This window comes from Streptomyces violaceoruber, assembly GCF_033406955.1.
Classification (GTDB): Bacteria; Actinomycetota; Actinomycetes; order Streptomycetales; family Streptomycetaceae; genus Streptomyces; species Streptomyces violaceoruber.
The window spans coordinates 1,139,157-1,254,499 of record NZ_CP137734.1 but is presented as its reverse complement, the minus strand read 5'-3'; the positions used below and the strand labels follow the sequence as shown (position 1 = coordinate 1,254,499).

At 71.7% G+C, this 115,343-nt stretch carries 84 protein-coding genes, 1 tRNA gene and 2 pseudogenes (2 of these 87 cut by a window edge); 50 read left to right on the top strand and 37 right to left on the bottom strand.

Going from position 1 to position 115,343, the window contains the following annotated elements:
- Together R2E43_RS05700 and R2E43_RS05695 are read right to left on the bottom strand one after the other, a co-directional pair.
- Window positions 1-2,388 carry the 5' portion of a xyloglucanase gene (locus tag R2E43_RS05700; protein WP_319122897.1) on the bottom strand. 285 nt of this gene lie to the left of the window's left edge, so the window shows 2,388 of its 2,673 coding nt (coding positions 1-2,388); its start codon is at window positions 2,386-2,388; its stop codon lies off the left edge, out of view.
- Window positions 2,389-2,634: 246 nt separating this feature from the next.
- Window positions 2,635-5,556, bottom strand: coding sequence for a glycoside hydrolase family 48 protein (locus R2E43_RS05695; RefSeq protein WP_030863230.1), 2,922 nt, complete (start codon window positions 5,554-5,556; stop codon window positions 2,635-2,637).
- Between the two features lie 519 nt (window positions 5,557-6,075).
- Between R2E43_RS05695 and R2E43_RS05690 the strand changes: the two genes are divergently transcribed.
- The 3 genes from R2E43_RS05690 to R2E43_RS05680 all read left to right on the top strand — a co-directional run bounded on the left by R2E43_RS05690 (window position 6,076) and on the right by R2E43_RS05680 (window position 9,705).
- Entirely contained in the window at window positions 6,076-7,815 is a 1,740-nt protein-coding gene (locus R2E43_RS05690) for a cellulose 1,4-beta-cellobiosidase (protein WP_011031002.1), read from the top strand.
- Window positions 7,816-7,974: 159 nt separating this feature from the next.
- A complete protein-coding gene (locus tag R2E43_RS05685) occupies window positions 7,975-8,919 on the top strand; it encodes a class I SAM-dependent methyltransferase (protein WP_003972431.1) in 945 nt (314 codons plus the stop codon).
- A gap of 84 nt (window positions 8,920-9,003) precedes the next feature.
- Window positions 9,004-9,705 (top strand): SDR family oxidoreductase, encoded by a 702-nt coding sequence (locus tag R2E43_RS05680; protein WP_003972430.1) that lies wholly within the window; start codon window positions 9,004-9,006, stop codon window positions 9,703-9,705.
- 57 nt (window positions 9,706-9,762) lie between these two features.
- Here R2E43_RS05680 and R2E43_RS05675 read toward each other — a convergent pair whose 3' ends face one another.
- From R2E43_RS05675 to R2E43_RS05665, 3 genes are all read right to left on the bottom strand, one after another.
- Window positions 9,763-10,596, bottom strand: coding sequence for an aldo/keto reductase (locus R2E43_RS05675; protein WP_003972429.1), 834 nt, complete (start codon window positions 10,594-10,596; stop codon window positions 9,763-9,765).
- An 83-nt stretch (window positions 10,597-10,679) separates the two neighbouring features.
- Complete coding sequence (locus R2E43_RS05670; RefSeq protein WP_003972428.1) at window positions 10,680-12,506, bottom strand: AMP-dependent synthetase/ligase; 1,827 nt, start codon at window positions 12,504-12,506, stop codon at window positions 10,680-10,682.
- Between the two features lie 228 nt (window positions 12,507-12,734).
- A complete protein-coding gene (locus R2E43_RS05665) occupies window positions 12,735-14,249 on the bottom strand; it encodes an MFS transporter (RefSeq protein WP_003972427.1) in 1,515 nt (504 codons plus the stop codon).
- A 115-nt stretch (window positions 14,250-14,364) separates the two neighbouring features.
- Between R2E43_RS05665 and R2E43_RS05660 the strand changes: the two genes are divergently transcribed.
- Window positions 14,365-15,348: an Lrp/AsnC family transcriptional regulator gene (locus R2E43_RS05660; RefSeq protein ID WP_011031004.1), complete on the top strand. Its 984-nt coding sequence runs from the start codon at window positions 14,365-14,367 to the stop codon at window positions 15,346-15,348.
- Here the strand turns inward: R2E43_RS05660 and R2E43_RS05655 are convergent.
- A complete protein-coding gene (locus R2E43_RS05655; RefSeq protein WP_003972425.1) occupies window positions 15,330-16,208 on the bottom strand; it encodes a LysR substrate-binding domain-containing protein in 879 nt (292 codons plus the stop codon). The genes R2E43_RS05660 and R2E43_RS05655 overlap by 19 nt on opposite strands.
- Before the next feature lie 152 nt (window positions 16,209-16,360).
- On the opposite strand from R2E43_RS05655, the gene R2E43_RS05650 reads away from it, so the two are divergent.
- Window positions 16,361-17,398 carry a bile acid:sodium symporter family protein gene (locus R2E43_RS05650; RefSeq protein WP_319216608.1) on the top strand — a complete coding sequence of 346 codons (1,038 nt, stop codon included), beginning with the start codon at window positions 16,361-16,363 and terminating at the stop codon, window positions 17,396-17,398.
- Between the two features lie 26 nt (window positions 17,399-17,424).
- Here R2E43_RS05650 and R2E43_RS05645 read toward each other — a convergent pair whose 3' ends face one another.
- The 6 genes from R2E43_RS05645 to R2E43_RS05620 form a co-directional block, all read right to left on the bottom strand.
- Complete coding sequence (locus R2E43_RS05645) at window positions 17,425-19,371, bottom strand: exo-alpha-sialidase (protein WP_319127306.1); 1,947 nt, start codon at window positions 19,369-19,371, stop codon at window positions 17,425-17,427.
- Between the two features lie 194 nt (window positions 19,372-19,565).
- Window positions 19,566-20,414: a formate dehydrogenase accessory sulfurtransferase FdhD gene (fdhD, locus tag R2E43_RS05640; protein WP_003972422.1), complete on the bottom strand. Its 849-nt coding sequence runs from the start codon at window positions 20,412-20,414 to the stop codon at window positions 19,566-19,568.
- 32 nt (window positions 20,415-20,446) lie between these two features.
- Window positions 20,447-21,307 carry a 2Fe-2S iron-sulfur cluster-binding protein gene (locus tag R2E43_RS05635; protein ID WP_003972421.1) on the bottom strand — a complete coding sequence of 287 codons (861 nt, stop codon included), beginning with the start codon at window positions 21,305-21,307 and terminating at the stop codon, window positions 20,447-20,449.
- The gene (locus R2E43_RS05630; protein WP_016327774.1) at window positions 21,304-23,295 is read right to left on the bottom strand and encodes an NAD(P)H-dependent oxidoreductase subunit E; all 1,992 of its coding nucleotides are present in this window, start codon (window positions 23,293-23,295) and stop codon (window positions 21,304-21,306) included. The genes R2E43_RS05635 and R2E43_RS05630 overlap by 4 nt, the downstream gene beginning before the upstream one ends.
- Entirely contained in the window at window positions 23,276-25,204 is a 1,929-nt protein-coding gene (locus R2E43_RS05625; protein WP_332055968.1) for a molybdopterin oxidoreductase family protein, read from the bottom strand. Before R2E43_RS05625 ends, R2E43_RS05630 begins: the two co-directional genes overlap by 20 nt.
- Complete coding sequence (locus R2E43_RS05620) at window positions 25,201-26,172, bottom strand: 2-dehydropantoate 2-reductase (protein ID WP_003972417.1); 972 nt, start codon at window positions 26,170-26,172, stop codon at window positions 25,201-25,203. The genes R2E43_RS05625 and R2E43_RS05620 overlap by 4 nt, the downstream gene beginning before the upstream one ends.
- 203 nt (window positions 26,173-26,375) lie before the next feature.
- Between R2E43_RS05620 and R2E43_RS05615 the strand changes: the two genes are divergently transcribed.
- The 19 genes from R2E43_RS05615 (at window position 26,376) to R2E43_RS05525 (ending at window position 50,367) form a co-directional block, all read left to right on the top strand.
- Window positions 26,376-27,716 carry an OFA family MFS transporter gene (locus R2E43_RS05615; RefSeq protein WP_093457371.1) on the top strand — a complete coding sequence of 447 codons (1,341 nt, stop codon included), beginning with the start codon at window positions 26,376-26,378 and terminating at the stop codon, window positions 27,714-27,716.
- The gene (locus R2E43_RS05610) at window positions 27,685-27,837 is read left to right on the top strand and encodes an MFS transporter small subunit (protein WP_016327776.1); all 153 of its coding nucleotides are present in this window, start codon (window positions 27,685-27,687) and stop codon (window positions 27,835-27,837) included. The genes R2E43_RS05615 and R2E43_RS05610 overlap by 32 nt, the downstream gene beginning before the upstream one ends.
- 161 nt (window positions 27,838-27,998) lie before the next feature.
- On the top strand, window positions 27,999-28,949 hold the full coding sequence (locus tag R2E43_RS05605) for a beta-ketoacyl-ACP synthase III (protein ID WP_003972415.1): 951 nt from the start codon (window positions 27,999-28,001) through the stop codon (window positions 28,947-28,949).
- 133 nt (window positions 28,950-29,082) lie between these two features.
- A complete protein-coding gene (locus tag R2E43_RS05600; protein ID WP_003972414.1) occupies window positions 29,083-29,760 on the top strand; it encodes a GntR family transcriptional regulator in 678 nt (225 codons plus the stop codon).
- 263 nt (window positions 29,761-30,023) lie between these two features.
- Window positions 30,024-31,205 (top strand): ROK family transcriptional regulator, encoded by a 1,182-nt coding sequence (locus R2E43_RS05595; protein WP_030863254.1) that lies wholly within the window; start codon window positions 30,024-30,026, stop codon window positions 31,203-31,205.
- A 210-nt stretch (window positions 31,206-31,415) separates the two neighbouring features.
- The gene (locus R2E43_RS05590) at window positions 31,416-32,933 is read left to right on the top strand and encodes a sugar ABC transporter ATP-binding protein (protein WP_003972412.1); all 1,518 of its coding nucleotides are present in this window, start codon (window positions 31,416-31,418) and stop codon (window positions 32,931-32,933) included.
- Window positions 32,930-33,949, top strand: a complete 1,020-nt coding sequence (locus R2E43_RS05585; RefSeq protein ID WP_003972411.1) for an ABC transporter permease — start codon at window positions 32,930-32,932, stop codon at window positions 33,947-33,949. Before R2E43_RS05590 ends, R2E43_RS05585 begins: the two co-directional genes overlap by 4 nt.
- 17 nt (window positions 33,950-33,966) lie before the next feature.
- Window positions 33,967-35,013 carry a substrate-binding domain-containing protein gene (locus R2E43_RS05580; protein ID WP_003972410.1) on the top strand — a complete coding sequence of 349 codons (1,047 nt, stop codon included), beginning with the start codon at window positions 33,967-33,969 and terminating at the stop codon, window positions 35,011-35,013.
- Between the two features lie 86 nt (window positions 35,014-35,099).
- Window positions 35,100-36,392: a Gfo/Idh/MocA family protein gene (locus tag R2E43_RS05575; protein ID WP_011031011.1), complete on the top strand. Its 1,293-nt coding sequence runs from the start codon at window positions 35,100-35,102 to the stop codon at window positions 36,390-36,392.
- 16 nt (window positions 36,393-36,408) lie between these two features.
- Window positions 36,409-37,407, top strand: a complete 999-nt coding sequence (locus R2E43_RS05570; RefSeq protein WP_003972408.1) for a sugar phosphate isomerase/epimerase family protein — start codon at window positions 36,409-36,411, stop codon at window positions 37,405-37,407.
- Window positions 37,408-37,694: 287 nt separating this feature from the next.
- Window positions 37,695-41,411 (top strand): ThuA domain-containing protein, encoded by a 3,717-nt coding sequence (locus R2E43_RS05565; protein WP_332055967.1) that lies wholly within the window; start codon window positions 37,695-37,697, stop codon window positions 41,409-41,411.
- Window positions 41,412-41,580: 169 nt separating this feature from the next.
- Window positions 41,581-42,834, top strand: a complete 1,254-nt coding sequence (locus tag R2E43_RS05560) for an inositol-3-phosphate synthase (protein ID WP_016327781.1) — start codon at window positions 41,581-41,583, stop codon at window positions 42,832-42,834.
- A complete protein-coding gene (locus tag R2E43_RS05555; RefSeq protein WP_332055966.1) occupies window positions 42,831-43,922 on the top strand; it encodes an SCO3242 family prenyltransferase in 1,092 nt (363 codons plus the stop codon). Before R2E43_RS05560 ends, R2E43_RS05555 begins: the two co-directional genes overlap by 4 nt.
- A complete protein-coding gene (locus R2E43_RS05550) occupies window positions 43,919-44,860 on the top strand; it encodes a sugar phosphate isomerase/epimerase family protein (protein ID WP_189283526.1) in 942 nt (313 codons plus the stop codon). The genes R2E43_RS05555 and R2E43_RS05550 overlap by 4 nt, the downstream gene beginning before the upstream one ends.
- Before the next feature lie 13 nt (window positions 44,861-44,873).
- Window positions 44,874-45,611 (top strand): EboA domain-containing protein, encoded by a 738-nt coding sequence (locus R2E43_RS05545; RefSeq protein ID WP_189283527.1) that lies wholly within the window; start codon window positions 44,874-44,876, stop codon window positions 45,609-45,611.
- Window positions 45,611-46,459 (top strand): TatD family hydrolase, encoded by an 849-nt coding sequence (locus R2E43_RS05540; protein WP_189283528.1) that lies wholly within the window; start codon window positions 45,611-45,613, stop codon window positions 46,457-46,459. Before R2E43_RS05545 ends, R2E43_RS05540 begins: the two co-directional genes overlap by 1 nt.
- A gap of 3 nt (window positions 46,460-46,462) precedes the next feature.
- Window positions 46,463-47,638, top strand: a complete 1,176-nt coding sequence (gene eboE / locus R2E43_RS05535; protein ID WP_003972400.1) for a metabolite traffic protein EboE — start codon at window positions 46,463-46,465, stop codon at window positions 47,636-47,638.
- Window positions 47,635-49,032: a nucleotide pyrophosphatase/phosphodiesterase family protein gene (locus R2E43_RS05530; protein WP_011031019.1), complete on the top strand. Its 1,398-nt coding sequence runs from the start codon at window positions 47,635-47,637 to the stop codon at window positions 49,030-49,032. The genes eboE and R2E43_RS05530 overlap by 4 nt, the downstream gene beginning before the upstream one ends.
- Window positions 49,033-49,146: 114 nt before the next feature.
- Complete coding sequence (locus R2E43_RS05525) at window positions 49,147-50,367, top strand: sugar phosphate isomerase/epimerase family protein (protein ID WP_136209399.1); 1,221 nt, start codon at window positions 49,147-49,149, stop codon at window positions 50,365-50,367.
- 79 nt (window positions 50,368-50,446) lie between these two features.
- Here the strand turns inward: R2E43_RS05525 and R2E43_RS05520 are convergent, their stop codons facing one another.
- The 4 genes from R2E43_RS05520 to R2E43_RS05505 form a co-directional block, all read right to left on the bottom strand.
- Entirely contained in the window at window positions 50,447-51,826 is a 1,380-nt protein-coding gene (locus R2E43_RS05520; protein WP_016327784.1) for an OFA family MFS transporter, read from the bottom strand.
- A 123-nt stretch (window positions 51,827-51,949) separates the two neighbouring features.
- Window positions 51,950-54,094: an acetate--CoA ligase family protein gene (locus tag R2E43_RS05515; RefSeq protein ID WP_193485646.1), complete on the bottom strand. Its 2,145-nt coding sequence runs from the start codon at window positions 54,092-54,094 to the stop codon at window positions 51,950-51,952.
- A 4-nt stretch (window positions 54,095-54,098) separates the two neighbouring features.
- Window positions 54,099-55,331 carry a formyl-CoA transferase gene (frc, locus tag R2E43_RS05510; RefSeq protein ID WP_003972395.1) on the bottom strand — a complete coding sequence of 411 codons (1,233 nt, stop codon included), beginning with the start codon at window positions 55,329-55,331 and terminating at the stop codon, window positions 54,099-54,101.
- Between the two features lie 11 nt (window positions 55,332-55,342).
- Window positions 55,343-57,025, bottom strand: a complete 1,683-nt coding sequence (locus R2E43_RS05505) for a thiamine pyrophosphate-binding protein (RefSeq protein ID WP_003972394.1) — start codon at window positions 57,023-57,025, stop codon at window positions 55,343-55,345.
- A gap of 143 nt (window positions 57,026-57,168) precedes the next feature.
- Here R2E43_RS05505 and sucC point away from each other — a divergent pair, with 143 nt between their 5' ends.
- Genes sucC through R2E43_RS05490 form a run of 3 tightly spaced genes read left to right on the top strand, consistent with a single transcriptional unit; the run spans window position 57,169 to window position 60,820 of the window.
- Window positions 57,169-58,320 (top strand): ADP-forming succinate--CoA ligase subunit beta, encoded by a 1,152-nt coding sequence (gene sucC, locus R2E43_RS05500; RefSeq protein WP_003972393.1) that lies wholly within the window; start codon window positions 57,169-57,171, stop codon window positions 58,318-58,320.
- A gap of 14 nt (window positions 58,321-58,334) precedes the next feature.
- Window positions 58,335-59,261 (top strand): succinate--CoA ligase subunit alpha, encoded by a 927-nt coding sequence (sucD, locus tag R2E43_RS05495; protein ID WP_003972392.1) that lies wholly within the window; start codon window positions 58,335-58,337, stop codon window positions 59,259-59,261.
- On the top strand, window positions 59,258-60,820 hold the full coding sequence (locus tag R2E43_RS05490) for an aldehyde dehydrogenase family protein (RefSeq protein ID WP_332055965.1): 1,563 nt from the start codon (window positions 59,258-59,260) through the stop codon (window positions 60,818-60,820). The genes sucD and R2E43_RS05490 overlap by 4 nt, the downstream gene beginning before the upstream one ends.
- Window positions 60,821-60,924: 104 nt before the next feature.
- Here R2E43_RS05490 and R2E43_RS05485 read toward each other — a convergent pair whose 3' ends face one another.
- Entirely contained in the window at window positions 60,925-62,256 is a 1,332-nt protein-coding gene (locus R2E43_RS05485; RefSeq protein ID WP_011031025.1) for a DUF2254 domain-containing protein, read from the bottom strand.
- 152 nt (window positions 62,257-62,408) lie between these two features.
- On the opposite strand from R2E43_RS05485, the gene R2E43_RS05480 reads away from it, so the two are divergent.
- From R2E43_RS05480 to fusA, 3 genes are all read left to right on the top strand, one after another.
- A tRNA-Leu gene (locus R2E43_RS05480) sits at window positions 62,409-62,493 on the top strand.
- A 135-nt stretch (window positions 62,494-62,628) separates the two neighbouring features.
- Complete coding sequence (locus tag R2E43_RS05475; RefSeq protein ID WP_157961271.1) at window positions 62,629-62,778, top strand: hypothetical protein; 150 nt, start codon at window positions 62,629-62,631, stop codon at window positions 62,776-62,778.
- 89 nt (window positions 62,779-62,867) lie between these two features.
- Window positions 62,868-64,928, top strand: coding sequence for an elongation factor G (fusA, locus tag R2E43_RS05470; RefSeq protein WP_106518672.1), 2,061 nt, complete (start codon window positions 62,868-62,870; stop codon window positions 64,926-64,928).
- 306 nt (window positions 64,929-65,234) lie between these two features.
- Here the strand turns inward: fusA and R2E43_RS05465 are convergent, their stop codons facing one another.
- The 5 genes from R2E43_RS05465 to R2E43_RS05445 all read right to left on the bottom strand — a co-directional run bounded on the left by R2E43_RS05465 (window position 65,235) and on the right by R2E43_RS05445 (window position 74,090).
- Window positions 65,235-67,442: a S1 family peptidase gene (locus R2E43_RS05465; RefSeq protein WP_093457384.1), complete on the bottom strand. Its 2,208-nt coding sequence runs from the start codon at window positions 67,440-67,442 to the stop codon at window positions 65,235-65,237.
- Window positions 67,443-67,475: 33 nt separating this feature from the next.
- A complete protein-coding gene (locus R2E43_RS05460; protein ID WP_003972387.1) occupies window positions 67,476-67,982 on the bottom strand; it encodes a hypothetical protein in 507 nt (168 codons plus the stop codon).
- Between the two features lie 121 nt (window positions 67,983-68,103).
- Window positions 68,104-68,493 (bottom strand): hypothetical protein, encoded by a 390-nt coding sequence (locus R2E43_RS05455; RefSeq protein ID WP_011031028.1) that lies wholly within the window; start codon window positions 68,491-68,493, stop codon window positions 68,104-68,106.
- On the bottom strand, window positions 68,490-71,933 hold the full coding sequence (locus tag R2E43_RS05450) for a hypothetical protein (protein ID WP_308428250.1): 3,444 nt from the start codon (window positions 71,931-71,933) through the stop codon (window positions 68,490-68,492). Before R2E43_RS05450 ends, R2E43_RS05455 begins: the two co-directional genes overlap by 4 nt.
- 348 nt (window positions 71,934-72,281) lie before the next feature.
- Window positions 72,282-74,090 carry a coagulation factor 5/8 type domain-containing protein gene (locus R2E43_RS05445; RefSeq protein WP_319122455.1) on the bottom strand — a complete coding sequence of 603 codons (1,809 nt, stop codon included), beginning with the start codon at window positions 74,088-74,090 and terminating at the stop codon, window positions 72,282-72,284.
- A 266-nt stretch (window positions 74,091-74,356) separates the two neighbouring features.
- On the opposite strand from R2E43_RS05445, the gene R2E43_RS05440 reads away from it, so the two are divergent.
- The 4 genes from R2E43_RS05440 (at window position 74,357) to R2E43_RS05425 (ending at window position 81,041) form a co-directional block, all read left to right on the top strand.
- Window positions 74,357-75,439, top strand: coding sequence for a DUF1996 domain-containing protein (locus tag R2E43_RS05440; protein WP_332055964.1), 1,083 nt, complete (start codon window positions 74,357-74,359; stop codon window positions 75,437-75,439).
- Between the two features lie 93 nt (window positions 75,440-75,532).
- The gene (locus R2E43_RS05435; protein ID WP_011031032.1) at window positions 75,533-77,302 is read left to right on the top strand and encodes a discoidin domain-containing protein; all 1,770 of its coding nucleotides are present in this window, start codon (window positions 75,533-75,535) and stop codon (window positions 77,300-77,302) included.
- A 31-nt stretch (window positions 77,303-77,333) separates the two neighbouring features.
- Window positions 77,334-79,904 carry a glycoside hydrolase family 3 C-terminal domain-containing protein gene (locus R2E43_RS05430; RefSeq protein WP_332055963.1) on the top strand — a complete coding sequence of 857 codons (2,571 nt, stop codon included), beginning with the start codon at window positions 77,334-77,336 and terminating at the stop codon, window positions 79,902-79,904.
- A 96-nt stretch (window positions 79,905-80,000) separates the two neighbouring features.
- Window positions 80,001-81,041 carry a LacI family DNA-binding transcriptional regulator gene (locus R2E43_RS05425; RefSeq protein WP_003972380.1) on the top strand — a complete coding sequence of 347 codons (1,041 nt, stop codon included), beginning with the start codon at window positions 80,001-80,003 and terminating at the stop codon, window positions 81,039-81,041.
- Between the two features lie 15 nt (window positions 81,042-81,056).
- Here the strand turns inward: R2E43_RS05425 and R2E43_RS05420 are convergent, their stop codons facing one another.
- Both R2E43_RS05420 and R2E43_RS05415 read right to left on the bottom strand, forming a co-directional pair.
- Window positions 81,057-81,710 carry a TetR/AcrR family transcriptional regulator gene (locus R2E43_RS05420; protein ID WP_011031034.1) on the bottom strand — a complete coding sequence of 218 codons (654 nt, stop codon included), beginning with the start codon at window positions 81,708-81,710 and terminating at the stop codon, window positions 81,057-81,059.
- 165 nt (window positions 81,711-81,875) lie between these two features.
- Window positions 81,876-83,201 (bottom strand): ROK family protein, encoded by a 1,326-nt coding sequence (locus R2E43_RS05415; protein ID WP_319216759.1) that lies wholly within the window; start codon window positions 83,199-83,201, stop codon window positions 81,876-81,878.
- A gap of 175 nt (window positions 83,202-83,376) precedes the next feature.
- Here R2E43_RS05415 and R2E43_RS05410 point away from each other — a divergent pair, with 175 nt between their 5' ends.
- The 5 genes and pseudogenes from R2E43_RS05410 to R2E43_RS05390 form a co-directional block, all read left to right on the top strand.
- Window positions 83,377-84,693 (top strand): ABC transporter substrate-binding protein, encoded by a 1,317-nt coding sequence (locus tag R2E43_RS05410; RefSeq protein ID WP_191850055.1) that lies wholly within the window; start codon window positions 83,377-83,379, stop codon window positions 84,691-84,693.
- Window positions 84,694-84,754: 61 nt separating this feature from the next.
- Window positions 84,755-85,783, top strand: a complete 1,029-nt coding sequence (locus R2E43_RS05405) for a carbohydrate ABC transporter permease (RefSeq protein WP_030871701.1) — start codon at window positions 84,755-84,757, stop codon at window positions 85,781-85,783.
- 7 nt (window positions 85,784-85,790) lie between these two features.
- The gene (locus R2E43_RS05400) at window positions 85,791-86,630 is read left to right on the top strand and encodes a carbohydrate ABC transporter permease (protein WP_003972375.1); all 840 of its coding nucleotides are present in this window, start codon (window positions 85,791-85,793) and stop codon (window positions 86,628-86,630) included.
- A 44-nt stretch (window positions 86,631-86,674) separates the two neighbouring features.
- Window positions 86,675-88,033, top strand: coding sequence for a GH1 family beta-glucosidase (locus R2E43_RS05395; RefSeq protein WP_106518044.1), 1,359 nt, complete (start codon window positions 86,675-86,677; stop codon window positions 88,031-88,033).
- A gap of 120 nt (window positions 88,034-88,153) precedes the next feature.
- Window positions 88,154-88,333, top strand: a pseudogene (locus tag R2E43_RS05390) (hypothetical protein); the annotation flags it as partial.
- A 38-nt stretch (window positions 88,334-88,371) separates the two neighbouring features.
- On the opposite strand, the gene R2E43_RS05385 reads toward R2E43_RS05390, so the two are convergent.
- Window positions 88,372-89,190: an SAM-dependent methyltransferase gene (locus tag R2E43_RS05385; protein ID WP_030871705.1), complete on the bottom strand. Its 819-nt coding sequence runs from the start codon at window positions 89,188-89,190 to the stop codon at window positions 88,372-88,374.
- Window positions 89,191-89,405: 215 nt separating this feature from the next.
- Between R2E43_RS05385 and R2E43_RS05380 the strand changes: the two genes are divergently transcribed.
- The 4 genes from R2E43_RS05380 to R2E43_RS05365 all read left to right on the top strand — a co-directional run bounded on the left by R2E43_RS05380 (window position 89,406) and on the right by R2E43_RS05365 (window position 94,629).
- On the top strand, window positions 89,406-90,191 hold the full coding sequence (locus R2E43_RS05380) for an SAM-dependent methyltransferase (protein ID WP_030871709.1): 786 nt from the start codon (window positions 89,406-89,408) through the stop codon (window positions 90,189-90,191).
- A gap of 129 nt (window positions 90,192-90,320) precedes the next feature.
- Window positions 90,321-91,979: a phosphodiester glycosidase family protein gene (locus R2E43_RS05375; protein WP_319122443.1), complete on the top strand. Its 1,659-nt coding sequence runs from the start codon at window positions 90,321-90,323 to the stop codon at window positions 91,977-91,979.
- 118 nt (window positions 91,980-92,097) lie between these two features.
- Entirely contained in the window at window positions 92,098-93,126 is a 1,029-nt protein-coding gene (locus R2E43_RS05370; RefSeq protein WP_191850049.1) for an alpha/beta hydrolase, read from the top strand.
- A 129-nt stretch (window positions 93,127-93,255) separates the two neighbouring features.
- Window positions 93,256-94,629: a M64 family metallopeptidase gene (locus tag R2E43_RS05365; RefSeq protein ID WP_136208419.1), complete on the top strand. Its 1,374-nt coding sequence runs from the start codon at window positions 93,256-93,258 to the stop codon at window positions 94,627-94,629.
- Between the two features lie 18 nt (window positions 94,630-94,647).
- On the opposite strand, the gene R2E43_RS05360 is transcribed toward R2E43_RS05365, so the two are convergent.
- Both R2E43_RS05360 and R2E43_RS05355 read right to left on the bottom strand, forming a co-directional pair.
- The gene (locus R2E43_RS05360; RefSeq protein WP_003972367.1) at window positions 94,648-95,208 is read right to left on the bottom strand and encodes a pyridoxamine 5'-phosphate oxidase family protein; all 561 of its coding nucleotides are present in this window, start codon (window positions 95,206-95,208) and stop codon (window positions 94,648-94,650) included.
- A 24-nt stretch (window positions 95,209-95,232) separates the two neighbouring features.
- Window positions 95,233-96,162 carry an alpha/beta fold hydrolase gene (locus R2E43_RS05355; protein ID WP_191850047.1) on the bottom strand — a complete coding sequence of 310 codons (930 nt, stop codon included), beginning with the start codon at window positions 96,160-96,162 and terminating at the stop codon, window positions 95,233-95,235.
- 124 nt (window positions 96,163-96,286) lie between these two features.
- Between R2E43_RS05355 and R2E43_RS05350 the strand changes: the two genes are divergently transcribed.
- The 3 genes from R2E43_RS05350 (at window position 96,287) to R2E43_RS05340 (ending at window position 99,270) form a co-directional block, all read left to right on the top strand.
- A complete protein-coding gene (locus R2E43_RS05350; protein WP_003972365.1) occupies window positions 96,287-96,694 on the top strand; it encodes a winged helix-turn-helix transcriptional regulator in 408 nt (135 codons plus the stop codon).
- 252 nt (window positions 96,695-96,946) lie between these two features.
- Window positions 96,947-98,056, top strand: a complete 1,110-nt coding sequence (locus R2E43_RS05345) for a hypothetical protein (RefSeq protein WP_332055962.1) — start codon at window positions 96,947-96,949, stop codon at window positions 98,054-98,056.
- Window positions 98,041-99,270 (top strand): hypothetical protein, encoded by a 1,230-nt coding sequence (locus R2E43_RS05340; RefSeq protein ID WP_016327802.1) that lies wholly within the window; start codon window positions 98,041-98,043, stop codon window positions 99,268-99,270. The genes R2E43_RS05345 and R2E43_RS05340 overlap by 16 nt, the downstream gene beginning before the upstream one ends.
- A gap of 13 nt (window positions 99,271-99,283) precedes the next feature.
- Here the strand turns inward: R2E43_RS05340 and R2E43_RS05335 are convergent, their stop codons facing one another.
- From R2E43_RS05335 to R2E43_RS05320, 4 genes and pseudogenes are all read right to left on the bottom strand, one after another.
- The gene (locus R2E43_RS05335; RefSeq protein ID WP_332055961.1) at window positions 99,284-100,720 is read right to left on the bottom strand and encodes an FAD-dependent oxidoreductase; all 1,437 of its coding nucleotides are present in this window, start codon (window positions 100,718-100,720) and stop codon (window positions 99,284-99,286) included.
- Window positions 100,713-101,057, bottom strand: a pseudogene (locus tag R2E43_RS05330) (DUF6545 domain-containing protein); the annotation flags it as partial. The pseudogene R2E43_RS05330 and the gene R2E43_RS05335, both read right to left, overlap by 8 nt.
- 48 nt (window positions 101,058-101,105) lie before the next feature.
- Complete coding sequence (locus R2E43_RS05325) at window positions 101,106-101,768, bottom strand: hypothetical protein (protein ID WP_332057105.1); 663 nt, start codon at window positions 101,766-101,768, stop codon at window positions 101,106-101,108.
- Between the two features lie 51 nt (window positions 101,769-101,819).
- Complete coding sequence (locus R2E43_RS05320; protein WP_011031047.1) at window positions 101,820-102,650, bottom strand: SDR family NAD(P)-dependent oxidoreductase; 831 nt, start codon at window positions 102,648-102,650, stop codon at window positions 101,820-101,822.
- A 131-nt stretch (window positions 102,651-102,781) separates the two neighbouring features.
- Between R2E43_RS05320 and R2E43_RS05315 the strand changes: the two genes are divergently transcribed.
- The gene (locus tag R2E43_RS05315) at window positions 102,782-103,213 is read left to right on the top strand and encodes a MarR family winged helix-turn-helix transcriptional regulator (protein WP_003972358.1); all 432 of its coding nucleotides are present in this window, start codon (window positions 102,782-102,784) and stop codon (window positions 103,211-103,213) included.
- 247 nt (window positions 103,214-103,460) lie between these two features.
- Window positions 103,461-104,735, top strand: coding sequence for a PQQ-binding-like beta-propeller repeat protein (locus R2E43_RS05310; RefSeq protein ID WP_332055960.1), 1,275 nt, complete (start codon window positions 103,461-103,463; stop codon window positions 104,733-104,735).
- A 184-nt stretch (window positions 104,736-104,919) separates the two neighbouring features.
- Here R2E43_RS05310 and R2E43_RS05305 read toward each other — a convergent pair whose 3' ends face one another.
- The 5 genes from R2E43_RS05305 to R2E43_RS05285 all read right to left on the bottom strand — a co-directional run bounded on the left by R2E43_RS05305 (window position 104,920) and on the right by R2E43_RS05285 (window position 112,783).
- Window positions 104,920-106,233 carry a hypothetical protein gene (locus R2E43_RS05305; protein WP_191850033.1) on the bottom strand — a complete coding sequence of 438 codons (1,314 nt, stop codon included), beginning with the start codon at window positions 106,231-106,233 and terminating at the stop codon, window positions 104,920-104,922.
- Window positions 106,234-106,307: 74 nt separating this feature from the next.
- Window positions 106,308-108,203, bottom strand: coding sequence for an ATP-dependent nuclease (locus tag R2E43_RS05300; protein WP_191850031.1), 1,896 nt, complete (start codon window positions 108,201-108,203; stop codon window positions 106,308-106,310).
- Window positions 108,204-108,406: 203 nt separating this feature from the next.
- Window positions 108,407-110,572, bottom strand: coding sequence for a UvrD-helicase domain-containing protein (locus tag R2E43_RS05295; protein ID WP_332055959.1), 2,166 nt, complete (start codon window positions 110,570-110,572; stop codon window positions 108,407-108,409).
- Between the two features lie 49 nt (window positions 110,573-110,621).
- A complete protein-coding gene (locus R2E43_RS05290) occupies window positions 110,622-112,178 on the bottom strand; it encodes a serine/threonine-protein kinase (RefSeq protein WP_387586383.1) in 1,557 nt (518 codons plus the stop codon).
- A gap of 158 nt (window positions 112,179-112,336) precedes the next feature.
- Window positions 112,337-112,783, bottom strand: coding sequence for an ATP-binding protein (locus tag R2E43_RS05285; protein WP_030871746.1), 447 nt, complete (start codon window positions 112,781-112,783; stop codon window positions 112,337-112,339).
- Window positions 112,784-112,908: 125 nt separating this feature from the next.
- Between R2E43_RS05285 and R2E43_RS05280 the strand changes: the two genes are divergently transcribed.
- On the top strand, window positions 112,909-113,763 hold the full coding sequence (locus tag R2E43_RS05280) for a helix-turn-helix domain-containing protein (RefSeq protein ID WP_191850027.1): 855 nt from the start codon (window positions 112,909-112,911) through the stop codon (window positions 113,761-113,763).
- The gene (locus R2E43_RS05275; protein ID WP_030871752.1) at window positions 113,760-113,966 is read left to right on the top strand and encodes a DUF397 domain-containing protein; all 207 of its coding nucleotides are present in this window, start codon (window positions 113,760-113,762) and stop codon (window positions 113,964-113,966) included. Before R2E43_RS05280 ends, R2E43_RS05275 begins: the two co-directional genes overlap by 4 nt.
- Before the next feature lie 57 nt (window positions 113,967-114,023).
- Here the strand turns inward: R2E43_RS05275 and R2E43_RS05270 are convergent, their stop codons facing one another.
- Window positions 114,024-115,343 carry the end of a type I restriction endonuclease subunit R gene (locus R2E43_RS05270; protein WP_332055958.1) on the bottom strand. The gene runs 1,863 nt beyond the window's last position, so 1,320 of the gene's 3,183 nt are visible here — the last part of the coding sequence; the start codon falls outside the window, past its right edge; its stop codon occupies window positions 114,024-114,026.

Below are 115,343 nucleotides of genomic sequence, written 5' to 3'. Positions count from 1 at the left end.
CCACTGGTTCGTGACCGTGTACGTCACCTCGCAGGCGCCGGTGGGGGTGGGGTCGGGTCCGGGACCCGGATCGGTGCCCCCGCCCGTGTCCGAGGTGTCGCCGTAGATCACGCCGCGGCCGTTGGTCGCCACGTACACCCGGCCGTAGACCCGCGGGTCGCCGGTGATGGCGGCGCCGGTCCAGCCCCACTGGTGGGCGTCGTCGTTGACCCGGGTCCAGGTCGCGCCCGCGTCGGTGGAGCGGAAGATGCCGCGCACCCCGCCGATCTCCGCGCTGGTGAAGAGGGTCTGGTACGACGCTCCCGGGGCCGCCTTGCCGAAGCCGACGGTGTCCGCCGCGTCGACACCGGGCAGCCTGGTGAAGGTCCCGCCGCCGTCCGTCGAGTGCCACAGGCCGTACGGGCCGTCCGCCGCCCCGCCTGCCAGCCAGACGTCGCCCTCCCCGCCCGGCAGCGCCTTGAAGCGGACGCCGTCACCTGCGGGCAGCCCGGTCGCGGCCGAGGCGGTGAACGTCGCGCCGCCGTCCGTACTGACGTAGAACCTCCCGGACTTGAAGCCGTAGAAGGTCGCGGGGTTCACCCGGTCCGACTCGACGATCGCGCCCGCCGGGAGGCCGGTCGACGCCTGCCAGGACGTACCGAAGCCGGTCGTGTACTGCACGCCGGCACCCTCCGGGCTCCACACGAAGCGGCTGCCGTCCGCGCCCGCCGCGACCGTGCCGCCGCCGCTCACCCCGGACGGGTCGGTGCCGCCGAACCAGTTGGCGCCGTTGTCCGTGGAGAACGCGATGTGCGGACCGGAGTCGAGATTGCCCGCCCGGACCACGACGTCCGGCTTCGTCTCCGCGAAGTCCAGGCTCGTCGTCGAGGTGAAGTTCGGCGAGGTGTACATCATCGACGGGACCTCGGTCAGGCTGGTGTGCCGGAAGCCGCCGACGTCACCCAGGGCGCTGAGCAGCGGGGCACCCGACGGGGGAGAGGCCAGGTCGTTGACGGCCGTCTCCTCCAGGCCCCGCACCATCGGCTCGACGGCGAATGTGCCGCCCTCGGCGTCCCAGTTCGTCAGGTTCTCCGTGCCGTAGACCGTGGCGCCCGTGCCGTACATCATCCGGTCCGAGTCGAACGGGTCGATCTCCAGAGCCTCCGTCATCCAGCCCAGCTTCGGGGTCTGCTCGGGCGGCGCCGGGTTCGCGCCCCAGGTGAGCCAGGGCGACGAGGAGACGTCCATCGTGTAGCGGTTCTCGCGGTCCGGGTACGAGGTGTAGCTCCACGCCTGGGACCATGTCGCGCCGCTGTCCGTCGAGCGGAAGATCTGCGTGTCCGGCCACCACGAGCTGTACGCGGTCGCCATCACCGTCCCCGGCCGCTGCCGGTCGACGGTCAGGCCGCTGAAGCCGTAGTAGGTGTCCGCCTCCGCGGCCGGGCTGATGTCCGTCCAGGTGCCGGTCGCCGTCGCGTACCGGTACAGCCGGCCCTTGCCGCCGTCGTACGGGCCGCCGGTGTCGCTGTAGGCGAGGTACAGGTAGCCGTTCTCCGCGTCCAGCACACCCTTGTGGGCCAGGTAACCCGTCGGCTGCCCGGCGAGCCGCTCCCAGGTCGCGCCCGCGTCGGTCGAGCGGTAGACGGCGTTCTCCTTGTCCGCGACCCCGACGTAGAGGGTCCGCGTGGCCGTGCCCGCGCCGCCGCCCGTCGACTCGTCGAAGGTGACCCAGGTGATGCCCTGGTTGTCGGAGGCGTAGCCGGACGTGTCGTTCGGGTCCTGCGCGTAGTTCCCGGGGTTCGGGAAGGCCGTCACCTCGGACCAGGTGACGCCCGCGTCGGTGGACCGCCACAGTCCGTGGCCGCTGGGGGCGCCCAGGTACAGCACGTCGTTGTCGTGCGGGTCGACGGCCAGGCGCTCACCCATGCCGCGGCCGGGCATGTTGCCGCCCAGTTTGAACGGCAGGTCCGTCTTCTCCCAGCTCGCGCCCCGGTCGGCGGAGCGCAGCACCGCGCCGTTGGTCGGGTCCCAGTCGTTGGTGTACGTGCCGACCGCCGCGTAGACCCGGTCCGGATCGACGGCGTCGGAGGCGAGAGCGACCACGCCCGTGTGCCCCCAGTCGTCCCAGCCGACGTGGTCGAGGAGCGGCGTCCAGGTGTGGGACTCCTCCTGCCAGCGGTAGGCGCCTCCGATGTCGGTGCGGGCGTAGGCCAGGTCCTTCTCGGTCCGGTTGAAGACGATGCCGGGGACGAAACCGCCGCCGTCGATACGGGCGTTCTTCCAGGTGTAGCTGTCGGCGGCGACGGCCGCCCGCGGCGCCGGCTCGGCGGCCGACGCCGCGGGCGGACTGCCCGCCAGCAGACCGGCCGCGAGGGCCAGCAGCACGGTGAGGATCCGGGTTCTTCGCACGGTGGGGAACCGTCCTTCCGTCAGGAACAGAACACATGCGAGGACCGGGCGGCCCCAGGCGTGGGCAGGGGCCGCCCGGTCGGTTGGTCCCGTCGTCCGGTGACGAGACCGAGCACGCGGAGCTGTCAGGCGCCCCGAAGGGGCGCGGGGCTGTACCGACTTGCGGCTACCGCCGCGTGAGCGCGACCAGCCGCCCACGCCCCGCAGCCGAAGCACCCACCCACCCCGCGGAGCGCCCCGCGGGGGCTATTCCAGTAGCTCCGCGTACGAACCCATGGCGAGGGCTATGTCCGCCTGGGCCCAGAACCGGTGGTACGTGAACGTGGGCGCGGCACCGCCTCGGAGATAGCTCTCGATCTTCGACCAGGCCGGGTCGTCCTGGTAGAAGGAGCGGATCGAGGCGAAGGTCGACGACGCGTCGACCGTGTCGCCGTTCGGCATGGTGCCGCTCCAGCCGCTCGGGACGTAGATCCCGTCGTCGAACCGGTTGTAGTCGGCGCGGGTCTCCGGGACGGCGATGCCGAGCGCGTCCTGGTTGTTCTCCCACATGCCGTCGAGCAGCGCCTTGGCGGTCGAGGCCGCCTCGGTGTCGCCCGAGCGGTCGGCGTAGTACGTCAGGGTCTTGGCGTACGCCGCCGCCACACCGACGTCGTTGGTGTAGTCCGCCACCTCGACGTGCAGGTCGCCGTTGGCACCCGGCGACGAGGCGTTCCAGGTGTCGGGCTGCCCCGACCACTGGAGCGTCGAGGGGATCCGGAACGTGCCGTCCGGGTTGACGGTCGTCTCCGACAGCGCCCAGTCGACCCACTTGTCCAGGACCGCCTTGGCACCGGCGTCACCGCTCTGCTGGTAGTACTCGGCGACCCGCTCCATCGACCACGCCTGGAAGCCGAACCACTGGTTGGACGGCGGGTCGTGGTACACCGGCTTCTCGTCGTAGTACATGCCGTAGAAGGTCGGCGTACCGGCCGGCGGCGTCGCGTACCGGCCCGCCCAGCTGTTGGTCGCGCCGCCCGCGATGGCACCCTCGTCGGACTGCAGCCAGCGGTAGAACTCCACCTGCCGGTCCAGCGACTTGGCCCAGTCGGACTGGCCCGTCGCCGACTTCGGCTTCAGGTCGGCGTCGGTGCTCAGCGCGTACGCGGCCAGCGGGTTCTGGTAGCCGCCGTGGGTGTGGCTGGAGCCGATGCGCCAGGCCCAGCCCGCCGAGGTGTCCACCGCGCCGCCCCAGGCGTAGTACCAGGACAGCAGGTAGTGCGAGGAGTCCTTGCCGGTCCCGGCCGGGCAGGCCGACGGCCCGACGCAGTTGCCGACCTTCTTGAAGTACTTGTCGAACATGGCGTAGCGCAGGTAGTCGCCCATCTTCGCGGCCTTGTCCAGGGTCGCGGAGATCTCGTCGCTCTTGCCCTGCTCCCCGGCCCAGATGTCCGCCCAGTACGCGGCCTGCACGGCGCGCGCGTCGGCGTCCGGGGCGTTGGTGAACTTCCACTGCTTGGCGTAGGAGGCGTCACCGGTGAACAGGTCCAGGTAGCCGTTCTTGCCGCCGTACTTGAAGGCGTCGCAGGTCGGCTGCGGCACCGTCTCCCACACCGACTCCTGCGCACCGCGCTGGAAGGTGTTGATGTAGGACGGACCGGTGTCGGAGGGGCCCGCCTCGCACTTGCCGGGCGAGTTGCCGTAGCCGTAGGTGTTGTCGACGTCCTGGAGCCAGTGCATGCCGTACACGTCGTCCGTGCCGTACGCCGACTTCAGCTCACCGGCGATCGGGTCGGAGCCCACCGACACGGTGCCGTCCAGCGGCGCCGGGTACTCGTTCGGCGTGTCCAGCTCGGGCGCGTAGGTGGCCGGCTTGGAGGCGTTGTAGGAGGAGTTGGTCGGCTGGTCGGCGTGGGTGGGGATCATGTACGTCTCCATGATCTCCCAGGCGTTGTTGAACTTCGACCAGTCGCCGGTCACCTTGCCGTACATGGCCTGGAGCCACAGCAGATAGCTGTACGCCTCCGACGTGGTCTCGTGGCCGTGGTCGGGCGCCTCGACGATGAGGGTCTCCACCGAGTGGTAGGGGATGCCCTCCGGTGAGAAGTAGCCGTTCGCCGGGTCGGTGATCTTGCCGTACAGCTCCAGGAAGCGGGCGTCGTAGTCCTTCGCCGCCGCCAGCTGGGTCACGGTGACCGCGGCCTTGCCGTGGCCCGGGGCCGTCGACTCGAAGACCGCCGAGCCGCTGCCGGAGGCGTCCGCCGAGACGGTCACCCGCTGGGCGGTGTCCCAGTTCGACGGGGTGAAGGTGAGGCTCGCGCCGCCGGTCAGGGTCAGGCCCGTGTTGCCGCTCGCGCGGGAGGTCGTGACGGTCACGTTCGCCGTCGGCTGCTCCGACAGCTTGACCTCGTACGTCCCCGACTCGCCCTGCTGGACACCCAGTTGACTTGGAGAAGCGACCACGGTCGGTCCCGCGGCCACCGTGACGCCGACCGGGGTCGAGTCCGCGGAGGCACCCATGCTGTCGTAGGCCTTCGCCACCAGAGAATGACTGCCCACGGTCAAACCGGAGGCGGAGTACGTGTAGGGCGAGCTGGTGTCGGTGCCCAGCAGGGTGGCGTCGTCGTAGAACTCCACCTTGCTGATCGTGGCGCCGTCGGCGGCGGCCGCCGTCGCCGCCAGCGGAACCGCCTCGCCCCGCGAGTACACGGCGCCCGCCTCGGGGCTGGTCAGCACGGTGATCGGCGGCTGGTGCGCGCCCACGCACGAGGTGCCGTTGACCGCGAAGTTCGCCGGCGCGGCGTTGCTGCCGCTGTAGGTGAACTGCCCGCCGGTGGAGACGGCGGCCCCGGCGGCGATCCGCGCGTTGTACGACGCGTTCTTCACGGTGACGTCCGGCCCGGACTGGGACCAGGTTCCGTTCCAGCCGTTCGTGAGCTTCTGGTTGCCCGCGTAGGAGTAGGTCAGCGTCCAGCCGTCGATGGCGTCGGTGCCGTGGTTGGTCAGCGTCAGCTCCGCGGTGAAGCCGGCGCCCCAGTCGTTGGTCTTGTAGTCGACGCTGCACTGAAGTGCGGCCGCCTGGGCCGGAGTTGAACCTGTGCCCAGCATCGTGAGGGGGAGTGCGAGCGCCGCCAGCGCGGCGGTCCACCAGCGCCGCGCGGTGCGGCGTCCGGGTCTGTGTCCTGAGTGCATGGTGCTGGTTCCTCCTTGCGGCTCGGGGAGGGGTGGGGGAGGAGCAACAAGCCTTGAACCAGTGGGAGCGCTCCCATAGTGGAGAGGGTGCCTGGTGCGGTCAAGATGTGTGAACAGTCGAAAAGATTCGACAGACGCGACGGGGAGAAAGTCGGTAACTCCTCTGTTCTTTGCCGTCACTTGGCGCTACCTTCGCTGCACCAGTGGGAGCGGTTCCATCAGTCGACGCGTCCGTCACGGCGCGCCCGAACTGCAAGGAGTCGCTCATGCGCCACCCCCCGTTCCACCCCCCGCGTTCAGGACTTTTAGCCGTTGCCGCAGCCGTGGCCGCTACGCGTCCGACGCCTCGCCGGCCCGTGTGCCGGATCGCTCACCCCTCGGGCCGTTCCACCGTGCCCGCGGGCCGTTCCTGACCTCCGATCACGACGGCACCCCCATGCCGATCGGCAGCGGGCCGCACCGGCACGGGCGCGGCCCGGGACGACAGCAGCACCCCCACGAAAGAAGGAACCCGCACTCATGACCCGTACCAGAACCGCGATGCTCGCCGCCCTCACCCTGGTCGCCGGCGCCTCGGGCACGGCACTGGCCGCCCACTCGGCGAGCGCCGGGGCCGCGGCCGCCGCCTGCACCGTCGACTACCAGGTGCAGAACGACTGGGGAAGCGGATTCACCGCTGCCGTGACCGTCACCAACAACGGTGCCGCCACGTCCAGCTGGTCGCTGGGATGGACCTACGCAGGCAGCCAGAAGGTCACCAACAGCTGGAACGCGAAGGTCACGCAGAGCGGTGCCGCCGTCACCGCGGCCAACGAGTCCTACAACGGCACCCTGTCCACGGGCGGTTCGGCGAGCTTCGGCTTCCAGGGCACCTACAGCGGCAGCAACGCGATCCCGGCCACCTTCACCCTCAACGGTGTGACCTGCAACGTCGACGGTGGGACCGACCCGACCGACCCGCCCACCGACCCGACCGACCCGCCGACCGACCCCACCGGCCCGGGCGACCGGGTGGACAACCCCTACGACGGCGCCCAGGTCTACGTGAACCCCGAGTGGTCCGCCAACGCCGCCGCCGAACCCGGCGGCGACCGCATCGCCGACGAGCCGACCGGTGTGTGGCTCGACCGGATCGCCGCCATCGAGGGCGCGAACGGCGGCATGGGTCTGCGCGACCACCTGGACGCGGCGCTGGAGCAGAAGGGCTCCGGCGAGATGGTGGTCCAGCTGGTCATCTACAACCTGCCGGGACGCGACTGCTCCGCCCTCGCTTCCAACGGCGAGCTGGGCCCGACCGAGATCGACCGCTACAAGACCGAGTACATCGACCCGATCGCCGAGATCCTCTCCGACTCGAAGTACGCGGACCTCCGGATCGTCACCACGGTCGAGATCGACTCGCTGCCCAACCTGGTCACCAACGTCTCCGGGCGGCCGACCGCCACGGAGAACTGCGACGTGATGAAGGCCAACGGCAACTACCAGAAGGGTGTCGGCTACGCCCTGAACAGGCTCGGCGCCGTCGGCAACGTCTACAACTACGTCGACGCGGGCCACCACGGCTGGCTCGGCTGGGACAGCAACTTCGGCCCCTCCGCCGAGATCTTCAAGACGGCCGCCACCACCGAGGGCGCGACCCTCGACGACGTGCACGGCTTCATCGTCAACACCGCCAACTACAGCGCCCTGAAGGAGGAGAACTTCAAGATCACGGACTCGGTGAACGGGACCTCCGTGCGCCAGTCCGACTGGGTGGACTGGAACCAGTACACCGACGAGCTGTCCTACGCCCAGGCCATGCGCGACAAGCTGGTCTCGCTCGGCTTCGACCAGAACCTCGGCATGCTGATCGACACCTCCCGCAACGGCTGGGGCGGCGCCGACCGGCCCACCGGACCGGGCGCGACGACCGACGTGAACACCTACGTGAACGGCGGGCGCTACGACCGCCGCATCCACCTCGGCAACTGGTGCAACCAGTCCGGAGCAGGTCTCGGCGAGCGTCCGCAGGCCAGCCCGGCCGCCGGGATCGACGCGTACGTGTGGATGAAGCCCCCGGGCGAGTCCGACGGCTCCAGCAAGCTGATCGACAACCCGGACGGCAAGGGCTTCGACCGGATGTGCGACCCCACCTACACGGGCAACGAGCGCAACGGCAACAGCATGTCGGGCGCCCTGCCCGACGCCCCGATCTCGGGGGCCTGGTTCTCCGCGCAGTTCCAGGAGCTGATGAAGAACGCCTACCCGCCCCTGTCGTGAGCGGGTTCCCGCGCATGCCGCGCGGGTGAGCCGCCGGGGTCCGGTCCTTGCGGGCCGGGCCCCGGCGGCCTCCTCTTTTTTGCGGGAGCGGCAACACCGGTTGCACCGGGCCGGTGCGTCGTCGCACGCTGGCGGCACCGCGAACGGGAGGCTACCGGCATGGCGCACGACCACCACCACGACACACACGGCCCCGCCCACCAGCAGGGGCACGGGCACGGACAGGGACACGGACACGGGCACGGGCACACGCACGACCACGCCGACATCGACTGGGCCGAGATGGCCCCGCACCTGGAGGCGCAGGCCGAGCTGTACACGCCGTTGTACCGGCAGGCCCTGACCTGGCTGGCCGGGGAAGTGACCGAGCCCGGCCTGGTCGTCGACGTCGGCAGCGGTCCCGGCGTCGTCTCCTGCCTGTTCGCCGACACCTTCCCCGGCGCCCGCGTCGTCGCCGCCGACGGCGCCGCACCGCTGCTCGAACGGGCCCGCGCCCGCGCCGAGCGGCTCGGGTTCGGCGACCGCTTCGGCACCCTCGCCGGGGACCTGCCCGGCGCACTGGCCGAGCTGGACTACCCCGCCGACCTGATGTGGGCCAGCCAGAGCCTGCACCACCTCCCCGACCAGCGCGCCGCCCTCGCCGCTCTCGGCGGGCACCTCGCGCCCGGCGGCACCCTGGCGATCCTGGAGGGCGGACTGCCCGCCCGGTTCCTGCCCCGCGACATCGGGACCGGGCGCCCCGGGCTCCAGGCCAGGATCCGCGCCGTGGAGGAGGACGCGTTCGCCGAGATGCGCGCGGACCTGCCGGACTCCGTGGCCGAGGCCGAGGACTGGCCCGCGATGCTGACGGCCGCCGGACTGAAGCACACCGGCACCCGCAGCTTCCTGCTCGACCTGCCCGCGCCCCTCTCCGACGCGGGCCGCGACTACGTCACCACGTCACTGTCCCGGCTGCGCGAGCGGATCGGCGAGCGCCTCGACGCCGAGGACCGCGCCACCCTGGACCGGCTGCTCGACCCCGCCGACGAGGCGGGCGTGCACCGCCGCCAGGACCTGTTCGTCCTGGTGGCGCACACCGTCTACACGGCGGTACGGCCGGTCTGAGGCCGGCCCTTGACTTCGAGAGCGCTCCAAGTGATGGACTCCCCGCTGTCCGTGAGAGAAGCAGGTACAGACACAGGGGGACTCATGACCGACGCACCGGTCACACTCATCACCGGCGGCGGCAGCGGCATCGGAGCCGCCGTCGCCCGGCGACTGCTGGACGCCGGGCAGCGGGTTGCCGTCACGGGACGCGGGGAGGAGAGGCTGCGGGCGTTCAGCGCGGAGCTGGGCGACCCGGCGGGTCTGCTGACGCTCCGGGGAAGCGCCGCCGAGCACACCCAGGTGGTCTCCGCGGTCGAGGCCACGCTCAAGGAGTTCGGCCGTATCGACACGGTCGTCGCCAACGCCGGTTTCGCCACCCACGACTCGGTCGCCGAGGGCGACCCCGCGGGCTGGACCGAGATGGTGCTGACCAACGTACTGGGCCCGGCCCTGCTGATCAGGGCCTCCATCGACGCGCTCAAGGCGACCCGCGGACGGATCGTGCTGGTGGGCAGCGTCGCGGGCTTCGTGAACACCCCGGGCAACATCTACGGCGCCACCAAGTGGGCGGTGACCGGGCTCGCCGAGAACACCCGGCGCGAGGTGACGCAGTGGGGCGTGGGCGTGACCCTGATCGCGCCCGGCCGGGTGGAGACCCCCTTCTGGGACGGCACCGGCGGACTGCCGCCCGGCGAGCTGCTCACCGCCGGCCAGATCGCCGACTCGGTCGTCTGGGCCATGACCCAGCCCGCCGGGGTCGACGTCAACACCGTGGTCGTACGGCCGCTGGGGCAGCCCAACTGAAGACGGACGGAGGGCCCGGCCACGCACGTGGCCGGGCCCTCCGTCCGTCCGCACCGCTCAGGAGTTGACGTCCGCCGGGTCCGAGCCCAGCCGACGGTCCTCGTTCAGCGCGCTGATCGCCGCGAGGTCCTCGGTGTCCAGGGAGAAGCCGAACACGTCGATGTTCTCCTTGATCCGGGACGGCGTCACGGACTTCGGGATCACCACGTTGCCCAGCTGGAGGTGCCAGCGCAGCACGACCTGGGCCGGGGTGCGCCCGTGCTTCTGGGCGATCGCGACGATCGCCGGGATGTCCAGGATGCCCTTGCCGGAGCCGAGCGGGGACCAGGCCTCGGTGGCGATGCCCTGCTCCGCGTGCACCTCGCGGGCGGCGTGCTGCTGGAGGTGCGGGTGCAGCTCGATCTGGTTGACTGCCGGGATCACCGAGGTCTCGGCGGTCAGCCGCTCCAGGTGCTCAGGCAGGAAGTTCGACACGCCGATGGCGCGGACCCGCCCGTCGGCCAGCAGCTTCTCGAACGCCTTGTAGGTGTCGACGTACCTCTCCTTGGCCGGCATGGGCCAGTGGATCAGGTAGAGGTCGAGGTACTCGAGGCCGAGCTTCGCCATCGAGGTGTCGAAGGCGCGGAGGGTGGAGTCGTACCCCTGGTCGCTGTTCCAGAGCTTGGTGGTGACGAAGAGGTCCTCGCGGGCCAGGCCGGAGGCGGCGATCGCCCTGCCGGTGCCCTCTTCATTGCCGTAGATCGCCGCTGTGTCGATGCTGCGGTACCCGGCCTCCAGGGCCAGGGCGACGGCGGTCTGCGCCTCGTCGTCCGGCACCTGCCAGACGCCGAAGCCCAGCTGGGGCATCTCGACGCCGTTGTTCAGGATGATCGGGGGGACCTTGCTGCTCACGAGCTCTTGATCCTTCGGTTGTGGTCAGGTGGTACTCATATCGTCAACGATCACGAGCCCGGACGCATTCCTGACCGTGGAACTCACGCTGTGTAAAGCGCCTCGACCTCGGTGCCGTAGGCGTTCTCGATGGCCTTGCGCTTCAGCTTCAGCGAGGGGGTCAGCAGCCCGTGCTCCTCGGTGAACGGCTGGGCGAGGATGCGGAAGGTGCGGATCGACTCGGCCTGGGACACCAGCGTGTTGGCCGCGACGACCGCGCGCCGCACCTCCGTCTCCAGGTCGGCGTCGTGCACCAGGTCGGCCGGGGACATCCGCGGCTTGTTGCGCATCGTCAGCCAGTGCTCGACCGCCTCCTGGTCGAGGGTGATGAGGGCGGCGACGTAGGGGCGGTCGTTGCCGACGACGATGCACTGGTTGACCAGCGGATGGTCGCGCACCCGCTCCTCGAGGAGTCCCGGGGAGACGCTCTTGCCGCCGGAGGTCACCAGGATCTCCTTCTTGCGGCCGGTGATGGTGAGGTAGCCGTCCTCGTCCAGGGCGCCGAGGTCGCCGGTGGCCAGCCAGCCGTCGTGCAGGGTCTCGTCGGTGGCCTTGGGGTTGTTCAGGTAGCCCTCGAAGACGTTGTCGCCGTTGAGCCAGATCTCGCCGTCGTCCGCGATGTGCACGGTCGTGCCCGGTATCGGCTGCCCGACGGTGCCGTAGCGGGTGCGCTCGGGCGGGTTGGCGGTGGCGGCCGCCGTGGACTCGGTCAGGCCGTAGCCCTCGTAGATCTGCACGCCCGCGCCCGCGAAGAACAGTCCCAGCCGCCGGTCCATCGCCGAGCCGCCCGACATGGCGTTGCGGATGCGCCCGCCCATCGCGGCCCGGACCTTGGAGTAGACGAGCTTGTCGAAGAACTGATGCTGCATGCGCAGGCCCGCCGACGGGCCGGGGCCGTCGCCCCAGGCCTTCGCCTCCACCGCCTCCGCGTACTTCACGGCCACGTCCACGGCCTTCTCGAAGGGCCCCGCCTTCCCCTCCTTCTCCGCCTTGCGCCGGGCCGCGTTGAACACCTTCTCGAAGATGTACGGCACCGCCAGGATGAAGGTCGGCCGGAAGGCGGCCAGGTCGGGCAGCAGGGCCGCGGCGTTCAGCTGCGGCTGGTGGCCGAAGCGGACCCGGCCGCGGATCGCCGCGACCTCCACCATCCGCCCGAAGACGTGCGCGAGCGGCAGGAAGAGCAGGGTCGCCGCCTCGTCGCCCCGCTTGGAGTGGAACACCGGCTCCCAGCGTTCGATGACGGTGTCCGCCTCGTACATGAAGCTGCCGTGGGTCAGGACGCAGCCCTTGGGGCGGCCGGTCGTGCCCGAGGTGTAGATGACGGTGGCGACCGACTCCGGTGTGACCGCCTTGCGGTGCCGGTGGACCACCTCGTCGTCGAGGTGCGCGCCCGCGTCGTACAGCTCCTGCACGGCTCCGGAGTCCAGCTGCCACAGACCGCGCAGGTGCGGCAGCCGGTCGATGACGGTGGCGATCGTCATGGCGTGGTCCTCGTGCTCCACGACCGCGGCCGTCACCTCGGCGTCGTAGAGCATCCACATGCACTGCTCGGCCGAGGAGGTCGGGTAGATCGGCACCACCTGGGCGCCGATCGTCCACAGGGCGAAGTCGAACAGGGTCCACTCGTAGCGGGTGCGGGACATGATGGCGACCCGGTCGCCGAAGCGGATGCCCTGGGCCAGCAGCCCCTTGGCGAGGGCCAGCACCTCGTCGCGGAAGGCACCGGCGGTGACGTCCCGCCACTGCCCGGCGTCGTCCTTGCGGCCGAGCGCGATGTGCCGCGGATCGTCCAGGGCATGCTCGAAGACGACGTCGGCCAGACCGCCCACCGGTGGTGCCAACGCCAACGGAGGACTGGTGAACTCGCGCAAACCCCGCTCCCCGCTTTTCGATCCCCGCTTTTCGATGACGCCCCCCGCACAGCGCGGTGAAAGCTACCCCACCGGGCGCGGGGACGGGAGGGGCGTCAAAATCGAACAGGGCTCAGGTTCGCGCTGGTCAGCGAGAGGAAATGCGCTCACATGGGGAGTGGTCGGACAGATTCCTGACGGTTGAGTAAGTTTCGGTGCCGTAATCTCCACCGAATCTGTACGACCCACTTACCGCCGGTACGGGGCTACCGGAGTGGCCTCTTCCTCTTCCAGCGCGGGCGGCGCGGAATCCGTCACACCGGCATTGCGGCCCCCGCGTCCGGCCCCGACCAGGACGAGTACCAGCACGCCGGCGACGGCCGCGACCGCGCCCGCGGCCACCGCGGCCGCGTTCAGCCCGGAGGCGAACGAGGCCCGCAGCGCGTGCTCGCCGAACACACCCCGCAGGGCGCCCGCCGCACCGCCCGCCAGGCCGTGCGCCGCATCGTGCGGAAGCCTGTCCTGCATCCGCGAGGTCAGCACCGTGCCGAACACGGCGATGCCGAGCGCGTACCCGAGCTGGCGGAAGGTGTTGACCGCACCCCCGGCCATGCCGGACCGCTCCGCCGGGACCGCGGCCAGCGCCGCGCCCGCGATGCCGGGCGACACCAGGCCCGTTCCCACACCCACCAGGAGCAGCCCCGGCACCAGGGCGGACGCCGTGGAGCCCGCGTCCAGGAACGCCATGCAGAACTGCCCCGCCGCGATCAGCAGCAGCCCGCCCCCGATGGTCAGCCGCGCCGGCACCCCGTGCAGCAGCCGCCCGCCCGCCGCGGCCACCACGAACGACGCCAGCGACAGCCACACGAACACCAGGCCGCCCCGCACCGGGCTCATCCCCAGCATCGTCTGGAGCCATATGGAGGTGTACGCCATCACACCGAACGCCGCCGCGTTGAAGGCCAGCCCGCCCAGCATCACGCCCGAGAACGCGGGCCGCAGGAACAGCCGCGGATCGAGCAGCGGATCGGCGACCCGGTGCTCCACCGCGACGAACGCGCCCAGCGCCACCACCGCGAGCGCGAAGGAGACGAGCGTGCCGCCCTCCGTCCACCCGTGCGACCCGGCCCGTACCGCCCCGTACGTCACCGCCCCGGCGAACGCCGCGAAGGTGGCCGTGCCCGCCCAGTCCACGCGGCGCCCGGCCGCCCCGCGGGACTCCGGCACCACGCGCAGCGTCAGCCAGACCGCCGCCACGCTCACCGGCAGGTTCACCCAGAAGATCCAGCGCCAGCCCGGACCGTCGGTGAGCAGCCCGCCCAGCACCGGGCCCACGGCCGCCGCCGCCCCGCTGACCGCGCCCCACACCCCGAGCGCCATCGACCGCCGGCGCCCCTGGTAGACCGAACCGAGCAGCGGCAGCGTGGTGGCGAACATCGCCGCCGCGCCCAGCCCCTGCAACCCGCGCGCGGCGACCAGCATGCCCGGCCCGGTGGCCAGCCCGCACAGCAGCGACGCCACCGCGAACAGCACCACGCCCGCCACGTGCACCCGGCGCCGTCCCAGGACGTCGGCCGCCGCCCCCAGTCCCAGCAGCAGCGCGGCCAGCGCCAGCGCGTAGCCGTCCATCACCCACTGCAGATCGCTCAGCGAGGCGTGCAGCCCCCGGGCCATGTCCGGCAGCGCGACCACCGCGATCGTCACGTCCAGCAGCAGCATGAACGTCCCCAGGCACACCGCCGTGAGCGGTCCCCATGTACGCATGTCGTCCTCTCTCCCGTGTCGTACGTCTTTGCGTGCCTCCGTACGATGGTTCGCTCCCGGCCGATCGCATGGGTTCATGGCGGTCATACGGCTGAACACGACAGGAAGGGCCGCCATGGAGATGGAATCCGACGCTTTCGACGAACTCGACCTGGGGCTGCTCGACGCGCTGGAAGTGAACGGCCGCGCGTCCTTCAGCCGCATCGGGGCGGTACTCGGCGTCTCCGACCAGACCGTCGCCCGCCGCTACCGCAGGCTCTGCGCCGAGGGCGGGCTGCGGGTGGTCGCCGTCCGGGACGCCGAGCGGCTCGGCCAGGACCAATGGACACTGCGGCTGCGCTGCGTGCCCGACAGTTCCGCGGCCATCGCGGACGCCCTCGCGAAGCGGCCGGACACCAACTGGATCGGGGTGGCCAGCGGCGGCACGGAGGTCATCCTCGGAACCCGACCGCGCAGCCCCGGCGCCCGCGACGACCTGCTCCTCGGCAAGTTGCCGCGCACACCGCGCGTGCTGGAGATCCACGCCCACCAGATGCTGCACCGCTTCTACGGGGGGCCGAGCGGCTGGCTCCGCAAGTTCGGCGTGCTCAGCGAGGAACAGGTGGCGGCCCTGCGCAACGAGCCGGATCCCGCCCGGCGGGGACCGGCCCGCATCGACCCCGAGGACGAGCCGTTGCTCGCCGTCCTGGAACGGAACGGTCGCGCCACCTACCCGGAACTCCAACGGGCCACCGGTCGCTCCGAGTCCGCCGTCAAGCGCCGCCTCGCCGCGCTGCTCGCCTCCGGTGCCGTCTACATCGACGTCGAGTACGACCCCGACATCCTCGGCTACCGCACCGACGCCGCCCTGTGGATCACCACCAGCCCCGCCGCCCTCCACCGGGTCGGTGAGGCCCTCGCCGCCCACGACGAGATCGCCCACGTCGCCGCCACGGCCGGGCCGTCCAACATCATCGCCACCGCCGTCGTCCGCAGCACCGCCGACCTCTACACCTACCTCAGCGGACCGCTCGGGCACCTGGAGGGCGTCCAGCACCTGGAGGCGTCCCCGCTCCTGCGCCGCGTCAAGCGGTTGACCTATCAGAGGCCCGTGCGCTGAGGCCGGTGCAGCCGGTCGCCGCCCGCCAGGATCGCCGCCGCCAGCGCGTCGGCCGCGCCCTGCGCCGAGGGGCGGCGGCCGCCGTGCACCAGTACGAAGTCGACGCCGCCCAGCTCGGGCAGCCCGGCCCGGTCCGGCACCCGTACCAGACCGGGCGGGACGAGGCCGCGCGAGTGCGCCATCACGCCCAGGCCCGCTCGGGCGGCGGCGATCAGGCCGTTGAGGCTGCCGCTGGTGCACGCGATGTGCCACGCGCGGCCCTGCCGTTGCAGGGCGTCCAGGGCGAGCGCGCGGGTGATGCCGGGCGGCGGGTAGACGATGAGCGGCACCGGGCGGTCCGGTTCCAGGCGCAGCCGCTCCGCGCCGATCCACACCAGCCGGTCGCTCCACACCGGCTCGCCCCGCGGGTCCTCGGGCCGCCGCTTGGCCAGCACCAGGTCCAGCTTCCCGGCCGCCAGCTGCTCGTGCAGCGTGCCCGACAGCTCCACCGTCAGCTCCAGGTCGACCTCGGGGTGGTCGTGCCGGAAGGCCTCCAGGATCTCCGGCAGCCGGGTCAGCACGAAGTCCTCGGACGCCCCGAACCGCAGCCGCCCGCGCAGCCGGGTGCCCGTGAAGAAGGCCGTCGCCTGCTCGTGCACCTCCAGGATCCGGCGCGCGAACCCGAGCATCGCCTCCCCGTCCTCCGTCAGCTCCACGGAGTGCGTGTCCCGGCTGAACAGCTGCCGCCCGGTGGCGTCCTCCAGCCGCCGTACGTGCTGGCTCACCGTCGACTGACGCAGCCCGAGCCGCCGGGCGGCCTGCGTGAAGCTCAGCGTCTGGGCCACCGACAGGAAGGTGCGCAGATGGGAGGGGTCGTACATGCCGCCAGCCTAGCGGCGCTCATCGGTGATCGTGATGACAGTCAGAGCGGTATGCCGGATTCCCGATCGCCGAATCGGGGAGCACGATGGAGCGGGGACCCGTGTCCCCGTCGAACCAGCAGTACGAGTGAGCAGCGAGCAAGTGGAGCACCGTGAAACGCCTGCGTTGGCCGCGTTGGATGCCGATCGACCCGTACATCCTGCTGCTGCTCGGCACCGTGGGCCTCGCGGCGCTGCTGCCGGCCCGCGGCACGGGCGCGGACGTCGCCTCCGGCGCCTCCACCGGCGCGATCGCGTTCCTCTTCTTCCTGTACGGCGCCCGGCTCTCTACCCGTGAGGCGATGGACGGCGTACGGCACTGGCGGCTCCACGTCACCGTGCTGGCCTGCACCTTCGTCGTCTTCCCGCTGCTCGGCCTCGCATCGCGCGGTCTGGTCCCGGTGTTCCTGACCGATCCCCTCTACCAGGGCCTGCTCTTCCTCACCCTGGTCCCGTCGACCATCCAGTCGTCGATCGCCTTCACCTCCATCGCCCGCGGCAACGTGCCCGCCGCCATCTGCGCCGGGTCCTTCTCCTCGCTGGTCGGCATCGTCGTCACACCGCTGCTGGCCGCCGCACTGCTGGGCGGCGGCGGGGGCGGGTTCTCCGCCGACTCGGTGGTGAAGATCGTGCTGCAACTGCTGGTGCCGTTCGTGGCCGGGCAACTGCTGCGCCGGTGGATCGGAGGCTTCGTCGCCCGGCACAAGAAGGTGCTCGGGCTCGTCGACCGCGGCTCCATCCTCCTGGTCGTCTACACCGCGTTCAGCGAGGGCATGGTCGAGGGCATCTGGCACCAGGTGAGCCCGGCACGGCTGGCCGGGCTGCTGGCCGTCCAGGCGGTGCTCCTGGCCGTGATGCTGGCCCTGACCTGGTACGGGGCGAAGGGGCTCGGCTTCGGGCGCGAGGACCGGATCGCGATCCAGTTCGCCGGGTCCAAGAAGTCCCTCGCGGCCGGACTGCCCATGGCGAGCGTCCTGTTCGGTGCCCAGGCCTCGCTGGCGGTGCTGCCGCTGATGCTCTTCCACCAGATGCAGCTGATGGTGTGCGCGGTGATCGCCAAACGCCGGTCGCGCGATCCGGAGGCGGTCGCGTCCGAGGAGTCGGCCGCCCGGGTGCGGACCGCCGTCGGCACCGGGAGCCGCTCCGGCTGAGGCCCCGCGTTCCGGCGCGGTGTCGGTCAGCCGCCCGTGTCCGTGCTGCCGCCCGTGTCCGCGGCCGCCTCGTCCACCCGGTCCAGGGGGAGGTGCAGGACGGTGCTCCGGCCGGCGGCGGGCGGGACACCGGCGGCGATCTCCGTGTCCGTCAGGGCGCTGTTCCATACCTGTACGTCGTCGACGGCGCCGGTGAAGCGGGCCCGGCCGTCCATCCGTTCGCCGATGTGCACCCCGAAGGGTGAGTTCCGGCTGACCGAGCCCGGCACGTCCGCCGCGTCGGCCGCCGCCGAACCGTCGACGAACAGCGTGAGCCGCCCCCCGCCGCGGCGCAGCGTCAGACGGTGCCATCGCCCGTCGTCGTACGCGCGGTCCGTGCGCACCCATGCCGAGCGCGGGGCCGTCGCGCCGTCGCGGGCGGTGATCAGCCCCTGCACCCGCCCGGCGTCCGGTTCGGCGCGCAGCCACACCTGGGGCTGGGTGGTGCCGATGCCGCCCATCCACAGCAGCGGCTGCTCCCCGTCGGCCGCCGAGTACCGGAACCACAGCGACGCCGTGAAGTCCCCCTCCCCGAGCGCCAGCCGCCCGTCGTAGGGCAGCCGTACGGCGTCGTCCGCGCCGTCGAACGCGAGCGCGCCGCCCACCGCGCCGTCCGTGGCCGGCGCGGCGCCGCCGAGCACGGCCGCGGGGGCGGCGTTGGCGGCGAGGTCGGGGGTGGTGGGGTCGGGGCCCCGGGGCGGAGCGAGCCGGTCCGCGGTGAGGCGGGCGAAGCGGATCTCGTCGCGGGCGTCGGTCTTCCCGCCCTCGTACAGCAGGCCCACGGTGTCGTCGTCGACCGTCACCAGGTCCGAGTAGCCGGCCCAGTCCCGGGTGACGACTGTGCCGCGGTCCGCGCTGTCCCAGGTCGCGCCGCCGTCCCGGGAGGAGCGGACCGTCATCGTCCGGCGGCGGTCGGGGTCGGCGGGCGCCGACAGCAGGATGCGGTTGCCGAGACGCAGCACCGCACCCTGCACCTGCGGGGCGTACAGGTCGGGCAGGGCCCGGAAGGGCGCCGCGAAACTGTCGCCGCCGTCCCGGCTGAGTGCCTGGGTGCGGTGGCCCGGGTCGGTGCCGTTCTCCTCCCGGCCGCTGACCAGGAGGGCGCCGTCGGCGCGTTCGGTGAGGGTCAGTTCGGAGGGCTTCTGCCGGAAGGTGCCGTCGGCGGCGACGGGCCAGGTGTCGGTGGCGCCGGTCCTCCAGTGCTCGCCGCCGTCGTCGCTGACGACGAGGGCCGCGTGGTTGGCGGTGACCCTCCCCCAGCCTCCGGCCGGTGGGACCCCCGTCTCGCTTCGCTCGCCGTCCCAGGTCTCGGCGTTGACGCCGACGACGAGCCGCCCCGGGTGGGCGCCGCCGGTGAGCTGCACGCCGTGCACGGGGCCGGTGGCGTACCAGGAGTTCCAGTCGGGCGGCAGGATCTCGGGGCTCAGGTCGCGGGGCGCGGACCAGGTGCGGCCGCCGTCGTCGCTGTGCTGGACGTGGGGCACGCGGGCGCAGGGGACCGCGCAGTCGGCGGAGTCCGTGCGGCCCGCGTTGTACGTCTCCAGCAGCAGGACGCGGCCGGTCGCGCGGTCGACGACCGGGGCCGGGTTGCCGTGGGTGTCGCCGCCGCCGTCGTTGACGACCCGCAGCGGGCCCCAGGTACGCCCACCGTCCGTCGAGCGTTTGAGGACGATGTCGATGTCACCGGCGTCCGCGCAGTCCAGGACGCGGCCCTCGGCGAAGGCGAGCAGCGTGCCGTCCGTCGTGCGCACGATCGCCGGGATGCGGAAGCAGGCGTATCCGCCGGGGTCGCGGGCAGCGTCGAAGAGCACCTGCTCCTCGAACGCGGGCGCGCGGTCGTCGGGTCGCGCGTGTGCCGGGAAGGGAGAGGACACGGCCAGCGCGCAGGACGTGGCGAGCGCGAGCCAGAAGGGACGGCGGGTTCGAGGGGGCATGGCGCGGTCTGCCCTTCGGGCGGCTGGTGGAGGGGGCCATTCGTCCGGACATGAGTACAAGAGGCGTCCGGTGTCCGCGGGGACCGCGCCGTCCCCCGCGTGTCGGACACCGACGGCCGAGGCGGGGCCCCCGGGGCGCAGGGGGCGCTCCCCGCCCGGCAGGAGCCCCGCCGCCGTGCAGCGGATGGGTGGGGTCAGCCCTGGCCGACCGCGGCCCGCAGGGCGACCCGGTCCTCACCCGCGTACACGTTCATGGAGCTGCCGCGCAGGAAGCCCACCAGGGTCAGTCCGGTCTCGGCGGCCAGGTCCACGGCCAGCGACGACGGCGCGGAGACCGCGGCCAGTACCGGGATGCCGGCCATCACGGCCTTCTGCGCCAGCTCGAAGGAGGCCCGGCCCGACACCAGCAGCACGGAACGGGACAGCGGCAGGTCCGCGTTCTGCAGGGCACGCCCGACCAGCTTGTCCACCGCGTTGTGCCGGCCCACGTCCTCCCGTACGTCCACCAGCTCGCCGTCCTCGGTGAACAGCGCCGCCGCGTGCAGCCCGCCCGTGCGGTCGAAGACCCGCTGGGAGGCGCGCAACCGGTCGGGGAGGTCCGCGAGAAGTTCCGGGGTGACGCGGACCGGGGGTGTGTCGGCGATGGGCCAGCGGGCCGTCGTACGCACCGCGTCCAGGCTCGCCTTGCCGCACAGGCCGCAGGAGGAGGTGGTGTAGACGTTCCGCTCCAGCGTGATGTCGGGGATCCGCACACCGGGGGCGGTCTTCACGTCGACCACGTTGTAGGTGTTGGATCCGTCGACCGTCGCGCCCGCGCAGTACACGATGTTCTGCAGGTCGCGCTGCTCGGCGAGCACCCCCTCGCTCACCAGGAAGCCCGCCGCCAGCGCGAAGTCGTCGCCGGGAGTGCGCATGGTGATGGCGAGGGGCTTGCCGTTCAGCCGGATCTCCAGCGGTTCCTCGGCGACGAGCGTGTCCGGGCGGGTGGAGACCGCTCCGTCCCTGATGCGGATGACCTTGCGTCGTTCCGTGACTCGTCCCATGTTCGTGCCCCTTGCGCCGGTCGGTGTGCCGGTCAGTCCCGGTTCTGTACGTGCTGGTAGCCGAAGCGGCCCTTGATGCACAGGTTGCCGTGGGTCACCGGATTGTCGTGCGGAGAGGTGACCTTCACGATCTCATTGTCCTGCACATGGAGCGTGAGGTTGCAGCCCACGCCGCAGTACGCGCACACCGTCGTCGTCTCGGTCTGCCGCTCCTGGTCCCAGGTGCCCGCTGCCCGCATGTCGAACTCGGACTTGAAGGACAGGGCGCCCGTGGGGCACACCTCGATGCAGTTGCCGCAGTACACGCACGCGGAATCGGTCAGCGGGCCGTCCTGCTCGACCGAGATCCGGGCGTCGAAGCCACGGCCGGCGACGGAGATGGCGAAGCTGTTCTGCCACTGGTCGCCGCAGGCGTCCACGCACTTGTAGCAGAGGATGCACTTGCCGTAGTCGCGTACGTAGAGGTCGTTGTCGACGCGCGGTTCCTCGTCGACGCGGGCCGCGTCCGGGCCGAAGCGGTCGGGCTTCGCCTCGTACTCCTTGATCCACTGGGCGACCGAGGGGGTCGTGGACAGGTCGACCGAGGAGGCGAGGAGTTCGAGGACGACCTTGCGGCTGTGCCGGGCGCGCTCGGTGTCCGTGCGCACCACCATGCCGGGCTCCGCCTTGCGCGAGCAGGCCGGCGCGAGGGTCCTGGCGCCCTCCACGTCCACCACGCAGACCCGGCAGGCGTTCTTCGGGGCCAGCGTGTCGCCCTCGCACAGGGTCGGGACGTCCTTCCCGGCGGCCCGGCAGGCGTCGAGGATCGTGGACCCTTCGGGGACCCGGGCCTCCTGCCCGTCGAGGGTGAACTCCACCAGGCGGCGCGGCACTCCGAGCGGTATCGCGGTCATTCGTACGCCCCCAGACGGTCGATGGCGGATTCCACGGCGTTCCACGCGGTCTGCCCCAGACCGCAGATCGAGGCGTCCCGCATCGCGCGGCCCACCTCGCGGAGCAGGGCGATGTCGTCGGCCGCCGCGGCGCCCGTGCGGTCGGCGATCCGGTGCAGCGCCTCCTCCTGGCGGACGGTCCCGACCCGGCACGGCACGCACTGGCCGCACGACTCGTCGCGGAAGAACTCGGCGATCCGCAGCAGCAGGCGGGGGAGCGGGACCGTGTCGTCGAAGGCCATGACGACGCCGGAGCCCAGGGTCGTGCCCGCCTCGCGGGTGCCTTCGAAGGTGAGCGGGATGTCCAGTTCGTCGGGGCGGACGAAACCGCCGGCGGCGCCGCCGAGCAGGACCGCGCGGAGGTTGTCGCGGACCCCGGCGAGTGCGAGCAGTTCGCCGAGCGTGGCGCCGAAGGGGAGTTCGTAGACGCCGGGGCGGGCCACCGTGCCGGACACGCAGAACAGCTTGGGGCCGGTGGACGTCGGAGTGCCGATCGCGGCGTACGCCTCCGCGCCCATCGTGAGGATGGGCAGGACGTTGACCAGCGTCTCGACGTTGTTCTCCACCGTGGGTTTGCCGAACAGGCCCTTCTCGACCGGGAACGGCGGCTTGGAGCGTGGCTCGCCGCGGCGGCCCTCGATGGAGTTGAACAGGGCCGTCTCCTCGCCGCAGATGTACGCGCCCGCGCCGCGCCGGATCTCGATGTCGAAGGCGTAGCCCTGGCCGAGGACGTCGTCACCGAGGAGGCCGCGGGTGCGGGCCTGCTCGATGGCGTGGGTGAGGCGGGCGAGGGCGCGGGGGTACTCGCCGCGGAGGTAGAGATAGCCCCGGTGGGCGCCGGTCGCGTAGGCCGCGATCGTCATGGCCTCGACCAGGGCGTACGGGTCGCCCTCCATCAGGACGCGGTCCTTGAAGGTGCCCGGTTCGGACTCGTCGGCGTTGCAGACGAGGTAGTGCGGGTGGTCGGGCTGGGCGGCCGTCGCCTGCCACTTGCGGCCGGTGGGGAAGGCGGCGCCGCCGCGGCCGACCAGACCGGCGTCGGTGACCTCGCGGATGACGGCGGCGGGGCCGAGGGCGAAGGCGCGGCGCAGGGCGGTGTAGCCGCCGTGGGCGCGGTAGTCGTCCAGGGAGGTGGGGTCGGTGGTGCCGATGCGGTGGAGGAGGGTGAGGGTGGGGTCGCCGGCCTGGGGGACGGCGGCTTCGGGGGCGGGCTCGGTGGGGGCGGATTCGGGGGCGGTGGCCGCCGCGATCGCCCTGTCGGGGGTTGCGGGGGCGCATATCGCCGTCGCGTGGAGGGTGTTTCGCCCCCGCCGCCCCTTCCCTCCCCCACTCTCGGCTTCGCTCGAGCGGGAGGTGCCCCCACCGTCCCCGGGTGCTGCGCCCCCGGACCCCCCTTCGGCCTGGACGGCCTCGTCCTCAAACGCCGGACGGGCTGGAGTGTCCTCCTGCGCCGGACGGGCTGATTCGCCCGCCCGGATCACCAAAGTCGCCGGGGCACGCTCGCACAGGCCCAGGCACGGGCTGCGCTCGACCTTCACCCCGCTCTCCGGGCCGAGGCGTGACTCCACGGCCGCGCACAGCCGGCTCGCCCCCGCCGCCGTGCAGGCCAGGTCGGTGCAGACGTGCAGGACGGTGGCCGGGCGGGGGCGGACGGAGAACATGGCGTAGAAGGTGGCCACGCCGTAGGCCTCCGCCGGGGGGACGGTCAGGCGGCGGCACACGTAGTCCAGGGCGCCCTCGCTGATCCAGCCGACGCGGTCGTTGAGCGCGTGCAGGGCCGGGAGGAGCTGGTCGCGGCGGTCCCGGGCCTCCCGGCCGCCGCGGGCCCATCTGAGGTCCGCGTCGGAGCGGTCCGCGCCCTCCCAGGAGGACTCGGGCGGGCCGAGCAGGGCGTCCACGGCCGCGCGTTCCTCGTCCGTGGGCTTGCTGTCACCGAAGCGCAGGTCCACTGGCGCTCACCTTCTCGATCCGGATCGCCGAGGCCTTGAACTCCGCCGTCCCGGCGATGGGACAGTTCGCCTCGATGGTCAGCTGGTTGGTGTCCACCTCGTCGGGAAAGTGGAAGCTCATGAAGGCCAGCCCGGGGCGCAGGGCCGTGTCCACCCAGACGGGTGCGAGCAGCGAACCGCGCCGGGAGGTGACCCGGACCTCCTCGCCGACCACGACCCCGTAGCGTTCGGCGTCCTCCGGGCAGAGTTCGACGGACTCGCCGCGGCGCAGCGGGGAGGCGTAACCGCCGCTCTGCACCCCCGTGTTGTAGGAGTCGAGGCGGCGTCCCGTGGTCAGCCGGATCGGGTACTGCTCGTCGGTGAGGTCCACCGGCGGGTCGTGCCGGACGATACCGAAGGGGGCGAGACGGCCACGGGAGGCCGGGTCCTGGGCCCACAACCTGCCGTGCAGATACGTCGGTTCCAGCTCCTGCGTGCTCGGGCACGGCCACTGGATGCCCTGGTGCTCCTCCAGGCGGGCGTAGGTCATGCCGTGGTGGTCGGGGGAGAGGGAACGCAGCTCGTTCCAGACCGCCTCGGCGTCGGCGTACTTCCAGTCGTGGCCCAGGCGGGCGGCGAGGTCGCAGAGGATGTCGATGTCCTCCCGGGCCTCGCCGGGCGGGGACACGGCCCTGCGGACGCGTTGCACGCGTCGCTCGCTGTTGGTGGTGGTGCCCTCCGTCTCCGCCCAGCCCGCGGTGGCCGGGAGAACCACGTCGGCCAGCTCGGCGGTCTTGGTGAGGAAGATGTCCTGGACCACCAGGAAGTCCAGGGCGCGCAGGCGGCGTACCGCCTGTTCGGCGTCCGCCTCCGACTGCGCCGGGTTCTCGCCGATGCAGTAGACGGCGCGGAGCGTGCCCTCGTCCATCGCCTCGAACATCTCCGTCAGCGTGAGGCCGTGGTGCGGCTCGACCGCCGTGTCCCACGCCGTCTCGAACTTCCGGCGGACCTCCGGGTCCAGGACGTCCTGGAAGCCGGGGAGGCGATTGGGGATGGCGCCCATGTCGCCGCCGCCCTGCACGTTGTTCTGGCCGCGCAGGGGTTGCAGACCGGAGCCGTAGCGGCCGACGTGGCCGGTGAGCAGGGAGAGGTTGATCAGGGCGCGGACGTTGTCGGTGCCGTTGTGGTGCTCGGTGATGCCGAGGGTCCAGCACAGCTGGGCGCGCTCGGCACGGGCGTAGGCGTGCGCCAGCTCGCGGATGGCGGCGGCCGGTACGCCGGTCACCTTCTCGGCGAGGGAGAGGGTCCAGGGTTCGACCAGGGCCTTGTAGTCGTCGTAGCCCGTCGTCGCGCGTTCGATGAACGCCTCGTTGGCCAGGCCCGCGTGGATGATCTCCCGGCCGACCGCGTGTGCCAGCGGGATGTCCGTGCCGACGTTCGGTCCGAGCCAGCTCTCCGCCCACTCGGCGGTCGAGGTGCGGCGCGGGTCCACCACGTACATGCGGGCGCCGCCCCGTATGCCCTTCAGCACGTGCTGGAAGAAGATCGGGTGCGCGAAACGGGCGTTGGAGCCCCACATCACGATGACGTCGGTGTGCTCGATCTCCTCGTAGGAGGAGGTGCCGCCGCCCGAGCCGAAGGCGGCCGACAGGCCCGCCACGCTCGGTGCGTGACAAGTGCGGTTGCAGGAGTCCACGTTGTGGGTGCCCATGACCACCCGGGCGAACTTCTGGGCCACGTAGTTCATCTCGTTGGTCGCCCGCGCGCAGGAGAACATCCCGAACGCGCCGCGCGCCGCCGTCAGGCCCCGGGCCGTGCGGTCCAGTGCCTCCTCCCAGGTCGCCCGGCGCAAGGGCGCCTCGCGCGAGTCCCGGACCAGGGGGTGGGTGAGGCGGGTGTAGGTCTTGGGGGTTCGGTCGCGTTTCCTCATGCGGCGCTCCTCAGCGCGAGCAGGTCGGACAGGGCGTGCACGGTGCGCAGGGTGGGCACCGGGACCCCGGTGATCTCCGCCAGTTCGACGACGGCCGCGAGCAGGACGTCGAGTTCGAGCGGCTTGCCGCGCTCCAGGTCTTGGAGCGTGGAGGTGCGGTGGTCGCCGACCCGCTCGGCGCCCGCGAGCCGGCGTTCGATGGAGACGCCGACCTCGCAGCCGAGGGCCGCGGCGACCGCCAGCGTCTCGGTCATCATGGTTTCGATGACCTCGCGGGTGCCGCCGTGCCGGCACATCTGCCGCATGGTGGCCCGGACCAGGGCGCTGATCGGGTTGAAGGAGATGTTGCCCAGCAGCTTCAGCCAGATGTCGTTGCGCAGGTCCGGCTCGACCGGGCACTTCAGGCCGCCCGACTGCATCGCCTCGCTGAGCGCCAGACATCGCGGCGAGACCTCCCGGCCGGGCTCGCCGATCGAGAACCGGGTGCCTTCCACATGGCGTACGACGCCCGGCTGTTCCAGTTCGGTGGCCGCGTACACGACGCAGCCGACGGCCCGTTCGGGCGCGAGCACCGCACTGACCGCGCCGGCCGGGTCGACGCTCTCGAGACGGCGCCCGTCGTACGGGCCGCCGTGCCGGTGGAAGTACCACCAGGGGATGCCGTTCTGGGCGGCCACGACCGCCGTGGTCCGGTGCAGCAGCGGCTCGATCAGCGGCCCGCACGCCGCGTACGAGTTGGCCTTCAGACCCAGGAACACATAGTCGACCGGGCCGACTTCGGCCGGGTCGTCGGTGGCGCGCGGGTGCGCGGTGAAGTCGCCGCGCGGGCTGCGCACCCGTACTCCGTACTGCCTCATGGCCGCCAGATGCGGTCCACGGGCGATGAGATGCACGTCGGCGCCCGCACGGTGGAGCGCGGCGCCGACGTAGGCGCCGATCGCCCCGGCGCCGAGGACTGCGACTTTCATGGCGGGGGAGCTCCGTTCGGTCGAGGGATACCGAGGAGGAACCGAGAAGTGTCTGTCGACGAAATATTGTCTACAGTATGGAGGTTGGGGCGGCAAGGCTTTGCGCAGCAGTGGTGGTGGTCTGTAGTCGCGTGATCGGCTTCTGTAGTTGTCCGCTCAACAGTCTTCTCAAGCGCTTTCCGGATGCCTACGGTTGGGGACCCATGAGTCCCCCCGTCGCACCCCCGGGCTGGAGCCGCTGGCTCGTTCCCCCGGCCGCTCTCTCGGTCCACCTCTCCATCGGCCAGGCCTACGCCTGGTCCGTGTTCAAACCGCCCCTGGAGTCCGCGCTCGACCTCAGCGGCACGCAGAGCGCGCTGCCCTTCCAGCTCGGCATCGTCATGCTCGGGCTCTCGGCCGCGTTCGGCGGCACGCTCGTGGAACGGCACGGGCCGCGCTGGGCGATGACCGTCGCCCTGATCTGCTTCTCGTCCGGCTTCCTGCTCTCCGCGCTCGGCGCGGCGGCCGGGCAGTACTGGCTGATCGTCCTCGGCTACGGCTTCGTCGGCGGCATCGGCCTGGGCATCGGCTACATCTCGCCCGTCTCGACGCTGATCAAGTGGTTCCCCGACCGGCCGGGCATGGCCACCGGCATCGCCATCATGGGCTTCGGCGGCGGCGCCCTCATCGCCTCGCCCTGGTCGGCGCAGATGCTCAAGTCCTTCGGCACCGACAACTCGGGGATCGCCCTCGCCTTCCTCGTCCACGGACTGACGTACGCCGTCTTCATGCTGCTCGGCGTGCTGCTGGTACGGGTGCCGCGGCCCAGGGGACGGGCGGACGGCCGCCCCGCCCCGCTCGAAGGCGTCCAGGTCTCGGCGCGCTCCGCCGTGCGCACCCCGCAGTTCTGGCTGCTGTGGATCGTGCTCTGCATGAACGTCACCGCCGGCATCGGCATCCTGGAGAAGGCCGCGCCGATGATCACGGACTTCTTCTCCGACACCTCCACGCCGGTGTCCGTGACCGCCGCGGCCGGCTTCGTGGCCCTGCTGTCGGCGGCCAACATGGCGGGCCGGTTCGGCTGGTCCTCCGCCTCCGACCTGATCGGGCGCAAGAACATCTACCGCGTGTACCTCGGTGTCGGCGCGCTGATGTACACCCTGATCGCACTGTTCGGCGACTCCTCCAAACCGCTGTTCGTGCTGTGCGCCCTGGTCGTCGTGTCCTTCTACGGCGGCGGCTTCGCCACGGCCCCCGCCTACCTCAAGGACCTCTTCGGCACCTACCAGGTCGGCGCGATCCACGGGCGGCTGCTCACCGCCTGGTCGCTGGCCGGTGTCCTCGGGCCGCTGATCGTGAACTGGATCGCCGATCACCAGGAGGAGGCCGGACGGCACGGCTCGGCCCTGTACGGCACGTCCTTCCTCATCATGATCGGGCTGCTGGTCGTCGGCTTCGTGGCCAACGAACTCGTCCGCCCCGTCCACGCCCGGCACCACCAACCCGCCACCCCGACGCAGCAGGAGGGCAACGATGTCACCCGACCGCAGCCAGAGTCCGCCTGACGCCACCGGGACGCCCGACCGGCGGCCGCTGATCGCCTTCACCTGGCTGTGGGTGGGCGCACCGCTCGCCTACGGTCTCTACGAACTCGTGCGGAAGGCGACCCAGCTCTTCACCGGGTGAGAGCGCGGGCCGGTGACCGGCGGACGGCCCGGGGCGGCTGAGGATGCTGACCGAAGCCGACAAGCCGGGCGCCGGTTTCCTGTCGTATCACCTGCCGTCGTACCCGTCGGTCACTGATCACACTGGTGGATCCCGTACCCGAGGCAGCGAGGACTCCACCCATGCACCAAGGCTCCCGCATCACCGCCGTCGGCCACTACCAGCCCGCCCGGATCCTCACCAACGAGGACCTGGCGGGCATGGTCGACACCAGCGACGAGTGGATCCGGAGCCGGGTGGGCATTCGTACGCGCCGGATCGCCGGACCGGACGAGCCGGTCGACGAGCTGGCCGGCCACGCCGCCGCGAAGGCGCTCGCGTCGGCCGGGCTGACCCCCGCCGACGTGGACCTGGTCGTGGTCGCCACCTCCACCGCGATCGACCGCTCCCCGAACACCGCCGCCCGCGTCGCCGCCCGGCTCGGCATCCCCGGCCCGGCCGCGCTGGACCTCAACGTGGTGTGCGCGGGCTTCACCCACGCCCTGGCCACCGCCGACCACGCCGTACGGGCCGGTTCCGCGAGCCGGGCGCTGGTCGTCGGCGCGGACAAGATGTCCGAGGTCGTCGACTGGACCGACCGCACCACCTGCGTGCTGGTCGGCGACGGGGCGGGGGCCGCCGTCGTCGAGGCCTGCGCTCCCGGCGAGGAGCCGGGGATCGGTCCCGTGCTGTGGGGGTCGGTGCCCGAGATGGGCAACGCGGTCCGCATCGAGGGGACGCCGCCGCGGTTCGCGCAGGAGGGGCAGAGCGTCTACCGCTGGGCCACCACCCGGCTGCCGGCCATCGCACGCCAGGCCTGCGAGCGGTCCGGTCTCGAGCCGGCCGACCTCGCCGCGGTCGTCCTGCACCAGGCCAACCTGCGCATCGTCGAACCCCTCGCCGCGAAGATCGGCGCCGTCAACGCCGTGGTCGCCCGCGACGTCGTCGAGTCCGGCAACACCTCCGCGGCGAGCATCCCGCTGGCGCTCTCCAAGTTGGTGGAGCGGGGCGAGATCACCACCGGCGACCCGGCACTGCTCTTCGGCTTCGGCGGCAACCTCTCCTACGCCGGACAGGTCGTCCGCTGCCCCTGAATGTCCCGGACCGTCCCTGGGTGTGACGTGGCCTACACCCACGGCGCCCTGGCCCGGGCGCGCCGTAGACTGTAGACGAAAGACAATCAATACTTCGCGTACTGATTGTGTTCCGGCCGTCGAGGGGGGACCGATGTTGTCCGCAGGACTGCCGCAGGGCGCGGTGCCCAGGCTCGAACGGCCCGGCCCGCTGCGGGACCGTGTCTACGAGGCGCTGCTCGAACTCATCACCACCCGGGCCCTCCAGCCCGGCCAGCACCTCGTCGAGAGCGAACTCGCCGGTCACCTCGGGGTGTCGAGGCAGCCCGTGCGCGAGGCGCTGCAACGGCTCAACACCGAGGGCTGGGTCGATCTGCGCCCCGCGCAGGGCGCCTTCGTGCACGAGCCGACGGAGGAGGAGGCGGACCAGCTCCTGACGGTGCGTACGCTCCTGGAGGCCGAGGCGGCCCGGCTCGCCGCGGCCAACGCCTCCAGTGCCGGCATCGCGGCCCTGGAGGCGCTGTGCGAGGAGGGGGAGCGGGCCGTCGCCGCGGAGGACGTGGACGCCGCCGTCGCCTGCAACGCCCGCTTCCACGGCAAGGTCATGGAGCTGGCGGGCAACGCGGTCCTCGCCGAACTCGCCGCGCAGGTCGACCGCCGGGTCCGCTGGTACTACACGCCGGTCGCCCGCCAGCGCGGCCGTCAGTCCTGGATCGAGCACCGCAGGCTGATCGCCGCCGTCACCGAACGCGACGAGCAGGCGGCGACCCGGCTGATGCGCGAGCACACCGAGCACACCCGCCGCTCGTACCACGCCCGCGGAGAATCGTAAGGTCACAGCCCGTTCGCAGCGGGTTCACAGGCCGTCCGGCGCATGGTCCGGGCGGCCTCGTCGTGTCCGGGGCCGTCCCGTGCCGCACCCTTCTTTGTCCACTCAGTGGAGAAAGTTCGCAGCAATTCGTGCGTGACTTCTTCCCACACCCGGCGCCCACTGCTACGTTCCCTCCGAAAGCAAGCCACGCCGACAAGTCACGGACGTGGCCGGAAACCGGCGGACCCAAGGCCGATCGAGGCGGGGAGGGGCTCGTGAGACGCATGACCGCACGACCCGCTAACACCCACCAGGCGCGACTGCTCCAGCTGTTGCGCGACGGAGGGCCCAACTCCCGTGCCCAGCTGGGCGACCAGGTCGACCTCTCCAGGTCCAAGCTGGCCGTCGAGGTGGACCGGCTGCTGGAGACCGGACTCGTGGTGGCCGACGGACTCGCCGCCTCGCGCGGCGGGCGCCGCAGCCACAACGTCCGCCTCAACCCCGAACTCCGCTTCCTCGGCGTCGACATCGGCGCGACCTCGGTCGACGTCGCCGTCACCAACGCCGAGCTGGAGATCCTCGGGCACATCAACCAGCCACTGGACGTGCGCGAGGGCCCGGTCGCGGTCTTCGAGCAGGTGCTCTCCATGGCCGCGAAGCTGCGCGCCTCCGGGCTCGCCGAGGGCTTCGACGGCGCCGGCATCGGCGTCCCGGGACCGGTCCGCTTCCCCGAGGGCGTGCCGGTGGCCCCGCCGATCATGCCGGGCTGGGACGGCTTCCCCGTACGGGAGGCGCTCAGCCAGGAGCTCGGCTGCCCGGTCATGGTCGACAACGACGTGAACCTGATGGCGCTGGGTGAGCAGCACGCGGGCGTCGCCCGCACCCAGCACGACTTCCTCGTCGTCAAGATCGGTACCGGCATCGGCTGCGGCATCGTCGTCGGCGGGGAGGTCTACCGCGGTACGACCGGCAGCGCGGGGGACATCGGGCACATCCAGGCAGTGCCCGACGGACGCCAGTGCGCCTGCGGCAACCGGGGCTGCCTGGAGGCCCACTTCAGCGGCGCGGCCCTGGCCCGCGACGCCACGGAGGCCGCCGAGCAGGGGCAGTCGGCCGAGCTGGCGAACCGGCTGGAGGCGAACGGAGGCCTCAGCGCCGCTGACGTCGCCGCCGCGGCGGCCGCGGGCGACGCCACCGCACTGGACCTGATCAGGGAGGGCGGCCGCAGCACCGGCCAGGTCATCGCCGGACTGGTCAGTTTCTTCAACCCGGGACTGGTGGTGATCGGCGGCGGGGTGACCGGCCTCGGCCACAACCTGCTCGCCGCGATCCGCACCCAGGTCTACCGCCAGTCGCTGCCCCTGGCGACCGGCAACCTGCCCATCGTACTGGGGGAGTTGGGCCCCACCGCCGGAGTCATCGGCGCGGCCCGGCTGATCAGCGACCACCTGTTCTCACCCGCGTAGCCACCACCTCCACTTTCCCGCGCTCCAGGCTCCACGGCTTCAGATCTCCACGGCTCCACGGCTCCACGGCTCCAGATCTCCAACGGCTCCACAGTTCCGTCCGGCACAGCGCTCTACCCCAACATGCCCTGTTCCGTCCATCCCAGCCCAGCCCAGCCCAGCCCTGCTCTGCCCTGACACCGGCCCGCACGCCCGCCGAGGGGACCTCACATGGCACCAGAACCACCGCTGCTCAGCATGTCCGGCATCACCAAGTCGTTCCCCGGAGTCCGGGCCCTCGACGGCGTCGACCTCGACGTCCAGGCCGGTGAGGTGCACTGCCTCCTCGGCCAGAACGGCGCCGGAAAGTCCACCCTCATCAAGGTGCTGGCCGGCGCCCACCAGCCCGACACCGGCACCATCCGCTGGCGCGGCGAGGAGGTCACCCTGCGCTCGCCCATCGCGGCCATGCGTCTGGGCATCGCCACCATCTACCAGGAACTCGACCTGGTCGAGCACCTGTCGGTCGCCGAGAACGTCCACCTCGGTCACGAGCCGACCGCCGCCGGCTTCGTCGTACGGGGCAGGGCGGCCAAGGCGTCCACGGCCGCGCTGCTCAAGCGGCTCGGGCACCCCGAGGTCGACCCGGGGCGGCTGGTCGGGGAGCTGTCGGCGGCGCAGCAGCAGATCGTGTCCATGGCACGGGCGCTGTCGCACGACGTACGGCTGATCGTGATGGACGAGCCGTCCGCCGCGCTCGACCCGGACGAGGTCGACAACCTCTTCCGCATCGTCGCCGACCTCACCGCCGACGGAGTCGCCGTCGTCTACATCTCGCACCGCCTGGAGGAGATCCGCCGCATCGGCGACCGGGTCACCGTCCTCAAGGACGGCCGCGCGGTGGCCGGCGGGCTGCCCGCCGAGTCGACGCCGACCAGCGAGGTGGTGGCGCTGATGACCGGCCGCAACGTCGAGTACGTCTTCCCGGAGAGGCCCGCCGCACCGCCCACGGGCGAACCCGTACTGAGCGTCAAGGGACTGTCCCGCGCCGGGGAGTTCGACCGGCTCGACCTGGAGGTGCGCCCCGGGGAGATCGTCGGCCTCGCGGGGCTGGTCGGCTCCGGCCGCTCCGAGATCCTGGAGACGGTCTACGGCGCCCGGAAGGCGAGCACCGGTCAGGTCCTCGTCGACGGGCGGCCGCTCAGGCCCGGCAGCGTGCGCGCCGCGGTCCGCGCCGGGCTGGGGCTCGCCCCCGAGGAACGCAAGGCCCAGGCCCTGCTGATGCTGGAGTCCGTCACCCGCAACGTGTCGGTCTCCGCCATGTCCCGCTTCTCGCGCGGCGGCTGGATCGACCGCGGCGCCGAACTCGGCGCGGCGCACAAGGCGACCCGCGAGCTGTCGCTGCGGCCCGACAACCCCGCCGTGCCCGTGCGCACCCTGTCCGGCGGCAACCAGCAGAAAGCGGTCCTCGCCCGCTGGCTGCTGCGCGGCTGCCGGGTCCTGCTGCTCGACGAACCCACCCGCGGCGTCGACGTCGGCGCCCGCGCCGAGCTGTACGCCGTCATCCGGCGCCTCGCCGACGAGGGCCTCGCCGTCCTGCTGGTCTCCAGCGAGGTGCCCGAGGTGCTGGGCCTCGCCGACCGCGTACTGGTGCTGCGCGAGGGCCGCGTCGTGCACGAGGCCCCCGCCCGCGAACTCGACGAACACCGCGTACTCGACCTCGTGATGGAAGGAAGCCCGGCGTCATGACGCAGCACGTGTCCCCGCCACGGGGCAGCACCGACAAGGCGGCACCCGTGGAGGGTCCGCCCGCCTGGCGGGTCCGGTTGGGCCGCGCCGACGTCCGCACCCTCACCCTGCTCGGCGTGCTCGCCGCACTGGTCCTCATCGGCGGCATCACCCAGCCCGACGCGTTCCTCGACACCCGCAACCTGCAACTGGTGCTCACCCAGGCGTCCGTGATCGGCATCGTCACCGTCGGCGTCACCTTCGTGATCATCTCCGGGGGCATCGACCTGTCGGTCGGCGCCATCGTCGCCCTCTCCTCGGTGTGGGCGACCACGGTGGCCACCCAGGAGTACGGCTTCGCCGGCATCCTCTTCACGGCGATCGTGGTCGGTGTCGGCTGCGGCCTGGTCAACGGCCTGCTCATCTCCTTCGGGGGGATGGTCCCCTTCATCGCCACCCTGGCCATGCTGGCCTCGGCGCGCGGACTCGCGCTCCAGATCACCGACGGCCGCACCCAGGTCGTCACCGTCCCGAGCGTCCTCGACCTCGCCGAGCGCGACTCGTACGTGCTCGGCATACCGCCGCTGGTGCTGGTCTTCGCGGCCGTCACCGTCGTCGGCTGGCTGGTCCTGAACCGGACCACCTTCGGCCGCCGCACCGTCGCCGTCGGCGGCAACGCCGAGGCCGCCCGGCTGGCCGGCATCGACGTCCGCCGCCAGCGGCTCTACCTCTACCTGCTGTCCGGGCTGTGCTGCGGCATCGCCGCCTTCCTGCTGGTGGCCCTCGCCGGCTCCGGCCAGAACACCAACGGCAACCTCTACGAACTCGACGCCATCGCCGCCGCGATCATCGGCGGAACGCTGCTGACCGGCGGCCGGGGCCACATCCTCGGTTCCGTGCTCGGCGTCCTGATCTTCACCACGATCACCAACATCTTCGCCCTGAACAACCTGCAGAGCGACGTCCAGCAGATCGCCAAGGGCGCGATCATCGTCGCCGCCGTGCTGGTCCAGCGCCGTACCGCAAGCACGCATTGAGGAAAGGGTTCACCGTCATGACGAAGCTCACGAGTCGCAGAGGGATGCTCTTCGGGGCCGCCGCCGTGTCCGCCGGTGCCGTCCTCGCCGGGTGCACCAGCAACGACCCCGACGGCGGCGACGACAAGGCCGCCGCGGACACCCAGCCGGCCGCCGACGACAAGCCCGGCAAGCCGGTCACCATCGGCTACGCCGGCCCGCAGGCCGACCACGGCTGGCTCAACGCCGTCAACGACCAGGCCAAGAAGCGCGCCGAGAAGTACTCCGAGATCACCATGGAGATCACCGAGGGCTCCAACGACACCGCGCAGCAGATCGGCCAGATCGAGACCCTCATCAACAAGAAGGTCGACGTCCTGGTCATCCTGCCGGCCGACGGCAAGGCCCTCACCCAGGTCGGCCTGAAGGCGATGCGGGCGGGCATCCCGGTCATCAACCTCGACCGGATCTTCAACAGCCCCCAGGCCTACCGCTGCTGGGTCGGCGGCGACAACTACGGCATGGGTCTCAACGCCGCCCACTACATCGGCGAGAAGCTCAAGGACAAGTCGGACGCCAAGGTCATCGAGCTGGCCGGCATCGACAACCTGGAACTCACCCAGCAGCGCACCCAGGGCTTCGACGACGGCCTGAAGAACTACCCGAACATCAAGAAGGTGGCCCGCCAGGCCGCCGAGTTCACCGTCGAGTCCGGCCAGGCCAAGATGGCCCAGCTGCTCCAGGCCCAGTCGGACTTCGACGCCATGTGGAACCACGACGACGACCAGGGCGTGGGCGCGCTGCGCGCCATCGAGCAGGCCGGACGCGACGACTTCCTGATGGTCGGCGGTGCGGGCGCGCTCTCCGCCTTCCAGGCCATCAAGGCCGACAGCGGCGTCCTGAAGGCGACGGTGCTCTACCCGCCGACCATGGCCGCCTCCGCGATCGACCTGGCCCGCGCCCTCGGCCAGGGCAAGGGCGTCAGCGGTCTCGCCGAGTTCGAGATCCCCTCGACCGTCACCTGCTACTCGGCCGTCGTCGACAAGGACAACGTCGACCAGTACATGTCCACGGGCTTCAAGTGAGGGCTGCCGCTCCGGCGGCGGCCTGACCAGCCGCCGCCGGGGCGGGGCCCACCCCACCGCGCCACCACGACGAGGAGGACATCCGCATGGGACAGCCGCAGCAGCCCGAGGGGGCCGGCGCCGAGGAGGCAGCCGCCGGGACCGACAGCGGGACCGATACCGGGACCGGTGCCGGGGCCGGAGCGGCGACGGGGGCGTCCGCGACCAGACCGCCCCTGCGGGTCGGCATGGTCGGCTACGCCTTCATGGGCGCCGCCCACTCCCAGGGCTGGCGCACCGCGGGCCGGGTCTTCGACCTGCCGCTGAACCCGGTACTGGCCGCGATCTGCGGGCGGGACGCCGACGCCGTCCGCCTGGCGGCCGACCGGCACGGCTGGGCGAGCACCGAGACCGACTGGCGGACCCTGGTCGAACGGGACGACATCGACCTCGTCGACATCTGCACCCCCGGCGACAGCCACTCCGAGATCGCGCTGGCCGCGCTCGCCGCCGGCAAGCACGTGCTGTGCGAGAAGCCGCTCGCCAACACAGTCGAGGAGGCGCAGGCGATGACCCGCGCCGCCGAGGAGGCCGCGGCCCGGGGCCAGCTGGCGATGGTCGGCTTCAACTACCGCCGGGTTCCCGCCACCGCGCTGGCCCGGCGGATGGTCGCCGAGGGCCGCGTCGGCCGGCTGCGGCACCTGCGGGTGACCTACCTCCAGGACTGGCTGGTCGACCCGAAGGCCCCGCTCACCTGGCGGCTGCGCAAGGAGCTGGCCGGGTCGGGGGCGCTCGGCGACCTGGGCGCCCACATCGTCGACCTCGCCCAGTACCTGTCGGGCGAGCGGATCGCGGGCGTGTCCGCCCTCACCGAGACCTTCGTACGGGAACGCCCGCTGCCCGCCGGCGCGCCCCGGGGCCTGTCCGCGGGCTCGGCGGACGGGGTGACGGGACAGGTGACCGTCGACGACGCCGCCGTGTTCACCGGCCGCCTCACCTCCGGGGCCCTGGTCTCCTTCGAGGCCACCCGCTACGCCACCGGCCGCAAGAACGCCCTGCGCATCGAACTCAACGGCGAGCGCGGCTCGCTCGCCTTCGACCTGGAACGGCTGAACGAGCTGTCGTACCACGACGGCACCGAGCCCGGGGAGCACGCCGGTTTCCGGCGGATCCTGGTCACCGAACCCGAACACCCCTACCTGGAGGCCTGGTGGCCGCCGGGCCACGGACTCGGCTACGAGCACACCTTCGTGCACCAGGCGCGCGACCTCGTGCACGCCGTCGCCGAAGGCCGGGGCCCCGAACCCTCCTTCGCGGACGGGCTGCAGGTGCAGCGCGTGCTCGCCGCCGTGGAGGAGAGCGCCGAGAAGAACTCCGTCTACACCCCGATCACCCCCTGAGGAGGCCGGCAGCACCATGCCACGCAACTTCACGCTCTTCACCGGACAGTGGGCGGACCTGCCGCTGGAGGAGGTCTGCCGGCTCGCCCGCGACTTCGGCTACGACGGCCTGGAACTCGCCTGCTGGGGCGACCACTTCGAGGTCGACAAGGCCCTCGCGGATCCTTCCTACGTGGACTCCCGGCACCAGCTGCTCGACAAGTACGGCCTCAAGTGCTGGGCCATCTCCAACCACCTGGTCGGCCAGGCCGTCTGCGACGCCATCATCGACGAGCGCCACGAGGCCATCCTGCCCGCCCGCATCTGGGGCGACGGCGACGCGGAGGGCGTACGGCAGCGCGCCGCCGCCGAGATCAAGGACACCGCACGCGCCGCCGCCCGGCTCGGCGTCGACACCGTCATCGGCTTCACCGGTTCGGCGATCTGGCACCTGGTCGCCATGTTCCCGCCCGCGCCCGAGTCCATGATCGAGCGCGGCTACCAGGACTTCGCGGACCGCTGGAACCCGATCCTGGACGTCTTCGACGCGGAGGGCGTGCGGTTCGCCCACGAGGTGCACCCCAGCGAGATCGCCTACGACTACTGGACCACGCACCGCGCCCTGGAGGCGGTCGGCCACCGGCCCGCCTTCGGCCTCAACTTCGACCCCTCCCACTTCGTGTGGCAGGACCTCGACCCCGTCGGCTTCCTGTGGGACTTCCGCGACCGCATCTACCACGTCGACTGCAAGGAGGCCCGCAAGCGCCTCGACGGCCGCAACGGGCGGCTCGGCTCCCACCTGCCGTGGGGCGACCCGCGGCGCGGCTGGGACTTCGTGTCGGCCGGGCACGGCGACGTCCCCTGGGAGGACGTCTTCCGCATGCTGCGCTCCATCGACTACCAGGGGCCCGTCTCCGTCGAGTGGGAGGACGCCGGGATGGACCGGTTGCAGGGCGCGCCCGAGGCCCTCACCCGGCTCAAGGCCTTCGACTTCGAGCCGCCCAGCGCGTCCTTCGACGCGGCCTTCAACAGCTGATCCGCGCCTCTCCCTCCGCTGATCGGCTCGCGCCCCGACCGCAGGCCGGGACGGGGACCGGACCACCCGCCGGTCCCCGGTCCGGCCTGCCCGAATCCCGCTTTGTCCTGAGTTGGGAAAAAGTTCAACCAGCTGCGGTCCAAGGGGTGTTCGCCCCGGAAGAACGCGGTTACCGTCCCTGAAGTGTTCAGGACACTCACGCCTCCGGGGTGACGGCGCACCCCGGCGCCCGCATCGCACGTCTTCGCACCCATCCCGTACGGCCCACCCGTTCCCGGAGGGACTTCGTGCACAGAACCAGACTCAAAAGCACCAGCACCGCGAGGCGCCCCAGGCTTCGCACCACCCTCGCCCTGTTCACCGGCCTGCTGCTGGCCGTGGGCACCCCGGCGACCGTCGCCGGAGCCCACCCGGGCCACCCGGAGCACGACGAGACGGCGGCCGCCGCCGAGGGGCAGTTCCAGCAGGTACCGCTCGCCAAGGGCGAGCCCGAGATGGGCGAGCCGATGTCGCTCGCGGTGCTCCCGGACCGCAGCGTCCTGCACACCGCCCGCGACGGCACACTGCGCCTGACCGACCAGGGCGGCGTCACCAAGGTCGCCGGCAAGATCCCCGTCTACAACCACGACGAGGAGGGCCTGCAGGGCGTCGGCATCGACCCGGACTTCGAGAACAACCGGGCGATCTACCTCTACTACGCCCCGCCGCTCGACACCCCCGCGGGCGACGCCCCGGAGAACGGCACCGCCGAGGACTTCAAGCCGTTCGACGGCGTCAACCGCCTCTCCCGCTTCGTCCTGAACGCCAACGGCACGCTGGACATGGCCAGCGAGAAGAAGGTTCTGGACGTCGCGGCCTCCCGCGGCACCTGCTGCCACGTCGGCGGCGACATCGCCTTCGACGCCGAGGGCAACCTCTACCTCTCCACCGGCGACGACACCAACCCGTTCGCCTCCGACGGCTACACGCCGATCGACGAGCGCGCCGACCGCAACCCGGCCTTCGACGCCCGCCGCAGCGCCGGCAACACCAACGACCTGCGCGGCAAGCTGCTGCGCATCAAGGTCGCCGAGGACGGCTCGTACACCGTCCCGGAGGGCAACCTCTTCGAGCCCGGCACCGAGAAGACCCGGCCCGAGATCTACGCGATGGGCTTCCGCAACCCGTTCCGGATCAGCGTCGACAAGAAGACCGGCACGGTCTACGTCGGCGACTACGGCCCCGACGCCGGCGCCGCCGACCCGAAGCGCGGTCCGGCCGGACAGGTCGAGTTCGCCAAGGTCACCAAGGCCGCCAACTTCGGCTGGCCCTTCTGCACCGGCGACAACGACCCGTACGTCGACTACGACTTCGCCACCAAGACCTCCGGCGAGACCTTCGACTGCGCGGCTCCGAAGAACACCTCGCCGCACAACACCGGTCTCACCGACCTGCCGCCCGCGCAGGCCGCCTGGATCCCGTACGACGACGACTCCGTGCCCGAGTTCGGCAGCGGCTCCGAGTCCCCGATGGGCGGCCCGGTCTACCGCTACGACCCCGACCTCGACTCCAGCGTGAAGTTCCCCGAGGAGTACGACGGGGACTTCTTCGCCGGTGAGTTCGGCCGCCGCTGGATCAAGCGGATCGAGCAGACCGAGGACGGCGCGGTCGCGAAGATCAACGACTTCCCGTGGACCGGCACCCAGATCATGGACATGGAGTTCGGCCCCGACGGCGCGCTGTACGTCCTGGACTACGGCCTGTCCTGGTTCCAGGGCGACAAGGACTCCGCCCTGTACCGGATCGAGAACGCCGCGGACGGCTTCTCGCCGATCGCCGAGGTGAGCGCGAACAAGACCTCCGGCGCGGCCGGACTGAAGGTCGCCTTCACCGCCACCGCCAAGGACGCCGACTCCCCGGACCTCACCTACGGCTGGGACTTCGGCGACGGCACCAAGGGCGAGGGCCTCACGCCCACCCACAAGTACAAGAAGGTCGGCACCTACACCGCGACCTTCACCGCCAAGGACCCCGAGGGCAACACCGGCAACGCCAGTGTCCGCATCGTGGTCGGCAACACCGAGCCCAAGGTGGTCATCGAGACCCCCGGCAACGGCACCCTGCTCCCCATGGGGCAGCCCATCCCCTTCAAGGTGAAGGTCACCGACCCCGAGGAGACGATCGACTGCTCCAAGGTCAAGGTCGCCTACAGCCTCGGCCACGACTCCCACGCCCACGAGCTGACCAGCGAGATGGGCTGTGAGGGCACCCTCAACCCGCCGCCGGGCGACGGCGGCCACGACCCCAACGCCAACATCTACGGCGTCGTCGGCGCCAGCTACACCGACGGCGGGGCGAACGGCCAGGAGGCCCTGACCGGCACCGCCCGCACCGTGATCCAGCCCCCGCACCGCCAGGCCGAGCACTTCACCGCCCAGCAGGGCGTGTCGCCGATCGACAAGACCGGCGCCAACGGCGGCAAGACCGTCGGCAACATCGACGACGGCGACTGGATCTCCTTCAGCCCCTACAAGTTCGACGGGCAGAAGAAGCTGACCGTACGGGCCTCCTCCGGCGGCGCCGGCGGCTACATCGAGGTGCGCACCGGCTCGCCCACCGGCCCGCTGCACGGCTCCGCGTACATCCCGCCGACCGGCAGCTGGGAGACCTTCCAGAACGTCGACGTGCCGCTGCGGGCCCTGCCCAAGAAGACGACGGACGTCTACCTGGTCTTCAAGGGCGGCGAGGGCGCGCTGTACGACATCGACGACTTCGAGTTCTCCAAGGAGCCGTTCAAGGCCGGCAAGAAGGTCCTGGTCTTCTCCAAGACCGCGGGCTTCCGCCACGACTCCATCCCGGCGGGCATCGCCGCCCTGAAGGAGCTGGGCACCCCGGCCGGCATCTCGGTCACCGCGACCGAGGAGGCCGGACAGTTCACCACCGCCAACCTCGCCAAGTACGACGCGGTCGCCTTCCTGTCCACCACCGGTGACGTCCTGGGCGCCGACCAGCAGAAGGCGTTCGAGAACTACGTCAAGAACGGCGGCGGCTACATGGGCATCCACGCCGCCGCCGACACCGAGTACGACTGGGAGTTCTACGGCGGCCTCGTCGGCGCCTACTTCGACTCCCACCCGGCCATCCAGAAGGCCACCGTCCGCGTCGAGGACCACGACCACCCGGCCACCGCGCACCTCGACGACACCTGGGAGCACACCGACGAGCTGTACAACTACCGCACCAACCCGCGCGAGCAGGCCAAGGTCCTCGCCACCCTCGACGAGACGACCTACGCGGGCGGGAACATGAAGGGCGACCACCCGATCGCCTGGTGCCAGAACTACGGCGGCGGCCGCTCCTTCTACACCGGCCTCGGCCACACCAAGGAGTCCTACGCGGACGAGACCTTCCGCGGCCACCTGCTCGGCGGCATGCAGTACGCCACCGGTCAGGTCAAGGCGAACTGCAAGCCCGGCAAGGGCTACCGGGACATCTTCAACGGCCAGACCCTGGACGGCTGGAAGCAGGCCGGCCCCGGCAAGTTCAACGTCAAGGACGGCGTCCTGGAGTCCGAGGGCGGCATGGGGCTGCTCTGGTACCAGGCCAAGGAACTGAAGTCGTACTCCCTCAAGCTCGACTGGAAGATGCGGGGCGACGACAACTCCGGCGTCTTCGTGGGCTTCCCGGCCTCCGACGACCCCTGGTCCGCCGTCGACAAGGGCTACGAGATCCAGATCGACGCCACGGACGCCGTGGACCGCACCACCGGTGCGATCTACACCTTCAAGGCGGCGAACATCAAGGCCCGTGACCAGGTTCTGCGGCCGCCCGGCCAGTGGAACTCCTACGAGATCAAGGTCCAGGGCGAACGCCTCCAGGTGTTCCTCAACGGAGTCAAGATCAACGACTTCACCAACAAGGACCCCGAGCGGAGCCTGACCGACGGCTACATCGGCCTGCAGAACCACGGCGCCGACGACCAGGTCTCCTTCCGCAACATCCAGCTCAAGGAACTGCCCTCCTAGGGCGAACCCGCCCCTGAGGGGTGACCTCCCGCGGGAGGCGCCCCCGAGGGGCGACCGGAACGGCGGCGGGCGGAGGACGCCGGACCTCCGCCCGCCGTCACCTCGAACGGAACCCCCCGGCCGTACCACCGCTCGTGTGTGCCCGACGCGCTCGACAAGGAGGCTGCCCATGTCCGCGTCCCCCTCTGCTTCCTCCCGTGGCTCCCGTACCGGTGTCTGGCTGATCGGAGCCCGCGGCTCCGTCGCCACCACGGTGGTGGCGGGCTGCGCCGCCGTGACCGCGGGACTGCACCCGCCGACCGGAATGGTCACCGAGACCCCCGACTTCGCCGGCGCGGGACTCCCCGCCCTGCCGGCCCTCGTCTTCGGCGGTCACGACACCGTGGACTGCCCCCTGCCCAAGCGGGCCGAGGCCCTGGCCGCCGGTGGCGTGCTGCCGCACGGACTGCCCTCGGCCGTGCACGCGGAACTGGCCGCGGCCGACCGCGAGATCCGCCCTGGCGGCCCCCTGCCCGGCGACACCCGCGACGAGGAGGAGCTGATCGCCGCGTTCGCCGCCGACATCACCGACTTCGCGCGCCGCTCGGGTGTGGACCGGACGGTGGTGGTGAACGTGGCCTCCACCGAACCCGCGCCCGCCGGGGGCGCGCTTCCCGCCAGCTCGCTGTACGCGGCCGCCGCCCTGCGGGCCGGCTGCCCGTACGTCAACTTCACCCCGTCGACCGGCCTGCACCACCCGGCGCTGTCCGCACCGGCGGAGGCGAGCGGCCTGCCCTACGCGGGCCGCGACGGCAAGACCGGGCAGACCCTGCTGCGCTCGGTGCTCGGCCCGATGTTCGCGCAGCGGGCGCTGGCGGTGCGTGCCTGGTCCGGCACCAACCTCCTGGGCGGGGGCGACGGAGCCGCCCTCGCCGACCCGGCGGCCGCCGCGGCGAAGAACGCCGGCAAGGAACGCGTGCTGGCCGACACCCTCGGAGCCCCCGTCGAGGGCGAGGTCCACATCGACGACGTGCCCGTGCTCGGCGACTGGAAGACCGCCTGGGACCACATCGCCTTCGACGGCTTCCTCGGCGCCCGCATGTTCCTCCAGACCACCTGGCAGGGCTGCGACTCGTCCCTCGCCGCGCCGCTCGTCCTGGACCTGGCCCGCCTGGTCGCCCGCGCCCACCAGCGGGGCCTGTCCGGCCCCCTGGGCGAACTGGGCTTCTTCTTCAAGGACCCGGTGGGGGACGGCCCGTCGGCCCTGGCCGAGCAGTACGGGGAGCTGAAACGCTTCGCCGGGCGGCTGCGCGAGGACGCGGACGGTGCCCCCGTCGACGGGGACGGCGGCGAGGGCGGGGCGGACGGTTCCGCCGGGCAGAGCGGTGACGCCGTTGCCGTCCGGCCCGGCGGCCGCGGTGTCGAAGACGGGGCCGGGCGATGAGCCGCGCCACCGCCGCGGCGCGGGACACGGCCGGGCCGTCGGGAGCCCCGGCCGCCTCGTCGCGGCCGCCGGCCGGAGCGGCGGGGGTGCCGGGAGCGGCCTCCGGGACCACCGGGCCGCCGCTCGCGACCGCCGAAGCGTCCTCGCGCTCCGCCCGCCTCGGCGCCTGGGCCGAACTGCTGCGGCTGCCCGCCCTGTTCACCGTCCCCGGCGACGCCCTGGCGGGCGCGGCCGCGGCCGGTGTACGCCCCGGGCCCCGCACCCTGCTCGCCATCGGCTCCTCCCTGTGCCTGTACGAGGCCGGCATGGCCCTCAACGACTGGGCCGACCGGGCGGAGGACGCCGCGGAACGCCCGCACCGCCCCCTCCCGTCCGGCCGTATCCGCCCCGCCGCGGCCCTCACCGCCGCCGGGGCGCTCACCGGCGCCGGCCTGGCACTGGCGGCCGGTGCGGGACGTCCCGCCCTCGCGGTCGCGGCGCCGCTGGCGGCCACCGTCTGGGCCTACGACCTCGCCCTGAAGCACACCCCGGCCGGTCCCGCGGCCATGGCGGCCGCCCGCGGACTGGACCTGCTCCTGGGCGCGGCCGCCACCGGCGGCGGCACCCGTGCCGCGCTGCCCTGCGCCGCCCTGCTCGGCAGCCACACCCTCGCGGTCACCGCCGTCTCCCGCCGGGAGACCACCGGCGGTTCCGTCCTGGCCCCGCTCGCCGCCCTCGCGACGACGGGGGCACTGACCGGCCTGGTCGCCCGGCGCCGCACCCGACTCCCGGCAGGCCGGCGGGCAGCAGCCGCCCCCGGCCTGTCGGGCTCCACCCCGGCACCCGCCGTCACCGACGCCCTCGCGGCCGCCCTGGGCGCCGCCTACGCCGCGACGGCCGCCCGCCCCTACTTCCACGCCGCGCTCAACCCCTCACCCCCGCTCACCCGGCGCGCCGTGGGCGGCGGCATCCGGGCCACGATCCCGCTCCAGGCCGCGCTCGCCGCCCGCTCCGGTGCGAGCGCCACGTCCCTCCTGGTGGCGGCCCTCGCGCCGGCCGGCCGGTGGTTCGCGAAGAGGTCCGCCATGAGGAAGGTGAGCATCACGTGAGCCGGCGCCCGAAACAGGGTCCGAACGGGGCCGGAGACGGTCCCGCCACCCACCCGCTCCGCTTCGGCTACGGCACCAACGGCCTCGCCGACCTCCGCCTCGACGACGCCCTGGCCCTCCTCGCCGACCTCGGCTACGACGGCGTCGGCCTGACCCTCGACCACATGCACCTCGACCCCCTCGCCGACGACCTCGCCGCCCGCACCCGCCGCCTCGCCCGGCGGCTGGACACGCTCGGTCTGGGCGTCACCGTGGAGACCGGCGCCCGCTACGTACTCGACCCGCGCCGCAAGCACGGACCCTCCCTGCTCGACCCCGACCCGCAGGACCGCGCCCGGCGCACCGGCCTCCTGCTGCGCGCCGTCGACGTCGCCGCCGAACTCGGGGCCCACGCCGTGCACTGCTTCAGCGGCGTCACCCCGGGCGGCACGGACGAGGACACGGCCTGGAAGCGGCTGGCCGAAGCCCTCGCGCCGGTCCTGGACGCCGCCGCCACCGCGGGCGTCCCCCTCGCCGTGGAACCCGAACCGGGGCACCTGCTCGCCACCGTCGCCGACTTCCACACCCTGCGCGGCGCCCTCGGCGATCCCGAACACCTCGGACTCACCCTGGACATCGGCCACTGCCAGTGCCTCGAACCGCTCCCTCCCGCCGACTGCGTGCGGGCCGCCGCGCCTTGGCTCCGCCACGTGCAGATCGAGGACATGCGCCGCGGCGTCCACGAACACCTCCCCTTCGGTGACGGCGAGATCGACTTCCCGCCCGTCCTCGAGGCCCTCGCCGCCACCGGCTACCAGGGCCTGACCGTCGTCGAACTGCCCCGCCACTCGCACGCGGGCCCCCACTACGCCGAACGCTCCCTCCCGTTCCTGCGCCGGGCCGCACCGGCACCACCACCCCGCACCAACCGCTCGGGCGAGCCCTCCGCCACCCACTGAAGGGAGCCACCCCATGACGCAGCCGCACACCGCCCACGTCACCCCCGACACCCAGGACGCGGACGTCACCCCCGACGGGCAGGACGCCCAGGGCACCACCCCCGCCCACGTCCCGCCCGCCGACCTGCGCGCCGCCCTCACCACCCGGCTCGGCGGAGCCGCCCGGGCCTGGCTGGACCAGGCCCTCGACGAGGCCGCCGCCCACCCCGGCACTCACGGCCCCATCTCGGTGTGGGAACTGCGCCTCGCCGAGGCAGGCCGCCGCTGCGGGCCCGCCCACGCCGACGCCGCCCGCGTCCTCGTCCTGCACGCCGCGCGTGCCGACACCGGCGCCCTGACCCGGGTGTACTCCCAGGGCACCGCCGACGAACGCCGCGCCGTCCTGCACGCCCTGCCCCACCTCGTGCCGGGACCGGACGCCCTCCCGCTCGTCGAGGACGCCCTGCGCACCAACGACACCCGGCTCGTCGCCGCCGCTCTCGGCCCGTACGCCGCCCGGCACCTCGACGCCCACCAGTGGCGGCACGCCGTGCTCAAGTGCCTGTTCACGGGCGTCGCGGTCGACAGCGTCGCGGACCTCGCCCGCCGGGCCCACGGGGACGACGAACTCGCCCGGATGCTGGCCGACTACGCCGCCGAACGCACCGCCGCGGACCGCACCGTCCCCGAAGACCTGCACCGCGTCCTGGCCCTGACCGAGTCCGGACGCCCCGCGCCCGGTACGGCCGACCCCCACGGCAAGGAGTCCTGATGCGCATCTTCGACCCCCACATCCACATGACCTCCCGGACCACCGACGACTACGAGGCCATGTACGCGGCCGGCGTCCGCGCCCTCGTCGAGCCGTCCTTTTGGCTGGGCCAGCCCCGCACCTCGCCCGACTCCTTCCGTGACTACTTCGACGCCCTGCTCGGCTGGGAACCCTTCCGCGCCGCCCAGTACGGCATCGCCCACCACTGCACCATCGCGCTGAACCCGAAGGAGGCGAACGACCCCCGGTGCCGGCCCGTCCTCGACGAGCTGCCCCGGTATCTCGTCAAGGACCGGGTGGTGGCGGTCGGTGAGATCGGCTACGACTCGATGACGCCCGCCGAGGACACCGCCCTGGCCACCCAGCTCCAGCTCGCCGCCGACCACGGACTGCCCGCCCTCGTGCACACCCCGCACCGCGACAAGCTCGCCGGCCTGCGCCGCACCCTGGACGCGGTCCGGGAGTCCGCGCTGCCGACCGAGCGGGTCCTGGTCGACCACCTCAACGAGACCACCGTGAAGGAAGCCAAGGACAGCGGCGCCTGGCTCGGCTTCTCGGTCTATCCGGACACCAAGATGGACGAGGCCCGGATGGTCGCCCTGCTGCGCGAGTACGGTCCGGAGCAGGTCCTGGTGAACTCCGCCGCCGACTGGGGCAGGAGCGACCCGCTCAAGACCCGCAAGGTCGGCGACCTGATGCTCGCCGAGGGCTTCACCGAGGACGACGTGGACCGGGTGCTGTGGCGCAACCCCGTCGCCTTCTACGGGCTCAGCGGACGCCTGGAACTCGACGTGGCCGCCGGGGACGCCACGCACGAGGGCAACTCCATCCTGCGCGGCGGGGAGTGAGCCATGCGCTTCCGGCACCCCGACGGCTCCACCGTCCACCTCGCCTACTGCACCAACGTGCACCCCGCCGAGACCCTGGACGGCGTCCTCGCCCAGCTCCGCGACCACTGCGAGCCGGTCCGCAAGCGCCTGGGCCGAGACCGCCTCGGCATCGGCCTGTGGCTCGCCCGCGACGCCGCCCACGCCCTGGTCACCGACCCCGCCGCCCTGCGCGGCCTGCGCACCGAACTCGACCGGCGCGGCCTGGAGGTCGTCACCCTCAACGGCTTCCCCTACGAGGGCTTCGGCGCCGAAGAGGTCAAGTACCGCGTCTACAAGCCGGACTGGGCCGACCCCGAACGCCTCGAACACACCACCTCCCTGGCCCGTCTCCTCGCCGGACTGCTGCCCGACGACGTCGCGGACGGCACCATCTCCACCCTGCCGCTGGCCTGGCGCACCGCCTACGACGACACCCGTGCCGACAAGGCGCGCGCCGCCCTCGTCACCCTCGCCGAACGCCTCGACGCGCTCCAGGAACTCACCGGCCGCTCCATCCGCGTCGGCCTGGAACCGGAACCCGGCTGCGTCGTCGAGACCACCCACGACGCCATCGCCCCGCTGACCGCGATCGCCCACGACCGCATCGGCGTCTGCGTCGACACCTGCCATCTCGCCACCTCCTTCGAAGATCCGCACACCGCCCTGGACGCGCTCACGGCCGCCCGCGTGCCCGTCGTCAAGTCCCAGCTGTCCGCCGCACTGCACGCCGAACACCCGGCCGACCCCGCGGTCCGCGAGGCGCTCGCCGCCTTCGCCGAGCCGCGCTTCCTGCACCAGACCCGCACCACCACCCCCTCCGGCGGCCTGCACGGCACCGACGACCTCGACGAGGCCCTCGCGGACGGCGGCCCACTGCCTGACACCGCCCCCTGGCGCGCCCACTTCCACGTCCCCCTGCACGCGGCCCCCGCCGCGCCCCTCACCTCCACCCTTCCGGTACTCAAGGCCGCGCTGACCCGGCTCGTCGGCGGCCCGCACCCCCTCACCCGCAACCTGGAGGTCGAGACCTACACCTGGCAGGCCCTCCCGCCCGAGCTGCGGCCCCGCGCCCGCGCCCAGCTCACCGACGGCATCGCCGCCGAGCTGACCCTCGCCCGCGACCTGTTGACGGACCTCGGCCTGAAGGAACTGCCATGACCCGACCCACCCCCTCCGACGGACCGACCCCCCTCCTCGTCCTGGACGTCGTCGGCCTCACCCCCCGCCTCCTCGACCACATGCCGCACCTCAAGCAGCTCGGCCAGTCCGGCTCCCGGGCGCCGCTCGGCACCGTGCTGCCTGCCGTCACCTGCGCCGCCCAGTCCACCTTCCTGACCGGCACCATGCCCTCCGAGCACGGCATCGTCGGCAACGGCTGGTACTTCCGCGAACTGGGCGACGTCCTGCTGTGGCGCCAGCACAACGGACTCGTGGCCGGCGACAGACTCTGGGACGCCGCCCGCCGCGCCCACCCCGGCTACACCGTCGCCAACATCTGCTGGTGGTACGCCATGGGCGCCGACACCGACTTCACCGTCACCCCCCGTCCCGTCTACTACGCCGACGGCCGCAAGGAACCCGACTGCTACACCAGGCCCCCGGCCCTGCACGACGAACTCACCGACAAACTGGGCACCTTCCCGCTCTTCCACTTCTGGGGGCCCGGCGCGGACCTGGTCTCCAGCCAGTGGATCATCGACGCCACCCGGCACATCATGGCCACCCGCCACCCCGACCTGACCCTCTGCTACCTCCCTCACCTCGACTACGACCTGCAGCGCTTCGGCCCCGACGACCCGCGCTCCCTGAAGGCCGCCGCCGACCTCGACGCGGCGCTGGCCCCGCTGCTCGACGACGCCCGCGCCGAGGGCCGCACCGTCGTCGCGCTGTCCGAGTACGGCATCACCCCCGTCAGCCGGCCCGTGGACATCAACCGCGCCCTGCGCCGCGCCGGACTGCTCGAGGTGCACACCCAGGACGGCATGGAGTACCTCGACCCGATGGCCTCCCGCGCCTTCGCGGTCGCCGACCACCAGGTGGCCCACGTGTACGTCCGCCGCCCCGAGGACCTCGACGCCACCCGTGCCGCCCTGGACGGACTGCCCGGCATCGAGCAACTCCTCGACGACGAGGGCAAGAAGGCCCAGCACCTCGACCATCCCCGCGCCGGCGAGCTGGTCGCCGTCGCGGAGCCGGACGCCTGGTTCACGTACTACTACTGGCTCGACGACGACCGCGCGCCCGACTTCGCGCAGCTCGTCGAGATCCACCGCAAACCCGGCTACGACCCGGTCGAACTGTTCATGGACCCGCTCGACCCCTACGTCAAGGTCAAGGCGGCCGGCGCGCTGGCCCGGAAGAAACTCGGCATGCGCTACCGCATGGCGGTCGTGCCCCTCGACGCGTCACCTATTCGAGGCAGCCACGGCCGCCTCCCCGCGAGCGACGACGACGGTCCGCTCCTCATCTGCTCCACCCCCCGCGCTGTCGGAGACCGCGTCGCGGCCACCGACGTGAAACAACTCCTGCTCCGGCTGGCCGGACTCGGCTGACGCACCACCCGGTACGCCCGCCGAAATCCGACTACTGAGAGTGAAACACACGGCACTGACAACGGCCCGCCCGAACCGCATCCGTGCAGGCCACGACCCAGAAGGCAGGCATCCGTGACCCCGTTCACCGACTCCTCCCGCACCGACGCCGGCACCGACCCGTCCGCCGACGGCCCGGGCGAGAGCCTGCGCCGCGCCCTCGGCGTGAACCGGCGCCGCTTCCTCAGCACCTGCACCGCGGTGGCGGCCGGAGCCGTCGCCGCCCCCGTCTTCGGCGCCTCCCCGGCGCTCGCTCACGACCGGGACAGAGACCACGACCACGGCCATGGACACGGCCACGGCCACGGCCACGGGCAGATCCTCGTCCCGGCGGACAAGCGCGGCATCATCCTCTACACCGTCCGCGACGCCACCGCCCGCGACCCCCTCGCCTCCGACCTGCCCTCCGGCTTCCGCGAGGTCTTCAAGCAGCTGTCCCGGCACGGCTACCGCCAGGTGGAGTTCGCCGGATACAACCAGCACGCCAACGCACCGGGCGGCGCCAGCCTGGAGTCCGTCAAGGGCGCCCGGCTGCTGCGCTCCTGGCTCGACGACTACGGGCTGCGCGCCCAGGGCAACCACGGCTTCATCCCGTCCTCCTGGCCGCTGACCCAGGCGGACAAGGACACCTTCAAGAAGCACCTGGAGATCGCCAACATCCTCGGCATGGACCACATGGGCACCGGCGGCGACCCCACCGGCAGCTCCTACCGCGCCGACTGGGACGTGGCCGCCGACAAGTGGAACGCCCTCGGCGCGATCGCCCACCGGGAGGGCATCAAGCTCTACACCCACAACCACGACAGCGCCTACGGTTTCCTGCTCGACGGCGGCCCGCTGGACGACCAGGGCCGGCCGACCCGCAGTTCGGGCATCCGGAAACTGGAGTACTTCCTCAAGGTCACCGACCCGCGGGTGGTCTGGCTGGAGATGGACATCTTCTGGGCGCACGTCGCCCAGTACAAGTTCCACGAGTACACCGCCCACGACGGCTCCACCCGGAAGAACGTCTTCGACCCGGCCGGCCTGGTCGTCCGCAACAACCGGCGCTACCCGCTCTTCCACGCCAAGGACGGCGTGGTCAGCACGACCAACGGCATGGGCTACGACATGGTGCCGTTCGGGACCGGCGTCATCGACTACACGACGTTCTTCTCCCGGGTCGGACAGCGCAACTACCACAACCCGATGATCGAGGACGACAACTCGCCGAGCGCCACCGATCCCTCGCAGTCCCTGCGGGAGGCCAAGATCAGCTACGACAACCTGGCCGCCCTGCGCAAGCGCCGCCACTGACCCGGAGCACGGACCGGGCGGCCCCTCCCGCGTGCTGGGGGAGGGGCCGCCCGGTCCGTGCGAAGAAGCCTTCGTCAGGTCATCCCTCGCCGAGGGGCTGGGGATTCGGAGTGACGCGCTTGCCCTTCGGGCGCCCCGGTGGCCTCAGTGACAGCGCCACGAACCCGGCGAAGATCGAGATACTGCCCGCCAGGCTGAAGGCGCCGTTGTAGCCCCAGACGCCGACGACCACGGAGCCCATGCCCGCACCGAGGCCGGAGACGAGCTTGGAGCTGTAGACCATCCCGTAGTTGGTGGCGTTGTTGTTCTCGCCGAAGTAGTCCGCCGTCAGCGCCGCGAACATCGGGAAGATGGCGCCGCCGCCGAAACCGGAGATGGCGGAGAAGACCAGGAACAGCGGCAGGTTCTTGATCTCGGCCGACCAGATGATGCCGAACTGGGCCAGACCCAGGATCGCGCACACATAGAGCAGGCACTGCTTGCGGCCGTAGAGGTCGGAGAGCCAGCCGATGACCCCGCGCCCGGTGCCGTTGACGATCGCCTTCAGCGACATCGCCGCGGCCACGACCCCGGCCGCGAAGCCCGCCTCCTCGCCGATGTCGACCTGGAAGGCGATGCCGAAGATGTTCACACCGGAGGTGCAGGCGAGACAGAACCACATCAGCGCCACCCGGCCGGTCTTCCAGGCCTCCATCGGGGAGTACTGCTTGACCGCCGGCGGGTTCTTCTCCAGCGAACGCCGGGCCCGCGGGTCGGCCGGCGGGTTCAGCGGGTCGACGGCGGCCGGCCACCAGTTCTTCGGCGGGTCCCGGAAGTAGAAACCGGCGATCGCCACCATCGCCGCGAGGAAGACACCCGCGGAAACCAGCACCCAGCGGAAGTTGGACGTGTCCATGTAGCCGTGGAAGATGAAGACGAACGGCACCGAGCCGTAGGCGAAACCGCCGTTGACGAAGCCGGTCTTCCCGCCCCGGCGCTCCGGGTACCACTTGCCGACCATGTTGACGCAGGTCGCGTACACCATGCCGGCACCCATGCCGCTGAACACGCCGAACCCGATGAAGGCGAGCGAGACGTGCGGCGCGAACGCCAGCGACAGATAGCCCAGCAGCGTGCCGGCCGACCCCAGCATCATCGCCCAGCGCGCCGGCAGCTTGCCGCTCTCGCGCAGCCGCCCCGCCGGGAACGCGACCGCGGCCTGGCAGAACACCCAGGCGGTCATCATCCAGTAGATGCTGCCGCTGGACCAGTGCTGGGCCTCGTGCAGCGTGTCCTCGGCGGACGCGAACGCGTACTCGGCGGAGGAGATGCCCATCATCCCGATCCAGGGCAGGATCACCATCCACTTGCGCTTGCGCCCCATGAGGTCGATGTCGGACTCGCCCACGCGGTAGACGCGCCCGTTCCTGTCGGTCACCTCCCGGTAGGCGGCGACCCGTGTGACATCGGTGGTTGTCATGTCGATTGCACCCCTAGCGTCGAAAGATCTGGCCAGCGCCCCCTGTCCCATGCCTTTCGTGCGCGCGCGGGTCCCCGGGGCCGGCCGACGCGCACCCGTCGGCCGGCCCCTCGCCGTCTCACGTCATGAACCGCCTCCCAACAAGCCCGCGGCCCGCGCCCACCGGTACTTCGCGCCCAGCACCGCCACCGGCTTCTCGGTCGTGTACGGATACGCCACGACGCCGCGCTCGAAGAGGTACTGGCACGCCTCCTCCACCTCCACGTCGCCCGCCAGGGAGGCCACCACGGGCTTCTCGACGCCGCGTTCGCGGAACTCCGCCACCACGCGCGCGGTGAGTTCGGCGAACACCATGGGAGGCGTGACGATGGTGTGCCAGTAGCCGAGGACGAGCGCGTGGATGCGCGGGTCCTCCAGACCGAGCCGGATCGTCGCCTCGTACGTCGACGGCGGCTCGCCCCCGGTGATGTCCACCGGGTTGCCGGCCGCGCCGAACGGCGGGATGAAGGCGCGGAACGCCCTGTCCAGGTCGGGCGGAATCTCCATCAGCGACAGCCCGTTGTCCGTCACCGCGTCGGAGAGCAGCACACCGCTGCCGCCGGCGCCGGTGATGATGACCACGTTGTCGCCCTCGGGGGCGGGCAGCACGGGCAACGCGCGCGCGTACTCCAGCATCTCGTTGAGCCCCGGCGCCCGGATGACGCCGGCCTGCCGCAGGATGTCGTCGTACACGGCGTCGTCCCCGGCCAGTGCCCCGGTGTGCGACCCGGCCGCCTTGGCGCCCGCCGCCGTACGGCCCGCCTTGAGCACCACGACCGGCTTCCTCGGCACGGTCGCCCGCGCGGCCTCGACGAAGGCGCGGCCGTCCTTGAGGTCCTCCAGGTGCATCGCGATGCACTCGGTGTGCGGGTCCTCACCGAACCAGGTCAGCAGGTCGTCCTCGTCCAGGTCCGACTTGTTGCCCAGCCCCACGATCGCCGACACGCCGGTCTTCGTGGTCCGCGCGAAGCCCAGGATGGCCATGCCGATGCCGCCCGACTGCGAGGTCAGCGCGACGCCGCCCTTGACGTCGTACGGCGTGCAGAACGTGGCGCACAGGTCCTGCCAGGTGGAGTAGTAGCCGTAGATGTTCGGGCCGAGCAGCCGGACGCCGTGCCGTTCGGCGACCGCCACGATCTCGTCCTGGAGCGCCTGTTCCCCGGTCTCGGCGAAGCCGGAGGGGATGAGGACGGCATTGGGTATCCGCTTGCGTCCCACCTCCTCCAGGGCCGCCGCCACGAACCGCGCGGGGATCGCGAAGACCGCCACATCCACCTCATCGGGAACGTCGGTGACACTCTTGTACGCCTTGCGGCCCAAGATGTCATCGGCCTTGGGGTTCACCGGGTGGATCTCGCCCGCGAAGCCGCCGTCGACGAGGTTGCGCATCACGGAGTTGCCGATCTTCCCCGGCTCGCCCGACGCGCCGATCACCGCGACCGACGCGGGCTGCATCAGGCGGCGCATCGAGGTGAGGATCTCCTCGCGCGTGTACCGGCGCCGCTCCTTCGGCGTGTCGGTCGCCAGGATCACCCTGATGTCGGCGGCGACCGCGCCCTCGGGCGTGGCGATCACGGGGTTCAGGTCCACCTCGGCGATCTCCGGGAAGTCGGCGACCAGCTCGGACACCCGGCGGATCTGCTCCGCCACCGCCCACCGGTCCACCCCGGCCTGCCCGCGCACCCCGCGCAGCACCTCGGCCGCCCTGATCGAGTCCAGCATGGACAGCGCCTCGTCGGCGTCCACGGGAGCCAGCCGGAAGGTGACGTCCTTCAGCACCTCGACCAGCACCCCGCCGAGTCCGAACGCCACCACCTTGCCGAACGTCGGGTCGGTGACCGCCCCGACGATGACCTCCTGCCCCTGCGGCAGCAGCTCCTGGATCTGGACCCCTTCGATCCGCGCGGAGGCGTCGTACGCGCGGGCGTTGTCGACGATCCGGCAGAACGCCGCCCGCACGTCCGCCGCGCCCTCGACCCCGACGACCACACCGCCGGCATCGGTCTTGTGCAGGATGTCCGGCGAGACGATCTTCATCACCACGGGTCCGCCGAACCGCGCCGCGCACGCCACCGCCTCGTCGACGTCCCGCGCCAGCTCCTCGCCCGGTACGGCGATCCCGTAGGCGTCGGCGAGCACCTTGCCCTCGGGGGCGGTCAGCGCCGTGCGCCCCTCGCCGCGTACGGCGTCCAGGAGCCCGCGCACCCGCGCTAGACGGTCCTCGGCCATCACGTCAGATCACCCCGCTCGACTTGAGCAGCCGCAGTTCCTCGTCGCCGAGGCCCAGCTCACCGACGTAGACCTCCTCGTTGTGCTCGCCCAGCAGCGGCGAACTGGTCACCTCCACCGGAGAGTCCGAGAGCTTGAGCGGGCTGCCCACGGTCACGAACTCGCCGCGCTCGGGATGGGGGACGGTGACGACCATCTCGTTGGCGACCAGGGAGTCGTCCTCGATGATCTCCTTCGTGGACAGGATCGGCCCGCACGGGATGTTGTGGGCGTTCAGCCGCTCCAGCACCTCCCACTTGGGCAGCGTGGACGACCACTCCTCGATCAGCTGGAACATCTTGTTCAGCTTCGGCAGCCGGGCCCGCGGCGTCGCCCACTCGGGGTCCTCGGCCAGCTCGGGCCTGCCGATCAGCTCACTGAGCGGCTGCCAGCCGACCGGCTGGACGATGACGTACACGTAGTCGTTGGGGCCGCCCGGCGCGCACTTGACCGCCCACCCCGGCTGCCCGCCGCCGGAGGCGTTGCCGGACCTGGGAACCTCGTCGCCGAAGTCCTCGTTGGGATATTCGGCGAGTGGACCATGGCTCAGGCGCTGCTGGTCGCGCAGCTTCACCCGGCAGAGGTTGAGCACCGCGTGCTGCATGGCCACGTTCACCCGCTGACCACGTCCGGTGTGCTCCCGCTGGTAGAGGGCGGCGAGGATGCCCGCCACGACGTGGACGCCCGTGCCCGAGTCCCCGATCTGGGCCCCCGTCGCCAGCGGCGGCCCGTCCTCGAAACCGGTGGTGGACATCGATCCGCCCATGGCCTGCGCGACGACCTCGTACGCCTTGAACGCGGTGTACGGGCCCTCGCCGAACCCCTTGATGGAGGCGTAGACGATCCGTGGATTGATCTCCTTGACGCGGTCCCAGGTGAAGCCCATCCGGTCCACCGCGCCCGGTCCGAAGTTCTCGACCATGACGTCCGAGCGCCGGATCAGCTCGGTGAGGATCTCCTTGCCGCGCTCGGACTTGGTGTTGAGGGTGATGCTGCGCTTGTTGCAGTTGAGCATCGTGAAGTAGAGGGAGTCGACGTCCGGCAGATCGCGCAGCTGCCCCCGCGTGATGTCGCCGTGCGGCGCCTCCAGCTTCACGACGTCCGCGCCGAGCCAGGCGAGCAGCTGGGTCGCCGAGGGCCCGGACTGCACATGCGTCATGTCCAGGACGCGGATGCCCTCAAGAGCCTTCGCTGTCATGAGTGTTCACCTCACTTGTACATCGTCTGGTTCATGGTTCCGGGGGCGTACGCGTCCGGGTCCACCCAGACGTTGATCAGGGACGGCTTGCCGGACTCGCGGGCCCGGCGCAGCGCGGGGCCGATGTCGGCGGGGTCGCGGACCTCCTCGCCGTGGCCGCCCAGCATCCGGGCGAACTCGTCGTAGGGCACGTCGCCGAGGGTGTTGCCGACCCGTTCGCGCTCCTTGCCGTACTTGACGGCCTGGCCGTAGCGGATCTGGTTCATCGAGGAGTTGTTGCCGACGATGCCGACGAAGGGGAGGTCGTAGCGGACGAGGGTCTCGAAGTCCCAGCCGGTGAGCGAGAAGGCGCCGTCGCCGAAGAGGGCGACGACCTCCTTGTCGGGCCGCGCCTGCTTGGCGGCCAGCACGAAGGGGACGCCGACGCCGAGCGTGCCCAGCGGTCCCGGGTCCATCCAGTGGCCGGGTGACTTGGGCTGCACGACCTGACCGGAGAAGGTGACGATGTCGCCGCCGTCGCCGATGTAGATCGAGTCCTCGGTGAGGAAGTCGTTGATCTCGCTGACCAGCCGGTACGGGTGGATGGGGGAGGCGTCCGACCTGAGCTGCGGCAGCCGCTTGTCCAGCGCCGTCCGCTCGGCCGCGCGCAGCTCGTCCAGCCACTCCTTGCGCTTCGCCGCGCCCCCGTTGATCCGCCCGGACGCCGCCTCGGTCACCGACTTCAGCACCAGCCCCGCGTCGCCGACGATGCCGAGGTCGATGTCGCGGTTCTTGCCGACGGTGCGGTAGTCGAGGTCGATCTGCACGACGGTCGCGTCCGGGGAGAGCCGCTTGCCGTAGCCCATCCGGAAGTCGAAGGGCGTGCCCACGATGACGATCACGTCGGCGTTGGAGAAGGCGTAGCGCCGGGAGAGCTGGAAGTGGTGCGGGTCGCCCGGCGGCAGGGTGCCGCGTCCGGCGCCGTTCATGTACGCCGGGACGTTCAGTGTGCGGACCAGCTCGACGGCGGCCTCGGTGGCGCGCGTCGTCCACACCTGGCTGCCGAGCAGGACGGCCGGCTTCTCGGCGTGCACCAGCAGGTCGGCGAGCCTCTCGACCGCCTCCGGGTCGCCGGCCGACCTGGTGGAGGCGCGGTAGCCCCCGGCCCGCGGCACCCGCGCCTTCTCCGCCGGCACCTTGGCGTCCAGCACGTCGCGCGGGATCTCCAGGAAGGACGGACCCGGCGCGCCGTGGTAGCACTCGCGGAACGCCATCGACACCATGTCGGCGGCGCGCGCGGTGTCCGGCACGGTCGCCGCGAACTTGGTGATCGGCGTCATCATGTCGACGTGCGGCAGGTCCTGGAGTGAGCCCATCTTGTGCTGGGTGTGGGCACCCTGACCGCCGATCAGCAGCATGGGTGACTCGGCGCGGAAGGCGTTGGCGACCCCGGTGACGGCGTCGGTGGTGCCCGGCCCGGCGGTGACCACCGCGCAGCCGGGCTTGCCGGTGATGCGGGCGTACCCGTCGGCGGCGTGCGCGGCGACCTGCTCGTGGCGTACGTCGACGACCTCGATGCCCTCGTCGACGCAGCCGTCGTAGATGTCGATGATGTGGCCGCCGCACAGCGTGTAGATGCGGTCGACCCCTTCTGCCTTGAGTGCCTTGGCAACGAGGTGGCCGCCGGAGATGACGTCCTGGGTGTCGTCGGGCATGGCGAAGTCCTGTCCCTTCACGAGGGGTTGGGGCGCTCTCGCGGTACATTGCATACAGTCGACGAATACTGTATGAAGCTTGTTATCCCGCATCCGGTGGGTGGTGTCCAGGGGGCGTGCGGCACTTTCAGTCAGGAGCCGAGATGGACCTGTACGAACACCAGGCAAGGGAACTCTTCAAGGAACACGGGATCGTGGTCCCGAGGGCCGAGGTCACCGACTCGCCCGAACGGGCCCGGGAGGTCGCCCGCGCACTCGGCGGACGCGCCGTCGTCAAGGCGCAGGTGAAGACCGGCGGGCGCGGCAAGGCGGGCGGAGTGCGGCTCGCCGCCGACCCGGCCGAGGCCGAGGAGGCGGCGCGGCGCATCCTCGGCATGGACATCAGGGGACACACGGTCGGCACCGTCATGCTGGCCGAACCCTGCGACATAGAGCGGGAGTTCTACGTCTCCTACGTCCTCGACCGGGCGTCCGGCGGCTTCCTCGCCATCGCCTCCGCGGAGGGCGGCACGGAGATCGAGGAGGTCGCCGCCCGGCGGCCCGAGGCGGTGGCGCGCATCCCCGTCGACCCCGCCACGGGCGTGCACACGGCCACCGCGGTACGCATCGCCGACGCCGCCGGCCTGCCCCCGCAGACCGTCGACACGCTGGTGCGGCTGTGGAAGGTACTGGTCCGCGAGGACGCCCTCCTGGTCGAGGTCAACCCGTTGGTCAGGACGGCCGAGGGCCGGATCGTGGCCCTCGACGGCAAGGTCACCCTCGACGACAACGCCCGCTTCCGGCAGTCCCGTTGGGGCGAGACGAGGCAGGAGGACGCCGACTCCCTGGAGGCGCGGGCCGGCGCCAAGGGCCTCAACTACGTCAAGCTGGACGGCGAGGTCGGCGTCATCGGCAACGGCGCCGGGCTGGTCATGTCGACACTCGACGTGGTCGCCGGCTGCGGTGCCCGCCCCGCCAACTTCCTCGACATCGGCGGGGGCGCCTCCGCCCGGGTCATGGCCGACGGACTGTCCGTCGTGCTCTCCGACCCCGACGTGAGGTCCGTCCTCGTCAACGTCTTCGGCGGCATCACCGCCTGCGACGCGGTCGCCGACGGCATCGTCCGCGCCCTGGACGAGGTCCGGCTCACCAAACCGCTCGTCGTACGCCTCGACGGGAACAACGCCGCGCGGGGCCGGGCCCTGCTCGACGCCCGCGCGCACCCCCTGGTCGAACAGGCCACCACCATGGACGGCGCCGCCCGCCGTGCCGCCCGGCTCGCCACCGCGGCGTCCACCGCCGGACAGGCCGGATAAGGAGACAGGACGACATGGCGATCTACCTCACCAAGGAGAGCAAGGTCCTCGTCCAGGGCATGACCGGTGCCGAGGGCATGAAGCACACCCGCCGCATGCTGGCCGCGGGCACCGACGTCGTCGGCGGCGTCAACCCGCGCAAGGCGGGCCGCACCGTGGACTTCGACAACCGCACCGTCCCGGTCTTCGGATCGGTCCGCGAGGGCATCGAACGCACGGGCGCCGACGTCACGGTCGTCTTCGTGCCACCGGCCTTCGCCGAGGCCGCGGTCGTCGAGGCCGCCGACGCCGGGATCGGCCTCGCGGTCGTCATCACCGAGGGCATCCCGGTCCACGACTCCGTCGCCCTCACCGCCCACGCAAGGGCCAAGGGCACCCGTGTCATCGGCCCCAACTGCCCCGGCCTGATCACCCCCGGCCAGTCCAACGCGGGCATCATCCCGCCCGACATCACCAAGCCCGGCCGCATCGGCCTGGTCTCCAAGTCGGGCACGCTCACCTACCAACTCATGTACGAACTGCGCGACATCGGCTTCTCCACCTGCGTCGGCATCGGCGGCGACCCGGTCGTCGGCACCAGCCACATCGACTGCCTCGCCGCCTTCGAGGACGATCCCGACACCGAGCTGATCGTCCTCATCGGCGAGATCGGCGGCGACGCGGAGGAACGCGCGGCGGCTCACATCCGCGCGCACGTCACCAAGCCGGTCGTCGCCTACATCGCCGGCTTCACCGCGCCCGAGGGCCGGACGATGGGCCACGCCGGTGCCATCGTCTCCGGCTCCTCGGGCACGGCGCGGGCGAAGAAGGAGGCGCTGGAGTCGGTCGGCGTACGGGTCGGGAGCACACCGACCGAGACGGCACGGCACGTACTCGAGGCACTCGACGCGCCCGCAGGTGCCGCACCGGACGGCGCGGCCCGCGACGGAGCCCGCGCATGACGGCGGCCGGAGCCCCGGACACCGGGCCCCTCACCCTGAAGTCCGGCACCTCCTGGACCGACGCCTGGCACCGCTGCCGCACCGTCGCCCCCGAGGCGTTCCGCGACGATCGCGTCCTCAACCTCTGGGACGCCGGCTGGCGGACGGACGGCCGGGTCCTGCCGGCAGCCAGCCCGGTCGACGGCACCCCGATCGCCGGCCCGCCCCGGATCGACGCCGAGACGGCCCACCGCGCCGTACGCGCCTCGCTCGACCAGCACCGGGCCTGGCGCCACGTCCCCCTGCCCGAGCGCCGCGCCCGCGTCGCGGCCACCCTCGACGCCCTCGCCCAGCACCGCGAACTGCTCGCGATGCTGCTGGTCTGGGAGATCGGCAAGCCCTGGCGGTCGGCGCGGGCCGACGTCGACCGGGCCGTCGACGGCGTGCGCTGGTACCTCGACGGCATCGAGGACATGCTCGACGGGCGCGCTCCGCTGGACGGCCCGGTGTCCAACATCGCCAGCTGGAACTACCCGATGAGCGTCCTCGTCCACGCCCTGCTGGTCCAGGCACTGGCGGGCAACGCGGTCATCGCCAAGACCCCGACCGACGGCGGAGTCGCCTGCCTGACACTGGCCTGCGCACTCGCCGCCCGCGATGGACTTCCCGTCACCCTCCTCAGCGGCAGCGGCCGGGAGCTGTCCCAGGCGCTGGTCCGGGCGCCCGAGATCGGCTGCGTCTCCTTCGTCGGCGGCCGGGACACGGGCGCGGACGTCGCCACCGCCCTCGCCGACCTCGGCAAGCGGCACATCCTCGAACAGGAAGGACTCAACACCTGGGGCATCTGGAACTTCACGGACTGGGACGCGCTCACCCGGACCGTCCCCAAGCTCTTCGACTACGCCAAGCAACGCTGCACCGCCTACCCGCGCTTCGTCGTCCAGCGGCAGCGGTTCGACGCCTTCCTCGCGGCCTACCTCCCGGCCGTCCGCACACTGCGCGTCGGCCACCCGCTCGCCGTGGCCGCACCGGACGACCCGTACCCGGCGCTCGACTTCGGCCCGGTGATCAACGCGGCGAAGGCCAAGGAGCTGCACGACCAGGTCGCCGAGGCCGTCGACCGGGGCGCCGTCCCGCTGCACCGCGGCAGTGCGGCCGATGCCCGCTTCCTGCCCGGCCAGGACACCTCGGCCTACGTCCAGCCGGTCACCCTGCTCAACCCGCCCCGCTCCTCACCCCTGCACCACGCGGAACCCTTCGGCCCGGTCGACACCATCGTCCTGGTCGACACCGAGGCCGAGCTGCTCGCCGCGATGAACGCCTCCAACGGCGCTCTGGTGGCCACGCTCTCCACGGACGACCCGGCGACGTACGACAGGCTGGCGCCGCAGATCCGCGCGTTCAAGGTCGGCCACGGGGTACCGCGCTCCCGCGGGGACCGCGACGAGCTGTTCGGCGGACACGGGGCGTCCTGGCACGGCGCCTTCGTGGGCGGTGAGCTGCTGGTGCGCGCCGTGACCCGCGGACCGGCGGGGGAGCGGCTGCCGGGGAACTTCCCGGACCACCACCTCATGCCGTAAGGGGTGTCGGCCTCACGCGGTAAGGGGTGTCGGTCTCATGTCGTCAGGGGTGTCGGTCTCACGCCGCGTCAGGGGTGCCGGCGGTCTCCGCCGGGCGCCCCGGGTCAGCCGATGCCCTGGCGGTCCGGCCGCAGGGCGAAGACCCGCTCCGCCGCGGTCGGCGCGGTCCGCTCGACGGCCTGCCGCAGCAGCTCGCGGTGACGCAGCAGCGGTGCGCGCCGCTCCGGCGGCACGAGCAGCAGCAGGTCGTCGAGACCGGCCATCAGGCGCCGGGTGACCTGCGGCGAACCGGTGGCGCAGGCGCGGACCTCGGCGAACCCGAGGTCCACCAGCTCCGCCCAGCCGGGTACGGGCTGCACCAGCCGGAGCGCGCCGCGGCGGTCCCGGTGCACAGCGGCGTCCAGCGGCCGCCGGGACAGCGTGGCCAGGATCTGCACGACCCGGTCCAGCGCCTGCACGGCGGTCGTCGGATCGTTGACCGCGGGCGACAGGGCACGCAGCCCGATGTCGGACAGCTGGCGCAGCCCGAACGCCAGGTCCTGGTGGAAGGTGCGCTCGACCCCGACGGAGAGGGCGTAGCGCAGCGCCCGGCGCGGCGGGGCCGCCCCGCCGTGCACCGCCAGGACCGGTGTGCCCGGCACCAGGAAGTCGCCGATCCGCGGGACCAGCCGCAGCACCACCCCGTGTCCCCGGGCCACCCGCACCAGCCGGGCGATGTGCACGTCGCGCAGTACGCCGCCCTGCCCGTCGTGGGCGATCCACGCCGTCACGGGCCCGAGCCCGGGCGCCTCGCCGCCGTGCGCCGGCACCGGCATCAGCGCCGCCACCCGGAAGGACTCGGCGGCGATGCGGGCGATCACATGGCTGACCCGCATCAGGCGCAGGGTGGCGTTCACGTACATCACGAAGAGCAGCAGGCTCAACGCGACCATGACCAGGGTGAGCACCGACTGCACCAGCGGGACGGACGTGGCGGCGCGCGGGTCGGGATTGCTGTCGTAGCTGGTCAGCACCAGCAGCGTCAGGACGAAGGTGGCGAGGAAGACGGCGAAGGTCGCCTTGGTGATCCGGCTGCGGACGAAGAGCCGCACCACCCGCGGGGTGAACTGCCCGCTCGCCATCTGCACCGCGACCAGGGAGATGCTGAACACCACACCGATGAAGGTCATCATCGCCGAGCCGACCGCCGAGACCACCGTCTTCGCGTCGTCCGCGAAACGCAGCAGCTCGGCGAGCGTGTCGTAGTCGCCGTCGTCCTGGAGCGAACGGACGAGGGCCGCGTCGAGCTCCTGAGCCACCAGCCAGACCACGAGGACACCCGCCATCGCCGCGGTGGGCGCGAACCAGAACGTGTCCCGCAGATGCTCCCGGAGCGGCGACAACACCCGCGGCCGACGACGCGGGAGCGGGCCCTGCGTAACCATCCAGTCACTCATGGTGCGACCCTAGGCGCAGCGGAGCCGCCGGTCCCGGACCGCCGCTCAGAGGAAGCGCGGGGGAAGGAAACGCAGGTGAAAGGCACCGCGAAAGCTTGGTATGGTTGTCCATGTCGCCGCGGGGAGCACCCCCGCACCGCGACAGGCACCTGGTCCGGGTGGCGGAATGGCAGACGCGCTAGCTTGAGGTGCTAGTGCCCTTTATCGGGCGTGGGGGTTCAAGTCCCCCCTCGGACACACAAGATCGAACAGAGATGCCGGCCGGGCGATGTCCCGGCCGGCATCTTTCGTTTCGCCCCGTGGACCGCCGAATCGCCTCGTGGACGGGCGAAAATACGGTGCGGCCCGGATCCCGGCCTCCCTACACTCGCCGTGACACCCAGACCGAGCGAGGGGAGCAGGGCCGTGCGCAGCCGCACCACACCCGTCGTTCCCCCGTCCCGGCACGAGGTGATCCTGGTGTCTTCGGCCGCCCGGTGCCCGCTGCGCGGCCGGCACCGGATGCCCGTGACGCACATCTGACAGCCGACGTCCCCTGCCGGGAGCGTCCGGCACGTGCGTCGGGAGAAATCGCGCTGCCCTTCTCCGGTTCCTCCGAAAGGCTTCGGGCCATGCGCACCAACCCGCTCACCACCGTCCGCAACCTGGGCATCCTCGCCCATGTCGACGCCGGGAAGACCACCGTCACCGAGCGGATCCTCTACCTCACCGGTACCACCCACAAGCGCGGCGAGGTCCACGACGGCACCACCGTCACCGACTTCGACCCGCAGGAACGCGACCGCGGCATCACCATCTTCGCCGCGGCCGTCAGCTGCGCCTGGGCGGGCCACCGGATCAATCTCATCGACACCCCGGGGCACGTCGACTTCGCCGACGAGGTCGAACGCTCCCTGCGCGTGCTGGACGGCGCGGTCGCCGTGTTCGACGCGGTGGCGGGCGTGGAGCCGCAGAGCGAGTCCGTGTGGCGGCAGGCGGACCGGCACGGCGTGCCCAGGATCGCGTTCGTCAACAAGATGGACCGGGCGGGCGCCGACCTCGACGCCGCCGTCGCCTCGATCCGCGAGCGGCTGCACCCCGTACCCCTGGTCGTGCAGCTGCCCATCGGCACGGAGGACGGCTTCACCGGCGTCGTCGACCTGCCGCGCATGCGCGCCCTCGTATGGGCCGACGGCGCGGACGCGGCCGAGGAGGGTCCGGTGCCCGGGACGCTGCGCGAGGAGGCCGCCCGCAGGCGGCGGGTGCTGGAGGAGGCGGTCGCCGAACGCCACCCGGGCGCGCTGGAGGAGTTCTGCGACCGGGAGACGCTCACCGCGGCCACCCTCACCGGCGCCCTGCGCGACCTGACGCGCACCGGCGACGGCGTGGTCGTGCTGTGCGGCTCCGCCTACCGCAACCGCGGCGTCGAACCGCTGCTGGACGCCGTGGTGGCGTATCTGCCCTCGCCGCTGGACGTGCCCCCGGTGCGCGGCACCCACGACGGCGCCGAGCGGGAGCGGCCCGCCGACCCGGCGGCGCCGATGGCGGCACTGGCGTTCAAGGTGAACGCCACGCCGACGGGACGGCTGACGTACCTGAGGGTCTACTCGGGCACGATCGGGAAGGGAGACACCGTGTGGGACGCGGGCACGCGCCGCACCGAGCGCATCGGCCGCATCCTGCGGGTACGGGCCGACCGGCACGACCCGCTGGAGCGCGCGGTCGCCGGGGACATCGTCGCCGTGGTCGGGCTGAAGACGGCCCGCGCCGGCTCGACCCTGTGCGCACCGGGCGCCCCACTGCTCCTGGAACCCCCGGGCGTGGCCGAACCGGTGGTGCACGTGGCCGTGGAGGCCCGGCGTTCCACCGAGACCGACCGGCTGGCCGCCGCGCTCGCCCGGCTGACCGAGGAGGACCCCTCCCTGGCCGTCCGGACCGACCCGGAGACCGCGCAGACCGTGCTGTCCGGCATGGGCGAACTGCACCTGGAGGTCGCGGTGGAGCGCGTGCGGCGCGAGTACGGGCTGGAGGTCACGGTCGGGCGCCCCGGCGTGGCGTACCGCGAGACGGTCGGCGAGGGCGTCACCGGCTTCGTCCACCGGCACGTCAAACAGGACGGCGGCTCCGGGCAGTTCGCGCACATCGTGCTCGACGTCGAGCCCTGGGAGCAGGACGCGGACGGGGACGGTGCGGGCGGCGGTTTCGTGTTCCGTTCGACGGTCGTCGGCGGACGCGTGCCGCAGGAGTACGTCCGGGCCGTCGAAGCGGGCTGCCGGGACGCCCTCGCCGAGGGTCCGCTGGGCGGCCACCCGGTGACCGGCCTCCGGGTCACGCTGACCGACGGCCAGACGCACGTGAAGGACTCCTCGGACACGGCCTTCCGCACCGCCGGCCGGTTCGGTCTCCGCGACGCCCTGCGCGCCTCGGGGATGATCCTGCTCGAACCGGTCGTGGAGGTCACGGTCACCGTGCCCGAGGACGGTGTCGGCGGCGTGCTCGGTGACCTCGCCGCGCGCCGCGGCCGGGTCACCGGTTCCGACCCGCGGGGCGGTGCGGTGGTCGTCACGGCCACGGTCCCGCTGGCCGAGCTGTTCGGCTACGCGACCCGGCTGCGCAGCCGCACCCAGGGCCGGGGCACCTTCACCGCCCGGCCCACCGGTTACGCGCCGGCCCCCGCGGCGGTCGTGCGGTAGGCCTGCCGGGCGGCCCCGTCCACCCGGGACGCCGTCGGCGCGTCCGGGGTCCCGACCGCACGTCGGGACCCCGGACCCGCACCCGTACCCGCCACGGCGCAGCACCCGTACCCGCCACGGCGCAGCACCCGTACCCGCCACGGCGCAGCACCCGTACCCGCCACGGCGCAGCACCCGTACCCGCCACGGCGCAGCACTCGGCCCCGCCGGGCCGAAGCCCGGCGGGGCCGAGTGGAACCTGCCGCCGCATCGACCGGAGGCGTCACCGGGTGGTCCCCGGGGGCTCAGGTCCTGCGGAGGCAGCCGCTACCGCGCCGCGTACCCGAAGTAGTTGCCGTTGGCCGGGAGTCCGCCCTGGCCCGGCTGGTACGTGGTCGCGGGGCGGCTCGTACCGCCCGGCACGACGTTCGGGTAGGGCAGGACGTGCAGGGCCCCGGTGGCGGCGGGCCCGTAGGGCATACCGGCGTAGAGGTTGCGGGGGGTGAAGTGGATGCTGGTGCCCAGCTTCTCGCCCGCGCCCGGGGTCCCGGGGACGCCGTCCCCGTCGCCGGCCTCGATCCACAGGTCGTTGGCGCCTGCCGAGCCCATCAGCGAGAAGGTGTGGATGGCGCCGGCGTCGGCGGCACCCGCGAGGTCCTCACCCGGGGCGCCCACGGCGACCTTCAGGGTGTCGGCCGAACCGACCGCCCGCGGTGCGGTGTTGACCGCGCTGAGGGAGGCGCCCACGGAGTCGCCGGCCTCGATCGTGCCGGAGCGGTCGTCGGTGCTGGAGCCCTGGTTGAGCGCGTGCAGGTAGTCCCAGCTGCCGTCGGCCGCGAGGTGCACGAGCATGACGTTGCCCGCGCCCGCCTGCTGCTCGGCGCCGGTCTCGGCCGCCAGGGCCTCCCCGGGCGAGCCGATCGCGAGGATCGAGTCGGTGGCCGTGGCCGCACCGGACGGGCGGTAGGCGACCAGCGCGAGGGCCTGACCGAACTTGTCACCGGCCTCGGCGCTGCCGCTGATCTTCTCGTTGTCCTGGTCCATACCGGCGACCACGGTGGGCCGACCGTCGGCGTCCAGCTTGTGGCTGAACACGGCCAGGTTGCCGGCGTTCGCGTCGCCGCCGATGGCGTCACCGGGGGCGCCGATGGCGATGAAGTTGGAGTCGCCCGTGACGGACGTGCCGAAGGCGTCGTTCGCCTCGGCCGCACCGGGGACGTTCGAGGAGTCCTGGTTGATGCTGATGCTGGTGTCGCCGTGCACGTAGAAGGCGCCGCCCGCCTTGGTGAGCGAGCCGAGCGCCTCGCCCGGCGCGCCGACCAGGATCCACGGCTCGCCCGCGGCGGTGGTGCCCGCCGCGAGGGAGGCGCCCATCCGGTCGCCGGTCTCGGGCGCGGCGCTGCCGATGGAACCGTTGCCCGAGCCCTGCTCGAAGTGGCGGGAGGCCGGGCCGCTGCCGAGGCCGTTCTTGCCACCGAACAGGATGTCGAAGAAGCCGGCGTCGACCGCGCTGCCGACGTTCTCCTCGGACGCGGTGACGACGAGGTCGGTGTAGCCGTCCTCGTTGTAGTCGACGGTCGCGAGGTGGTTGCCGAAGTGGTCCCCGGCCTCGGCGCCGCCGGTCACCCAGTCGAGGTCCTGGGTGATCTCGGCGACGCCCTTGCCGCCGCCGTGGACGACACGGACGAGACCCGCGGTGGTGTCACCGCCGACCGTGGCCATCGGGTCGCCGATGGCGATGTCCTCGACGGCGTCGCCGTTGAAGTCGACGATGCGGGTGGCGCCGGCCTTCTCGTCGATCCAGGAGGCGAGGTCGTCGACGCGCGCGATGACGCCCGCGGTGGAGGTCTGGGTCTCGTCGACGCCGAGGCAGCCGCCCTGGAAGGACTGGCTGTTGAGGCCGACGAGCTTGCCGCCGGAGACGACCGGGCCGCCGGTGTCGCCCATGCAGGCGGCCGCGCCGTCCTTGCCGGTGACCCCCGCGGACGTGGCCGCCGTGGAGTCGACGGTGTAGGTGCCGGTGTGCAGCTGGAGCGGCGCCCAGACGGTGTCCGTACGGCCGTATCCGGCGAACGTCAGCTCCGCGCCGGCGGTGGGCGCGGTGGTGGCGAGCTGGGCCGGGGTCACGTTGGTGACGGGCCGGTTGAGGCGGGCCAGGACCACATCGCGGTCCGTACGCGGCACGATCTCCACGACGCGGCGCTCGGCGCCCTGCGTGCCGGAGAGGTCGGAGCGGCCGATGACGGCGGTGGTCGCCTTGGCGGGGACACCGGCCGGTACGGCGAGCGAGGCGGCCGGGTCCTCGGCGAAGCAGCTGGCCGCGGTGAGCAGCCATTCGGCGTCGACGAGCACCGCGGAGCAGCCGCGGTCGTGGGCGCCGACGGTGATCTGCGCGGTGTAGGCGTGGGTGGTGTCCGAGTCGGCGACCGGCGTGCCGCCGGTGACGGCGACGGCGGCCGCCGTGCTCAGTGCCAGCGACCCGGCGGTCAGGACCGCGCCGAGCACGGCCGACCGGGAACGTCTGATGGAAGACATACGAGTGGATTCCTCAATCACAGGGGAGGCCGGCTAGTTGGTGACGCGGATCTCGACCAGGACGTGCTCGCGGCCGTCGACGGACTCGCCGACGCCCTTCCAGGTGTCCGCGGGGATGTCGTACTCGACCTGGTCGTCCTCGGCGGTCATCTCCAGGTGGGTGTTGACGGAGTCGTCCGTCTTCACCCCGTGCACCGCGGGGAGTTCGAGGGTCAGGTAGCCCTCGTCGGCGGTGACCTCGAAGCAGACGTCCTCGTGGTCGCGGGCGAGGAACTGCAGGAGGTTGTCCCCGCCGGCGCAGTCGGCGAGCACGATGTGGCCGTCGCCGCGCTTGAGGACGATGTTCTGCTCGGCCAGGATCTTGTCGGCGTTCGGGTAGTTGTAGTCCTCGACGGCGTAGCCGGGCGCGGCATCGGCGACGGCCTCGGTGGCGGTCGTGGGGGCGGCGCCGGCGTTGCCCTGGGCGAGCACGGCCCACGCCAGGGCGCCGGCGGTGGCCGCGGCGCCCAGCACGCGCACGAATGAGCTGCGTTTCTTCATCACAGTCCTAGAGAGTCGACGGATTATGGGTTGAAGCGCCCTGTCGAAGGGCGCACTTGACGCGGTTGCCCTATTCCTGAAAGGAACAGGAATCGGGCAACCGCTGAGAATGCGAGGCCACTCAGCTCGTCTTGTTGAGCTTTTGTGTGACCGGTCCGTCCGGATCGGACTGGAAGTACAGGGTGTCCTGATCGTCTACATAGAGCTGGATCCCGCCGGTCTTTCCGAGACCGCCGTCCTCGACCCCCAAGTAGACGAAATCGCTCGAGGTGTCCGGATCCTGGTAGTCCCAGCTGCCGCTGAAATCAACCGGGCCCGCGCTCTCGTTCGTCGTCACCCGCTCGGCCGAGAACGTGCCGTCCGCCGAGAGCTCGATCTGCCCGCCCTCGTCGTTGCGGTACACACCGGGCAGCTTCTTCGGGTCGACCGACCCCGAGCATCCCGACACGAGCACCGCGGACGCGGCGAGCACGGCGAAGAACCACCGTCCACCTGCCCTCTTGCGCGTCACGGACCCAGCGTAACGTCGAACTCGATCACCTGGGTCTTCGGCGACAGCGGCCCCTCGTCGCCGACGACCTTGTCGACGAAGGCGCCCACGGTGTCGCTCCACCAGTCCGTGTACCCGATGACCGGAGGGTGCGTCGCCGACTCGATGTCCGACTCGTTGTACGCGGTGTAGCGCCAGGTGACCGATCCGTCCGCGTTCTCCCGGATGGGAGTCATACGGACCTGGTGCGAGCCCAGGAACGTGTACGCGAGGTTGCCGGTGAGTCCGCCCGTGGTGAGCGTCCCGTAGTCCGTCATGTACTTGCCGGCACCGTCGAAGCCGCTGAGCATGTAGTCGTTCATGTAGGTGTGACCCAGCTCGTACTTCCCGGTCCGCTGCCACTCATTGAGGAAGTAGGCGAGGACCCCCTGCGTGTGCGAGTGCTCACGGTAGAGGCGGGTGAACTCGTCGTCCGGGCCGAAGCACTGCGAGGTGGGGCCCGAGCCGGTGAGCCAGCTCCAGCCGAGCTCCCAGGGATTGGTGTTGTTGCGGTGCTCGATCGGGTCGCCGAACGGCGTCAGGCAGCTCTCGGCGCCGTCGGGCAGCCCGGTCTCGCCGTCGATCGGCACCTTCGAGTTGTCGAGCGCGTCCTGGATGGCCTGCCGGATCGCGGCCTGGATGACCAGGATCCGCGCCTCGGTGGCGGCGGCGGCCGCCTCGGCGAAGGACTTGCCCGCCGCGAGCTTCGCCTGGCGTGCGACGGTCGCGGAACGCTGGGCGTCCAGGGCGTAGGACGCGGCGGTCTCGGCGGAGCGCACCGCCCGGTTCGCCGCGTCCCGCGCCACACTGCTCGCCCTGCGGGCCGCGGCGGCCGCGTTCGCCGCCGTCTGCGCGGACCGGGCGGCGGCGGCAGCGGAGTTCTCCGCGTCCTCCGCGTTCTGGCGGGCCTCCTCGGCGGAGGCCTTGGCGTCGGCCGCCCAGCCCTCGGCCTTGCCGGCCCACTCGGTGGCCTCCGCGGCGGCCTGCCGGGCGACGGCCGCGGCCTCGGAGGCGCGTGCCGCGTCCTCGAGCGCGTCCTGCGCGGTCTTCGCCGCCCGTGCGATCGCCGCACGGATCGCGCTGATGTGCGTGGCGTGGTCGTGGTCGATGCGCGCGAACTCGTGCTGCGTCGTGCCGATGAACTGGCGCAGCATGTGCGTGTCGCCCTCGAGGGCGACCTTCGCCGCGGCCTGTACGTACGGGCCGCCGGAGACCAGGAGCGTGGTGGCCGCCACCTTGTCGTCCTCGTGGACGGCCGCGGCGCGCTTCACGTGCAGGAACGTGTGCAGCGCCTCGGCGGAGCCGTCCGTCAGGGCGGCCTCGGCGGCACGCCGTACGGCGGTACCGGTGGAGTCGTCCGCGAGGAGCGTGGTGACCTCGACCTCGTTGTCGTCCCTGGCCGCCTCGACCGCGCCCTTCTCCAGGAAGGTCCTGATGGCGGCGGGGTCCTCGGTCTGCAGCGCCGCCGCGGCGGCCTCGGCCACGTTCTGCGTGGAGATCGCGGCGGTGGCCGCGGTGTTCTCCGCGTTGTCCTGCTGCAGCGCGATGACCCGGTCGGCCTCGATCCAGCGCAGCACGTCCTCGTCGGAGCCGGCCAGCGCGAACTCGGCGGCCTCGCGGGTCCACGTGCCGGACCGGTCGAGGAGCAGGACGGCGGCCTGCCGGCCCTTGTCCACGGCCTCCCCGGTGCGGCCGTCGGCGAACGCCGCCTCCATCGCGGTGATCAGCGCGACGAGTTCCTCGGACAGCCGCGACTCCTGCGTGCGCTCCCGGTTGGCGCGCTCCAGCCGGTCGGTCTCCTCGCGCCGCTGCTGCTTGGCGACCTCGATCGCTTCCTCGGTCTCCTCGTTCAACCGGGCGATCTCGGCCTCCCGGGCCTCCTTCTCGACCTCCCGGGCCTCGGTGACCGCGTCGTACGCCTTGTTCGCGGCTTCCACGGCGGCGTTGGCGGCGGCGGTGGAGCGGTTGGCGTAGTCCACGGCCTTGCCGGCGTTGCGGGCCGCCTCCTCGGCGGCGTCGGCCGCCTTCTCCGCGTGGTCGGCCGCGCTGTCGGCGGCGGCGGACGCGGACCGGGCGGCGGCGGCCGACCTGCGGGACAGGGTGGAGGCCCGGCTCGCGGCGGCCGTGGCCCGGCCCGCGGCGGCCTCCGCGATGGCGGCCTGGCGCTGCGCCTCGGCGGCCTGGGACTGCGCGGCACCGGAGGCCGCGGCGGCGTCGGCGGAAGCGCGCGCGGCGGCGGCCGAGTCGACCGCGGCACCCGCGGCGGCGTTGCCCGCGGCCTCGGCCGCGTCGGAGGCGAGGGCCGCGAGCTTCGCCTTCGCGGCCACGGTGCGCACCCAGTCGACCATGACCCGCGCGGCCTTCGCCGCCTGGTTGGCGGCCTCCGCCATGTTCGCGTTCTTGGACGCGCTGATCGCGGCGCGGTAGGCACGCGAGGCGGCGCGACCAGCGGCCGCGGCGGCTGCCGCGGCGGCGTTCGCGGCGGTCACCGAACGCCGGGCCGCGGCCTGCGCGGTGCGCGAGGCGGACACCGCGGTCGACGCGGCGGCCGCGGCACCCTGGGCGGCCCGCGCCGCCTTGTTCGCGGCCCTGGCGGAGCGCTGCACGTCCTGCTCGGCGGCCTGCGCCTCGGCCTTCGCCTCCAGCGCGGCGGCCTTGGCCTTCGCGGCGGCCTGCACCGCCTGCTCGGACAGCTCGACCGCCTCGTCGGTCTTGAGCTCGGCGCGCCGGCCCTCCGACTCCACGATCTTGACGAGCTGCTGGATCTCCGCCGACTCCTCGTCCCGCGCCCGGGCGATGTACTGCCCGGTCGTCAGGAACCACCGGATCGCGCGCGGCGACCCGTCGTCGAGCGCCCGCTCCGCGTACTCCCGCACCTGCGGCGAGGCGGTCACGAGGATGGAGGTCACCTCGACGCGCTGGTCCTCGTCGTGCGCCTGGTACTGGCCGCTGCTGAGGAAGTCCCGCAGGGCGAAGTCCGTACCGGTCGCGAGCGCCTCGGAGGACTCGCGCTTCACGGCCTTGCCGCCGTGCGCGTTGACGGTGGTCACGGCCACCTGGAGGTCCTCGTGCACCGCCGACTCGAAGCCGCCCTGAAGATAGGCGGCGACGGCCGCGTCCCCGCCGGACAGCGCCTGCCCGATCCCGGCACGCGTCGCCTTGCCCGCGCTGACCAGGGCCTCGGTGAGGGTGAAACGATTGTCCTCGGCCGTGGCCGTCGGCAGCCGCTCGCCGAGGAACGTGGCCACGCTGTCCGCGTTGCCCACGAGCGCCGCCGCCGCGGCCGTGCGCACCGCGCGGCCGCCGGTCCGGTACGCCTGCACGACCTTGCCGCGGTCGGTGTCGGGCAGCCCCGTGCCCCCGTCGGTCTCCGCCGTGTCCGCCGCGTACGCGGGGCCGGACCCGAAGACCCCCAGAGGCACCGCGGTACCTGCCGCGATTCCGCCGAAAATGGCCAGTGACTGACGTCTGCTGAATACCCGTGATGATGGTGACATCAAGACTCCCCTCTCGGACACGAGGGGAAATCTCGCCGCTCCCCCTGCGGTTCAAGTGCTCTATAGAAGCGGGGGATTGATGACCCGTCCAATGCAGAAACCGGTCAGAATTCGGGTATTCCGCGAGCACACGTCGTGATGTGTGTCACGCCTCGAAAGGGTTGTAGTGATCTTGGTAACGAATTGATGGAGACCGAATCGGATTGCCGTTCCGTACGACGCATTCGGCCTTCAGGGCCACAGCCGGGCCCTGAGGCCGACGTCACGTCCGCCTCAGGGGTACTGCACCACCTTCGACGGCACCGTGTCCGTCCCCGACGTGGGTGAACCGGTGTCGTTGATGACGCACTCGTACTGCCCGTTGCCGCCGAGCGACACCACGAGCAGCCCGTGGAAGCGCACCCCGGAACGGTTCGGCGCGGCGAAGCCGTGGTGCTGCACGATGGACGGGTTCACGTTGTAGTAGCAGTAGCTGCCCAGGCCCCAGCCCTCGTGCTCGGTGACGTCGTCGCCGACCTTGTAGGCGGCATAGCCCTTGACCGAGCCGTTCTGGATCGCGGCCTGGTCCGGGGCGTCGTACGCCTTCTCGTTCTGGAAGAAGACGGTGCGGCCGCGCTCGCCGTTCCACTGCACGTCGTACTTGTTGAAGTGCTCGACGAACAGACCGGTGATCAGTACGTCGTCGCCGTTGACGACCACGCCGTAGTCGGCGCGGTTGGTCTCCCAGCCGACGCCGTCGCCGTGGTCGGCGCGCCACACCCAGGTGTGGTCGACGATGGTGTGCCGGCTGTTGACGACCAGGCTCGTGGTCGCCTTGCCGGGGCCCGCGCCGCCGATCCGGACGAACACGTCCTGCACGGTCGTCGGGTTGGCCGAGTGGTCCGCGGACGCCCCCTCGGGCCCGACCTCCAGCAGGGTCGCGGAGTTGACGGGACCGGCGTCCACGAGGAATCCGGCGAGACGTACGCCGTCCACGTCGGCCACCTTCAGGGCGGTCACGCCGTTGTCGGGGATGAGGGTGGCGTAGCCCAGGCCCAGGACGACCGTGCCCGCGCGCTGCACGTCCACGGTCCGGTCGAGGCGGTAGACACCCGGGGTCAGCAGCAGGTGCAGGCCCTCCTCCAGCGCCTGGTTGAGGGTGGCCGCCGAGTCGTCGGGCCGGGCCACGTAGAACCGGGACAGCGGGAGCGAGGTGCCGCGCGGGGTGCCGCTGCCCCAGGAGACGCCGCGGGCGTCGGTGCGCTTCTCCGGCAGGAACACGCGGTACTCGTCGCCGTCGAGGTACAGGAACGGCTTCTCCCGGGAGACGGGCGTCGTCTCCAGCGTGGTGTACGGCGGTTCGGGGAAGCTCTGCGCGGGCGCGCCCTCCACGCCGGAGAACACCATGTTCCACACGGCGTTGAGCCAGCCGCCGACCGAACTGTCCCGGGTGTACCACTGCTGCTGGGAGTACGGGCCGACCGTGCCGTCGATCCGGCTGTCGGCGATGTAGCCGCCGCTGGCCCAGCCGTAGCCGTCGGGGGCGAGGTTGAGGTCGCCGCGCACGTGCATGCGCCGGAAGGGCGCGGCCTGCGAGACCGCCCAGCGGTTGGTGCCGCTGACCGGGACCAGCGCGAGATTCTCCGCCGAACGCCAGAAGTTCTGCGTGGCGTTGCCGTCGAACCAGCCGGCGTCGACCGTGACGTCGCCGTTGATGGTGGTGTCGTCGGGGGAGAGGCCGAGGCCGGCGATCGAGGTGTAGAAGCCGAGCTGCGCGTTGAGCCCGTTGTAGGTGCCGGGTTTGAACAGCAGCGCGTAGCGCCCCGTGCCGAACTGGGCGGACTCCTGCTGCTTGAAGATCTCGTCCAGTCTGCCCTGGATGTTCGCCGTGGACGGGTCGAAGACGATGACGTTCGGCCCGAGGTCGCCACCGCCGGGCAGGGCACGAGGACCGCCGGGGGAGTCGGCGGCGGCGGTTCCCGCGCCGGCGAGTGAGGCCAGCACGGGTGCCGCGGCGGCTGCCGCGAGGAGGCTGCGGCGCCGCACCCCGGAGGGCTCGGGCGCACCGGACGGTGTGGGGGAGGGCGTGGGGGAAGACGGCATGCGGGCGGCTCTCCTTGTTCGGAAAGTGAACGAAGTGGGGGTGGGGGAGCGCTCTCTGGGTGTGCATGCTTCATCTGCGCGCACGGCACGTCAAGAGTTGCGACCGTTTCTCGTGGGCTGTGTTCAACAAGTGGGGGCGCAGGGGGCGTTGGTCCACCCGCTGCCGCTTCCGTTCAATCCCTTGACACCCTTCCCCCGTGCCCTCAACACTCCGATGTGGGAGAGCGCTCTCCGAGAATTTCCCCCGACCTTCTCAGGAGGTCTCCATGCCACGGAGATCGAAAGTTCTGTCCGGCACCCTCGTCGCGAGCGCGTTACTGCTGACCTCGATCGGCATCGGCACCGTCGCCGCCAACGCGGACACGCCCGCCGCGTCCGCCCCGGCCCGAGCCGCGCACACCGGGCACACCATGGCGGTCTCGACCGCCGCCTCGCCCGAGGACCCGGACGGCGACGGCTACATCCCCGCCAACCCGCCGGTCACCGGTGTCACCCCGTCCACGAAGGAGCCGCCGCACCGCTACTTCCACGAGTTCCAGGCCAACTGCGGGGTCAGCCACACGGCGCCCGACGACCCGATCGTCTACGCGCAGCAGCCGGGGAAGTCCCACGACCACACCTTCATGGGCAACACGGCGACCGACGCGTACAGCACCACCGCCTCGCTCGACGCCGGGTCCACCACCTGCCTGGCGCCCGGCGACCGCTCGGGCTACTGGATGCCGACCATGTACGACGGCGACCGTCCGGTGCTCCCGGTCGGCCCGCAGACCATCTACTACAAGGCCGGCGTCACCGACTACACCAGCGTGCGTCCCTTCCCGAAGGGCCTGCGCTACGTCGTCGCCAGCCCGATGCAGAGCGCGCAGGAGTTCCGCGACCACCCCGGGTTCGTCGAGGGCTGGGAGTGCGGCGACAGCTTCTTCAACGTCGACTTCCCCACCGACTGCCCCGAGCGCCAGGACGTCCAGGTCAACATCCGCTTCCAGGCGCCCAGCTGCTGGGACGGCAGGAACCTGGACACACCGGACCACAAGAGCCACATGGCGTATCCGGTGGTCAACCCCGGGACCAACAACAACATCTGCCCGGCCGACCACCCGGTCGCCCTGCCGATGATCGAGTTCAAGATGGCGTTCCCGGTCAACGGCGACCTCTCCCGGGTCCGGCTGGCCAGTGGCGCGAGCTACTCGTTCCACTACGACTTCTTCAACGCCTGGGACGAGGCGACCCTGGACGCCATGGTCGGCCACTGCATCGTCGGCGGGCTGCAGTGCGACGCGCGCGGCTACGACCAGACCCACCCGGAGGCCGGAGCGGCACTCAACGAGGACTACGAGCTGCCCTGACCGCCCCTCGGCCCACGAGACCGGCCCGGCCGTCCCCGCCCCCGCCACGGCCGGGCCGGCCCCCCATACCCCGCAGACCGGAGACACATCCCGATGAGCCGACCCCGCACCCCCACCAGCAGACTCACCCCCGCCCGCAGACTCACCGCCCCCCTGACGGCCGGCCTGCTCACGCTCGGCGCGCTCACCGCGCTGCCCGCCGCACAGGCGCACGCCGCCGGCAGCGTCGTGAAGGTCACCGGCGGCCAGGGCGACTGGCAGCTGACCGTGGACGGCAGCCCCTACACGGTCAAGGGCCTCACCTGGGGCCCGTCCCCCGCCGACGCCGACCGGTACCTGCCCGACCTGGCGTCCATGGGCGTCAACACCATCCGCACCTGGGGCACCGACGCGAGCAGCCGCCCCCTCCTCGACTCCGCCGCCGCCCACGGCGTCAAGGTCATCGCCGGCTTCTGGCTCCAGCCCGGCGGCGGCCCGGGCAGCGGCGGCTGTGTCAACTACCTCACCGACACCGCGTACAAGGACCAGATGCTCGCCGAGTTCCCGCGCTGGGTCCAGGAGTACAAGGACCACCCCGGCGTCCTGATGTGGAACGTCGGCAACGAGTCGGTGCTCGGCCTGCAGAACTGCTACGGCGGCGACGAGCTGGAGCGCCAGCGCGACGCCTACACCACGTTCGTCAACGACGTCGCCAAGAAGATCCACGCCGTCGACCCGAACCACCCGGTCACCTCCACCGACGCCTGGGTCGGCGCCTGGCCCTACTATCAGAAGAACGCCCCCGACCTGGACCTGTACGCCGTCAACTCCTACGACGCCGTGTGCGACGTGCGCTCCGCGTGGGAACAGGGCGGCTACACCAAGCCGTACATCGTCACCGAGTCCGGACCGGCCGGCGAGTGGGAGGTGCCGGACGACGCCAACGGCGTACCGGAGGAACCGACCGACCGGGCCAAGGCGCAGGGGTACACCGACGCGTGGAACTGCGTCACCGGGCACCGCGGCGTCGCCCTGGGCGCGACCCTGTTCCACTACGGCACCGAGTACGACTTCGGCGGCATCTGGTTCAACCTGCTGCCCGCGGGCCAGAAGCGGCTGTCGTACTACGCCGTGAAGCGGGCCTACGGCGGTGACACCTCGCACGACAACACCCCGCCGGTGGTGAGCGGCTTCGGCGTCGAGGGCGACGCGGGCAAGGTGCAGGCCGGCAAGGACCTGGTCCTCACGGTGCGCGCCACCGACCCGGACGGCGACCCGATCGCGTACGAGGTGCTGGCCAACAGCAACTACATCGACCAGAGCAAGCAGTTGACCCCCTTGCCCGTCACCGACCTGGGCGGTGGACGCCTCAAGGTCACCGCCCCCGAGCGGCCCGGCGTCTGGAAGCTGTACGTCAAGGCCACCGACGGCCGGGGCAACGTCGGCGTCGAGACCCTCTCGGCGCGGGTCGTGCCGCCCGCCGTCGACGGTACGAACGTCGCCCTCGGCAAACCGGTCACCGCGTCCTCCTTCCAGCCGAGTTACGGCGACTGCCCCTGCACCGCCGCCAACGCCGTGGACGGGAACCCGGTCACCCGGTGGGCCAGCGACTGGAGCGACCCGCAGTGGCTCCAGGTGGACCTCGGCACCCGCACCGGCTTCCGGCACGTCCAGCTGTACTGGGAGTCCTCCTACGCCAAGGCCTACACCGTCCAGACCTCGGACGACGGACAGAACTGGCGGACCGTGTCCGCGGTGACCGACGGCAACGGCGGCGTCGACACCCTCGACGTGTCCGGCACCGGCCGCTACGTACGCGTCAACGGCACCGCACGCGGCACGGGTTACGGCTACTCGCTGTACGAGTTCGGCGTCTACGCCTGACGCCGGGGACGAGGGGAAGGGGGAGACCCGGGTGGGGACGAGTGACGAAGAGATCGACCGGCTGCTCGGCAAGCTGACACCACGCGCCCGCGCACTGCTGCTGAACGGCGCCACGACCTGGCGCACGAGGGCGGAACCAGCGGTGGAGCTGCGGGAGTTGGTGATGTCGGACGGTCCGGCGGGCGTACGGGGCGAGGCCTGGGACGAGCGGAGCACCTCTCTCCTGCTGCCCTCCGCCTCGGCGCTCGCCGCCACCTGGGACGAGGCGCTGGTCGAAGACCTCGGTGGCCTGCTCGCCGCCGAGGCCCGGCGCAAGGGCGTGGACGTCCTCCTCGCCCCGACCCTCAACCTGCACCGCAGCCCGCTGGGCGGCCGGCACTTCGAGTGCCTCTCCGAGGACCCCGAGCTGACCGGCCGGATCGGCGCCGCGCTGGTCCGCGGGATCCAGGCGCACGGCGTGGCCGCCACCGCCAAGCACTACGTGGCCAACGACTCCGAGACCGACCGCCTCACCGTCGACGTGCGGGTGGGCGAACGGGCGCTGCGAGAGGTCTACCTCGCCCCCTTCGAGGCGGCGGTGGCCGCCGGGGTCCGGCTCGTCATGGCGGGGTACAACGCGGTCAACGGCACCACGATGACCGCGAACGCCCTGCTCACCGACCCGCTGAAGAGCGAGTGGGGCTTCGACGGCGTCGTCGTGTCCGACTGGGGCGCGGTGCGCGGCACGACCGGCACCGCCCGCGCCGGTCTCGACCTCGCCATGCCGGGTCCCGACGGCCCCTGGGGCGAGGCGCTGGCCCGCGCGGTGGCCGAGGGCGCGGTGCCCGAACCGGCCGTCGACGACAAGGCACGGCGCCTGCTGCGACTCGCGGCGTGGCTGGGCGCGCTGGGCGGGCGCGACGCGTCCCGGTCGCCGGTCCCGGGCAGGCCGGCCGACTCGCCGGGTGCGGAGGGTGCGGCGGGCGCTGGCCCGTCGTCCGGCGCGGAGGGCCTCCCGGGCCGGGGCCCGGCGCACGGTGCGAAGCCGTCCGGGCCCCGACCGCGGCGTGCCGGGGACGGGCGGGCGCTGGCCCGTCGTGCCGTCGCCGCCGGGGCCGTGCTGCTGGCCAACAAGGACGTCCTGCCACTCGACCCCGAGCACCTCGGGACGGTCGCCGTGATCGGCGCGCACGCCGCGCGGACCCGTACCCAGGGCGGCGGCAGCGCGGGCGTCTTCCCGCGGGACGAGGTGTCCGTCCTCGACGGCATCCGGGCCGAACTGTGCGGCCGGGCCCGCGTCGTGCACGTCCCGGGCCCCCGGCCGGACGGCCCCGCGCCCCCACTGGACCCGGACACCTGCACCGACCCGCGCTCGGGGCTGCCCGGCGTCCTGCTGCGGATGCTCGACGCGGACGGCCGCGAGCTGTACGCCGAACGGCGCCGCGGCGGGCGCCTGCTGGAGCCCCGCCTGGTGCCGGGCGCGCACACCGTCGAGATCCGCGCCCGGCTGTGTCCCCGCACCGGCGGCTCCTGGTCCCTGGGCGTGGCCGGGTTCGGCCGGATGAGCCTGACGACGGACGGACGCACCCTGCTGGAGGGGGACTTCCCGCCGTCCACCGACGATCCGGCGGTGATGCACGTCAACCCGCCCGCCCAGTACGCCACCGCCGACCTCACCGCCGGCCGGGACACCCTGCTGGTGGCCCGGCGCGAGCTGGCACCCGGCACCGGCCGGGCGACCGTCCTCGTCGCGGCCCCGCCCGCCCCGGACGTGACCGCGTCGCTCGCCGAGGCCGTCCGCGCGGCCGGTGCGGCGGACGCCGCGGTCGTGGTCGTCGGCACCACCGAGCACGGGGAGTCGGAGGGCTACGACCGTACGGACCTGGCGCTCGGCGCCACCCAGGACGCGCTGGTCCGCGCCGTCGCGGCCGCCAACCCGCGCACCGTCGCCGTCGTCAACAGCGGCGGCCCGGTGGAACTGCCGTGGCGGGAGCAGGCGGGCGCGGTGCTGCTGGCCTGGTTTCCCGGACAGGAGGGCGGCGGTGGACTGGCCGACGTGCTCTTCGGGCACGCCGAGCCGGGCGGACGACTGCCCACCACCTGGCCGACCGTCCTCGCCGACGCCCCGGTCACCCGCACCCGCCCCGACGGCGGCCGCCTCGACTACGACGAGGGACTGCACCTCGGTCACCGGGGCTGGCTGCGCCACCACCGCACGCCCGCCTACTGGTTCGGACACGGGCTCGGCTACACGACGTGGCGGTACGAGGAGCTGACCGTCCCGCCGGTGACCCGGGCGGGCGACGGCCTCACCGTGCGCGTGCGGGTGCGCAACACCGGTGCGCGAGCGGGCCGGGAGGTCGTCCAGGTGTACCTGGCCCGGCCCGCGTCGGCCCTCGACCGTCCCGCGCGTTGGCTCGCCGGGTACGCGGCGGTGCGGGCGCGCCCGGGGGAGACGGTGACGGCGACGGTGCGCGTACCGGCGCGGGCCCTGCGCCACTGGTCGGTGGCGGAGCACGCCTGGCGTACGGAGGCGGGGCCCTGCCGGGTGCTGGCCGGGCGGTCGGCGGGGGACGTGCCGCTGGCCGCGGAGGTGGAGGTGGTGCCTACGGCTTCCGCGTGAGGGTGGCGGACGGAGCGCGGCGGGCAGGGCGCGGAGAGCGCGGGGGCGCGGAGAGCGCTCTACCGTGCGCCGGACCCCGCCGGTTAGGGTGCGGGCATGAGCAGACAGGCCCCGACCCTGGAGGACGTGGCCCGGGAGGCTGGCGTCTCCCGGGCCACCGTCTCGCGGGTGGTCAACGGCGTCCGCAACGTGGACCCGGCCATCCAGGACCTGGTCCGCCGGGCCATCGAACGGACCGGGTACGCGCCCAATCAGGCCGCCAGGCAGCTGGTGACCCGGCGCACGACCACCGTCGCGCTGGTCGTCTCGGGCGCGGGCGACGCCACGGACACGGAGCAGAACGCCTTCGCCACGCGGGTCTTCGCCGACCCGTTCTTCGGCCGCGTCGTCGGCGGCGTGGTCGGGCACCTGCGGCCGCGCAGGATGCATCCGGTGCTGATGTTCGCCGAGACGCCCGAGGCCCGGCAGGAGGTCGTGGCCTACCTGAGGCAGGGCGGTGCGGACGGCGCGCTGGTGGTGTCCACGCACCCCGACGACCCGCTGCCCGCGCTGCTCGCCGGAGCCGGACTGCCGGCGGTGCTGTTCGCGCGTCCGGGCCGCCCCGTGCCGCTGAGCTACGTCGACCTGGCCCACCGCGAGGGCGGCCGGCTCGCCGCCGAGCACCTGCTGGAGCGGGGGTGCCGCCGGATAGCCACCGTCGCGGGCCCGCTGGCGGTCGCGGCCAGCCAGGAGCGCCTGGCCGGCTTCCGCGACACCCTGGCCCGGCACGGGCACCCGTACGTGCCGGTGGCCGAGGGCGGCTTCACGGTGGACAGCGGCATGGCCGCGATGACGTCCCTGCTCGCCGAACACCCGGACACCGACGGTGTGTTCACCGCCAACGACCTGATGGCCCAGGGCGCCGTCCAGGTGCTGCGCGACCACGGGCGCCGGGTGCCGCAGGACGTCGCGGTCGTCGGCTTCGACGACTCCAGCGTGGCCGTCACCTGCCGGCCCCGGCTGACCACCGTGCGGCAGCCCGTGGAGGAGATGGCGGCCACGATGGCCCGTCTCCTCGACGACCACATCAAGGGTGCGCGCGGCGAGCCCACGTCGGTCGTCTTCGACCCGGAGCTGGTGGTACGGGAGTCGGCGTAGCGCGGGCGGCCCGGATCAGGGGGCCGCGGCCTCGAGGTGCGCGAGGTGGGCGGCGAGGATCTCCTCGAAGGCGGCGCCGCGGTCCGCGCCCAGCGGGCGGATCTCCCGGGCGAAGTGGGACAGCGCGGGGAAGCGCTCGGGGTCGGCGCCCAGCACCGCGACCCGGAACTGCTCCATGCCCTGCTCGTGCTCCTGGGCACCGACGGCGCCGAATCCGCCCTCGGCGGTGATCAGTGAGGAGATCAGGATCACGAGCCGGTGGTAGCGCGCCGGGATCTCGTCGTCGGGCAGGCCCGAGGCGCGCAGGGCCTGCAGCACCTCTTCCATCATCAGCCGGGAGCCCGTGCCGCCCGACCCGTGCCGCCCCCAGACCGCGGCGAGCTGCGGCTGCTGCCCGAAGGACTCCCGCAGACGCAGGGCCACGGCGGTGAGGCGCTGCTTCCAGTCGCCCTCGGGCCGGTAGCCGTCCATGGCGGACAGCAGGATCCGGTCGGCGACCGCGCGCAGCAGTTCGGTCTTGTTGCGGAAGTGCCGGTAGAGGCTGGAGGAGTCGGTCCCCAGCGACGCGGCGAGCTTGCGCACGCTGAACGTCTCGGCGTCGCCCGCGAGCAGCAGCTCCGCCGCGGCGTCCAGGATCTGCTCGGTCGACCAGCGCCTTCGGCCTGCCATCTCGTCGTTCTCCCTGTCGCGATCAATCTCCACCGGGCCGCTCCCGGCCGCCCTTCCCGGCCGCCCTTCGCGGAAGCCCTTCCCGGACGTCCTTCCCCGGAAGCCCCTGCCGGCCGGCTCAGCCTAGTCCACGCACCTGCCGCTGCACGCGCCGTGCGCACGGCCTCATCCTCCGCCCCGCCGCGCCGCCAGCCTTCCTCCGAGAGCGGCCCGCCACGCCGGGGCCGGCGCGGGGGAGTCGACCGGCGGACGCCGGCCGCCGCGGGCGAAGAAAGCCGCCAGGGGCAGGATCGCGGCGCCCACCGTCACCGCGTCGGGCCCGAGGCGGCCCAGCGCGATGCCCACCCGCCCGGCGGGGTGCCGCAGGGCGTGGGCGAGTGTGTGGGCCCGGACGGACTCCAGGAAGGCCGGGCCCAGCTGGAGTCCGGCCCAGCCGCCCACCAGGACCCGCTCGGGCTGGAAGAGGTTGACCAGGTCGGCCAGCCCCGCGCCCAGGTACTCGGCGGTCTCCGCGAGGACCTCCGCCGCCACCGGATCCGGTTCGCCCCCGTCCCCGGGCCGGGCGGCGGACAGCAGGGCGGTGAGCGCGGCCTCCTCGTCGGCCCCGGACGGCGGCTGTCCACCCGCCTCCCGCCACCGCGCGAGCAGTGCCTCCGCCCCGGCGTACGCCTCCAGGCAGCCCCGTGCGCCGCACCGGCAGCGGCGCCCTCGCACCCGTACCGTCAGGTGCCCCCACTCCACCGCACGTCCCTGCTCGACCTCGTCGGTGACGACGCACGCGCCGACCCCGGAGCCGAAGAGCACGACCACGGCGTTGCGCGCGCCGCGACCGCCGCCGAACCACATCTCGGCCTGCCCCAGCGTCCTGGCGCCGTTCTCGACGAACAGCGGTACGTGCGCGGGCAGTCGGCCCGAGTCGCGCAGCAGCGCCTCCAGCGGGACCGCGTCCCAGCCGACGGTCTGGCCGTGCACCAGGGTGCCGTCGGCCGTGTACTCGACGATTCCGGGGACACCGATGCCGACCCCCAGCAGCTCACCGCGGCCCTGCACCCGGCCGTCGGCGCGGTCGGCGCCGAGCACCTCCGCGACCCCGTCGAGGATGTGCCCGGCGACCACGCCGACGTCGTAGGAGCGTGACCCGTGTCCGGGCAGCACGCGCTCCGTCCGGGCGAGTTCGGACATCGACAGGTCGAACAGCTCCACGCGCACCCGGGTCTCGCCGACGTCGACGCCGACGAGCCGCCCCCGGTCCGCCGCGACCCGGACGAGGGTGCGCGGCCGCCCGCCGTCCGCGCCGAGGGTGCCCGCCTCCTCCACGAGTCCGTCGGCCATCAGCTCGGCGACCACGTTGCTGACGGAACCCGAACTCAGGCCGGCCGCCGAGCCCAGTGCGAGCCGGCTCATCGGCCCGTCGAAATACAACCGTTGCAGAACGGTGCTGCGGCTCTCCCGCCGCAGGTCACGGACCGTGCGCCCGCCGTGCCTGGCCATCCGGCCCCTCCCTTTGCCGCCCCCGCGTGCCCCTCGAACGTGCGAGAGACCTTGACGAGTCTTTCTCTCGGGGTTTAACTCACGTCCTAAATTAAGCCATGAGGGGCTTCGGAAGGGAAACAGCCGAAGCCGCCGTCGGGACTTCCCGACCGACTCCCGGAAGGACCCAGGAGCCATGCGCAGCATCCGAGCCGCGGCCGTAGGCGCCGTCACCATGTCTCTCGCACTCGCCGCCACGGCCTGCGGAGGGGGCTCCTCCTCGGGCGGCGGATCCAACGACTCGCCGAAGGAACTCACCTACTGGGCCTCCAACCAGGGCGCCAGCGTCGAGGTCGACAAGAAGGTCCTCCAGCCCGAACTCGACAAGTTCGAGAAGGAGACCGGCATCAAGGTGAAGCTGGAGGTGGTGCCCTGGTCCGACCTGCTGAACCGGATCCTCACCGCCACCACCTCGGGACAGGGCCCCGACGTCCTGAACATCGGCAACACCTGGAGCGCCTCCCTCCAGGCCACCGGCGCCCTGCTGCCCTGGGACGCCAAGAACTTCGAGAAGATCGGCGGCAGGGACCGCTTCGTCGACTCCGCGCTCGGCTCCACCGGCGTCGAGGGCCAGGACCCGGCCGCGGTCCCGCTGTACTCGATGGCCTACGCGCTCTACTACAACAAGCAGATGTTCGCCGACGCCGGCATCACCAAGCCCCCGGCCACCTGGGACGAGCTGGTCGAGACCGGCAGGAAGATCTCCAGGGACGGCAAGTGGGGCCTGGGCGCGGAGGGCTCCAACCTGTCCAACAACATCCACCAGGTCTTCGTCCTCGCCAAGCAGCACGGCGCCGACTTCTTCACCGCCGACGGCAAGCCCGACTTCACCTCCGACGGAGCCGTCGCCGCCGTCAAGCAGTACGTCGACCTGATGGCCCAGGACAAGGTCGTCGCACCCGGCAACGCCGAGTACGCGCAGAACCAGTCCCTCAGCGACTTCGCCAAGGGCAAGACCGCGATGGTGCTGTGGCAGACCGCCTCCGCCACCTTCAAGACCATGGGCATGAAGGACGACGAGTGGGGAGTCGCCCCCGCGCCCGTCCCGTCCGGGGCCCCCGGCGCCGGCAAGGCCACCAACTCCATGGTCGCCGGTATCAACATGGCCGTCTTCAAGAACAGCGACAACCTCGACGGCGCCACCAAGTTCGTGAAGTTCATGACGAGCGACGCCGAGCAGAAGCTCCTCAACAAGGCCTACGGCTCCATCCCGCCGGTCAAGGCCGCCCAGTCCGACCCGGCGTTCAACACCCAGGCCACCGCCGTGCTCCGCGAGACCCTCGCCACCAGCGCCGCGGCCCTGCCCCAGGTGCCCGACGAGTCGCAGTTCGAGACCGCGGTCGGCACCGCCGTCAAGGAACTCTTCGCCGACGCCGCGAACGGACGCGAGGTGACCACCGAGTCCGTCAAGGAGAAGCTCGCCAAGGCACAGCAGCAGATGCCCAGCAAGTGAGCACCCCGACCCGCGACTTCGAACCGGCCCCACCGACTCCGACACGGACACGGACCTCGCCATGACCACCACGACCGCCTCGGCGCAGCCCGGCGAGCGGACGGTCGGCAAGAGCTCCCCCGGGACGGCGCGCGGACCCCGCCGCCGCCCCGGGCGGATCCGCCGCATCGGCCTGCCCTACCTGCTGCTCCTGCCGGCCCTGCTCCTCGAACTCCTCGTCCATCTGGTGCCGATGGTCATCGGCATCGTGATGAGCTTCAAGGAACTCACCCAGTTCTACATCCGCGACTGGACCACCGCCCCGTGGGCCGGGCTCGACAACTTCACCATGTCGGTGGACTTCGACGCCCCCGTCGGCGAGGCGCTGCTCCACTCCTTCCTCGTCACCTGCGCCTTCACGATCCTCTCCGTCGGCCTGTGCTGGCTGATCGGCACCGCCGCCGCGATCTGCATGCAGGACGCCTTCCGCGGCCGGGGCCTGCTCCGCGCGATCTTCCTGGTGCCGTACGCCCTGCCGGTCTACGCGGCCGTCATCACCTGGGCGTTCATGTTCCAGCACGACAACGGCCTGGTGAACCACGTCCTGCACGACCAGCTGGGCCTCACCGACAAGCCCTCCTTCTGGCTGATCGGCGACAACAGCTTCGTCGCGCTGCTCGTCGTGTCGGTGTGGAAGGGCTGGCCGTTCGCCTTCCTCATCGTCATGGCCGGCCTGCAGAACATCCCGAGGGAGCTGTACGAGGCCGCCGCCCTGGACGGCGCCGGCGTCTGGCAGCAGATCCGCCGCATCACCCTGCCGTCGCTGCGTCCGGTCAACCAGGTCCTGGTCCTGGTGCTGTTCCTGTGGACGTTCAACGACTTCAATACGCCGTTCGTCCTGTTCGGCAAGGCGGCGCCGGAGGCCGCCGACCTGATCTCCATCCACATCTACCAGTCGTCCTTCGTCACCTGGAACTTCGGCGCCGGCTCCGCGATGTCGGTCCTGCTGCTGCTCTTCCTGCTGCTGGTGACGGGCGTGTACCTGTTCGTGACCTCCAGGACCGCGCGGGCCCCCCGCAACTCCCGGGAGAGGAAGACGGCCGATGTCTAGGTCCCCGATGGCGGCGCCGCGCTCCTTCACCTGGACCCGCCGCGTCTTCCTCACCCTGCTGACCGGCTTCGTGCTGCTGCCGGTGTACGTCATGGTCTCCAGCTCGCTGAAGCCGCTCGAGGACGTCTCCAGCCAGTTCCACTGGCTGCCGAGCAACCTGACCATCCGTCCGTACATCGACATCTGGTCGACGGTCCCGCTGGCGAAGTACTTCGTGAACTCGCTGATCGTGGCGGGCGCGGCGACCGTCTGCTCGGTCGTGATCGCGGTCTTCGCCGCCTACGCCGTCAGCCGCTACGAGTTCCGCGGCAAGCGCGTCTTCTCGGTGACCGTCCTGTCCACGCAGATGTTCCCGGGCATCCTCTTCCTGCTGCCCCTGTTCCTGATCTACGTGAACATCGGCAACGCCACCGGAATCGCCCTGTTCGGCTCCCGCGGCGGCCTCATCCTCACCTACCTGACCTTCTCCCTGCCCTTCTCCATCTGGATGCTGATCGGGTACTTCGACTCGGTACCCCGCGACCTGGACGAGGCGGCCCTCGTCGACGGCTGCGGGCCGCTGCGCGCCCTGTTCAAGGTCGTCGTGCCCGCCGCGATCCCCGGCATCGTCGCGGTCGCCGTCTACGCCTTCATGACCGCCTGGGGCGAAGTCCTGTTCGCCTCCGTCATGACCAACGACGCCACCCGCACCCTCGCGGTCGGGCTCCAGGGCTACTCCACGCAGAACGACGTCTACTGGAACCAGATCATGGCCGCCTCGCTGGTCGTGAGCGTGCCCGTGGTCGCGGGCTTCCTGCTCCTCCAGCGCTACCTGGTGGCGGGCCTGACGGCCGGAGCCGTCAAGTGACCGGCACGCCCCAGCGCTCTCACCCCCAACCCGAAAGGACCTTCGTGACCATCGACTTCGCCGCACTCCCGGACGACTTCCTGTGGGGCACGGCCACATCGGCGTACCAGATCGAGGGAGCCGTGGCGGAGGACGGACGTTCGCCGTCGATCTGGGACACCTTCTCGCACACCCCCGGGAAGATCGACAACGGCGACCACGGCGACGTCGCCTGCGACCACTACCACCGCACGCACGAGGACATCGAGCTGATGCGGCGCCTCGGCACCAACGCCTACCGCCTCTCCGTCGCCTGGCCGCGCGTGGTGCCGGGCGGCGACGGCCCGGTCAACGCCAAGGGCCTGGCCTTCTACGACCGGCTCGTCGACGACCTGCTGGCCGCCGGCATCACCCCGTCCGTCACCCTCTACCACTGGGACCTGCCGCAGGTGCTCCAGGACCGGGGCGGCTGGCCGGAGCGGGATACCGCCGAACACTTCGCCGCGTACGCCGCCGTCGTCGCCGAACGCCTCGGGGACCGCGTCGCCCACTGGGCCACCCTCAACGAGCCGCTGTGCTCGGCCTGGATCGGGCACCTGGAGGGCAAGATGGCCCCCGGCCAGACCGATCTGACGGCGGCCGTCCGTGCCTCCTACCACCTGCTCCTGGGACACGGCCTGGCGATGCAGGCCATCCGCGCGGCGGCCCCGGACGCCCAGGTGGGCATCGTCAACAACCTCTCCACCATCCACGCCGCCACCGACCGCGAGGAGGATCTGGCCGCCGCCCGCCGCATGGACGGCCACACGAACCGCTGGTGGCTCGACCCGGTCCACGGCCGCGGCTTCCCGCAGGACATGCGCGAGGTCTACGGCGTCGAACTCCCCGAGCGGCCCGGCGACATGCGGCTCATCGGCGCCGAACTGGACTGGCTCGGCCTGAACTACTACTTCCCCCAGACCGTCGCCGCCGACCCCACCGGCCCCGCCCCGCAGGTGCGCACCGTCCGCCGCGCCGGCGTCCCGCGCACCGGCATGGACTGGGAGATCGACGCCGGCGGCATCGAGGACCTGCTGCTGCGCCTGACCGAGGAGTACGGACCGCGCAAGCTGTACGTCACCGAGAACGGCTCGTCCTTCCCCGACCTGGTCCGTCCCGACGGCAGCGTCGACGATCCCGAGCGTCAGGAGTACCTGACCGCCCACCTCGCGGCCTGTGCCTCCGCCGCCCGCAAGGGGGCCCCGCTGGCCGGGTACTTCGCGTGGTCGCTGCTGGACAACTTCGAGTGGGCGTACGGCTACGACAAGCGCTTCGGCCTGGTCCACGTCGACTACGCGACCCAGGTCCGCACGATCAAGGGCAGCGGGCACCACTACGCGGACATCATCGGCCGGGCGCGCGGGAGGGAGCGCAAGGCCGCCTGAGACCCCGTGGTGGGTGCGGATGCGGGAGTCCGCGCCCACCACGGTCCGTGTGCACGAGCTCTTCTGTCAGGTGTATGACATTGCCGGTGGCATGGCCCATGACGTCACCCGTGACGCGCCTGGGTCTTCGACCACGACCAGTACGTCGTCCTCAACCTCGCGCTCGGCGGCGCCTACCCGGCGGGCTGGAACCAGGTCACCAGTCCGTACTGGGGGCTGCCGCAGTCCAGCGTGGACCGGATCGCGGCCGGGGGAGTGCAGGCCGAGGTGGACTGGGTGCGGGTGGAGCAGAAGGGATAGCCGGCCGCCGCCGGGCGGGGCGGGGCCGCCGCCGTGCGTCAGGCGTCCTTGCGTGCCACTCCGCCGTAGATGCCGATCGGTGGGGCGTCGGGGCGCCGCGCCTCCTCGGGGCGCCAGTCGGTGACCCGGACCAGCCCCGGCTCCACGATCGTGAAATCACCGAAGAGGTCGAGGACCGCGGCGTGCGACCGCAGGTTGAGGGACGCGGTGGCCTTGTTGTAGACGGCCGCCGCGTCCTCGCGCCGGTCCTCGTGGACGTCGCCCGTCGCGTGCGACAGGACGAGGTAGGAGCCGGCGGGCAGCGCGTCGCGCAGGGTGGCGACGATGCCCGCCGGGTCCTGCGCGTCGGCCACGAAGTGCACGACGGCGACCAGCAGCAGCGCCACCGGCCGGTCGAAGTCGATGACCGCGCGCACCTCGGGATGTTCGAGGATCGAGCGCGGGTCGCGCAGGTCGGCCAGGACGACGGCGGTGTCCGGGTCGTCCGCCAGGGCCCTCGAGTGGGTGGCGACGATGGGGTCGTTGTCGACGTACGCGACCCGGGTCCCGGGGGCCACGGACCGCGCGATCTGGTGCACGTTGGGTTCGGTGGGCAGACCCGTGCCCACGTCGAGTATCTGGCGGACGCCGCCCTCGGCCACCACGTGCCGCACCGCCCGGTGCATGAAGTGCCGGTTGGCGAGCACTCCCTCACGCACCTCGGGCGCCGACTTCATGAACTGCTCGGCGGCCCTCTGGTCGACCTCGTAGTTGTCCTTCCCGCCGAGGAAGTAGTCGTACATCCGCGCGGGATGGGGCCTGCTCGTGTCGATCCGGTCGGGGTGGGCGGCGCTCTCACCACTGCTCAGGGAGGTCATGCGGCCTGACTCCGTCCTCAACTCGTGGGCCACCCACGGCTCCAGGATGCTGAACACCTGGGTGAGCGCCGGTCGGAACATCATCTTGGCACGAGAGCGGGCGTCGGCGGGCCCCGATCGCCCCGGAACCCCCCACGCGCCGCCCCGCCTGACCAGGGGCGGGTCCCGCTACGCTGACGACCCGACGATGGCGTCCCGCGTACGGAGGAGGTCCTGTGACCGCCGGTACACCCAGACCCGACATCGACACGAGCAAGCCGCACCCGGCCCGCGTCTACGACTGGCTGCTGGGCGGCAAGGACAACTACCCCGTCGACCAGCGGGTCGGCGAGACCCTCCCCGCGGAGGCACGCGGCAACGCGGCCCGGAACCGGGCGTTCATGCACCGCGCGGCGGCCTGGCTGGCGAAGAGCGGCGTCGACCAGTTCCTGGACATCGGCACCGGCATCCCCACCGAACCCAACCTGCACCAGATCGTGCAGGCGATCAGCCCGGCCGCCCGGATCGTCTACGCGGACAAGGACCCGATCGTCCTCAGGCACGCGGAGGCGCTGCTGACCGGCACCCCGGAGGGAGTCACGGACTTCCTCCACGCGGACGTCCGGCAGCCCGCGACGATCCTCGAACGCGCCCGGGAGGTACTGGACTTCGACCGCCCGATCGCCCTTTCCCTGATCGCGCTCCTGCACTTCCTGCCGGACGACGAGGACCCGTACCGGGTCGTGAGCACCCTCGTGGACACCCTTCCCCGCGGCAGCTACCTGCTCCTGTCGCACGGCACCGCCGACCAGCATCCGGAGCTGAAGCAGGAGACCGAGTCCGCCTACAAGAAGGGGGCCATCCCGCTTCGGATGCGCACCCGGAGCGAGGTCGAGCCCTTCTTCTGCGGCCTCGAACTCGTCGAGCCCGGCCTGGTGTTCGCGACCGAGTGGTACCAGGAGGAACCGGCACCGGTGCGCGAACGCAGCGGCTTCTACGCGGGCGTGGCGCGGATCCCCTGACCGGGGCCGCATGCGAACCGGACGAACTTCCGCCTTCCGAGGCGGCCTTGACGTGGACGGGGACCGGCCGATACTTGTGCGCAGCATGGGTCGGTCGGTGTCCGTGGTCGACGCGAGACGGGACGACAGATGAAGCTGAGGAAGAGGCGGCTGTGCGCCGCCACGGGTGTCGTTCTCGGCGCCCTCACCGCGCTGGCCGCGCTTCCACCGGCCGCGGTGGCGTCCCCGCACCCCGGCGGGCACCCGCCGACGGCCCGTCGCGCCCTTCCCCTGGGCCCCGCCGGCCTCCCCGAGCGCCGCACCACGACCACCCTCCAGCCGGGCGTCACCCTGACCCGCATCGTGCGCGGGAACGCCGAGGACCCGGCACTCCACTGGACCGTCGAGGTGTCCATCCCCGGAGGCGACACCTCCCCGGACCCCGACGCGCCGCCGACGGCGCTGAAGGACCGGGCGAGCGCCGACGAACTGGCCGCGGAACTGCGGCGGGACGGCTTCGAAGCGAGGGTGGAGGAGGTGACGACACCCGCGACGGCCGACTACCGCGGTGGCACCCTCGGCTGGCGGGTGCGCATCGGCACCTTCGACTCGCAGACCGCCGCGACGGCCGAACGCACCCGCCTGAGAGCGGCCGGGTACTCGGGCTCGGCCGTCTACACCGGCTGGGACGGCGCGGCGACGGACCGGGGCCCGTGGCACGTCGACGTACTCACCATCGACCCGCGTACATTCCGCGGCACCCTCGACGCGTCGTACGGGCCCGATCTGGAAAACCGGGAGACGACCAGCGCGCTGGCGGCGTCGGCCGCCGCAACGGCCGCGGTCAACGCCGGCTTCTTCGTCCTCGACCCCAGGGCGGGCGCACCGGGCGACCCCGCCGGAGTGGGCGTGTACGACGGCCGCCTGCTGAGCGAACCGGTGGCCGGACGCCCGGCCCTGGTCGTCCACGACGACGGCCGCCGCACCGAGATCGCCCGGCTCACCTGGCAGGGCCGCATCGCCACCCGAGCCGCCTCCCTCCCCCTGAACGGCGTCAACCGCGTACCTGGCCTGATCAGGAACTGCGGCGGCAGCGCGGGCGACACCCCGACGTCGCTCCCACTGCACGACGTCACCTGCACCAACCCCGACGAGCTGGTCGCCTTCACCCCGGACTACGGCGGCCGCACCCCCGGGGGCGAAGGCATGGAAGCCGTACTGGACGCCCACGAGCGGGTCGTGGAACTGCGCTCACCACGCGGTGGAACGATCCCCCGGGGCGGCAGCTCGGTCCAGGCGACCGGCGAACGCGTCGCCGACCTGACCGCGACGGCCCGCGTCGGCGAGCGCCTGCGCGTGAGCGCGACCCTGCTGGACGACCGAGGTCGCCGGATGTCCACCTCGCCCGGTACCGACATCGTGAACGCGGGTCCCGAGCTGGTCCGCGACGGCCGTGTCCACGTCACCCCCGCCACCGACGGCATGGTGCACCCCGGCGACCCGAGCTGGTACTACGGCTGGGTCCACAAGCGCAACCCGCGCACCGTGGCCGGGGTGGACGCCGCGGGCCGGACCGTCCTCGTCACCGCCGACGGACGCAGCACGGACTCCCTCGGACTCAGCATCGGCGAGAGCGCGGAGGTCGCGAGGTCACTCGGCCTGCGCGCCGCCGTCAACCTGGACGGCGGCGGCTCGACCACGATGGTGGCCGAGGGTGCCGTACTCAACTCCCCCTCGGACGCCGCGGGTGAACGCCCGGTCGGCGACGCGCTGTTGATCCTGCCGCACCGGCACCGCGCCCGACCCTGACCAGGTCCGCCACGACCGCCCGCCGGACGCACAACGCACAACGACCTACGCACCACGCACAACGCACAACGACCTACGCACCACGCACCACGCACAGCAACCCACCCAGGGAGCCGCCGTGTTCGCGAACGTGCCCACCGTCCTCACCCCGCTGCGAGCCAGACTCCTCCTGGTCCTCGCCGTCCTGCTGGCCGTTCTGACGCCGACCGCTCCAGAGGCCCTGGCCGCCGGGAAACCGGAGACGGGCGCCGCCCGCCCCGGAGCGGAGGTCGTCGCCGTCACCCGGGTCGCGGACCGGCAGGTCGACCTGTCGGTGCGGTCGACGGCCCTGGGCGGCCGCACGGTCGAAGTCCGGCTCCTCACCCCCGACGGCTGGAACCCGCACGACCGACGTCACCGGCAGCACTGGCCCACCCTCTGGCTCCTGCACGGCTGCTGCGGCGACTACACGTCGTGGACGAGCATGACGGACGTGGCGGAGACGGAGAGCCTGCGCGACGTCCTGGTCGTGATGCCCGAGGCAGGCTGGAACGGCTGGTACAGCGACTGGTGGAACCACGGCCAAGGTGGCGACCCGGCATGGGAGACGTTCCACACCAAGGAGCTGCGCCATCTCCTGGAACGCGACTGGGGTGCGAGCAGCAACCGCGTGGTCGCGGGCCTGTCCATGGGCGGTCAGGGCGCCCTGCTGTACGCCGCCCGGCACCCCGGGATGTTCCGGGCGACGGCCGCCTTCTCCGGCTCCGCCCATCCCCTCCTGAACGACGAGTCGGTCGACCGCATCATGGGCTTCTTCGCCGGCCAGGACAACGACCCGCTCCGCGTCTGGGGCGACCCGGTCGCCCAACGCGGCATCTGGCAGGCCCACGACCCCTTCCACCTCGCCAGGCGACTGAGGTCGATCCCGGTCTACCTCTCCAGCGGCGACGGCACCACCGGCCCCCTGGACGCACCGGGCGCGACGAGCGCCCTGGAGGCCGACTTCAACCGCCAGAACCACGCGCTCGCGGCCGAGCTGAAGCGTGTCGACGCGAGGCACGTGACGACCCACTTCTACGGCCCGGGGACCCACGGCTGGGCCTACTGGGAGCGCGAGCTGCACGCGTCCCTGCCGATGCTGCTGGGCGCGCTGGGGGTCGGCGACTGACGGCACGACATCCAGCAGCACCCGCATCCCGCCCGCCCCTTGTCAGAAGCGCTGACCGGCCCCTAACTTAAGCGAACACTTAACTGCACTTAATTGCGCAGTTACTTCAATCGGGTTGGGGAGAGCTTCGTGCACACAGGCCTGCGCAGGTCGGCGGCGGCAACCGTCCTCGCCCTCTCCGTCTCCCTGACCGCGGTCGACGGCGCGGGCGCCGCCGACGCACCGGCGGCCGCTGGCGCACCGTCGGTCGGCGCCGGCCCGTACGTCGACGTCGAGTACTTCCCGGAGCCGACCGGCGGGGGAGCGCGCACCAGCGTCCCGGCCGACAGCCCGCACACCCAGCCGGACGGGCCGACCGCGTCCGACTCCCGGAAACGCACCGCCGCCGCATCCGAGGACGGCGAGGTCGTCCCGCTCGCCGAGACCGGCCCGACCGCCGACCGCCTCGACGTCACGATCGTCGGCGACGGCTACACCGCCGCCGAGCAGGACGACTTCCTCGAGGACGCGCGCGTGAAGTGGGACGAGGTCACCGACATCGACCCGTACAAGAGCTACGAGGGCCTCTTCAACGTCTGGGCCGTGAAGGCCGTTTCGGAGGACTCCGGAGTCACCGGCGACCCGACCCGGGACGTCGTCAGGAACACCGCGCTCGGCTCGTACTTCTGGTGCGGCGACACGGAGCGCCTGATCTGCGTCGACCTCGACAGGACGAAGGCCTACGCGGACAGGGCACCGGCGACCGACCTGGTGATCGTGGTCTCCAACTCCGCCAAGTACGGCGGTGCCGGCTACTCCGGACTCGCGGCGGACTACGGCTACGACGGCGTCTCCACGCTCTCCTCCGACAACGACCGGTCCACCCTGATAGCCGCCCACGAGATGGCCCACTCCATAGGCCTCCTGGCGGACGAGTACCAGTACGAGGGCTACGGCGACTACCCCTACCCCGAGCCCGCCCACCCCAACGCCTCGACCCTGACGGCGGACGAGATGGCGCGGCAGCGCACCAAGTGGGCGTCATGGCTCGGAGAGACCGACCCGAGCGGCGGCGTCGTCGGTACCTTCGAGGGTGCCGACTACTACGAGTACGGGGTCTACCGTCCCACGGAGAACTCCATCATGCGCTCGCTGAACACCGACCGGTTCAACCTCCCCGGCCGGGAGGCGATGATCGCCGGCTTCTACCGCTCGGCCAACGCCCTCACCCCGCTGCGGAACACGGCGACCAGGGCCACCCGCTTCACCCGCCTCTCCGTCGAACTCGCCGACCTGGGCGCGGCCAAGGGCCTCTCCCGCCCGCAGCTGCGCTGGTACGTCGACGGACGCGAGGCCAGGCACGCCCGAGGCAGGACCTCCGTCCTCCCGGCCGCCCTGGGCGTCCCGGCCGACCGGCGCACCCACAAGGTGACCGCCACGGTGGTCGACACGACGACCGCCGTCCGCAGCCACGCCGTTCGGAACCTCACGTCCAACTCGGCGACCTGGACGATCGGCCGCTGACACACGGTGCCCGGTGGCTCAGAACGCCCATCGCGTATGGCTGTAGACCCCGTCGTCCCGGCCGAACCCGTACGCGGTGACCGGGGCCACCGCGAACAGCACCGCGTCGCCGCGCCGCATGGCGTCCCCGATGCCGTGGAAGGTGCCGTCGGCCGACGTGATGTGCGCCCCGTACTTCGCCTCGTACGCCGCGATCACCTCCTCCAGCACCGCCCGGTCACCGACCGGCTCCGCCTCGCCCTCGACGACGAGGTCGAACCCCTCGGTGAGCGAGTTCCCGCCCGTGATCAGCGCGCAGTGCGCGTCGTGCGCCAGGTTCCGGGCCTTCTGCTCACCCGGTCCGGTGGAGAAATACAGCACACCGTCGTGCCACGCCGCGATCACCGGTGTGACGTGCGGCCCGCCGCCGGGCCGCACCGTGGTCACCCAGAAGATCTCGGCGGCCTCCAGACGCCGCCGGGCCTCGGCCCACTCGGTGGCGGTGACGTCCGCGGCGCCGGGACGGGGATGGAGTGCGGAGCTGTAGCGGGCGTCGAGCTCGGTCGTGGGCTGCTCGGCGGCAGGTCGTTGCACGGACATGGCGGACTCCTTGCTCTCGTGTTCCTAACGACTGCCGGCCGGCCCGGAAGTCATCGGTGCTCCCGATGGAGTACCACCGGCGGCGAGGAACGGTTCGAGCAGGCGGAGCAGCCCTTCGGGGCGATGCAGCGGGATGATGTGCCCGCAGTCCTCGATCACGTGGCCGACCAGGTGATCGGCGACCGGCCGCAGCTGCCGTTCGAGGGCCCGGCCCACCGGACGGGCGCCGACGGCCATGGTGGGGACGGTCAACCGCCCGCCGGCGACGGCCTGCGCGATCTGCTCGCCGCTCGTGGGCAGCGCCCGGTAGTACGAGAAGGCGCAGCGCAGGGCCTCGGTCCCGGTGTACGCCCGCACGAAGGCGTCCCGGACGGCGGGATCGACGCCCTCGCCGAGGGAACCGGCGTCCAGGAACCAGTCGACGTACCGGGCCTCGTGCCCGGTCAGCACCGTCTCCGCGAGACCGGGCACCGCGTGGAAGCCGAACCACCAGGGCGCCCCGCGCGCGAGAAACTCCTCGGCCCCCGGCAGCCCGCCCAGCAGTGACTCCATGACGACGAGCCGCCTGACGAGGTCGGGCCGGCGCATGGCGAGAAGGAACGCGGGCGGGGTTCCGGCATCGATGCCGACGACGTCCGCCGAGCGGACTCCGAGGGCTTCCAGCAGCGCTTCGGCATCGCACGCGAGGGTGCCGGCGTCGTACCCGTCCGCCGCACGCGTGCTCGCCCCCGCGCCTCGCATGTCCGGTGCGACGACCCGGTGGTGTTCGGCGAGGGGGCCCATGACGCGGGTCCACAGCTGCCACGTGTGCGGGAAGCCGTGCAGCAGCAGCACGGCGGGGCCCTCGCCCTGGAGGGCCACGTCGAGTTCGACGCCGTTGACCGCGACGCGCCGGAGTTCGACGCCCGGATGGCGGGGATCGGAGGAGTGGGACGAGGCGACGGGCGTGAGCACGAGAATCCCCTGGGGTCGGCCGAAACAGTTGCCAAGAAGCGGTTACCAATGGTGACAACAGAACGATAGGAAACTAGGCTGGGCGATCCAAGACCGCACTTCTGCCACAGGTGGTGAGCTCCGGGTGACCTCCTCGACGCCACGTCCTGCGCACCTCCCTCGCGGAGACCTGTTCGACCCGCAGTGCCCGACCCGCCGCCTCCTCGACCGGATCGGCACCAAGTGGACGTCCATGGCCGTCAAGGTGCTGGCGGAGGCCTCCCCGGAGGAGGTGCGGTTCGCGGAACTGCAGCGCAGGATGACCGGCATCTCGCAGAAGATGCTGTCGGTGACCCTTCAGGGCCTCACCCGCGACGGCCTGGTCGGCCGCAGAGTGGAGCCGACGGTCCCGCCGCGCGTGTACTACCGGCTCACCCCGCTCGGCCTGACCCTGGAAGAGCCGTTGGCCGCACTCCGTGAGTGGGCCGAGGCACACATGACCGAGGTGGACCGGGCCCGTCGGCGAAGCGAGGAGGAAGGCGCCGCCGACTGAGGCTCCCTCCGCCGACATCACCATTGCCATCGTCGTGTTGGGCGGGTAGTGGTGTGAGGAAGCGAGGTGCGTGGCGCCGGGGCCCCGACTGTGACCGGTGGGTCACCAGGGGTGACGCCGGTACGGCAGACTGCTGTACGTGATGGCTGAACCGGTACGTGACAAGGGATCAGGCGGGCTTCGAGCGGCCCGGTCGACGCGCAAGTCATCGGCCGCCGGAGCCGGGACGCGACGTATTGCGGGGGGACGGGCATGACGACGACCGCTTCACCGGACGGCACTCCGGAGCCGCGCTCCGACGACGAGGGCGCCCCCGCCGAGCCCACGGGGCAGCACCCCGACGCGGACGGCGACACGCCACCACCGCCCGCCGACCCCGCGCCGTCCGCACCGCAGCCGTCCGCCAACGGGGGAGGCCGCCCCGACGAGAGCTTCGAGGCGCTCGTCTCCGACGTGCTCGGGGTGGACCCCGAGGCCTCCCGGCGCAAGAAGCTCCGCTGGCTGTTCGTGAAGTCGGCCGTCGGTCTCCTGGGCGTCCTGGGCGCGGTGCTGGTGGCATACCTCATGATCAAGCCGAGCACCATCAGGGAGAACGACACCAACACCGGTATCGACGCGGCCAAGACCCCGTTCACGGTGTCGGTGCGGCCGGAGGAGGGCGAGCCCCCCACGTGGGCGATGGTCCTCGACCGTGAGCTGACCGCCGACGAGACGCGGAAACTGACGACCGGCGACCCCGGCTCCGCCTTCTCCTACCTGAGGGAGCTGGGCGGCCGCCCGCTCGTGTACGCGTCCGTGATGGAACACGCCCCCGAACGGTACGAGCGGAACACCAGGGACGGCGGTCTGGAACTGACCGACGCGTTCAAGATGACCGTGCTGAGCACCCGGTCCTCCGCCGTGGTCATCGACGGCTGGAAGACCACCGGCATCACGTGCCACAAGAGCACCACGCAGACCGTCGTCGCCATGCCGCCCCAGGGCGGAGCCACCTATCAGGGCATCCGGCTCCACCTTCCGCCGCGCGCCGAGGAGCCCGTGCTCACCGACGACGCCGAGGGGCAGGGCGAGTCCTACTTCGGCACCCACTACATCGAGGTCGGAGGCGGCCAGCCCTCGGGAGGCCTCAGGGTCGAGGCGATCGCACCACGGGGACAGGCGTGCGAGTGGGGCATCAAGGTCCACTACAACGACTCCTACCAGAAGGGCGAGTGGCTCCAGCTGAAGGACGCCAAGGGCAAGCCGCTGCGCATCCACACGGAGTCCGTCCCGGCGGACCTCCGGCAGAAGTGGGTCTTCGCTTCCGTCGCCTGGACGCCGTGCCACAAGAACCCCGAGGGGCCGCTGTGCGATCTGGCCTGACCGTCAAGGCCGTGACCTCCCTCGCCCTGGCCGCCCTGTGCGTCCAGGGGTGCAGTGCGCAGCCGGCCAAGGAGAAACCGGCCTCCACGTCCTCGGCGTCCGCGGCGCCCTTCCTGGGCAACCGGGACTACGTCCTCCCTGACAGTCCTTTCACCCGCGACGACACGGTCGTCACGGCCACGTGCGGCATGGGCGCGCGCTACGCCGCGGTCACCGTCCGGGCCTGGGACCCCGAGACGTGGCAACCGCGCGCGGAACGGACGTTCCCCATCCCCGGCGACGCCGCGTTCACGAACTACGCGGGAGCGAAGACGGTCAACAGCCCCCTCGTGGACCTCTGCGGTATGAATCCGGACAACCCGTCACCCTACGAGGTCGCCACCCTGGATTACATGGCTCCCCGGGTCCGTGCACTCTTCGACCTGGCTTTCACGCGCATGGCCGTGGTCCTGCGCGATCCCGACAACAAGGCGGATTCCCACGTCGGTTACGTGGTGAGCGGCGCCGGCCTCGACGACGTCGTGCGGTTGGGCGGGGCGGCAGGTGCGGACGAACAGAACGCGGTGATGTCGCCGGACGGGAGCAGCGTGTGGTTCACGTACACGGCAGAGGGCGGCGGGAAGAGGATCGGCTCCCGGCCCGCCGAGGGCTCCCACCACCTGTCCGACGAGGGCCCGGCCGCCGGACACGGCCTGCCCCTGACAGTCCTGGGCAAGCCCCCACGGGCCGTCCAGGCGGACACGGTCCACCTGGCACCGGGCGGCCGGCGGCTCACCGCAAAGGCGCCGAAGGTCTTCGGGAACGTCTTCGACACCTGGACCTCCTCAGGACCGCTCACCTCTCGCTCGGCGCACCGGGCCACCCTGCTCAGCGGGTGTGTGGGTGTCGTCGGCTGGACCGGCGACGACCGGGTGCTGTGCCGCACCTCGACCGGCACCTTCCGGATCATGGACGCCCGTACCGGCCGGGCCTCGGGCGCCCCGGTCAGCGTGGTCGGCCCGCAGGACGGGACCGTCGCGGAGGGCATGCTGGTGTCGCCGGACGGGGAGCGGTTCCTCGTCGCCGTCCACGAGCCCAACGCCCGGCGGAGCGACGACGACTACTCGTACCGGAGGCCCGACTTCAGGGTGGTGCCGACCACCGGCAGTGGGGCGACGACCAGCGTGGTCAACGACCTCCTCGACACGTACACGATGTTCCTGAGCTGGTCGTAGCGGAAGTACGGCACTACGGCACAGCGGTCTTTCGCTCCGCATCGGTGAGGGGCGGCCCTTGCAGGTGCGGCCTCCTGGGGCCGATGAGCATGGGGATGAGCATGTCGGGCGAGAACAGCCGGGTCGCGGGTCGCTCCAGGCTCATGACATCCAGCAGGGCGGCCAGGGCGCGCGGATTGCGTGCGCCGGTCTCCACGGCCTTGTCGACGAAGCGCGCGAGGAGACGTTCGACGCCGTTGGGCCGGGTGTCGGTGGCTCCCGGATACAGGGCGTCCTGGCCGACGGCCAAGTCCCAGGCGGCGGCCACCGGTCGTGCGGCGGCGCGCTGAAGACGCCGTGCGAGGCCCGGTTGGCCCAGCCCCGTCGCGCCGAGCGTGTCACGGACGGCGAGGGCGCACTGGGCGGCGACGGTCAGACCGTGGCCGTAGACGGGGTTGTAGCCGGCGACGGCGTCGCCGAGGACGAGGAAGCCGTCCGGCCAGTGTTTGACCCGCTCGTAGTAGCGACGGCGGTTGGCCGTGGCCCGGGTGGTGACGATCTCCCCGAGTGGCTCGAGGCCCTTGACGAGTTCGCCGATGACGGGATCGTCGAGGTTGAGCGCGAAGTCGACGAAGGCACCGGGATCGTCGCTGGGTTCACCGCCGCGGGTGCCGGCCAGTGTGACGATCCAGCGGTTCCCCTCGATGGGCAGGACGATGCCTCCCCGCCCGGGCGCCTTGGCCGGGTTGGCCTGCACGTTCACGAGGGGGAAGTCGATGTTCCGGGCCGCCTCGGGGGCGCGGTAGAGACGGGTGGCGTAGGCGACGCCGGCGTTGACCTCGCGCTCCGTGATGCTTGGCCCGCCCAGCTCGGTGAGCCATCGCGGTGCGCGGGACCCACGGCCCGAGGCGTCGACGACCAGGTCTGCGCGCAGGGTGCGTTCCCCGGCGTCGGCGTCGTCGCCTGCGTAGGCGTCGGTGGCTGCTCCTGCGCGTATGCGGATGCCGGTGACCGCTGTGGCGTCGCCTTCGAGGCGGAGCGCGGTGGTCTCCTGGCGGAGTGTGATGCGTTCGTCGGCCAGGACGCGGCCGCGCAGGACGGAGTCGAGGAGGTCGCGGGAGCAGACCAGGTTGCGGTGATGGGTGGAGGTGAAGCGGCGGAACCACACTTCGTTGGGGGCCCGGGAGACCATGTCGCCCATGATGTGCGCCAGGCGGCCGCCGTGCGCGACGATTTCCCCGGTGAGACCGGGGAGCAGGTCGTCGAGGGCCTTGACTCCTCCGCTCCACACCAGGTGTGCGTGGCGGGCCTGGGGAACGCCCCTGCGCGGTTCGGGCCCGTCGGGGAGGCGGTCGCGCTCGACGACGGTGACGTCGGCGAAGTCCGCGAGGGCCGCCGCGGCGAGCAGACCGGTGGCACTGGCGCCGATGACCACTGCGGTGGGCCGGCGGGGGACGATTCCTTCAGCCATGGTGATGCGCGCTTTCTGTGCTGGTCATGCGTCGGCGGACGTCTTGGAGAATGCGGGGCCGGTGCAGGGCGAAAGCGATGCCTTCGATGTGGCCGCCCACGACCGCGCCACCCCGCGGCCCCTGGACGTGGGCGACGGAAGGTCCACCCTGCCAGTAGGTGCTGAGGGCGGCACTGATCGCGACGGCTCCGGCGACACCGTCCGCGTCGTCTTCCTGGACGTACCCGGCCCGTGCGGCCTCGCGGGCCCGCTGGTAGAGGACCGGGTCCACGTAGGGGCCGAGCGTGCGCAGCGCGTCGTGGATGCGCTGCCGGCGTTGCAACAGCTGCAGGTCGAGTGGGGTCCACGGTCCGAAACGCGATGCTTGCCCGCGGGCCTACGGGACCTACAGGGGCTGCACGCTGATGGACCACGGCCCGTTCGAGCGGGCGTAGATGAGGCACGGTCCGGTCAACGGTGCCTCGCCCCGCCAGGGGCCGACGTGGTTGGCCAGCTCGTCGAGGAAACCGTTCCCATCCGGTGCGTAGGTGTCGACGAGGAAGTAGCCGCCGTCCTCGGCCCGCGGGTCTCCCTCGTGGCAGAGCGAAGCGATCCCCGGGCCACCCTCGTAGCGCAGTACGTTCGAGGCGGGGCACCGTGCGGCGCCGTCCAAGGCCGCCGCGCTCGACACCGCGGTCGCTTCGATCGCCCACGGCCCGTCCGCCTGGACTCTGAGTGCCCGCACCGTCCTGTCGTCGGCGTTGACCAGCGCCCGGCAGGCGAAAGGCCCGTCCGTGTAGACGAGTTGGCTCTGGGAATGCAGACCGGCGTCCAGGGCGTCCACGACGAAGTGGCCTCGTCCCTGATGGGTGATGTCCAGGATGACCGGCTCCGCAGGCGTCGTCATCCGTGCGACCTGGTCACTGTGGCCGCCGATCCGTTGCAGCACCGGGCCGCCCGCGGCGAGCGGTGGAGGTGCCTGTCCGGGCGCGCTCTCACTCTTGACGACACCGGAGAGCGGCACCACACCGGCGGGCCGCTCCTCCCGATCCCGCTGGAACCACTTCATGGCCCGCCCCCCGTTCATGCTGCTTCTCCGCGCAGTATGCCACCCGGGACATCACTGCCCCGGCGTGGCGGCGGGATCGCGATCGCTGACGTCGCGGAACCCAAGTCGGCGGTTGAGGGCGCCCGTGACCCGCGTGACCGCGGTGCGAGGCAGCACCCTCGAAGCCCAGACCCCGACGCGCTGGGACGCACGCCCGGGGAAGGAGACGGCCCGGCCCCGGGCGAAGTCGTCGAGCGTCCTGGCGGCCACGTCGGCGGGAGCATCCGTGAACTTGGGGTTCATGGACGCGGTCGTCCGGTCGAAGAACCCGGTCGCGGTGGCTCCCGGGTGGGCCGCCATCACGCGTACGCCGGTGCCGCGGACCTCCTCGGCCACCGCCTCGGTGAACGAGAGCACGAACGCCTTGGTGGCGGCGTAGCTCGCCTGGTACGGCATGGGCTGGAAGGCGGCGGTGGAGGCGATGTTGACGATGCCGCCGCGGCCGCGTTCGACCATGCGGGCACCCAGGAGGTGGACCAGTCCGACCAGGGCGGTGACGTTCACGTCGACGGACTGGAGGTTGGGCGCGAGGGGCCGGACGAGGAAGGGACCCACGGCCCCCATCCCGGCGTTGTTGACCAGGAGATCCACGTCCAGGCCGAGTCCGTCGACGGCGTCGAGGACCCGCTGCGGCGACCGCCGGTCGGACAGGTCCGCGGCGATCACGTCGACGCGGACGGAATGGGTGGCCCGGATCTCGTCGGCGAGGGCGTGCAGCGCGTCGGCCGAGCGGGCGACGAGAACCAAGTGCGCGCCCCGGGAGGCGAGTTCGCGTGCATAGGCCTCGCCCAGCCCCTTGGACGCGCCGGTGACCAGGGCGGTGGTGTTCGTGTACTCGTGCATGGGTGAGTGCCTTCTGTGCGGCTGGATGCGGGCATGGAACGGCCCAAGGAGAGATGATTCGAGCCTCGAAGCAACTGACTCCAACATACATACACTTCGAGCCTCGAAGTAAATAGGCGTACGATGGGCCCATGACGCGAAGCACCCTCGAGGCGGCGGTGGCGGCGAACCACGAGCTCTTCATGCAGACCGGCGACCGGATCGAGGCGGTCCTGACGGAGCACGGCCTGACCCCCGCGACAGCTCAGGCCCTGTGGGCCATCGACCCGGACCAGGCACCGCCCTCGATGAAGACACTGGCCGGCCGCCTGTACTGCAACGCGCCCAACCTCAGCTTCGTCATGAACCAGCTCACCGACCGCGGCCTGGTCGAACGCTCCGCCGACCCCGCCGACCGCCGCTCGCGCGTGGTGGCCCTGACGGACGACGGGCGCCGCGTGAGGGCGGCGGTCATCGAGGCGACGCTGGCGCTGACGCCCTTCGCACGGCTGGGGGACGAGGAGCTGCGCCAGCTGGTGGATCTCCTGGGAAAGGCCCTGGAACCGGCTGCGGAGGGGGCCTGAGATCAGGCGGGCCGGCCGCCCGCGGCACCGTCTGAGGTGCATGAGGTGCGTGAGGTGTGTGAGGTGGGTCCGCGACGAGTTGTCTCGATTGCTTCACGGTGCTGTCGCGGTTGGGATCTGACGGTGTGAACGGCACGGGAGCCCGGCTAACGTCCTGGTCGCAGAGGCGCACGTCCGTATGTCCGGTACGGCGTGGGCTCCTGTTCGGGTTCCGGTACTGACGCATCACACCACGGGGGTACTGCACATGGTCAGGCGAGACAGCGGGTCGGACGTCAGAACACCTGGGGCCTTCGGTGCTCCTTCCCGGCGGCGTGTACTGCGCTTGGCCGGCGGCGGTCTCGCGCTGGCGGCGCTGACCGCCGGCACGGTCGGCTGCGACGAGGACTCCGTGGACGTAGAGGACCCGGGAAGCACCGGCGGTGACGAGCCGAAGGGCGGCGGCAAGGGCTCCGGCGACGGTGGCGACGTCGGCGAGAAGGGGCAGGCTCCGAAACCGCTGTGGACGAAGCCGACCTCGGCCGAGACCTACGGTGACAACGACGAGCTGGTGGCCGCGGGCGGCGTCGTGATCGCCAGCGGCAGTCCGCTGGCCGCCCTCGACGCGGCGACCGGCGGGCAGAAGTGGTCCCTGCCGGGCGGTGCCGTCCCCGGCGCGCCCCTGCTGCTCAGCGAGCACACCCTGTACCTGGCCAGCAGCGAGTACGACGGCTCCGTCATCGGATACTCCCCGGCCTCCGGCAAGGAGACCTGGCGCAGCCGACTGGGCAAGGAGTACCGGCAGCCGCGACCGATCGCGGTGGACGAGGAGCAGGTGTACGTCATCGCCGAGATCCTCGAGGAGGACGGGTCGTCCAAGACCAACGTCATCGCCGCCCTCGACAGCACCACCGGCAGGATCGCCTGGAAGGAACAGCGAGACGTCGGCACCGAGCAGAACGGCATCCACGCCGCCGTCCGGGGCCGCCACCTCGTCTACACCGACTTCAAGAAGAACCTCACCGTGCGCGACACCGCGAGCGGCGGGCAGGTGTGGACGCACAAGACGACCAAGACGAACTACGGCTTCTTCACCGTCCACCAGGACCTGGTCATCGTCCCCCAAGGGAACGTGCTCCAGGCATTCAACCTGGCCGACGGCAAGGAGAAGTGGTCCCTGGAAGCGTCGGACGGTGCCCTCTTCCGGGAACCGGCCGTACTGGAGGACGTGCTCTACGTCGCCGACAGCGCCAGAACCATGTGGGCCGTGGACCCGCGCACCGGCAGACAGCTCTGGAAGTCCGAAGCCCTCGCGGACGCGGGGCTCCAGGTGCCGCGGCAGTACGTCAAGGCGGGCGACACCCTCTACGGCGCCACGGACCTGGACAAGCAGGGCGGCATCATCGCCATCGACGCGAGGACCGGCGAGGTGCGCTGGACGTTCAACGACAAGACGGGCGACTACCACGCCTGGCTGGTGGCAACCGACGGCAAGCGCGTCTTCGCCCTGCACGGCAAGAAGCTGCACGCGCTGGCGGTGTAGCTACCCGTAGGGCGGACCACTGAGGTGGTCAGGGACACAAGTGCCGACCACCCGTCGCCGCGGGCAATCCGGGCAGCGCGAACACATCGCGGTCGCGCTGCCCGGGGATGCTGCCCGCCACGCATCACAAAGGCCTAAATCAGGGCCGGTCCAGAATTTCGGTGAACAACGAAGTCCGTCGCGCCTACGCCGACGCGGGAAGCGCAGGGAACACGACTACCGAACCGTTCTCCTCGCGAGCGATTTCGATCGCCACGTCTGTCGGGCGACTGTCGACCATGACGCCGTCACCCAACTGACGAACCCGATGTGCAGCGCGCATCAGACGATCGACTTCCGCGTTCGTGAAGACGGGTCGCAGTCCGTGCGGGCGGGCCAGCTCCAGCGTCGACAGGCGGACCAGTACGTCGGCAAGGCCCGATTCCAGGGCGTCGAGGCGTTGCTGGTCGCGCTTGAGGACACGGGTGAAGCTCTGGAACAGGTTGCTGGGGTCGCCCTGGGCGTGCTCGACGGCCTGCAGGACGACGACTCGCCGCTTCAACGCGATGGCGAGGGTGGCGAGTTCCAGGTGGGCGCGGAAGATGCCGCCCTGGTCGCCGATTCCGGGGAACGACTTGGTCAGCGTGCCGAGATCGACGGCCTGGCCCTCGGGCAGCTTGTCGAGTGCGCTCTGCCACTTGGCAAGGCGGCGATCGACGGCGCCCAGCGCGGAGTTGATGGCGTGCACCGCCGAGTCCAGACCCAGCGAGACCCCAGGCCTGCCCTGGTCGAGCAGGATGGCGGTGGCCTTGTCGATGGCGTCCCGGCAGCCGTCGAGTGTGCTGTGCTCCTGTTCGAGCTCCTGTTCCTGCAGTTGCTCCAGCATTTCCGTGATGTGCTCGATGGCCTGCTGACGCTTGCCGTCGGCATGCGCGCTCACGCCCACCGCCACGGCCATGAGCACGAGCGGCGCGGCCACGGTGAGCATCGCACTGCCGCCGACCGCCACGCCCGCCGTCGCACCGGCACCACCGACCGCGCCTGCCGTTGCCGCTTGACTGACCGGCACGAACGTCGCGGCACCGGCGATCTTCCCCGAAGAGTCCACGATCGCGCCACGGAGGGCATCGGACGTGCCCTTCGCCACCATCGGCCGAAGGCAGCCCTGACCGACCTGGGCCGCGAGCTTCGCTGGAATTACCATCCGGTACAGGCCTTCGCCGGAAGCTGTTGCCGTAGCCGACAAGGAACTCCGCGCTGATTTCGTGATGAGCTGTGACAGGTGCTGAGCCAAAGGGCTCGCGGCATCGAGCGGGATGCCCCGGCCGCGGTCCAGCTTGTCGGGCAGCGGATGTGCCTCGAGCGTGGCGATCGGCTCGTCGGCCAGAGCGGCCAGTGCCCCGCGCAGTTCATCCAGGCGCTCAGCCGTCATAGGCCCGTCCCCGGTCAATGCGGGCACCCGGGCATCACCGGTCGCCAGCGTCCACACCGGAACGATCCCCTTGCGGTCGTCAGTCATCGTCTCCCCTTATTCTCCAGCGACAGCCTACGGTCGGAGGCCGACCGGAAGGGCATGAACCTTGTGCGTACGTGCTAGGTGTGAGGTGCCGGCCGCCCCGCCATGGCCCTCACGTTTTCCATCAGCGCGTGCAGCAGCTTCGGTTCACCATTGGCGGTGCGTGCGGCCTCTGCGTACGTCGGCCCGTGCTTGTTGTCCACGTAACCCTCGCCTTGCGCGATCAGTTCCAGACGGCGAGCGTTCCAAGCGGGCCAGTGGACCTCGAGATAGGTGTCGAGGTCGTCCTCGAAGACGGTGTGGGTCTCCTCGCTCGCGGTCGCCGGGTTGGCTTCGGTGGGTGCCCCCAAATAACTGAGGATCTTCGCGGTCTTCACGATGCTGGCGCGAAGGGCCTCCGTCTTCTTCTCGGTGTCCGCGTCGGCCGTCTTCCTCGGTCCGCTGTCCGCGTCGAACACGAGGTGGCAGCGTACGCCGAACCCGGTGAGGATGGCGTGGCAGAGGATCAGGTTGTCCTTGCCCTCGGCGTTCACCACGCAGATGCCTTGGGCGCCCAGGCTGAAGCCCTGGCGCTCGGCGAAGGCCAGCAGGATGCTCTCGTCCGTGGCGCCCTCGACCAGGACGGCGGCGTCGGCGAACAGTGCTTCGGCGAGCTCCTTGACGTACCGAGTGGTTCCTCGCCTTGCGATGGACTTCTCCGACACGTGGTCCTCGAGGGACTGCCGAAGTTCCGTTTCGGTGAGGGCTCGCAGCCTCACCTCCGGATGCTCACCACCGCTGACCCGATAGAGTCTGCGGACCTGCTGATAGTCGCTAGGGTCGATGAGCACCGGGCTGTGCGTCGCATACATGACCTGTGTCTGGTCATCGGCGGACGCAACCAGGCTGCGCAGCACCTCCGCGAAGACCCTGGTCTGCGCAGGGTGCTGGAACAGTTCGGGCTCCTCGATCGCCAGGCACAGCGAGCGCGTGCCGTTCTCGGGGCGGCGGCACTCCGAGAGGTACCTGAGCGCCGCGATGATCAGCGCACGCTGGAATCCGTGCCCCTGACGACGAACCGGTGTCAGAGCCGCCCCGTCACGGATGTTGACCGCGAACGCGGTCTTGGCCCGCTTGGGTACCTGGGCCGTCGGGGTGACGACGACGTCCCGACCGGTGGTGAACCGGCCGACTTCCATGGACAGGGCGCCGGACAGCCTCGCGAGCACCGGCTCGTAGATCTCCCTGTGCACCTTTTCGCGGGCCGCCTGGGCGTCCTCGTCGATGGCCGTGAACTGGGCTTCCGCCTCCGAGCGGTCGACCGCGTGCTCGAGGATCCGCCCCACCACGGTCGTCTTGCTGTCGTCGGTCTCCTCGTACGCCCGCAGATCGGCCGAGATGAAGACGAAGTCGATGAGCTTGCCGAGCAGTCCCTGGCCGGCGAAGCCGAAGAAATGCGTGCCCTCCACCTCGGCCTCGGCGAGACGGTCGCGGTTCCTCGCCTCCCAGGACCGCATCTCCGTCTCGGCGGCGTCCCAGCCACGGACGGCGGGCAGGCCGAGTGCCGGGTCCTGGTCGCGTAACGCCTTGTACGCGGTCGTCTTCTCCCGGCTGCTGCCGCCCTCCCGGATCCGCTCGAAGGGCGGATAGGCCAGGGCCTTGCCCGTGATCCGGTCCTCTCCGTTCTCCCAGGTGCGCCAGATGCTCAGCGTGTCCAGCCCGTCGGGCGCGTAGTGGCCGAGCATGGAACGGTCGGAAGCGGTGAGTCCGTCGAACTCGACCTCCACACGGATCCGCTTCGTCTCCGCCGCGGAGTGCACGTCCTCCTCGCTGAGGATGCCGCCCTTCTCACCGTTGAAGAACCAGTCCAGCGCACGCAGCACGGTGGACTTGCCGACGCCCGTCGGTCCGATGAGCGAAGTGATGGAGTCGAAGGAGACATCGAGGCTGCGCAGACAGCAGAAGTTCTCGATGCGAACGCGCTTGATCTTCATGGTCATCCTGAAGTGTGACGATGCGGAGCAACCGAGGTGGCGAGGCGCCGACCGACCTCCGGGCATGCGGGTCAGGTGCCTCCGGCGATGTCCCCCCAGGCATCACCGGAAGCATGCATACTCAACCATGCCAGTGAAAGCAATGTCAATCAATTCACCATGGCCGTGCAGTGATTGCAGGCGGATGCTCCGAGGTTCGAAGGTTAGAGGGTGGTGATGCCGGCTTCGGTCAGGAAGGGGCTCGGCGCACCTGACCAGGAAACGGAAAGACTGTCCCGCGCACGCGTGCAGGCCACGAACAGCAGGCAGCGCTCGGACATCATGTCCGTCTCGTGCTGCTTGGGGTCCACGTCGGGCGGCGTGATCGCCTTCGCGAACGGCAGAGCTTCGTCGTTGACACCGATGACCGCGACGCAGCGGAACTCCAGTCCCTTGAACGAGTGCATGGTTCCGACCCGCACAGCCGCCCCCTCGCCCGTCGTGGAGTCGCCGGAAGCGCTACGCAAGGACACTGCGGGGACACCCGCGTCCTTCAGGTGCGCCACGGCCTTCGCGCACGTCTTGTTGAACCGGGTGCTCACCCCGATCTCTCCGGCACCCACCCCCGCGTCCATCCACGCCCGCACCTGGTCGACCAGGGCGTCCAGTTCAGCCTCTTCACTCGCCGCGCCCCGTACGGCGGGCCCGTCGCCGTGGAGAGCGGAGCGGTAGCCGAGCAAGGTCTCGTTGCGGCCCTCGTCCTCGAACTGGGCGATCGGCCGGCCGATCAGCAGGGCCGTGGACCAGCGCAGGATCTCCTGCGTACTGCGGTAGTTCTTCCGCAGTTTCACCGACCGCCCCGTCACCCTGATGCCGAGGGACTTGAGCGACACCTTCGAGTCGTAGATGCGCTGATGCGGGTCGCCCGCGATGAACAAGTCGTCGGGGCGGGCCGGAACGGCCGCGCGCAGCAGCCGCCACTGCGCCGGATGCAGGTCCTGCGCCTCGTCCACCACCACATGCCGGTACGGCGGCCCCTTCGCCTCCAACAGCCCCGCCGCCTCCACGCACGTCTGCAGCCAGGTCCGGCACCCGTCCGCCGCGAGACCGGCCGTGAACCGTTCCACGGTCTTCCACACCAGCGGCCGTTCGGCCGCCGTCAGCCTGCTGCCCCGGCCCCGCCGGTCAGCCGCCTCGTACTCGGCCAGGCTTCCGATGCCCTGGGCCAGGACGACATGCCGGTACTCCTGCGCCAGGAACTGCGCGCTGCCCGTGAAGCCCGTCGCCTTGGCGGCCCTGCCCCAGCGGCTGACCTCCTCGTTGCTCATCAGCGGCCGCAGCGTCACCGCGCCCGGAGCCTCCGCGACGACCCGGCCCGCGAAGCCGTCCACGGTCGAGATGTCGACCCGCTCGCGCAGCTCAGGATCCTCCACCAGGGACTCCAGACCCGAACGGAGGGCGTTGACGAGCGCGTTGGTGTACGTCGTGAGCAGGATGCGGTCGCCGTCCCGCAGATACCCGAGCAGATGCTTGACCCGGTGCAGCGCGACCACGGTCTTGCCCGTCCCCGGGCCGCCCGTGACCTGCGCGGGGCCGGAGTAGGACGCCCGGTAGGCCACCTTCCGCTGCGAAGGGTGCAAGAAGACCCGCCAAGCGGCGAAGGGCTTCTCCAGGATGTCCCGCAGCTCCTCGGGAGCCGTCACCAGAGCGATCCGTGCCCGGGTGTGCTGGATCGCGGTCTCGTAGTCCCGCGTGTCCACCGGCTTCGTGGACGCGTGCAGCGCCGGGGCCACGATGTCCTGCCAGACCTCCTCCACCGTGCAGCCCGAGGCGAGGTACTGCAGCACCTCCCGCTGGTCCTGCGGCAGCAGCGGCGCGAAGACGTCCAGCTGTTCCTGGTCGACGAGCGACCGCGCCTGCCGGAGCGTCTCGTCATCGATGCCCAGCGCCTTCAGGTCCCCGTCGGAGAACTTCGCGAACAGCCGAACCTTCGACGAGTGGTCCGCGACCCGTTCGTAGGCGGGCGTGATTTCGTCGAGGGTCGCCGCGTCCCGGATCTCGACGGCCCGCGTCACCTCGTTGATGCTGGACTTCTGCTTCATCGCCCAGGCGATGGCCTTGTCGTGCTGCATCACCCGCAGCAGGACGAACGTGTCCCCAGTGGGCGGCGCGAGCACCACACCGCGCCAGAACTGGTCGATGCGGATCGTCCGGATCTGCTTGTCCTTCGCCTTCACGAGGCTCTCCAGCTTCAGCCCCTGATCCTTGAAGAGCTGGTCGAGAGTGAGCCGGTTGAACTTCTCCCAGGCGTCGAGGACGCCCTTCCTGACCGGGGGCTGGAGCTTGGGAAGCTCGGCGAAGAAACCGATGTCGAAGGCGAGCTGCGGCATGCGGAGATCCTAGTGCCCCGGCCGACCTGCGGTACGGGCAAAGGCCAGGTCAGGCCGACGGACCGGTACCCTCGCCGTCGTCCTCGTCGAGATCGAGATGGATAACCGCCAGAGTCTCGGCCACCTCGGCGGTCAGCTCGTGGTTGGGGCCGAACACCACGCACAGATCCTGGTGCAGGGGCTCCAGGACGCCGAAGGCCTCGGCAGCACGCTGCTGCGCGAGGAGCAGCATGCCGATGTCGTGGCGAAGCTCCACCGCGTTCTCGCTGACGTCTCCGTCGATGGCGCGGACGGTCTCGAGGACGCCGTTCAGCCCGTCCAGCGCCTCGGTCACCTGGCCGAGTTTGCCGCGACAGCGCGCCGCCTGAGCCCGGCACCACAGTGCCTCTTCGCTGTTCGTCCCACTCACCCGTCCGTAGGCGTCGGCCAGCGCTTCGAACTCCGGCAACGCGGCCCGGTGGTCACCGGCCAACTGCCGGCTGACCGCCTGCCACGAACGCAGCCGCAGCACCGCCCTGCTCTCCGAGCCGAGGGACCGTGCGGCCGGCTCGATCAGCTCACCCACCACGTCGGCGGCCTGTGCGTACCGTTCCTCCTCCATCAGGGCCACGTAGTGCGCGTGGACCTCGCGGATCTGCTCCCGCAACGCCTCCCGCTCGGCCGCGGGCACGACGGGCGGGGCGTCCGGGCCGGCGACGGGGGCGGCGGCCTGCGCGCCGCCCGCGGCACCGGCGCGCGAGCGGGGCGCGTACGGCCGACGGAAGATTCCCGTCGGGTCGGGCGCCCCAGCGGGCCCTGCCTCCTCCGGCGCGGACTCATCGCCAGGCCCCGGCAGGAAGGGCCGCAACCGCTCGTACACCTCCTGCACGTCCGCCGGACGCGCCTCGGGTGCCTTGAGGAGCAGATGCAGAACGAGCTCCTCCAGGCCCGCCGGTACGTCGTCGCGCAGTTGCCGCAGCGGGGTCGGGGTCGCGTTGACGTGCTGGGTCATCAGCTGCCACTCGCTGTCCCCGCTGAACAACGTCCGTCCGCAGAGCAGTTCGTGCAGCACGCACCCCAGGGCGTACAGATCGGTGCGCGGCGTGACCCGCGCGCCACGCACCTGCTCCGGCGCCATGTACTGGTGCGTGCCGATCGGGCTGCCCGTCGCGGTCAGCTTGGTGACGTCCGTCTGGAGGATCGCCGCGATGCCGAAGTCCAGCACCTTCACCGTGCCGTCCCGGGCGACGAGGATGTTGCCCGGCTTCAGGTCACGGTGGACGACGGGTACGTCGTGCGCGTACGAGAGGACGGTCGCCACCTGCGCCGCCACGGCCACCGCCCAGCTGACGGGGAGCGGGTGGTCCGGGTGCACGTACGCGGTGAGTGGGACGCCGTCGACCAGCTCCATCACCAGGAACAGCTGCTCGTACGACTCGTCCAGCACCGCGTCGTACACCTGCGGTACACCCGGGTGCTGGATCCGGGCGGTGACCCGTGCCTCGCGCCGGAACCGCTTCTCGAACTCCTCCGCCAGGTGCGGTGACGTCACGGCCTGCGGGCGGATCAGCTTCACGGCGACCGGCCGGTCCAGTACGGCGTCGTAACCGCGCCAGACGTCCCCCATGCCCCCGTTGTCGAACTGCTCCAGCAGTTCGTAACGCCCCGCGACCCGTCGTACGTCCGGCACCTGGTCCCCGCTCCCGCCCCGTCGAGTGTCCGAAGGGGTCAGTTTCGCGGGCGGGGGTTCCGTGCGTCCAGCCAGGTCGCCGGGGAGCTACACGATCAGGTCAGGCCGGGCGCGGCGCACTCCGCCCACACGGTCTTGCCGGGGCCGCCCTCGGCACGGGGCGAGCATCCCCAGCGGTCGGCGAGCGCCTCGACGAGCAGCAGTCCGCGCCCGCCGTCGCTGTCCTCCGGTACGTCGGCGGGGAGGCGGGGGAGACGCTCGCCCCGCGTGTCGGTCACCTCGATGCGTACGGTGCCGGTGGCCGGGTGGGCAGTGAGCGAGAGGTGGAAGTCCCGGCCGGCGACGTGCCCGTGCCGTACGGCGTTCGCGCACAGCTCCGACGCGATGAGCGTGACGACGTCGTGCACGTCGGTGCCGTACGGAATCCCCCAGGCGTCCAGACGGTGCGCGCACAGGCGCCGGGCCAGGCGGGCGCCCCGCGGGGTGGAGCTGAAGCACATCGCGAACCTGTGCACCGTCAGGGGTGGTTGTGTTGCGGTCATGCACTCACGGTGGCGCTTCGTGGCCTAGCGTGACCAGTGGTGACGCGCTGACGTCGGGTCGTCGTACGGAGCGGACGCGGGCGCTGTACGTGGTGGTACGCGGGGAGAGGACAGGAGGCGGGGCGGTGACCGTGAGGGACGAGGAGTCGGCGGCGCAGCGGCAGCAGCGGCCGGAGGAAGAGCCGGGGACGGGCGTGGTGACCGCGTTCGGACGGCAGCTGAAGCTGCTGCGCGTGCGGGCGGGACTGGAGCGGGCCGAGTTCGGCAAGAGGCTCGGCTACTCGGCGGACACGGTGGCGTCCATCGAGCAGGGGCGGCGTATTCCGCAGGCTCGGTTCATCGAGAAGGCGGATGAGGTGTTGGGGGCGGGGGGTGTGCTCACGGCGCTGAAGGAGGAGGTGGGGCGGGCTCAGTATCCGGCGTTCTTCCGGGACATGGCTCGGCTCGAGGCGAGAGCGACAGCGTTGAACGTGTACGCCCTGTACGCAGTGCCGGGTCTGTTGCAGACGGAGGACTACGCCCGAGCCGTATTCCACATGCAGCGGCCGCTGCTGGAGGACGACGTGATCGAACAGCGGCTCGAGGCGCGTATGGTGCGGCAGGAGATCTTCCGTCGGCGCCCTGCTCCGTTGATGAGCTTTGTGATCGAAGAAGCGGTGCTGCGCAGGCCGATCGGCGGTCGGAAGGTCATGCGTGAGGCGCTGGAGCAAGTCCTCCTCACGGGCCAGTCGAGGAACGTCGAGGTGCAAGTCATGCCGATCGACCGAGAGGACAACGCGGCATTGGGCGGCCCCTTCTCGCTGATCGACACCGACAACGGAAAGCGCCTTGCCTACGCGGAGGTACAGGACCACAGTCGCCTCTACACCGACGCTGCATACGTGCGCACGCTGGAAGCGCGCTATGGCATCCTCCGATCACAGGCGCTGACACCGAGCGAGTCAGTGTCGTTCATTGAGCAACTGATGGGAGACACATGAGCGTGCAGCACAGCAAGGCGGCTGTGCCCGAGGCCGCTTGGACCAAGAGCAGCTACAGCACGGGCAACGGTGGTGAATGCGTCGAGGTCGCCGCAGTCTCCGGAGCCATTCTCGTCAGGGACTCGAAGCGACCCGCAGTAGCCAGGATCGCCTTCGGCTCTGAGGCCTGGGACGGGTTCGTGCGGATGACCGCAGGGCGCTGAACTGATCGAAGACCGGCGGGGCGCGATGCGCGAGGTGCGCACCGCGCCCCGATCGCGTCAGATGTCGTCCAGCCCTTCCTCCCGACGGATCATCCGCCAGGCGGCACGACGCGCGCTGCGGTCGAGGTTGGACTTGAAGTCCCGGTCGGTACCGAAGTACCGCTTCCCGAGCGTGTCGATCGTGGAGACATGGTCCATCATGTTCTCCTCGAACTTCTTGTCGAAGACGATGCCGAAGTTCTCTTCGTCGTTGACGACGGCGGCGGCGCGGACCTTCGGGTCGTCCTTCGTCGCGTTGAAGGCCGGGAGGACGTCCTCCTCGGTGAACTCCGTGCCGAACTTGGCGTTGAACTTCTCGATCAGCGCCGACAGCAGTGACTTCTCGGCGTCCGTGGCACCACCGACCCCGTCACCGAAGCCCTTGAGCTCGGCGGCACCCTCGGGGTTGAGGGACACGTCGTGCTCGCCGGTCTTCTCGACGCGCAGATGGCTGAGGTCGACCTCACCTATGTCGACTCCGCCGTCGGCGAGGCGGGGAAGACGGTTGAGCAGGTAACGTCCGTAGAGGTACAGGCGCTCCAACTCGGCGTCGCGGTACGGCACGATCTGCGCGAGGAAGCCGTACTTGCGGACGTAGTCGTTGAGGTTGGCCCGGAACTCCTCTGCCGTCTCGACGTCGTCCTCCTCCTCGCTCTCCAGGAGGGCGGTGAAGCGAGTGACGGCGGGGGAGAGGAGCCGGTACAGCTCGGCGTGCAGCTTCTCCCACTTGGACTGGGAGCCGCCCGCCTTCTCCTGCGCCTCGAAGTACGCGGCGACGAACTCGTCCATGTCCTGCTCCGAGATGATCGGCGCGGACATGACGCGGCTCTGGGCCGTGTAGAGGAGGTTCGGGTCGGAGGGCAGGGTGTGCGCCTCCTCGAAATACGGGCGGAAGGCGTCCTGGATGTCCTCGGCCTCGTTGACGAAGTCCAGGACGGCCAGGTCGGCCTGGGTCTTGCGCTCGGCGGTGCGGTTGAGGCGGGAGAGGGTCTGCACCGCGGCGATGCCGGTCAGCGTCTTGTTGACGTACATCGTCGTGAGGAGCGGCTGGTCGAAGCCGGTCTGGTACTTCTCGGCGACGACCAGGATCCGATACTCCTGCTGTCCCTTGCCGCCGGCCTTCACGGCCTTGTCGTCGGCGCGCGTGTAGGCGAAGGCCTTGGGCAGTGCGCTCTCGGACAGACCGCCGTTCTCCTTCACCTCGGTGGTCTCTTCACCGTCGATGGTGAGGGAGCCGGAGATCGCGACCAGGACACCGAGGTCCGGGTACTTGGTGTCGTAGTCGCGGTCGGCGATGTAGCTCTTGATGGCACGGGCCATCTGCACGGCGGAGTGGCG

What these genes read in the sequence shown, in the direction of transcription:
- R2E43_RS05300 (WP_191850031.1), bottom strand. Translation starts at nt 108,203, where the DNA reads ATGAAGATCAAGCGCGTTCGCATCGAGAACTTCTGCTGTCTGCGCAGC.
- fdhD (WP_003972422.1), bottom strand. Translation starts at nt 20,414, where the DNA reads ATGGGACGAGTCACGGAACGACGCAAGGTCATCCGCATCAGGGACGGA.
- R2E43_RS05405 (WP_030871701.1), top strand. Translation starts at nt 84,755, where the DNA reads ATGACCACCACGACCGCCTCGGCGCAGCCCGGCGAGCGGACGGTCGGC.
- R2E43_RS05585 (WP_003972411.1), top strand. Translation starts at nt 32,930, where the DNA reads ATGACGCAGCACGTGTCCCCGCCACGGGGCAGCACCGACAAGGCGGCA.
- R2E43_RS05515 (WP_193485646.1), bottom strand. Translation starts at nt 54,094, where the DNA reads ATGGCCGAGGACCGTCTAGCGCGGGTGCGCGGGCTCCTGGACGCCGTA.
- R2E43_RS05545 (WP_189283527.1), top strand. Translation starts at nt 44,874, where the DNA reads ATGACGCAGCCGCACACCGCCCACGTCACCCCCGACACCCAGGACGCG.
- R2E43_RS05590 (WP_003972412.1), top strand. Translation starts at nt 31,416, where the DNA reads ATGGCACCAGAACCACCGCTGCTCAGCATGTCCGGCATCACCAAGTCG.
- R2E43_RS05445 (WP_319122455.1), bottom strand. Translation starts at nt 74,090, where the DNA reads ATGCCGTCTTCCCCCACGCCCTCCCCCACACCGTCCGGTGCGCCCGAG.
- R2E43_RS05690 (WP_011031002.1), top strand. Translation starts at nt 6,076, where the DNA reads ATGACCCGTACCAGAACCGCGATGCTCGCCGCCCTCACCCTGGTCGCC.
- R2E43_RS05275 (WP_030871752.1), top strand. Translation starts at nt 113,760, where the DNA reads ATGAGCGTGCAGCACAGCAAGGCGGCTGTGCCCGAGGCCGCTTGGACC.
- R2E43_RS05610 (WP_016327776.1), top strand. Translation starts at nt 27,685, where the DNA reads ATGTCACCCGACCGCAGCCAGAGTCCGCCTGACGCCACCGGGACGCCC.
- R2E43_RS05400 (WP_003972375.1), top strand. Translation starts at nt 85,791, where the DNA reads ATGGCGGCGCCGCGCTCCTTCACCTGGACCCGCCGCGTCTTCCTCACC.
- fusA (WP_106518672.1), top strand. Translation starts at nt 62,868, where the DNA reads ATGCGCACCAACCCGCTCACCACCGTCCGCAACCTGGGCATCCTCGCC.
- R2E43_RS05295 (WP_332055959.1), bottom strand. Translation starts at nt 110,572, where the DNA reads ATGCCGCAGCTCGCCTTCGACATCGGTTTCTTCGCCGAGCTTCCCAAG.
- R2E43_RS05680 (WP_003972430.1), top strand. Translation starts at nt 9,004, where the DNA reads ATGACCGACGCACCGGTCACACTCATCACCGGCGGCGGCAGCGGCATC.
- R2E43_RS05530 (WP_011031019.1), top strand. Translation starts at nt 47,635, where the DNA reads ATGACCCGACCCACCCCCTCCGACGGACCGACCCCCCTCCTCGTCCTG.
- R2E43_RS05520 (WP_016327784.1), bottom strand. Translation starts at nt 51,826, where the DNA reads ATGACAACCACCGATGTCACACGGGTCGCCGCCTACCGGGAGGTGACC.
- R2E43_RS05660 (WP_011031004.1), top strand. Translation starts at nt 14,365, where the DNA reads ATGGAGATGGAATCCGACGCTTTCGACGAACTCGACCTGGGGCTGCTC.
- R2E43_RS05560 (WP_016327781.1), top strand. Translation starts at nt 41,581, where the DNA reads ATGTCCGCGTCCCCCTCTGCTTCCTCCCGTGGCTCCCGTACCGGTGTC.
- R2E43_RS05605 (WP_003972415.1), top strand. Translation starts at nt 27,999, where the DNA reads ATGCACCAAGGCTCCCGCATCACCGCCGTCGGCCACTACCAGCCCGCC.
- sucD (WP_003972392.1), top strand. Translation starts at nt 58,335, where the DNA reads ATGGCGATCTACCTCACCAAGGAGAGCAAGGTCCTCGTCCAGGGCATG.
- R2E43_RS05600 (WP_003972414.1), top strand. Translation starts at nt 29,083, where the DNA reads ATGTTGTCCGCAGGACTGCCGCAGGGCGCGGTGCCCAGGCTCGAACGG.
- R2E43_RS05290 (WP_387586383.1), bottom strand. Translation starts at nt 112,178, where the DNA reads ATGGGGGACGTCTGGCGCGGTTACGACGCCGTACTGGACCGGCCGGTC.
- R2E43_RS05440 (WP_332055964.1), top strand. Translation starts at nt 74,357, where the DNA reads ATGCCACGGAGATCGAAAGTTCTGTCCGGCACCCTCGTCGCGAGCGCG.
- R2E43_RS05435 (WP_011031032.1), top strand. Translation starts at nt 75,533, where the DNA reads ATGAGCCGACCCCGCACCCCCACCAGCAGACTCACCCCCGCCCGCAGA.
- R2E43_RS05555 (WP_332055966.1), top strand. Translation starts at nt 42,831, where the DNA reads ATGAGCCGCGCCACCGCCGCGGCGCGGGACACGGCCGGGCCGTCGGGA.
- R2E43_RS05580 (WP_003972410.1), top strand. Translation starts at nt 33,967, where the DNA reads ATGACGAAGCTCACGAGTCGCAGAGGGATGCTCTTCGGGGCCGCCGCC.
- sucC (WP_003972393.1), top strand. Translation starts at nt 57,169, where the DNA reads ATGGACCTGTACGAACACCAGGCAAGGGAACTCTTCAAGGAACACGGG.
- R2E43_RS05320 (WP_011031047.1), bottom strand. Translation starts at nt 102,650, where the DNA reads ATGCACGAGTACACGAACACCACCGCCCTGGTCACCGGCGCGTCCAAG.
- R2E43_RS05685 (WP_003972431.1), top strand. Translation starts at nt 7,975, where the DNA reads ATGGCGCACGACCACCACCACGACACACACGGCCCCGCCCACCAGCAG.
- R2E43_RS05570 (WP_003972408.1), top strand. Translation starts at nt 36,409, where the DNA reads ATGCCACGCAACTTCACGCTCTTCACCGGACAGTGGGCGGACCTGCCG.
- R2E43_RS05645 (WP_319127306.1), bottom strand. Translation starts at nt 19,371, where the DNA reads ATGCCCCCTCGAACCCGCCGTCCCTTCTGGCTCGCGCTCGCCACGTCC.
- R2E43_RS05505 (WP_003972394.1), bottom strand. Translation starts at nt 57,025, where the DNA reads ATGCCCGACGACACCCAGGACGTCATCTCCGGCGGCCACCTCGTTGCC.
- R2E43_RS05665 (WP_003972427.1), bottom strand. Translation starts at nt 14,249, where the DNA reads ATGCGTACATGGGGACCGCTCACGGCGGTGTGCCTGGGGACGTTCATG.
- R2E43_RS05595 (WP_030863254.1), top strand. Translation starts at nt 30,024, where the DNA reads ATGACCGCACGACCCGCTAACACCCACCAGGCGCGACTGCTCCAGCTG.
- R2E43_RS05615 (WP_093457371.1), top strand. Translation starts at nt 26,376, where the DNA reads ATGAGTCCCCCCGTCGCACCCCCGGGCTGGAGCCGCTGGCTCGTTCCC.
- R2E43_RS05635 (WP_003972421.1), bottom strand. Translation starts at nt 21,307, where the DNA reads ATGACCGCGATACCGCTCGGAGTGCCGCGCCGCCTGGTGGAGTTCACC.
- R2E43_RS05305 (WP_191850033.1), bottom strand. Translation starts at nt 106,233, where the DNA reads ATGACTGACGACCGCAAGGGGATCGTTCCGGTGTGGACGCTGGCGACC.
- R2E43_RS05620 (WP_003972417.1), bottom strand. Translation starts at nt 26,172, where the DNA reads ATGAAAGTCGCAGTCCTCGGCGCCGGGGCGATCGGCGCCTACGTCGGC.
- R2E43_RS05375 (WP_319122443.1), top strand. Translation starts at nt 90,321, where the DNA reads ATGAAGCTGAGGAAGAGGCGGCTGTGCGCCGCCACGGGTGTCGTTCTC.
- R2E43_RS05625 (WP_332055968.1), bottom strand. Translation starts at nt 25,204, where the DNA reads ATGAGGAAACGCGACCGAACCCCCAAGACCTACACCCGCCTCACCCAC.
- R2E43_RS05345 (WP_332055962.1), top strand. Translation starts at nt 96,947, where the DNA reads ATGACGACGACCGCTTCACCGGACGGCACTCCGGAGCCGCGCTCCGAC.
- R2E43_RS05315 (WP_003972358.1), top strand. Translation starts at nt 102,782, where the DNA reads ATGACGCGAAGCACCCTCGAGGCGGCGGTGGCGGCGAACCACGAGCTC.
- R2E43_RS05695 (WP_030863230.1), bottom strand. Translation starts at nt 5,556, where the DNA reads ATGCACTCAGGACACAGACCCGGACGCCGCACCGCGCGGCGCTGGTGG.
- frc (WP_003972395.1), bottom strand. Translation starts at nt 55,331, where the DNA reads ATGACAGCGAAGGCTCTTGAGGGCATCCGCGTCCTGGACATGACGCAT.
- R2E43_RS05485 (WP_011031025.1), bottom strand. Translation starts at nt 62,256, where the DNA reads ATGAGTGACTGGATGGTTACGCAGGGCCCGCTCCCGCGTCGTCGGCCG.
- R2E43_RS05575 (WP_011031011.1), top strand. Translation starts at nt 35,100, where the DNA reads ATGGGACAGCCGCAGCAGCCCGAGGGGGCCGGCGCCGAGGAGGCAGCC.
- R2E43_RS05360 (WP_003972367.1), bottom strand. Translation starts at nt 95,208, where the DNA reads ATGTCCGTGCAACGACCTGCCGCCGAGCAGCCCACGACCGAGCTCGAC.
- R2E43_RS05540 (WP_189283528.1), top strand. Translation starts at nt 45,611, where the DNA reads ATGCGCATCTTCGACCCCCACATCCACATGACCTCCCGGACCACCGAC.
- R2E43_RS05385 (WP_030871705.1), bottom strand. Translation starts at nt 89,190, where the DNA reads ATGACCTCCCTGAGCAGTGGTGAGAGCGCCGCCCACCCCGACCGGATC.
- R2E43_RS05655 (WP_003972425.1), bottom strand. Translation starts at nt 16,208, where the DNA reads ATGTACGACCCCTCCCATCTGCGCACCTTCCTGTCGGTGGCCCAGACG.
- R2E43_RS05335 (WP_332055961.1), bottom strand. Translation starts at nt 100,720, where the DNA reads ATGGCTGAAGGAATCGTCCCCCGCCGGCCCACCGCAGTGGTCATCGGC.
- R2E43_RS05490 (WP_332055965.1), top strand. Translation starts at nt 59,258, where the DNA reads ATGACGGCGGCCGGAGCCCCGGACACCGGGCCCCTCACCCTGAAGTCC.
- R2E43_RS05465 (WP_093457384.1), bottom strand. Translation starts at nt 67,442, where the DNA reads ATGTCTTCCATCAGACGTTCCCGGTCGGCCGTGCTCGGCGCGGTCCTG.
- R2E43_RS05310 (WP_332055960.1), top strand. Translation starts at nt 103,461, where the DNA reads ATGGTCAGGCGAGACAGCGGGTCGGACGTCAGAACACCTGGGGCCTTC.
- R2E43_RS05420 (WP_011031034.1), bottom strand. Translation starts at nt 81,710, where the DNA reads ATGGCAGGCCGAAGGCGCTGGTCGACCGAGCAGATCCTGGACGCCGCG.
- R2E43_RS05415 (WP_319216759.1), bottom strand. Translation starts at nt 83,201, where the DNA reads ATGGCCAGGCACGGCGGGCGCACGGTCCGTGACCTGCGGCGGGAGAGC.
- R2E43_RS05325 (WP_332057105.1), bottom strand. Translation starts at nt 101,768, where the DNA reads ATGAAGTGGTTCCAGCGGGATCGGGAGGAGCGGCCCGCCGGTGTGGTG.
- R2E43_RS05425 (WP_003972380.1), top strand. Translation starts at nt 80,001, where the DNA reads ATGAGCAGACAGGCCCCGACCCTGGAGGACGTGGCCCGGGAGGCTGGC.
- R2E43_RS05410 (WP_191850055.1), top strand. Translation starts at nt 83,377, where the DNA reads ATGCGCAGCATCCGAGCCGCGGCCGTAGGCGCCGTCACCATGTCTCTC.
- R2E43_RS05285 (WP_030871746.1), bottom strand. Translation starts at nt 112,783, where the DNA reads ATGACCGCAACACAACCACCCCTGACGGTGCACAGGTTCGCGATGTGC.
- R2E43_RS05460 (WP_003972387.1), bottom strand. Translation starts at nt 67,982, where the DNA reads ATGAAGAAACGCAGCTCATTCGTGCGCGTGCTGGGCGCCGCGGCCACC.
- eboE (WP_003972400.1), top strand. Translation starts at nt 46,463, where the DNA reads ATGCGCTTCCGGCACCCCGACGGCTCCACCGTCCACCTCGCCTACTGC.